This is a genomic window from Pseudomonas sp. NPDC077451, from assembly GCF_044543345.1.
GTDB lineage: Bacteria > Pseudomonadota > Gammaproteobacteria > Pseudomonadales > Pseudomonadaceae > Stutzerimonas.
In genome coordinates this window covers 1-113,687 of record NZ_JBITVX010000002.1, presented here as the reverse complement: position 1 = coordinate 113,687, position 113,687 = coordinate 1, and the positions used below count along the sequence as shown (strand labels likewise).

The 113,687-nt window shown below is 59.2% G+C and carries 109 protein-coding genes, 1 tRNA gene and 3 pseudogenes (1 of these 113 running past the window's edge); 35 read left to right on the top strand and 78 right to left on the bottom strand.

Annotated elements, in window-relative coordinates; all coding sequences use genetic code 11:
- The 7 genes and pseudogenes from ACIGHL_RS04205 to ACIGHL_RS04175 all read right to left on the bottom strand — a co-directional run.
- Positions 1–108, bottom strand: the 5' end (the start) of a protein-coding gene (locus ACIGHL_RS04205; protein WP_241509025.1) for a hypothetical protein. 234 nt of this gene lie to the left of the window's left edge; 108 of the gene's 342 nt are visible here — the first part of the coding sequence; the start codon lies at positions 106–108; its stop codon lies off the left edge, out of view.
- Positions 105–704, bottom strand: a complete 600-nt coding sequence (locus ACIGHL_RS04200; protein WP_241509026.1) for a hypothetical protein — start codon at positions 702–704, stop codon at positions 105–107. Before ACIGHL_RS04200 ends, ACIGHL_RS04205 begins: the two co-directional genes overlap by 4 nt.
- Before the next feature lie 84 nt (positions 705–788).
- Positions 789–899 (bottom strand): DUF4236 domain-containing protein, encoded by a 111-nt coding sequence (locus tag ACIGHL_RS04195; RefSeq protein WP_241509048.1) that lies wholly within the window; start codon positions 897–899, stop codon positions 789–791.
- Positions 900–1,200: 301 nt separating this feature from the next.
- Positions 1,201–1,545: a DMT family transporter gene (locus ACIGHL_RS04190; RefSeq protein ID WP_128119466.1), complete on the bottom strand. Its 345-nt coding sequence runs from the start codon at positions 1,543–1,545 to the stop codon at positions 1,201–1,203.
- Positions 1,546–1,612: 67 nt separating this feature from the next.
- A pseudogene (locus ACIGHL_RS04185) lies at positions 1,613–2,194 on the bottom strand (glycine cleavage T C-terminal barrel domain-containing protein); the annotation flags it as partial.
- Entirely contained in the window at positions 2,152–2,385 is a 234-nt protein-coding gene (locus tag ACIGHL_RS04180) for an FAD-binding protein (RefSeq protein WP_500137053.1), read from the bottom strand. The pseudogene ACIGHL_RS04185 and the gene ACIGHL_RS04180, both read right to left, overlap by 43 nt.
- A gap of 78 nt (positions 2,386–2,463) precedes the next feature.
- A pseudogene (locus ACIGHL_RS04175) lies at positions 2,464–2,691 on the bottom strand (hypothetical protein); the annotation flags it as partial.
- Here ACIGHL_RS04175 and ACIGHL_RS04170 point away from each other — a divergent pair.
- The 3 genes and pseudogenes from ACIGHL_RS04170 to ACIGHL_RS04160 form a co-directional block, all read left to right on the top strand.
- Positions 2,692–3,093: pseudogene (locus ACIGHL_RS04170) on the top strand (glycine cleavage T C-terminal barrel domain-containing protein); the annotation flags it as partial. It abuts the pseudogene before it with no gap.
- A gap of 2 nt (positions 3,094–3,095) precedes the next feature.
- Positions 3,096–3,782, top strand: a complete 687-nt coding sequence (locus ACIGHL_RS04165) for a sarcosine oxidase subunit gamma (protein ID WP_128119467.1) — start codon at positions 3,096–3,098, stop codon at positions 3,780–3,782.
- Entirely contained in the window at positions 3,779–4,531 is a 753-nt protein-coding gene (locus ACIGHL_RS04160; protein ID WP_216706886.1) for an IclR family transcriptional regulator, read from the top strand. The genes ACIGHL_RS04165 and ACIGHL_RS04160 overlap by 4 nt, the downstream gene beginning before the upstream one ends.
- Positions 4,532–4,819: 288 nt before the next feature.
- On the opposite strand, the gene ACIGHL_RS04155 is transcribed toward ACIGHL_RS04160, so the two are convergent.
- The 17 genes from ACIGHL_RS04155 to rpsB all read right to left on the bottom strand — a co-directional run bounded on the left by ACIGHL_RS04155 (position 4,820) and on the right by rpsB (position 24,336).
- Positions 4,820–5,770, bottom strand: coding sequence for an acetyl-CoA carboxylase carboxyltransferase subunit alpha (locus tag ACIGHL_RS04155; RefSeq protein ID WP_127838755.1), 951 nt, complete (start codon positions 5,768–5,770; stop codon positions 4,820–4,822).
- A 186-nt stretch (positions 5,771–5,956) separates the two neighbouring features.
- Complete coding sequence (gene dnaE, locus ACIGHL_RS04150; RefSeq protein WP_216706887.1) at positions 5,957–9,478, bottom strand: DNA polymerase III subunit alpha; 3,522 nt, start codon at positions 9,476–9,478, stop codon at positions 5,957–5,959.
- 136 nt (positions 9,479–9,614) lie between these two features.
- The gene (gene rnhB, locus ACIGHL_RS04145) at positions 9,615–10,274 is read right to left on the bottom strand and encodes a ribonuclease HII (RefSeq protein WP_128119468.1); all 660 of its coding nucleotides are present in this window, start codon (positions 10,272–10,274) and stop codon (positions 9,615–9,617) included.
- Entirely contained in the window at positions 10,274–11,407 is a 1,134-nt protein-coding gene (gene lpxB / locus ACIGHL_RS04140) for a lipid-A-disaccharide synthase (RefSeq protein ID WP_128119469.1), read from the bottom strand. Before lpxB ends, rnhB begins: the two co-directional genes overlap by 1 nt.
- Position 11,408: 1 nt before the next feature.
- Complete coding sequence (gene lpxA, locus ACIGHL_RS04135; RefSeq protein ID WP_128119470.1) at positions 11,409–12,185, bottom strand: acyl-ACP--UDP-N-acetylglucosamine O-acyltransferase; 777 nt, start codon at positions 12,183–12,185, stop codon at positions 11,409–11,411.
- On the bottom strand, positions 12,182–12,622 hold the full coding sequence (gene fabZ, locus ACIGHL_RS04130; RefSeq protein ID WP_019342391.1) for a 3-hydroxyacyl-ACP dehydratase FabZ: 441 nt from the start codon (positions 12,620–12,622) through the stop codon (positions 12,182–12,184). The genes lpxA and fabZ overlap by 4 nt, the downstream gene beginning before the upstream one ends.
- Positions 12,623–12,722: 100 nt before the next feature.
- Positions 12,723–13,784, bottom strand: coding sequence for a UDP-3-O-(3-hydroxymyristoyl)glucosamine N-acyltransferase (gene lpxD, locus ACIGHL_RS04125; protein ID WP_216707283.1), 1,062 nt, complete (start codon positions 13,782–13,784; stop codon positions 12,723–12,725).
- Positions 13,781–14,284 carry an OmpH/Skp family outer membrane protein gene (locus ACIGHL_RS04120; RefSeq protein WP_128119472.1) on the bottom strand — a complete coding sequence of 168 codons (504 nt, stop codon included), beginning with the start codon at positions 14,282–14,284 and terminating at the stop codon, positions 13,781–13,783. Before ACIGHL_RS04120 ends, lpxD begins: the two co-directional genes overlap by 4 nt.
- A 47-nt stretch (positions 14,285–14,331) precedes the next feature.
- Positions 14,332–16,683: an outer membrane protein assembly factor BamA gene (gene bamA, locus ACIGHL_RS04115; protein ID WP_128119473.1), complete on the bottom strand. Its 2,352-nt coding sequence runs from the start codon at positions 16,681–16,683 to the stop codon at positions 14,332–14,334.
- A 69-nt stretch (positions 16,684–16,752) separates the two neighbouring features.
- A complete protein-coding gene (gene rseP / locus ACIGHL_RS04110) occupies positions 16,753–18,105 on the bottom strand; it encodes an RIP metalloprotease RseP (protein ID WP_216706888.1) in 1,353 nt (450 codons plus the stop codon).
- An 85-nt stretch (positions 18,106–18,190) separates the two neighbouring features.
- Positions 18,191–19,384, bottom strand: coding sequence for a 1-deoxy-D-xylulose-5-phosphate reductoisomerase (gene ispC, locus ACIGHL_RS04105; RefSeq protein ID WP_128119474.1), 1,194 nt, complete (start codon positions 19,382–19,384; stop codon positions 18,191–18,193).
- Positions 19,378–20,193, bottom strand: coding sequence for a phosphatidate cytidylyltransferase (locus tag ACIGHL_RS04100; protein ID WP_128119475.1), 816 nt, complete (start codon positions 20,191–20,193; stop codon positions 19,378–19,380). The genes ispC and ACIGHL_RS04100 overlap by 7 nt, the downstream gene beginning before the upstream one ends.
- Positions 20,187–20,948: a polyprenyl diphosphate synthase gene (gene uppS / locus ACIGHL_RS04095; RefSeq protein ID WP_128119476.1), complete on the bottom strand. Its 762-nt coding sequence runs from the start codon at positions 20,946–20,948 to the stop codon at positions 20,187–20,189. The genes ACIGHL_RS04100 and uppS overlap by 7 nt, the downstream gene beginning before the upstream one ends.
- A 158-nt stretch (positions 20,949–21,106) precedes the next feature.
- Positions 21,107–21,664 (bottom strand): ribosome recycling factor, encoded by a 558-nt coding sequence (frr, locus tag ACIGHL_RS04090; protein WP_025240920.1) that lies wholly within the window; start codon positions 21,662–21,664, stop codon positions 21,107–21,109.
- The gene (gene pyrH / locus ACIGHL_RS04085) at positions 21,661–22,404 is read right to left on the bottom strand and encodes a UMP kinase (protein ID WP_128119477.1); all 744 of its coding nucleotides are present in this window, start codon (positions 22,402–22,404) and stop codon (positions 21,661–21,663) included. The genes frr and pyrH overlap by 4 nt, the downstream gene beginning before the upstream one ends.
- 196 nt (positions 22,405–22,600) lie before the next feature.
- Entirely contained in the window at positions 22,601–23,470 is an 870-nt protein-coding gene (gene tsf / locus ACIGHL_RS04080; RefSeq protein WP_128119478.1) for a translation elongation factor Ts, read from the bottom strand.
- Positions 23,471–23,595: 125 nt separating this feature from the next.
- Positions 23,596–24,336 (bottom strand): 30S ribosomal protein S2, encoded by a 741-nt coding sequence (gene rpsB / locus ACIGHL_RS04075; RefSeq protein ID WP_128119479.1) that lies wholly within the window; start codon positions 24,334–24,336, stop codon positions 23,596–23,598.
- Between the two features lie 294 nt (positions 24,337–24,630).
- On the opposite strand from rpsB, the gene map reads away from it, so the two are divergent.
- Together map and ACIGHL_RS04065 are read left to right on the top strand one after the other, a co-directional pair.
- Entirely contained in the window at positions 24,631–25,413 is a 783-nt protein-coding gene (gene map / locus ACIGHL_RS04070) for a type I methionyl aminopeptidase (protein ID WP_046162042.1), read from the top strand.
- A gap of 28 nt (positions 25,414–25,441) precedes the next feature.
- A complete protein-coding gene (locus tag ACIGHL_RS04065) occupies positions 25,442–28,144 on the top strand; it encodes a [protein-PII] uridylyltransferase (RefSeq protein ID WP_128119480.1) in 2,703 nt (900 codons plus the stop codon).
- Between the two features lie 60 nt (positions 28,145–28,204).
- On the opposite strand, the gene ACIGHL_RS04060 is transcribed toward ACIGHL_RS04065, so the two are convergent.
- The 7 genes from ACIGHL_RS04060 to ACIGHL_RS04030 form a co-directional block, all read right to left on the bottom strand.
- On the bottom strand, positions 28,205–28,534 hold the full coding sequence (locus tag ACIGHL_RS04060; protein WP_128119481.1) for a Na+/H+ antiporter subunit G: 330 nt from the start codon (positions 28,532–28,534) through the stop codon (positions 28,205–28,207).
- A gap of 9 nt (positions 28,535–28,543) precedes the next feature.
- The gene (locus tag ACIGHL_RS04055) at positions 28,544–28,813 is read right to left on the bottom strand and encodes a K+/H+ antiporter subunit F (RefSeq protein ID WP_045429028.1); all 270 of its coding nucleotides are present in this window, start codon (positions 28,811–28,813) and stop codon (positions 28,544–28,546) included.
- A complete protein-coding gene (locus ACIGHL_RS04050; RefSeq protein ID WP_128119482.1) occupies positions 28,798–29,298 on the bottom strand; it encodes a Na+/H+ antiporter subunit E in 501 nt (166 codons plus the stop codon). Before ACIGHL_RS04050 ends, ACIGHL_RS04055 begins: the two co-directional genes overlap by 16 nt.
- Complete coding sequence (locus ACIGHL_RS04045) at positions 29,295–30,797, bottom strand: monovalent cation/H+ antiporter subunit D (protein ID WP_128119483.1); 1,503 nt, start codon at positions 30,795–30,797, stop codon at positions 29,295–29,297. Before ACIGHL_RS04045 ends, ACIGHL_RS04050 begins: the two co-directional genes overlap by 4 nt.
- Positions 30,794–31,123, bottom strand: coding sequence for a Na+/H+ antiporter subunit C (locus ACIGHL_RS04040; RefSeq protein ID WP_045429034.1), 330 nt, complete (start codon positions 31,121–31,123; stop codon positions 30,794–30,796). Before ACIGHL_RS04040 ends, ACIGHL_RS04045 begins: the two co-directional genes overlap by 4 nt.
- Positions 31,123–33,915 (bottom strand): monovalent cation/H+ antiporter subunit A, encoded by a 2,793-nt coding sequence (locus ACIGHL_RS04035; protein ID WP_128119484.1) that lies wholly within the window; start codon positions 33,913–33,915, stop codon positions 31,123–31,125. The genes ACIGHL_RS04040 and ACIGHL_RS04035 overlap by 1 nt, the downstream gene beginning before the upstream one ends.
- A 297-nt stretch (positions 33,916–34,212) precedes the next feature.
- Complete coding sequence (locus ACIGHL_RS04030; RefSeq protein ID WP_128119485.1) at positions 34,213–34,674, bottom strand: outer membrane lipoprotein; 462 nt, start codon at positions 34,672–34,674, stop codon at positions 34,213–34,215.
- 179 nt (positions 34,675–34,853) lie between these two features.
- Here ACIGHL_RS04030 and ACIGHL_RS04025 point away from each other — a divergent pair, with 179 nt between their 5' ends.
- Positions 34,854–35,090, top strand: coding sequence for a hypothetical protein (locus ACIGHL_RS04025; RefSeq protein ID WP_128119486.1), 237 nt, complete (start codon positions 34,854–34,856; stop codon positions 35,088–35,090).
- A 46-nt stretch (positions 35,091–35,136) separates the two neighbouring features.
- Here ACIGHL_RS04025 and pdxH read toward each other — a convergent pair whose 3' ends face one another.
- From pdxH to dinG, 4 genes are all read right to left on the bottom strand, one after another.
- Positions 35,137–35,784, bottom strand: a complete 648-nt coding sequence (pdxH, locus tag ACIGHL_RS04020) for a pyridoxamine 5'-phosphate oxidase (protein WP_064481868.1) — start codon at positions 35,782–35,784, stop codon at positions 35,137–35,139.
- 111 nt (positions 35,785–35,895) lie between these two features.
- Positions 35,896–36,525 carry an OmpA family protein gene (locus tag ACIGHL_RS04015; RefSeq protein WP_128119487.1) on the bottom strand — a complete coding sequence of 210 codons (630 nt, stop codon included), beginning with the start codon at positions 36,523–36,525 and terminating at the stop codon, positions 35,896–35,898.
- A gap of 136 nt (positions 36,526–36,661) precedes the next feature.
- On the bottom strand, positions 36,662–37,810 hold the full coding sequence (locus tag ACIGHL_RS04010; protein WP_128119488.1) for a serine hydrolase domain-containing protein: 1,149 nt from the start codon (positions 37,808–37,810) through the stop codon (positions 36,662–36,664).
- A gap of 131 nt (positions 37,811–37,941) precedes the next feature.
- On the bottom strand, positions 37,942–40,086 hold the full coding sequence (gene dinG / locus ACIGHL_RS04005; RefSeq protein ID WP_128119489.1) for an ATP-dependent DNA helicase DinG: 2,145 nt from the start codon (positions 40,084–40,086) through the stop codon (positions 37,942–37,944).
- An 86-nt stretch (positions 40,087–40,172) separates the two neighbouring features.
- Between dinG and ACIGHL_RS04000 the strand changes: the two genes are divergently transcribed.
- Complete coding sequence (locus tag ACIGHL_RS04000; RefSeq protein WP_128119490.1) at positions 40,173–40,637, top strand: CopD family protein; 465 nt, start codon at positions 40,173–40,175, stop codon at positions 40,635–40,637.
- 61 nt (positions 40,638–40,698) lie between these two features.
- Here the strand turns inward: ACIGHL_RS04000 and ACIGHL_RS03995 are convergent, their stop codons facing one another.
- On the bottom strand, positions 40,699–41,337 hold the full coding sequence (locus ACIGHL_RS03995; RefSeq protein ID WP_499140893.1) for an OmpA family protein: 639 nt from the start codon (positions 41,335–41,337) through the stop codon (positions 40,699–40,701).
- A gap of 174 nt (positions 41,338–41,511) precedes the next feature.
- Here ACIGHL_RS03995 and ACIGHL_RS03990 point away from each other — a divergent pair, with 174 nt between their 5' ends.
- Together ACIGHL_RS03990 and ACIGHL_RS03985 are read left to right on the top strand one after the other, a co-directional pair.
- A complete protein-coding gene (locus ACIGHL_RS03990; protein ID WP_128119491.1) occupies positions 41,512–42,009 on the top strand; it encodes a DUF6231 family protein in 498 nt (165 codons plus the stop codon).
- A gap of 6 nt (positions 42,010–42,015) precedes the next feature.
- Positions 42,016–42,501, top strand: a complete 486-nt coding sequence (locus tag ACIGHL_RS03985; protein WP_064481863.1) for a YchJ family protein — start codon at positions 42,016–42,018, stop codon at positions 42,499–42,501.
- A gap of 61 nt (positions 42,502–42,562) precedes the next feature.
- On the opposite strand, the gene fpr is transcribed toward ACIGHL_RS03985, so the two are convergent.
- Positions 42,563–43,339: a ferredoxin-NADP reductase gene (fpr, locus tag ACIGHL_RS03980; RefSeq protein ID WP_045429054.1), complete on the bottom strand. Its 777-nt coding sequence runs from the start codon at positions 43,337–43,339 to the stop codon at positions 42,563–42,565.
- 113 nt (positions 43,340–43,452) lie between these two features.
- Between fpr and ACIGHL_RS03975 the strand changes: the two genes are divergently transcribed.
- Positions 43,453–44,379 carry a LysR family transcriptional regulator gene (locus ACIGHL_RS03975; RefSeq protein ID WP_045429056.1) on the top strand — a complete coding sequence of 309 codons (927 nt, stop codon included), beginning with the start codon at positions 43,453–43,455 and terminating at the stop codon, positions 44,377–44,379.
- Positions 44,380–44,425: 46 nt separating this feature from the next.
- On the opposite strand, the gene erdR is transcribed toward ACIGHL_RS03975, so the two are convergent.
- Positions 44,426–45,076, bottom strand: a complete 651-nt coding sequence (erdR, locus tag ACIGHL_RS03970) for a response regulator transcription factor ErdR (RefSeq protein ID WP_019342358.1) — start codon at positions 45,074–45,076, stop codon at positions 44,426–44,428.
- Positions 45,077–45,310: 234 nt separating this feature from the next.
- Between erdR and ACIGHL_RS03965 the strand changes: the two genes are divergently transcribed.
- On the top strand, positions 45,311–46,234 hold the full coding sequence (locus ACIGHL_RS03965) for a DMT family transporter (protein WP_128119492.1): 924 nt from the start codon (positions 45,311–45,313) through the stop codon (positions 46,232–46,234).
- 14 nt (positions 46,235–46,248) lie between these two features.
- On the opposite strand, the gene ACIGHL_RS03960 is transcribed toward ACIGHL_RS03965, so the two are convergent.
- A complete protein-coding gene (locus ACIGHL_RS03960; protein ID WP_128119493.1) occupies positions 46,249–46,965 on the bottom strand; it encodes a tRNA-uridine aminocarboxypropyltransferase in 717 nt (238 codons plus the stop codon).
- 115 nt (positions 46,966–47,080) lie between these two features.
- On the opposite strand from ACIGHL_RS03960, the gene ACIGHL_RS03955 reads away from it, so the two are divergent.
- The gene (locus tag ACIGHL_RS03955; protein WP_128119494.1) at positions 47,081–47,473 is read left to right on the top strand and encodes a PA3611 family quorum-sensing-regulated virulence factor; all 393 of its coding nucleotides are present in this window, start codon (positions 47,081–47,083) and stop codon (positions 47,471–47,473) included.
- A 52-nt stretch (positions 47,474–47,525) separates the two neighbouring features.
- Here the strand turns inward: ACIGHL_RS03955 and ACIGHL_RS03950 are convergent, their stop codons facing one another.
- Positions 47,526–49,931 carry a phosphoketolase family protein gene (locus ACIGHL_RS03950; RefSeq protein ID WP_128119495.1) on the bottom strand — a complete coding sequence of 802 codons (2,406 nt, stop codon included), beginning with the start codon at positions 49,929–49,931 and terminating at the stop codon, positions 47,526–47,528.
- A 128-nt stretch (positions 49,932–50,059) separates the two neighbouring features.
- Between ACIGHL_RS03950 and ACIGHL_RS03945 the strand changes: the two genes are divergently transcribed.
- Together ACIGHL_RS03945 and ACIGHL_RS03940 are read left to right on the top strand one after the other, a co-directional pair.
- Positions 50,060–51,460 (top strand): MBL fold metallo-hydrolase RNA specificity domain-containing protein, encoded by a 1,401-nt coding sequence (locus ACIGHL_RS03945; RefSeq protein ID WP_128119496.1) that lies wholly within the window; start codon positions 50,060–50,062, stop codon positions 51,458–51,460.
- A 265-nt stretch (positions 51,461–51,725) separates the two neighbouring features.
- Positions 51,726–52,817 carry an LOG family protein gene (locus ACIGHL_RS03940; protein ID WP_128119497.1) on the top strand — a complete coding sequence of 364 codons (1,092 nt, stop codon included), beginning with the start codon at positions 51,726–51,728 and terminating at the stop codon, positions 52,815–52,817.
- Positions 52,818–52,886: 69 nt separating this feature from the next.
- Here ACIGHL_RS03940 and recX read toward each other — a convergent pair whose 3' ends face one another.
- From recX to ACIGHL_RS03920, 4 genes are all read right to left on the bottom strand, one after another.
- The gene (recX, locus tag ACIGHL_RS03935) at positions 52,887–53,348 is read right to left on the bottom strand and encodes a recombination regulator RecX (protein ID WP_127838732.1); all 462 of its coding nucleotides are present in this window, start codon (positions 53,346–53,348) and stop codon (positions 52,887–52,889) included.
- A 5-nt stretch (positions 53,349–53,353) separates the two neighbouring features.
- Positions 53,354–54,397: a recombinase RecA gene (gene recA / locus ACIGHL_RS03930; protein WP_045429071.1), complete on the bottom strand. Its 1,044-nt coding sequence runs from the start codon at positions 54,395–54,397 to the stop codon at positions 53,354–53,356.
- 84 nt (positions 54,398–54,481) lie between these two features.
- Positions 54,482–54,982 carry a CinA family protein gene (locus ACIGHL_RS03925; RefSeq protein WP_128119498.1) on the bottom strand — a complete coding sequence of 167 codons (501 nt, stop codon included), beginning with the start codon at positions 54,980–54,982 and terminating at the stop codon, positions 54,482–54,484.
- A gap of 92 nt (positions 54,983–55,074) precedes the next feature.
- Positions 55,075–55,500 (bottom strand): potassium channel family protein, encoded by a 426-nt coding sequence (locus tag ACIGHL_RS03920; RefSeq protein WP_181689969.1) that lies wholly within the window; start codon positions 55,498–55,500, stop codon positions 55,075–55,077.
- 235 nt (positions 55,501–55,735) lie between these two features.
- On the opposite strand from ACIGHL_RS03920, the gene mutS reads away from it, so the two are divergent.
- A complete protein-coding gene (gene mutS, locus ACIGHL_RS03915; RefSeq protein ID WP_128119583.1) occupies positions 55,736–58,306 on the top strand; it encodes a DNA mismatch repair protein MutS in 2,571 nt (856 codons plus the stop codon).
- Positions 58,307–58,438: 132 nt separating this feature from the next.
- Positions 58,439–58,762, top strand: coding sequence for a ferredoxin FdxA (gene fdxA / locus ACIGHL_RS03910; protein ID WP_019342347.1), 324 nt, complete (start codon positions 58,439–58,441; stop codon positions 58,760–58,762).
- Between the two features lie 54 nt (positions 58,763–58,816).
- On the opposite strand, the gene ACIGHL_RS03905 is transcribed toward fdxA, so the two are convergent.
- The 5 genes from ACIGHL_RS03905 to ACIGHL_RS03885 form a co-directional block, all read right to left on the bottom strand.
- Entirely contained in the window at positions 58,817–59,008 is a 192-nt protein-coding gene (locus ACIGHL_RS03905; RefSeq protein WP_045429079.1) for a CsbD family protein, read from the bottom strand.
- A gap of 89 nt (positions 59,009–59,097) precedes the next feature.
- Positions 59,098–60,090, bottom strand: coding sequence for a glucosaminyl phosphatidylglycerol flippase (gpgF, locus tag ACIGHL_RS03900; protein WP_128119499.1), 993 nt, complete (start codon positions 60,088–60,090; stop codon positions 59,098–59,100).
- Positions 60,087–60,851 carry an N-acetylglucosaminyl phosphatidylglycerol deacetylase gene (gene gpgD / locus ACIGHL_RS03895; RefSeq protein WP_128119500.1) on the bottom strand — a complete coding sequence of 255 codons (765 nt, stop codon included), beginning with the start codon at positions 60,849–60,851 and terminating at the stop codon, positions 60,087–60,089. Before gpgD ends, gpgF begins: the two co-directional genes overlap by 4 nt.
- A complete protein-coding gene (gene gpgS, locus ACIGHL_RS03890) occupies positions 60,844–61,959 on the bottom strand; it encodes an N-acetylglucosaminyl phosphatidylglycerol synthase (protein WP_128119501.1) in 1,116 nt (371 codons plus the stop codon). The genes gpgD and gpgS overlap by 8 nt, the downstream gene beginning before the upstream one ends.
- Positions 61,960–62,138: 179 nt before the next feature.
- Positions 62,139–63,014 (bottom strand): YihY/virulence factor BrkB family protein, encoded by an 876-nt coding sequence (locus ACIGHL_RS03885; RefSeq protein ID WP_128119502.1) that lies wholly within the window; start codon positions 63,012–63,014, stop codon positions 62,139–62,141.
- 315 nt (positions 63,015–63,329) lie between these two features.
- Here ACIGHL_RS03885 and ACIGHL_RS03880 point away from each other — a divergent pair, with 315 nt between their 5' ends.
- Positions 63,330–64,601, top strand: a complete 1,272-nt coding sequence (locus tag ACIGHL_RS03880) for an oligosaccharide flippase family protein (protein ID WP_128119503.1) — start codon at positions 63,330–63,332, stop codon at positions 64,599–64,601.
- Entirely contained in the window at positions 64,598–65,839 is a 1,242-nt protein-coding gene (locus tag ACIGHL_RS03875; protein WP_128119504.1) for a polysaccharide pyruvyl transferase family protein, read from the top strand. The genes ACIGHL_RS03880 and ACIGHL_RS03875 overlap by 4 nt, the downstream gene beginning before the upstream one ends.
- A gap of 80 nt (positions 65,840–65,919) precedes the next feature.
- Here the strand turns inward: ACIGHL_RS03875 and ACIGHL_RS03870 are convergent, their stop codons facing one another.
- The 6 genes from ACIGHL_RS03870 to ACIGHL_RS03845 all read right to left on the bottom strand — a co-directional run bounded on the left by ACIGHL_RS03870 (position 65,920) and on the right by ACIGHL_RS03845 (position 72,904).
- A complete protein-coding gene (locus ACIGHL_RS03870; RefSeq protein ID WP_128119505.1) occupies positions 65,920–68,124 on the bottom strand; it encodes an OsmC domain/YcaO domain-containing protein in 2,205 nt (734 codons plus the stop codon).
- A 192-nt stretch (positions 68,125–68,316) separates the two neighbouring features.
- A tRNA-Thr gene (locus ACIGHL_RS03865) sits at positions 68,317–68,392 on the bottom strand.
- Between the two features lie 101 nt (positions 68,393–68,493).
- Positions 68,494–69,306: a DUF3618 domain-containing protein gene (locus ACIGHL_RS03860; RefSeq protein WP_128119506.1), complete on the bottom strand. Its 813-nt coding sequence runs from the start codon at positions 69,304–69,306 to the stop codon at positions 68,494–68,496.
- Entirely contained in the window at positions 69,303–69,755 is a 453-nt protein-coding gene (locus ACIGHL_RS03855; protein WP_128119507.1) for a phage holin family protein, read from the bottom strand. Before ACIGHL_RS03855 ends, ACIGHL_RS03860 begins: the two co-directional genes overlap by 4 nt.
- Positions 69,752–70,654 (bottom strand): hypothetical protein, encoded by a 903-nt coding sequence (locus ACIGHL_RS03850; protein WP_128119508.1) that lies wholly within the window; start codon positions 70,652–70,654, stop codon positions 69,752–69,754. Before ACIGHL_RS03850 ends, ACIGHL_RS03855 begins: the two co-directional genes overlap by 4 nt.
- Positions 70,655–71,101: 447 nt before the next feature.
- The gene (locus ACIGHL_RS03845; RefSeq protein WP_128119509.1) at positions 71,102–72,904 is read right to left on the bottom strand and encodes a glycoside hydrolase family 5 protein; all 1,803 of its coding nucleotides are present in this window, start codon (positions 72,902–72,904) and stop codon (positions 71,102–71,104) included.
- Positions 72,905–73,422: 518 nt separating this feature from the next.
- Here ACIGHL_RS03845 and ACIGHL_RS03840 point away from each other — a divergent pair.
- The 3 genes from ACIGHL_RS03840 (at position 73,423) to ACIGHL_RS03830 (ending at position 75,796) form a co-directional block, all read left to right on the top strand.
- Complete coding sequence (locus tag ACIGHL_RS03840; protein WP_128119510.1) at positions 73,423–73,638, top strand: hypervirulence associated TUDOR domain-containing protein; 216 nt, start codon at positions 73,423–73,425, stop codon at positions 73,636–73,638.
- On the top strand, positions 73,635–74,207 hold the full coding sequence (locus tag ACIGHL_RS03835) for a DUF488 domain-containing protein (protein ID WP_128119511.1): 573 nt from the start codon (positions 73,635–73,637) through the stop codon (positions 74,205–74,207). Before ACIGHL_RS03840 ends, ACIGHL_RS03835 begins: the two co-directional genes overlap by 4 nt.
- Positions 74,208–74,491: 284 nt before the next feature.
- On the top strand, positions 74,492–75,796 hold the full coding sequence (locus tag ACIGHL_RS03830) for a lipopolysaccharide biosynthesis protein (protein ID WP_128119512.1): 1,305 nt from the start codon (positions 74,492–74,494) through the stop codon (positions 75,794–75,796).
- Positions 75,797–75,854: 58 nt separating this feature from the next.
- Here the strand turns inward: ACIGHL_RS03830 and ACIGHL_RS03825 are convergent, their stop codons facing one another.
- Entirely contained in the window at positions 75,855–76,625 is a 771-nt protein-coding gene (locus tag ACIGHL_RS03825; protein ID WP_064481851.1) for a WecB/TagA/CpsF family glycosyltransferase, read from the bottom strand.
- Between the two features lie 205 nt (positions 76,626–76,830).
- Here ACIGHL_RS03825 and ACIGHL_RS03820 point away from each other — a divergent pair, with 205 nt between their 5' ends.
- The gene (locus ACIGHL_RS03820; RefSeq protein WP_128119513.1) at positions 76,831–77,880 is read left to right on the top strand and encodes a glycoside hydrolase family 5 protein; all 1,050 of its coding nucleotides are present in this window, start codon (positions 76,831–76,833) and stop codon (positions 77,878–77,880) included.
- A 59-nt stretch (positions 77,881–77,939) separates the two neighbouring features.
- On the opposite strand, the gene ACIGHL_RS03815 is transcribed toward ACIGHL_RS03820, so the two are convergent.
- From ACIGHL_RS03815 to ACIGHL_RS03750, 14 genes are all read right to left on the bottom strand, one after another.
- Positions 77,940–78,920 carry a phosphoribosyltransferase family protein gene (locus ACIGHL_RS03815; protein WP_446697523.1) on the bottom strand — a complete coding sequence of 327 codons (981 nt, stop codon included), beginning with the start codon at positions 78,918–78,920 and terminating at the stop codon, positions 77,940–77,942.
- A 62-nt stretch (positions 78,921–78,982) separates the two neighbouring features.
- Positions 78,983–79,747 (bottom strand): glycosyltransferase, encoded by a 765-nt coding sequence (locus ACIGHL_RS03810; RefSeq protein ID WP_128119514.1) that lies wholly within the window; start codon positions 79,745–79,747, stop codon positions 78,983–78,985.
- Positions 79,710–80,993 carry a hypothetical protein gene (locus ACIGHL_RS03805; RefSeq protein ID WP_241509034.1) on the bottom strand — a complete coding sequence of 428 codons (1,284 nt, stop codon included), beginning with the start codon at positions 80,991–80,993 and terminating at the stop codon, positions 79,710–79,712. Before ACIGHL_RS03805 ends, ACIGHL_RS03810 begins: the two co-directional genes overlap by 38 nt.
- A gap of 173 nt (positions 80,994–81,166) precedes the next feature.
- The gene (gene fcl, locus ACIGHL_RS03800) at positions 81,167–82,135 is read right to left on the bottom strand and encodes a GDP-L-fucose synthase (protein WP_128119515.1); all 969 of its coding nucleotides are present in this window, start codon (positions 82,133–82,135) and stop codon (positions 81,167–81,169) included.
- Between the two features lie 2 nt (positions 82,136–82,137).
- A complete protein-coding gene (gmd, locus tag ACIGHL_RS03795; protein WP_128119516.1) occupies positions 82,138–83,262 on the bottom strand; it encodes a GDP-mannose 4,6-dehydratase in 1,125 nt (374 codons plus the stop codon).
- 1 nt (position 83,263) lies between these two features.
- Positions 83,264–83,437: a hypothetical protein gene (locus tag ACIGHL_RS03790; protein ID WP_181689964.1), complete on the bottom strand. Its 174-nt coding sequence runs from the start codon at positions 83,435–83,437 to the stop codon at positions 83,264–83,266.
- The gene (locus tag ACIGHL_RS03785) at positions 83,434–84,663 is read right to left on the bottom strand and encodes a glycosyltransferase family 4 protein (RefSeq protein ID WP_128119517.1); all 1,230 of its coding nucleotides are present in this window, start codon (positions 84,661–84,663) and stop codon (positions 83,434–83,436) included. The genes ACIGHL_RS03790 and ACIGHL_RS03785 overlap by 4 nt, the downstream gene beginning before the upstream one ends.
- A 1-nt stretch (position 84,664) precedes the next feature.
- The gene (locus tag ACIGHL_RS03780; RefSeq protein ID WP_446697524.1) at positions 84,665–86,053 is read right to left on the bottom strand and encodes a lipopolysaccharide biosynthesis protein; all 1,389 of its coding nucleotides are present in this window, start codon (positions 86,051–86,053) and stop codon (positions 84,665–84,667) included.
- A gap of 14 nt (positions 86,054–86,067) precedes the next feature.
- Positions 86,068–87,414, bottom strand: coding sequence for a UDP-glucose dehydrogenase family protein (locus ACIGHL_RS03775; protein ID WP_064481846.1), 1,347 nt, complete (start codon positions 87,412–87,414; stop codon positions 86,068–86,070).
- Between the two features lie 156 nt (positions 87,415–87,570).
- Complete coding sequence (locus ACIGHL_RS03770; RefSeq protein WP_446697526.1) at positions 87,571–89,772, bottom strand: GumC family protein; 2,202 nt, start codon at positions 89,770–89,772, stop codon at positions 87,571–87,573.
- A complete protein-coding gene (locus ACIGHL_RS03765) occupies positions 89,772–90,305 on the bottom strand; it encodes a polysaccharide biosynthesis/export family protein (RefSeq protein ID WP_148926573.1) in 534 nt (177 codons plus the stop codon). The genes ACIGHL_RS03770 and ACIGHL_RS03765 overlap by 1 nt, the downstream gene beginning before the upstream one ends.
- Before the next feature lie 42 nt (positions 90,306–90,347).
- Positions 90,348–91,511 carry an outer membrane beta-barrel protein gene (locus ACIGHL_RS03760; RefSeq protein WP_446697527.1) on the bottom strand — a complete coding sequence of 388 codons (1,164 nt, stop codon included), beginning with the start codon at positions 91,509–91,511 and terminating at the stop codon, positions 90,348–90,350.
- Between the two features lie 751 nt (positions 91,512–92,262).
- Entirely contained in the window at positions 92,263–93,099 is an 837-nt protein-coding gene (locus ACIGHL_RS03755; protein WP_046162089.1) for a CvfB family protein, read from the bottom strand.
- 90 nt (positions 93,100–93,189) lie between these two features.
- Complete coding sequence (locus tag ACIGHL_RS03750; RefSeq protein ID WP_446697738.1) at positions 93,190–95,532, bottom strand: glucose/quinate/shikimate family membrane-bound PQQ-dependent dehydrogenase; 2,343 nt, start codon at positions 95,530–95,532, stop codon at positions 93,190–93,192.
- A 378-nt stretch (positions 95,533–95,910) separates the two neighbouring features.
- Between ACIGHL_RS03750 and ACIGHL_RS03745 the strand changes: the two genes are divergently transcribed.
- The 4 genes from ACIGHL_RS03745 to ACIGHL_RS03730 all read left to right on the top strand — a co-directional run bounded on the left by ACIGHL_RS03745 (position 95,911) and on the right by ACIGHL_RS03730 (position 98,440).
- Positions 95,911–96,090 (top strand): PFL_1563 family small protein, encoded by a 180-nt coding sequence (locus ACIGHL_RS03745; protein ID WP_045429136.1) that lies wholly within the window; start codon positions 95,911–95,913, stop codon positions 96,088–96,090.
- Positions 96,091–96,186: 96 nt separating this feature from the next.
- The gene (locus ACIGHL_RS03740; RefSeq protein ID WP_446697739.1) at positions 96,187–96,909 is read left to right on the top strand and encodes an RNA pseudouridine synthase; all 723 of its coding nucleotides are present in this window, start codon (positions 96,187–96,189) and stop codon (positions 96,907–96,909) included.
- A gap of 152 nt (positions 96,910–97,061) precedes the next feature.
- A complete protein-coding gene (locus ACIGHL_RS03735) occupies positions 97,062–97,823 on the top strand; it encodes a transporter substrate-binding domain-containing protein (RefSeq protein WP_446697740.1) in 762 nt (253 codons plus the stop codon).
- A 77-nt stretch (positions 97,824–97,900) separates the two neighbouring features.
- Positions 97,901–98,440, top strand: a complete 540-nt coding sequence (locus ACIGHL_RS03730; protein WP_064481842.1) for a hypothetical protein — start codon at positions 97,901–97,903, stop codon at positions 98,438–98,440.
- Between the two features lie 6 nt (positions 98,441–98,446).
- Here the strand turns inward: ACIGHL_RS03730 and ACIGHL_RS03725 are convergent, their stop codons facing one another.
- Positions 98,447–98,638 (bottom strand): hypothetical protein, encoded by a 192-nt coding sequence (locus ACIGHL_RS03725; RefSeq protein WP_046162094.1) that lies wholly within the window; start codon positions 98,636–98,638, stop codon positions 98,447–98,449.
- A 201-nt stretch (positions 98,639–98,839) separates the two neighbouring features.
- Between ACIGHL_RS03725 and ACIGHL_RS03720 the strand changes: the two genes are divergently transcribed.
- Positions 98,840–99,715, top strand: a complete 876-nt coding sequence (locus ACIGHL_RS03720; RefSeq protein ID WP_446697741.1) for a DUF6279 family lipoprotein — start codon at positions 98,840–98,842, stop codon at positions 99,713–99,715.
- A 25-nt stretch (positions 99,716–99,740) separates the two neighbouring features.
- On the opposite strand, the gene ACIGHL_RS03715 is transcribed toward ACIGHL_RS03720, so the two are convergent.
- From ACIGHL_RS03715 to ACIGHL_RS03700, 4 genes are all read right to left on the bottom strand, one after another.
- The gene (locus tag ACIGHL_RS03715) at positions 99,741–100,715 is read right to left on the bottom strand and encodes an SDR family oxidoreductase (RefSeq protein ID WP_446697742.1); all 975 of its coding nucleotides are present in this window, start codon (positions 100,713–100,715) and stop codon (positions 99,741–99,743) included.
- Positions 100,716–100,800: 85 nt separating this feature from the next.
- The gene (locus ACIGHL_RS03710; protein WP_446697743.1) at positions 100,801–101,625 is read right to left on the bottom strand and encodes an aldo/keto reductase; all 825 of its coding nucleotides are present in this window, start codon (positions 101,623–101,625) and stop codon (positions 100,801–100,803) included.
- On the bottom strand, positions 101,625–102,089 hold the full coding sequence (locus tag ACIGHL_RS03705; RefSeq protein WP_064481839.1) for a VOC family protein: 465 nt from the start codon (positions 102,087–102,089) through the stop codon (positions 101,625–101,627). Before ACIGHL_RS03705 ends, ACIGHL_RS03710 begins: the two co-directional genes overlap by 1 nt.
- A 100-nt stretch (positions 102,090–102,189) precedes the next feature.
- Positions 102,190–102,825 (bottom strand): LysE family translocator, encoded by a 636-nt coding sequence (locus ACIGHL_RS03700; protein WP_446697744.1) that lies wholly within the window; start codon positions 102,823–102,825, stop codon positions 102,190–102,192.
- A gap of 236 nt (positions 102,826–103,061) precedes the next feature.
- Here ACIGHL_RS03700 and ACIGHL_RS03695 point away from each other — a divergent pair, with 236 nt between their 5' ends.
- From ACIGHL_RS03695 to ACIGHL_RS03670, 6 genes are all read left to right on the top strand, one after another.
- The gene (locus ACIGHL_RS03695) at positions 103,062–103,706 is read left to right on the top strand and encodes a helix-turn-helix transcriptional regulator (protein WP_446697745.1); all 645 of its coding nucleotides are present in this window, start codon (positions 103,062–103,064) and stop codon (positions 103,704–103,706) included.
- Positions 103,703–104,086, top strand: a complete 384-nt coding sequence (csgE, locus tag ACIGHL_RS03690) for a curli production assembly/transport protein CsgE (RefSeq protein ID WP_446697746.1) — start codon at positions 103,703–103,705, stop codon at positions 104,084–104,086. Before ACIGHL_RS03695 ends, csgE begins: the two co-directional genes overlap by 4 nt.
- Positions 104,083–104,496, top strand: a complete 414-nt coding sequence (locus ACIGHL_RS03685) for a curli assembly protein CsgF (RefSeq protein ID WP_446697747.1) — start codon at positions 104,083–104,085, stop codon at positions 104,494–104,496. Before csgE ends, ACIGHL_RS03685 begins: the two co-directional genes overlap by 4 nt.
- A gap of 18 nt (positions 104,497–104,514) precedes the next feature.
- Positions 104,515–105,351, top strand: coding sequence for a CsgG/HfaB family protein (locus tag ACIGHL_RS03680; RefSeq protein WP_446697748.1), 837 nt, complete (start codon positions 104,515–104,517; stop codon positions 105,349–105,351).
- Between the two features lie 88 nt (positions 105,352–105,439).
- Positions 105,440–105,919, top strand: coding sequence for a curli production assembly protein CsgB (locus tag ACIGHL_RS03675; RefSeq protein WP_446697749.1), 480 nt, complete (start codon positions 105,440–105,442; stop codon positions 105,917–105,919).
- 50 nt (positions 105,920–105,969) lie between these two features.
- Entirely contained in the window at positions 105,970–107,244 is a 1,275-nt protein-coding gene (locus tag ACIGHL_RS03670; RefSeq protein ID WP_446697750.1) for a hypothetical protein, read from the top strand.
- A gap of 163 nt (positions 107,245–107,407) precedes the next feature.
- Here ACIGHL_RS03670 and ACIGHL_RS03665 read toward each other — a convergent pair whose 3' ends face one another.
- Positions 107,408–108,352, bottom strand: a complete 945-nt coding sequence (locus ACIGHL_RS03665; protein ID WP_446697751.1) for a class I SAM-dependent methyltransferase — start codon at positions 108,350–108,352, stop codon at positions 107,408–107,410.
- Between the two features lie 185 nt (positions 108,353–108,537).
- On the opposite strand from ACIGHL_RS03665, the gene ACIGHL_RS03660 reads away from it, so the two are divergent.
- Both ACIGHL_RS03660 and ACIGHL_RS03655 read left to right on the top strand, forming a co-directional pair.
- The gene (locus tag ACIGHL_RS03660; RefSeq protein ID WP_446697752.1) at positions 108,538–109,233 is read left to right on the top strand and encodes an AzlC family ABC transporter permease; all 696 of its coding nucleotides are present in this window, start codon (positions 108,538–108,540) and stop codon (positions 109,231–109,233) included.
- A complete protein-coding gene (locus ACIGHL_RS03655; protein WP_446697753.1) occupies positions 109,230–109,544 on the top strand; it encodes a hypothetical protein in 315 nt (104 codons plus the stop codon). Before ACIGHL_RS03660 ends, ACIGHL_RS03655 begins: the two co-directional genes overlap by 4 nt.
- 7 nt (positions 109,545–109,551) lie before the next feature.
- Here ACIGHL_RS03655 and ACIGHL_RS03650 read toward each other — a convergent pair whose 3' ends face one another.
- Entirely contained in the window at positions 109,552–111,498 is a 1,947-nt protein-coding gene (locus tag ACIGHL_RS03650; protein WP_446697754.1) for a DNA topoisomerase III, read from the bottom strand.
- A gap of 213 nt (positions 111,499–111,711) precedes the next feature.
- Positions 111,712–113,427 (bottom strand): UvrD-helicase domain-containing protein, encoded by a 1,716-nt coding sequence (locus ACIGHL_RS03645; RefSeq protein ID WP_446697755.1) that lies wholly within the window; start codon positions 113,425–113,427, stop codon positions 111,712–111,714.
- Between the last annotated feature and the right edge of the window lie 260 nt (positions 113,428–113,687).

Genomic DNA, 113,687 nt, shown 5'->3' with positions numbered 1-113,687 from the left:
TTCGATGGCCGGCAGCGCCGCAAACACTTCCCCGGCAACCCGAAACAGACTGGCAAACGCCAGGGCGACGAAGTCGCGGCGGCATTGGGCGTCCGAGCGTTTCTTCATCGCAAGTTTGCCCGTCGTGCGAACCTCGGCCGAGACGCGTGGCGTCTCGTCTTCGTCCGGCAGGTCGACGTCCACGGCGATGCGCTGTTGTCATGACTGAAGAGGTAGGCCACCTGCGTCTGCTTGGGCCAGGCGATGCCGCTCAACACAAAATCCAGCGCGGCTTCCATGTGCGCGCTATAGCCTTTGGCGGCAAGTCGAAAGGCCTTGTCGACCTCGGCGCGTTCCTTCTCGTGGGCGTCTCGCTCCGCCTGCCAGGCAGCCAGTTCCAGGTCATGCCGGGCCAGTGCGGCGGCGTAGTCCTGCTCTATCTCGCCGGCTCGGAAAAGCAGCTTGTCCATGAGCGACAGCGCTTCGCGCGTGGGTGGCTGTGGCGCTGGCGCTGGCGCTGGCGAATCGAACGCGGGCAGGCAGATGGGTGCCGAGGTCGGGGACGGCGTAGCGAGGTGAACGCCCAGACAGGCCGCAAGGTCCCGGTTGATCTTCTCGGCCGCCCGGTTGAGCACCTCGGTGACCACGTTCGCCCGCTGCGCCTTGATGCGCCTGACCACCGCCGCCGGCAGCTCGTGCCCGGCCGCATCGGTGAAACGCAGCACCCCGCCGGAATCCACCTCGAAGTTGACCGGGCCGGAAAGCTCGCTGGCGGGCCGGCCCGTTGAGGGGCTGTCCAGCCGCTCCCGCTAGGAAAGCCCGGTGCCCGGCAAACCCAGATTGAGGGACGTGCCGCGCTTGCCGGCTGTCACGCTCAGCCCACGCGGCCCGAACGAGGCACTGACACCACTTTTGCTGATATTCAGCCGAATGCCGGGTGCGAGGGTGATGCGCTTTTGAAATCGAAATCCCTTGAGACTTCCTGTCGTTGTGTGAGGCTGTCGCGGCAGGAATGATAGGGGAAGTTTGCGGTTCAGGTGCGATGGGCGCCTATCTTCAGAATCGGCCGTGTAGGGTGGGCCGGGCGGCGCTCCGCTTCAGCCCACCAACAAGCAGCGGACGCAGAGCGTCCCAGGCGGCATTTCCACGCGGAGCGTGGGAACGATCAACCTAGGTCGGTTCACGCCTTACCGACCCGACATGCAAAGCCCACCCCGCGCCTCAATGCCCCACCGGTGAAAACAGTTTCAAACCCACCACGCCGGCGACGATCAGGCTCAGGCAGGCGACGCGGGCGATGTTGGCGGGTTCGCCGAAGAAGGCGATGCCGCAGATCGCGGTGCCCACCGCGCCCATGCCGACCCACACGGCGTAGGCGGTACCAGTGGGCAGCGTGCGTGTGGCGATGGCCAGCAGCCACAGGCTGAGGGCGATGAAGAAGGCGCAATAAAGGGTCGGCCATAGCCGGGTGAAGCCGTCGGTCTTGGGAATCACCGCCGCGTAGCAAATCTCGCTGAGCCCGGCCATCAGCAGGAACCACCAGCCGCCGCCTGAACCACTGAACATAGGGTGCGCTCCCTTGAAATAAATCGGCAGCGCAAGGCTGCGCCGCCGTTGGTGTTGCAGAAAAGTCTCAGCCCTTGGCGATGCGTTTTTTCTTCTCCGGGTCATCGAAGGGCATGCTGTGGGCGATGGCGCTGGCGATGGCGATGGCGATGGCGATGGCGTCGAGGCTGCCTTGCACCTGTAACGCGCAACCCTGCTCGGCGTAGGGCACATCCAGGCGGGCGATAGCCATGGATTTACCGGTCAGGCGCGAGTACATGGCGCAGGTGATCACCCCGACCTGCTTGCCGTCCGCCCACAGGCTGTCGCCTTCGGCGGCGGTCTGATCGCCGTCGAGCAGCACGCCGAAAATCTTGAAGCGCTCGCGACCTTTTAGTCGCGCGTGCTCGGTGCCACCGCGGAATTCGCCCTTGGTCGGAGACACGGTGAAATCCAGGCCCAGCTCCCACAGGGTGTCACCGGCCGGCTGGTCGGCGAAGGGATACTTCTCCGAGTTGTCGTAGGGGAAGAACAAGAAGCAGCTTTCCACCCGCAGCCAGTCGAGCGTCGTGAAGGCGCAGGGGATGATGCCCAGCGTTTTTCCCTTTTCCAGGATGCTGTCCCAGATCACCGGCGCATCGGCCGCCTTGCAGAAGATCTGCCGCGGTCGGCCGCCCGGCAATGATCGACGCCAGCTGGATCAAGCCCGGGGCCTTGCGCTGCACCGTCGGGGTCAACAGCGAAGCGCGCCCAGTTGAGCGAGCCGCTGAGGACCGGCTGCTGCTCGATCAACAGCACCCGGGCGCCGGCGTTGGCGGCATCCAGCGCTGCCTGCAACCCCGCGGGGCCGGCTCCGATCACAGCGACATCGACAAAGAGGAAGGCCTTGTCGTGGTATTCCGGACGAAACTGGAGGTCCAGCACACCGAGGCCGGCCTAGATACGGTCGACGCCGCTGGTGGTAGCGGTGACATAGAAGTGGTTGTCTGCAAAGCGCGCACAGACGCCGTCGTCGATTACCACGCCTTGCTCATCGGTCATCAGAGCGTAACGCGAGCGCCCCACCGGCTGCTTGAAGAAGGCGAAGGTGTAGAGTCGGTTGAGAAATTCGGCGGCATCCGCGCCGCGCACGTCGAGGCCACCGAGGGTGGATACATCAATCAGGCCGTGATCATCAGCCAGGACACCGACGGCATGACGCATCCGGCCGAGATCGACATGGGGTGGGCAATCGCCCGCAGCAAGCCGTTCTTTGTCGGCAAGCGTTCACTGGAGATCCTTGAGGCGCAGCCGCCCAAGCGCAAGCTGGTGGGCTTCACCCTGCCGGCGGTCGCCAGCAAGCCGCTGGAGGGCCATCTGGTGCTGCGCGGTGCGGACATCGGCGGCAACGTCACCTCTTGCGAGTATTCGCAGACCCTCGGACAGATCATCGGGCTCGCCTATGCTGGCGCCGACCAGAGCACGCCGGGATCGCAGATTCCGATCCGTGTGGAAGGTGGCGAAGTCGTTCACGCCACGGTAGTCACGCTGCCCTTCTTCGATCCCGATACCCAGCGTCAGGAGCTATGATCATGGTCAACCTGCAAGCAGAGCCGTTCAGCGAGCGCAGCCCACTGTATCGCAAGCACGCCGGCGCCCAGCTGCGCCAGCTCGGCGAAACCACCGTGGTCGCGTGCTACAGCGGCAACGACGAACGGGCGCAGCGGCAACGCTGCGGCCTGATCGACCTGTGCAACCTGGCGCGCGCGGGCTTTCGTGGCAGCGATGCCGCCGCTTACCTCCGCGCCCGTGGCTACCAGCTGCCCGAGCGGCCGAACCAGGCCATAGCGCAGCCGGACGGCGGCCTGGTCGCGCGCCTTTCAAAGACTGAATACCTCTTGCTGGGCAGCCTGGGTGATGCCGGGGTGCGGGTCGCGCAGGAAGAAACCGACTGGCAGCTCAGCGACCAGGCCAACTACCTGCTGCCGCGCCAGGATAGTCATGCCTGGCTGCTGCTCACCGGCGCCCATGTCAGCGAGGTGATGGCCAAACTCTGTGGCGTGGATCTGCGGCCGCAGGCGTTCGCACCAGGCTCGGTGGCACAAACCTCGGCGGCACGGATCAGCGTGATCGTTATCAATGCGCCGATAGCCGAACTGCCGGCCCTGCATATTCTCTGCGACCGCGCCTCGGCGAGCTATTTCTGGGACGCCCTGCTCGATGCGATGGCCGAATTCGGTGGTCAGCCGGTGGGCATCGATTCACTGCTCAAACCATGAACACCAGCGAGCCGGCAGAGCGGGAGAACGATTACCGCGTTCCCGCCCTGCAACGGGGGCTATGCATCCTGCAGATGTTCGGTGCCAGCCAGCGCACCCTGGCGATGGCGGAAATAGCCGAGCGCCTGGGTTTGAGCGTTTCGGCGATCTACCGAATCGTCCATACGCTGATTGAGATGGGCTATCTTCGCAATGTCGCCAAGAACACCTACGAGCTGGGCCCACAGGTGGTTTCCGACGGCTTCAGCTACCTGGCCAGCCGCGACCTGGTGGACATCGCCCTGCCGCACCTCAACGGCCTGCGCGACCGGACCTCGCTGTCCTGCCATCTGACTATTCGCGAGCACACCGACAGCCTCTACATCTATCGAGCCTTCGCCGCTCAGCGGCTGTCAGTGAACATTCCGATCGGCACCCGGATTCCATGCCATTGCAGCGCCATGGGCCGCGTCCTGCTGACCGCGCTGCCAGAGGAGGCGCTCGAAAACTTGTACCGGCACGCTCGCCTGGACGATTACCCGCCGCCGGCACCGAAGACGCTACCGGAGCTGCAGCAACTGATCCACGAGGGCCGCGAGCGTGGCTGGGTGCGGCACCGCTCCGACTATTCCACGGCGATCGCCTGCGGCATTCGCAATCACCTTGGCGAGGTGGTCGCGGCCATCAACCTGTCCGGGCCGGAAGCCGTCATGGACGACCCGCAGGCCAAGAACGCTTTCGCCAGCAGGTGCGACTCAGCGCCGACTTGATCTCCCAAGAGCTAGGGGCAACATGAAAGATCAAGCCGCTGCGCTCGCCTGCGCATAGTATGCGGGTGCTCCCAAGGCGCCCGCTCCGAAGCCTGCGATGAAGCCGAAATATCCGCTTTTTTGTGCGGCAGCCGGCGCACCCCATGGTTTTCATACGGCACAAAAGCAAACGCCCCGAACTTCATTCGGGGCGTTTGCTTTGCCTGCTGCCGATACCGGCCCGTTTCACACGGCCGGTAGAGAAAGGCACTGCATGACCGACGCGCGGTGCAGCGCCATCGTCCGCTATCAGGCGATGCCGTAGCTCATCAGGCGCTCGTAACGCCGCTTCAGCAAGGCTTCGGTGTCGAACCCCTTGAGCATTTCGAGCTGGGTGGTGAGCTCCTCGCGCAGCGAGGCGGCAGTAACGGCCGGGTTGCGATGGGCACCGCCCAGCGGCTCGGAGATCACCTTGTCGACAATCCCCAGGTTCTTCAGCCGCTCGGCAGTCACACCCATGGCCTCGGCAGCTTCCGGCGCCTTGTCAGCGGTGCGCCACAGAATCGAGGCACAACCTTCCGGCGAAATGACCGCATAGGTCGAATACTGCAACATGTTCAATTGATCGCAGACACCAATGGCCAGCGCACCGCCGGAACCACCCTCCCCGATCACAGTGGCGATGATGGGTGTCTTCAACCGCGCCATGACGCGCAGGTTCCAGGCGATCGCTTCGCTCTGGTTGCGCTCTTCAGCGTCGATACCGGGATAGGCGCCCGGCGTATCAATGAAGGTCAGGATCGGCATCTTGAATCGCTCAGCCATCTCCATCAGACGGCAAGCTTTGCGATAGCCTTCGGGACGCGGCATGCCGAAGTTACGGCGGACCTTTTCGCGGACTTCACGACCCTTCTGGTGGCCGATGATCATCACCGGTTCGCCGTTCAGTCGAGCCGTCCCGCCAACGATCGCAGCGTCATCGGAGAAATGGCGGTCGCCATGCAGCTCTTCGAATTCCGTAAACAGATGGTTGATGTAATCCAGCGTGTAGGGGCGCTGTGGGTGTCGAGCCAGGCGAGCGATCTGCCAACTGGTGAGATTGCCGAAGATGCTCTCGGTGAGCGACTCGCTCTTGTCCTGCAGGCGGGCAATCTCATCGCCAATGTTCAGCGAGTTGTCGTTACCAACCAGGCGCAATTCTTCGATCTTGGCTTGCAGGTCGGCGATCGGCTGTTCGAAATCGAGAAAATTCGGGTTCATAGGCATCCGTCATGCGTCGACGGCCAGGCGGCCGGGAGCTGTTCCGTTTTTTGCGCCCTACCTTACGGGACGGACGCATTCAGGTCGAACAAAATGTTCGCAAACATGACCCGATCCAGGACCGGGCCGGTTCAGGACGTCGAATGGGTCTCGCACCGGCAATGGTGCACCACTCGGCTCGTCCTACTATCGGTATTGCAGAAAGACGTTGTCGCGCCCGAACTGGTCACGCAATGCCTGAATCAAGTTGTCGGCCGGGTCGATTCGCCAGCCTTCACCGAACTGCAGCAGGGCCCGGGCATCGGCACTGGTGTACTCAAGCGTGATCGGACAGGCGCCGCGATGACGGCCACAGACATCCGCCAGCCAGCGCACTCGATCACCCTTGAGTGCCTCGCCGGCGACTTTGACTCGCAGGCTCTCGGCCAGCCCAGTTCGGGCTTCTTCCAAGCTCATGACTCGCTTGGCTCGCAAGCGCAAGCCTCCTGAAAAATCGTCGTTACTGACTTCACCTTCGACCACTACCAGGGCATCGGTCTGCAACAGCGCCTGAGCACTGTTGAAGGCTTCGGCAAACAGCGAGGCTTCAATCCGTCCCGAACGGTCATCCAGGGTGATGAAGCCCATTTTGTCGCCTTTCTTGTTCTTCATGACCCGCAAGTTGACGATCAAGCCGGCAATGGTCTGCTCGCCCCGCGCGGGGCGCAAATCAATGATGCGCTGACGGGCGAAGCGGCGGACCTCACCCTCATATTCATCGATCGGATGGCCTGTGAGGTATAGCCCCAGCGTGTCCTTCTCGCCTTTCAGACGCTCCTTCAAGGACAGCTCGCGGGCTTTGCGATGGTTGGCATAAACATCGGCTTCGGGCTCAGCGAAGAGTCCACCAAACAGGTCCGCATGGCCGCTGTCGAGGCTGCGTGCCGTCTGCTCCGCGGCCTGGATAGCCTCTTCCATCGCCGAGAGCAGCACCGCCCGGTTGCGATCGATATTGGCTTGGTAGGCTTTTGGTTCGTCCGAAAAGTACGGCCCCAGACGATCCAATGCCCCCCCGCGGATCAACGCTTCGAGGGTGCGTTTGTTGATTCGCTTGAGATCGACACGACTGCAGAAATCGAACAGTTCCTTGAACGGCCCGCCTTCTTTGCGGCATTCGCAGATAGCTTCGACCGGTCCCTCACCGACGCCTTTGATCGCACCCAGGCCGTAAATGATTCGCCCATCGTCACTGACCGTGAACTTGAACTCCGAATTGTTCACGTCCGGGGCATCGATGCGCAGCTTCATGCTGCGGCATTCCTCGATCAGCGTGACCACCTTGTCGGTGTTGTGCATGTCCGCAGACAGCACCGCAGCCATGAAGGGCGATGGATGATGCGCCTTTAGCCAGGCGGTCTGGTAGGAAACAAGCCCATAGGCAGCCGAGTGGGATTTGTTGAAACCGTAGCCGGCGAATTTTTCCACCAGATCGAAGATGTTGCCCGCCAGGTCCGCGTCGATGCCGTTGTTGGCGCAACCCTCGATGAACCCGCCGCGTTGCTTGGCCATTTCCTCAGGCTTCTTCTTGCCCATGGCACGGCGCAGCATGTCCGCCTGGCCGAGGGTGTAGCCACCCATGACCTGAGCGATCTGCATCACCTGTTCCTGGTACAGGATGATGCCGTAGGTAGGCGCCAATACCGGCTTCAGGCCTTCGTACTGGTAATCAGAGTGCGGGTAAGAAATCTCCGCGCGACCATGCTTACGGTTGATGAAGTCGTCCACCATGCCCGACTGCAGCGGGCCAGGACGGAACAGCGCCACCAGAGCAATCAGGTCTTCCAGGCAGTCGGGCTTGAGCTTCTTGATCAGCTCTTTCATGCCGCGCGATTCAAGCTGGAAAACCGCCGTCGTTTCAGCTTTTTGCAGCAACGAGAACGTCGGCTTGTCATTCAGCGGAATGAAGTCGATGTTCAGCGGATCCAGGCCCTTCTTGGCTTGCTCCCGGTTGATCGTCTCCATCGCCCATTTGATGATGGTCAGGGTCCGCAGGCCGAGGAAGTCGAACTTGACCAGGCCGGCGGATTCGACGTCATCCTTGTCGAACTGGGTTACCAGGCTACCGCCCTCATCATCACAGGCGATGGGCGCGAAATCAGTGAGCTTGGTCGGTGCGATCACCACACCACCGGCGTGTTTGCCGGTGCCGCGGGTGATGCCCTCGAGCTTGAGCGCCATGTCCCAGATTTCCCGGGCGTCTTCGTCGACGGCAAGAAAGTCCCGCAGCGGCTCCTCCATCTCGTAGGCTTTTTCGAGGGTCATGCCGACTTCGAAGGGAATCATCTTCGACAGCCGATCAGCGAGCCCATAGGACTTGCCCTGCACCCGCGCCACATCACGCACCACCGCCTTCGCGGCCATGGTGCCAAAGGTAATGATCTGGCTGACGGCGTTACGGCCGTATTTCTCCGCCACGTAATCGATGACCCGATCGCGGCCATCCATACAAAAATCGACGTCGAAGTCGGGCATCGAAACCCGTTCCGGATTGAGGAATCGTTCGAACAGCAGATCATAGGCCAGCGGGTCGAGGTCAGTGATTTTCTGCACATAGGCGACCAGTGATCCCGCACCCGATCCCCGTCCCGGCCCTACCGGAACGCCGTTGTTCTTCGCCCACTGGATGAAGTCCATGACGATCAGGAAGTAGCCCGGGAAGCCCATCTGGATGATGATGTCGAGCTCGAAATTCAGCCGGTCGACATAGACTTGCTTCTTCGCCTCGTAGTCAGGCGTGTCCTTCGGTAGCAACACCTCGAGACGCTCATCGAGGCCGTCGAACGAGACTTTGCGGAAGTACTCGTCCATGGTCATGCCCGCAGGTACCGGGAAATCAGGCAGGAAGTAGGTCCCCAACTGCACTTCGATATTACAGCGCCGAGCAATTTCGACGGTATTCTCCAACGCCTCAGGCAGGTCGCTGAACAGCTCCCACATCTCCTCGGGCGTCTTCAGGTACTGCTGATCAGAATAGTTACGCGGCCGCCGCGAGTCATCGAGCGTACGGCTCTCACCAATGCAGACGCGGGTTTCGTGTGCCTCGAAATCTTCTTGCCTGAGAAAACGAACATCGTTGGTAGCCACTAGCGGTACGTTACAGCGCTGCGCCAACGCGACCGCAGCATGCAAGTGCTCTTCATCGTTCACCCGGCTGGTGCGCTGGACTTCCAGGTAGAACCGCTGGGGGAAGACCGCCTGCCACTCGTCGAGCAACGCCGCGGCTGAGGCTTCTTCGCCGTCGAGCAGCGCGTGGCCAATTTCTCCTTCCTTGGCGCCGGACAACGCGATCAGACCTTCTGCGGCAGCTTTGACCCAGTCGCGCTCGATGATGATCTGATCGTTGCGCTGGCCTTCCGTCCAGCCGCGAGAGACCAGCTCGGTCAGGTTGCGATACCCCCGGCTGTTCATCGCCAGTAACGTCAATCGGCTGAGCGGACCATCCTCCTCGCGACTCGCCAGCCAGATATCGGCGCCACAGATCGGTTTGATTCCGGCGCCCTGCGCCGCCTTGTAGAACTTAACCAGCGAGCACATATTGCTCTGATCCGTGACGGCCACCGCCGGCATGCCAGCGCCTGCCACCGACTTCACCAGCGGCTTAACGCGCACCAGCCCGTCAACCAGAGAATATTCAGTGTGCAGACGAAGATGGACGAAGGAGACGGACATGAACCAACCTTGGACTGGCGAAACGACAAGCCGCGAATTGTACCGGAAAGCCGAAGCCGATTAAGACGGTGTTTGGCCGGTTATGGATCAGCGGAACGTAGGTCTCGATAGGCTGCGAGATGCTCCGGGCGGAAATTCAGCCTAGCAGGCTGGCAGGAACGCCGATCGTTTCGATGATCACACTTCCGCCCAGCGCGTCGCGTTGCTCCAGCAGGTTGCGCACTGGCGCGAAGGATCGGCGATGGATGATGGTCGGACCGAGCCGTTGCAAGGCTTCGAGATGGTTCGGCGTCGGGTAGCCCTTGTGTGCGGAAAGCCCATAGCCTGGATAACACAAGTCCAGCGCGCACATTTCGCGATCTCGGCTGACCTTGGCCAGAATCGATGCAGCGGCAATGGCGGGCACCTGAGCATCACCCTGTATGACGGGTGCGCTCGGCACCGCAAGCTGAGGGCATCGATTGCCGTCGATCAAGGCCAGTCGAGGAGTCACGCTCAGCCCTTCAACCGCCCTCTGCATCGCCAGCATAGTGGCGTGCAGGATGTTCAACTGATCGATTTCATGCACCTCGGCGCGGGCAATACACCAGGCGATCGCTTTCTGGCAGATCTCGTCGAATAGCGCCTCGCGGCGTGCTTCAGTGAGCTTCTTCGAGTCGTTCAGGCCCCTGATCGGTCGCAATGGGTCAAGAATCACTGCCGCGGTCACCACTGGCCCGCACAGCGGCCCACGGCCAACCTCGTCGACGCCTGCAACGAGCTCTTCTACCAGATTGAAATCCAACCCGATCTGCATTAGCGCCTGCGTAACAGTTCGAGCACCGCATCGGCTGCCTGGCTCGAGGCATCGCAGCGCAGCGTACGGTGAATGGCGTCAAAGCCCTCGGTCTGGCTGTCACCGTTATCCAGCAATGGCGACAACAGCTGCGCCATTGCATCGGGAGTCGCGGCATCCTGAAGCAACTCCGGAACAAGAAGACGCTGAGCCAGCAAATTGGGTAAGGCTACGTAGGGGCTCTTCACCAGGCGCTTCAGAACTCGAAACGTCAGCGGCGAAACGCTGTAGGCCACCACCATGGGACGTTTGTACAGCAAGGCTTCGAGCGTCGCGGTGCCGGAAGCAATCAGTACCGCATTGCAGGCGGCCAACGCCTCGTGGGAATGGCCATCGAGCAGTGTCAACGGAAGGTCCCGCCCTATTAGCATCTGCTCCAGTTGAGCACGCCGCTCGGGACTGGCACAGGGCACCACGAAACGGATCCCCGGCCGCATCGAGCGTAGCCTGTCAGCTGCGGCCAGGAAGAGTTCACCAAGACGCCCGACCTCGCCGCCCCGACTGCCGGGCATCAGGGCCACAATCAACCCTTCCTGCGGCAGGCCCAATGTTGTCCGCGCAGCGGCTCGATCAGAGACTAACGGGATGGTGTCAGCCAGAGGGTGGCCCACAAAACGCACCGTCACCTGGTGGGCGTCGTAAAACTTCGCCTCGAAGGGAAACAGCGTAAGCATCAGATCGCAGGCGTCTCGGATTTTCAGCACGCGCTTCTGTCGCCATGCCCAGACCGACGGACTGACGTAATGCACAGTCTTGATCCCCGCACGCCGCAGCTTAAGCGCCAAGTCCAGATTAAAATCCGGCGCATCGATGCCAATGAACACATCGGGGCGCACACCCAGCAACGTCTGGAGCAGACGCTTGCGGCGTCTCAGCAGCTCCGGTAGGCGACCGAGCACCTCCACCAGCCCCATTACAGCCAGGCGCTCTTGCGGGAAATAGGATTCGAGGCCCTGCGCCTCCATTCGGGGCCCGCCTACACCGATGAATTCGACGTTCGCGTGCTGCGCCTTGAGCGCCTGCATCAAACCTGCACCAAGGATGTCGCCGGACGCTTCGCCAGCCACGAGTGCAACGGTTAACGGCCTGGACATATCAGCGCGTGATGCCGCGGTTTGAGGCTTGTACGGAGTCTCGGAAGAGCGCTACTTCTGGGAAGGCCTGGGCATCAGCGGAGAGCACAGCGAGCGCAGCCTCGACTGTCAGCCCCTTGCGATAGACAACTTTGTAGGCGTTGCGCAGCGCCAAAATAGTTTCTTCGGAGAAACCACGGCGACGCATGCCTTCGAAGTTCATACTGCGCGCCTCGGCCGGGTTGCCGAATACCGTCACGAACGCAGGAACGTCCTTGCCTATTGCGGTCCCCATGCCGGAAAAGCTGTACGCACCGATGTGGCAATACTGATGCACCAGCGTGTATCCAGACAGAATCGCCCAGTCACCCACATGCACATGACCGGCCAGCGCCGTGTTGTTGACCAGGATGCAATGATTGGCGATCACACTGTCATGACCGATGTGGGCATAGGCCATGATCAGGTTGTGGTTGCCGAGCGTGGTCTCGCCTCGATCCTGAACAGTGCCGCGGTGAATGGTTACCCCCTCCCGGATCACGTTGTGGTCACCGATCACAAGTCGCGTAGGCTCGCCCTTGTATTTGAGGTCGGGCGTGTCTTCACCCACCGAAGAAAACTGGAAGATTCGATTGTGCCGGCCAATACGGGTCGGCCCTTTAATGACCACGTGAGACGCGATCACTGTTCCCTCGCCTATTTCGACATCCGGACCGATGATCGACCATGGGCCGACCTGAACGTTATCCCCCAGCCGGGCCGCCGGGTCGACGATGGCGCGAGGGTCGACCAAACTCATATCTTCTGTTCCGCACAAATGATTTCGGCCGAGCATACCGGCTTACCATCAACACTGGCGCGGCAATCGAACTTCCAGATTCCGCGCTTGGCGCTGATGAACGACGCCTCGAGGGTCAACTGATCGCCCGGCACGACTGGTTGACGGAAGCGCAGCTTGTCCGAGCCCACGAAGAAGTAAAGCGTGCCATCGGCTGGCTTCGCACCCATCATCTTGAAACCAAGCAGTCCTGCCGCTTGCGCCATCGCTTCAATGATCAATACACCCGGCATGATTGGATGTTGCGGGAAGTGACCATTGAAGAAGGGTTCGTTGATGGTGACGTTCTTGTAGCCACGAATACGCTTGGCGTCCGTGTCGAGCTCCACCACCCGGTCAACCAGTAGAAAGGGGTATCGGTGGGGAAGGTATTCGCGTATCTCGTTGATATCCATCATATGAAGAAAAAGCCCGTAAGGAGAAAGGGAGTCTGCGCAGCCATATGGCTGCGCGACCCGCTGGCAAATGCCTTCTGACAGGAGCGATCAGACGGTGGGGTCAGCCATCAGAAGACGCATCCCCGCGCGGGGTCACGGAGGCCAGGCGTTTTTCTACTTGCTGCAGGCGGCGCGCCATGTCGTCGAGATGACGAATCCGGGCAGCGCTCTTACGCCACTCCGCGGCGGTCTGCATGGCCGTTCCCGAAGAATAGCTTCCCGGTTCGGTGATCGAGCGGGTGACCATGGTCATGCCGGTTATGAACACGTTATCGCAGACTTCGATATGCCCAACCAGCCCGGCGCCGCCAGCGATCATACAGTTGCGACCGATCTTGGTGCTCCCGGAAATGCCGGAACACCCTGCCATGGCAGTGTTATCGCCGATCTGTACGTTGTGCGCGATCATGATCTGGTTGTCCAGCTTGACGCCATTTCCTATAACCGTATCCGATATGGCACCACGGTCGATGGTGGTATTGGCGCCAATCTCGACATCATTACCAATACGCACACCACCTAGCTGAGCAATCTTCTCCCAACTCCCTTGTTCATTGGCGAAGCCGAACCCTTCACCACCGATCACCGCACCGGGCTGAATGACCACGCGATCACCAATGATCACGTCGTGGCAAAGGGTGACTCGAGCCGCGAGTCGCCCCCCCGCGCCGATGCGGCTTCGCGCGCCGATCACGGACTGGGCGCCGATCTCCACATCGGGGCCAACCCAGGCCCCTGCTTCAATTACCACTTGAGCACCGATGCGCGCCGAGGGATCAACCACAGCGCTGGGATCCACTACTGCGGTTGGATGAATACCGGCGGACGCTCGAGGCCGGCTCTCAAACAAATGCGAGATACGTGCATAGGCGAGATAGGGATTGGCGACAACCAAAGCGGTACCCGCATAGCCGTCGGCATCCTCGGCGGTAAGCAGCACGCCTCCAGCCCTCGTCGTGGGCAGAAATTTCCGGTATTGCGCGTTGGCAAGGAAACTCAAATGCTCAGGGCCGGCGTCCTGCAAAGTCGCCAGGCCTGACACTTGCAGCGAGCCATTGCCGCGCAGCTCGGCCCCTAGCCTTGCGACTAGATCACCTAGTGAATAGGCTACTCCGCTCATCAGCGCAGCTGATTCATGCGCTCAATGACCTGGCGGGTGATGTCGTACTGTGGTTTGACATCCACGACCGCGCCGCGCTCCAACACCAGGTCGAAATCGCCCTTCTTGATAACTTCTTCGACAGCCTTGTCTAGCTTTGGCTTGAGCTGCTTGAGCATGTCACGATCGGCGGAGGCCTTAGACTCGTTCAGCTCCTTCGAAAGAAACTGGAAGTCACGAGCCTTCTGCTTGAATTCAAGCTCAAGCCGCTCACGCTCAGCCTGCTGCATCTTGTCGCCGTCTTTACCCAGGCGATCCTGAATGCGTTTGGCGTCGCTCTCCAGTCCTTTGAGCTTCTCCAGCTGCGGGCCGAACTTCTTCTCTGCGTCGACCGAGTAACGCTTGGCTGCGTCCGATTCGAGCAGAGCCATCTGATAATTCATCACCGCTATTTTCATCTCGGCGAATGCGGGGGTCGCCACTAGAGCAGCGGCAATAACAAGCAATTGGGTCAACTTACGCACGGTATATACCACTCTTCAGGAATGCGCTGGAGCAGGGCTCCAGATGGTTAAAAGGTTTGGCCCAGCGAGAACTGGAAGACCTGGGTATCTGCTTCGTCCGGCTTCATTACGGGCATCGCCAGACTGAAACTCAAGGGCCCCATGGCAGTGATCCAGGTCAGACCGACACCGACCGAACTGGCCATATCCCCGATATCGATGTCGCTGCACTTGTCAGAGGTCGACGGACAATTTGTATCGTAGACATTACCAACGTCCCAGAATACCGAAGTCCGCAGCGAACGTTGATCTTTGACGAACGGCATCGGAAACAAGAGCTCCACCCCACCCTGAATTAATACGTTGCCGCCGAATGGAAGTTCGTCCTGATCTGGGTCCTCAATCGTTCCGGGATTCGATCCATCGCTCGGCGTACTACGCGGGCCTAGACTGCTGTCTTCAAAGCCACGAACTGAGTTGAAGCCACCTGCATAATAGTGCTCATAGAACGGCAAGCGGGACGTCGAACCGTATGCATCCCCATAACCCAACTGCGTGTGCAGCCTCATGGTGTAGGTCTTGGTAACCGGCACGAACAGCTGAGCGTTGTAATCGAGCTTATAGAACGACAAATCACTGCCTGGAATGGTGGTTTCCAGGGAAAGGCTTTGCGAATGTCCGCGAGTTGCCAGAACCCCGCGGTTCAACGTCGACTCAGACCAACCAACTGAGGCCTTGAAGTTGAGGTAGCTGTCGCCTTCCTGCTCGATGAAATCGAAAATTTCATCGACCGTGTACCGTCCGCTATCAATCGTGTCCTGTTGCGCGGACAGACCAAACGACAACCGCGAAGTCTCGCTGATCGGGTAGCCAATATTCACACCGCCACCCAGGCTGTCGACCGAGTAGCTAGACACGTCGTAGTCCAGCTCGTCGTAATCGGTGGTTCGATAGAAAGCGTTATAACCTAGGCTAACGCCGTCTTCGGTCCAGTAGGGATCGACGAACCCGAAATTGTAACGCGACTGGTATTCGCTGCGGGTCAAGCCGAGGCTGACACGGTTACCGGTGCCCAGGAAGTTGTTCTGGCTGATCGAGCCGCCGAGAATCAGACCCGCATTTTGCGCAAATCCAATGCTCGCCATGATCGAGCCAGACGGCTGCTCTTCGACACTGTAATTCACGTCGATCTGGTCGTCGGTACCCGGGACCTGGGGCGTTTCTACGTTCACTTCCTTGAAGAAACCCAACCGTTCGAGACGGGTTTTGGATTGATCGATCAAATAAGTCGACGCCCAGCCGCCTTCCATCTGGCGCATCTCGCGGCGCAGAACTTCGTCTTCGGTCTTGGTATTGCCGCGGAAATTGATGCGATTGACATAGGCGCGCTTGCCCGGATCGACGACGAAGGTGATCGAGACAGTATTGTTCTCGTCGTTGGTTTCCGGCACGCCATTGACGTTAGCGAAGGTGTAGCCCTCATTACCCAAGCGACGCGTGATCAGCTCCGAGGTAGTAGTCATGACTTTGCGCGAGAACACCTGACCTTCCTTCGCCAACAGCAAAGATTGCAGCTCTTCTTGCGGCACTTTCAAATCGCCGCTCAGCTTGACGTCGCTGACGGTGTAACGATCACCTTCCGCGATATTCACCGTGATGTAGACGTCTTTCTTGTCCGGCGTAATGGACACCTGAGTAGAGGTGATGTCCATATTGATATAGCCGCGATCCAAGTAATAAGAGCGCAGACGTTCAAGGTCACCAGAAAGCTTCTCCCGCGCATACTTGTCGTCGTTGCGAAAGAACGACAACCAGTTGCTGGTCTTCAGCTCGAACAGATCGGTGAGATCTTCGTCGGGGAATACGGAATTGCCGACAACGTTGATGTGCTTAATCGCCGCAACGGAGCCTTCGTTAATATCTATTTTCAGCGCGACGCGGTTGCGAGGCTGCGGGACGACCTCAGTTTCGATCGTAGCCGAGTAGCGCCCCTGAGCAACATATTGACGCTGCAGCTCGTTGCGCACGCCCTCGAGCGTGGCTCGCTGGAAGATTTCACCTTCTGCCAGGCCCGACTGCTCCAGGCCGGAAAGCAAATCTTCGGTCTTGATTGCCTTGTTGCCGTCGATCTCGATGCCGGAGATTGAAGGGCGCTCGACCACGTTAATTACCAGTACGTCGCCCTCACGGCCGAGCTGGATGTCTTCAAAAAAACCGGTACGAAACAGCGCGCGGGTAGCATCGACCAGGCGGCTGTCGTCAGCTGCCTGGCCGACGTTTAGCGGCAACGCACCAAAGACGCTGCCAGCTGAGACACGCTGAAGGCCGTTGACGCGTATATCGGAAATAGTGAAGGACTCGGCGTGAACTTCGGCAATCATCAGTGCGGAAATTACCGCAGGTAGCAGCAGACGTTTCATGAAGTCCTTTCTTTTCAAACCTGATAATTGAACCTGCGCGTGGCGCGGCGACATCAAGGTATATGGCGATTAAAGGCGGCCAAGGTCGTTGACCAGCGCAAGCAGCATCACCCCAACAACCAGGCTGATACCGATCTGTACTCCCCAGCCCTGGACCCTGTCCGATAAGGGACGTCCACGGACCCACTCGACCAGGTAGAAGAGCAGATGGCCTCCATCCAGGACGGGGATAGGCAATAGATTGAGTACCCCAAGACTTATGCTCAAGTAGGCGAGGAAATTCAGGAAGTCGCCCACGCCCGACTGTGCAGAAGCGCCCGCCACTTTAGCAATGGTTATCGGGCCGCTCAAGTTTTTTACGGAGAGCTCTCCGAAGAGCATTTTCTTAAGTGAATCCAGAGTCAGAACACTCATCGTCCATGTGCGACGAAGCCCTTCCCCAACAGCATCGACAGGACCGTGGCTGACCTGCCGTAGCATTTCAGGCGGCCATTCTCCACCCGCGACGCCGGCACCGAGATAGCCACGACGCTCACCCCCTTCGCCACGTTCAGCCAGTGTCAGGGGGAGCTCGATCTGCTCGCCGTTACGCTCAACCTCCAGCAAAACAGCTTGCCCGCCCAGCGGCCTAACACGGTCAATCACCTCTTGCCATTCGGTTAGCGCCTCGGCGTTAAGGCTGACCAAGCGATCCCCAATCCGCACGCCAGCCGCCTGCGCCGGCCCTTCGGGATCCAGCTGAGCGACAACCGGGGCGATTTCCGGACGCCAGGGACGAATACCCAGTGAGCCGATCGGGTCCGGCTCCTCAGCACCCTTAAGCCAGTCCTTCAGCTCGAGCTGTAACCGCTGCGACTGACCACCATCAACCCCGCTCACCAACATTTCGAGCGAACCGCTCTCACCAAGGCGCCTGATCAATTGCAAATTGACGTCTGCCCATCCTGCAGTTGGCTTGCCGTTGATCTCGACGATTTCCTGCCCGGCCATCAACCCGGCTCGCTCAGCAAGGCTGCCAGCCTCTACCGCACCTACGACCGGGCGTACTTGCTCGGTACCCAGCATCGCCAAGATCCAGAAGAACACCAGGGCAAGCAGAAAGTTGGCCAAAGGCCCGGCCGACACAATGGCGAAGCGCTGCCTAACGGTTTTGCGGTTGAAGGCCTGCCCCAGCAGAGTGGGTGGCACGTCGCCCTCGCGCTCGTCGAGCATTTTGACATAGCCGCCGAGGGGGATCGCAGCGAGAACGAACTCGGTACCCTGGCGGTCATGCCAGCGCAACAGGGGCCGCCCAAAGCCTACCGAAAAACGCAGAACTTTTACGCCGCAACGCCGGGCTACCCAGAAATGCCCGAATTCGTGGAAGGTTACCAGTACACCCAGCGCCACCAGGGTGCCGATGATCATGTACAGCGCGCCCATATATCCTCTGCCTCGAAAGGTCTTTTAGAAGCCTGCGAGCCCGGTTCATACCGGAGCGCTACAGCCAAGTTGGGACTTTTGATCGCTACCGATCGCGACTTTGCAACCAGTGCGAGGCGAGCCTGCGGGCCTGGGCATCGGCAGTCAGCACATCTGCCAGGCAACGAGCCGGAACCGAAGCTTCCAGATCGAGAACATGCTCGATAATACTCGCGATTTCCGTGAAGCGAATGCGACCATTGAGGAAAGCGTCCACGGCTACCTCGTTCGCGGCATTGAGCATCGCGGGCGCCGTTCCGCCGTTCTGCGCGGCCTGCCTGGCAATCCGAAGACAAGGAAACCTGTCCTGGTCGGGAGCCTCGAAATCCAGACGACCTACCTGCAACAGGTCCAACGCCGATACGCCTGAGTCGATTCGTTCCGGCCACGCCAGTGCGTGTGCAATCGGTGTCCGCATATCGGGATTACCCAGTTGCGCCAGGACCGAGCCGTCGACGTAGTCGACCATCGAGTGAATGACGCTCTGCGGGTGAATAACAACTTCTACCTGTTCCGGCCGCGCATCGAACAGCCAGCACGCTTCAATGAGCTCAAGCCCCTTGTTCATCATGCTTGCTGAATCAACGGAGATCTTGCGACCCATGGACCAGTTGGGGTGCGCACAGGCCTGATCTGCAGATACGGCAGACAACTGATCCAGGGGTAGTTGCCGGAACGGACCACCGGACGCGGTAAGCAGAATTCGCCTGACGCCGACATGCCCCAACCCCTGCCCGTAGTTGCCAGGCAAACACTGGAAGATGGCGTTGTGCTCGCTATCGATGGGCAGCAGCACCGCCTCGCTGTCACGCAGCGCCTGCATGAACAACGCGCCAGACATTACCAGAGCCTCCTTGTTCGCCAACAGGACCCGCTTGCTGGCCTGAACGGCGGAGAGCGTCGGCCGTAAGCCCGCAGCACCAACTATCGCCGCCATGACCACGTCGACCTCGGGATGCGCTGCAACTTCGCTCAGGCCACCCTCACCCACGAGCACGCGTGTCTTGACGCCGTCACTGTCGAGCTGCTCCTGCAACACACGAGCCCGGTCACTATTGGCAACCACCGCATAACGCGGCCGATGCAGTCGACACAGCTCGCGCAATTCGGCAATGCGACTGAATGCAGTGAGCGCAAAGGCTTGGTAGCGCTCGGGATGACGCGCAATCACATCCAGCGTGCTCAGGCCGATGGAGCCGGTCGCACCAAGAATCGTTATCTGCAGCGGCCCACTCACCATGCACCCCAGCCGGCCAGCCACAGCAGGACCGTGAACACGGGTACCGCAGCGGTCAAGCTGTCGATACGATCCAGCACACCACCGTGCCCCGGAAGTAGCTGGCTGCTGTCCTTAATACCCGAGCTGCGTTTGAACATGCTTTCGGTCAAATCACCAATAACGGAAATGACCACCACAAGAGCTGCACCTAACAGAGCCAGCGCCAGCTCACGCGCAGACCAAGACTGATAAAGCCCAACAAACAATGTGATTAGCAGGCTGGTAACCAAGCCGCCAATCATCCCCTCCCAACTCTTGCCTGGGCTGACCTGCGGAGCAAGCTTGCGACGGCCAAAGGTCTTGCCAGCCGCATAGGCACCAATGTCAGCTCCCCACACCAGGACCATCACTGCAACGATAAGCCAATTGCCCTGTGGCCACTGCTTGAGCAAAACCAGGCCCTGCCAGGCGGGCAATAGGATCAACAATCCGATAACCAGACTGCCGACAGATCCACCCCAGTGCCGCTGACTTCGGGGATAACTGACCACGAGCGCCGTGGCAGCCAGCCACCAGATCACGCTGAGCGTAAGCAACCAGGACGCCAAGGCGGGTGCCAAATAGAGCCCCACAAGCAGCAGACCGACCGCTATCGCATAAAGAACCCGAACCGACTGAGCCTCAAAGCCCGCCAGACGCGCCCATTCCCATCCCCCAAGCACAACGACTACGCCTATGAACAGCGCAAAAGCGAGACCTTCGAGAAGGAAAAAACCAATCAGTGCGATCGGAAGAAGGATGGCCGCCGTGATGATGCGATGCTTCAGCATTCAGCTCGAACCTCTATTTCTACTTGGTCACCGGTCTTGCCGAAACGTCGTTGGCGCTTGGCGAAATCGGCCAATGCTGTACGCATTGCATCGTGCTTGAAATCGGGCCAGAACAGGTCCGAGAAATACAGTTCGGCATAAGCCAACTGCCATAACAGGAAATTGCTGATGCGTCGCTCACCACCGGTGCGAATACAGAGATCCGGCAGAGGCATGTCGCCCGTTGCCAGATAGCGCTGAAAAAGGGCGGGAGTCACTTCATCTGGATTGAGTCGACCTTCCTGCGCTTCGCGGGCCAACCGTTGTGCGGCCTGGAGAATGTCCCACTGTCCGCCGTAATTGGCAGCGACCTGAAGCACGAAACGACCGGAGCCCGCGGTCATTTCCTCGGCGTCGAGCATCGCCGCCTGCAGCTCCGGGTGAAAGCGTGAACGATCGCCAATGATTCGCAAGCTGATGCCATTATCGTTGAGCTTGCGCGCTTCTCGGCGTAGAGCGCTCAGGAAAAGCTCCATGAGTGCACCGACCTCCTCGGCCGGCCTCTGCCAGTTCTCACTGGAAAAGGCGAACAGCGTCAGCACCTCGACACCCGCCTCGGCGCATACCTCGATAACGGCTCGCACCGCATCGACGCCCGCCTTGTGCCCGGCCACGCCGGGCAAGAGACGCCGCTTCGCCCAGCGATTGTTACCATCCATGATGACTGCGACATGACGGGGTACATTCCGTCCGGCAATCTGCCTGACCTTATCCATGAAACGACTCTACCTGCGCTCAATCACGCTGCGAACAATGGGAGAAACCGCCAATGGCAATTTCCGGGGATACGACTGGTTAGCCCCTCGCGCCACGAACCTTTCGGCCTCGGCGCACTCCGACGTGTGCAGTACGGACGAAGTCCGGTACAGCGACATCAAACAGCCATCAGATCGTTTTCCTTACCTTCAAGCGCCTTGTCGATCTCCGCAACGTACTTGTCGGTCAGCTTTTGAACGTCGTCTTGACCGCGTCGTTCCTCGTCTTCACTGATTTCCTTTTCCTTCACCAGATCCTTGAGCTGGGCAATAGCATCGCGCCGAATGTTGCGCACGGCGACACGAGCGTTTTCAGCCTCTGAGCGTGCCTGCTTGGTGTACCCCTTACGGGTCTCTTCAGTAAGCGCAGGCATCGGTACGCGAATCGTAGTACCGGCAGTGGCAGGGTTTAGGCCCAGATCAGACGTCATGATCGCCTTTTCTACCGCCTGGATCATGCCTCTATCAAAGACAGTAAGGGCCAAAGTGCGCGAGTCTTCTGCCGTGACATTCGCAATCTGGCGCAGAGGTGTATCGCTGCCGTAATACGACACCATAACGCCATCGAGAATGCTCGGATGAGCGCGACCGGTACGAATCTTGGCGAATGCATGCCCCAGCGATTCCAGGGTTTTCTTCATGCGCTCTTGAGCGTCTTGCTTAATCTCATTGATCATTGGTACTGCTCCTCGATCAGGGTTCCTTCAGCGCCGCCAAGCACAATATTGAGCAGGGCACCGGGCTTGTTCATATTGAACACCCGCAGCGGCATGTTGTGGTCGCGACATAGGCAAATGGCAGTCAGGTCCATGACGCCCAGCTTGCGGTCAAGCACATCATCATAGGTAAGCTGCTCGAACTTCTCGGCATTCGGATCCTTGAAGGGGTCGGCCGTATAAACGCCGTCAACCTTGGTAGCCTTGAGCACCACATCGGCATGAATCTCGATGGCACGCAGGCAGGCGGCCGAATCAGTGGTAAAGAACGGATTGCCGGTGCCAGCGGAGAAGATCACTACCTCGCCACCTTTCAGATGACGCATCGCCTTGCGACGGTCGTAATGATCAGTGACGCCAACCATCGAAATCGCCGACATGACCAATGCGGGTATGTTCGAGCGCTCCAAGGCGTCACGCATGGCCAAGGAGTTCATGACCGTAGCGAGCATACCCATGTGGTCGCCAGTCACACGATCCATGCCTGCGGCGGAAAGAGCAGCACCGCGGAAAAGATTGCCGCCGCCAATGACCAGACCAACTTCTACGCCTATGCCGACTAACTGCCCAACCTCCAAGGCCATGCGATCAAGCACCTTGGGATCAATGCCAAAGTCCTCCGACCCCATAAGGGCCTCGCCGCTTAGTTTGAGCAGAATGCGTTTATAGCGAGGATTGCGTGCACTCATCTGCTGAGCCATTGGCGTTGTCTCTCCTGCGGCATTTGTATGACTAGGCTGGCCTGCAGCCGGGAAAAATGTCTGCGCTATGACAGCGCAGTCTCGCATTGGTGCCAAGCGGTGACCGTCGCATTGGCAAAAAACGTTTCCATCCCCCAATCCGACAAAGAGGCCGCGCGCGTGAGCGGGCAGCCTCTTCGAGGACGGCAGAAACGTCTTATTGCTTGGTGGCTGCCACCTGAGCGGCAACTTCAGCAGCGAAATCGACCTCAGCGCGCTCGATGCCCTCACCTACCTCGTAACGAACGAAGGAAACGATTTCGGCACCGGCTTTTTTCGCCAGCTCACCGACCTTGACGTCCGGATCCTTGACGAAGGCCTGCTCGACCAGACTGGCTTCAGCGAGAAACTTGCTGATACGGCCTGCAACCATCTTCTCGACGATTTCGGCAGGCTTGCCTTTGATCTTATCTTCGTTCAGTGCCAGGAAGATCTCTTTTTCCTTCGCAACAGCTTCCTCAGAAACCTGCGATGGATCCAGGAACTGAGGATTGCTAGCGGCGACGTGCATGGCGATTTCCTTCGCCAGCTCGACGCTACCACCTTTCAGCGCCACCAGGACACCAATCCGGTGACCGTGCAGATAAGAGCCCACCAGATCGGCTTCGACAGTGGTCAGACGGCGGATATTGACGTTCTCGCCGCACTTCGCGACCAGCGCCTCACGATCAGCTTCCTGAGCGGCGACCAGCGGAGCGGCATCGGTCATCTTCTCGGCGAACGCTTTCTCGACGCTGTTGCTGACGAAATTCTTGAAGTCGTCCTGCAGGGCCAGGAAGTCGGTCTGCGAGTTGACTTCGATAATCACGGCACGCTTGTTGTCATCCGCGACTTTAACCGCAATGGCGCCTTCAGCAGCAATGTTGCCAGCCTTCTTGGCTGCCTTGATGGCACCAGCAGCACGCATGTCATCAATTGCTTTCTCGATGTCGCCACCAGCGGCGGTGAGCGCCTTTTTGCAATCCATCATGCCTTGGCCAGTGCGCTCGCGCAGTTCTTTAACCAGGGCTGCAGTGATCTCTGCCATGTTCGCAAATCCTCTCGATTCGATTGTCGATCATACCCTCAACTCGGGCGATCAATTCGGAATTGGCAAAAAGGGGGCATAGCCCCCTTTCTGTTCAACGGGTATCAGCTAGGCGACAGATGCGCTCAGCCTTGAGCAGCCTCAGCGGCTGTCTCTTCGACGAACTCGTCAGCACCGCCAGCGTTGTTCTGACGACCACGCAGCACAGCGTCTGCCATGGAGCCCAGATAGAGTTGCACGGCACGAATGGCATCATCGTTACCAGGAATGATGTAGTCGACGCCTTCCGGGCTGCTGTTGGTATCAACGATGCCGATAACCGGAATACCCAGCTTGTTGGCTTCGGAGATCGCAATACGCTCGTGATCGACGTCAACAACGAACATGGCGTCCGGCAGACCGCCCATATCCTTGATACCGCCCAGGCTACGATCCAGCTTCTCAAGATCGCGAGTACGCATCAGCGCCTCTTTCTTGGTCAGCTTCTCGAAGGTGCCGTCCTGAGCCTGGACTTCCAGTTCACGCAGACGCTTGATCGAGGCGCGAATGGTCTTGTAGTTGGTCAGCATGCCGCCCAACCAGCGATGATCTACGTACGGCGAACCACAACGAGCAGCCTCTTCGCGAACGATCTTGCCAGCGGAACGCTTGGTGCCTACGAACAGAATCTTGTTTTTGCCTGCGGCCAGCTTTTCAACGAAACGCAGCGCGTCGTTGAACATCGGCAGGGTTTTCTCAAGATTGATGATATGAATCTTGTTACGCGCGCCAAAGATGTACTTATTCATCTTCGGATTCCAGTAACGGGTCTGGTGGCCGAAGTGCACACCGGCCTTCAGCATATCGCGCATAGTGACTTGAGACATGAGAGTTCCTCAGATAAGTCGGGTTAGGCCTCCACGCGTCCCGATATCCAACTCTTGCGAGCACCCAGGATACCGTGTCGACACGTGTGTGGGGTCAGGCTCGGCAGGTAGTCCCGCAGAGCGGCGCGTTTTATAGCACAAGCCAGCATCAGAGGCTAGCGCGGACTGACGTGGAACCTCGCTAACCCTGGTTTGCCCGAGCCACCAGGGCCGCCTGCAGGTAAACCCTTCTTTGGTTTATCATCTGCCTCTTAATATCTATTTGCCTGCGCCTCTTGGCGCCAAGAGGGTTGCATGACCGTTTCCATCAAGACGCCTGAAGACATCGAGAAAATGCGCATTGCCGGCCGCCTGGCCGCCGAGGTGCTCGAAATGATCGGTGATCACGTCAAGCCGGGCGTCACCACCGAAGAGCTGGACCGCATCTGCCACGAGCACATCGTCAACGTACAACAGGCCATACCCGCCCCGCTCAATTACAAGGGTTATCCCAAATCGATTTGCACATCAATCAATCATGTCGTCTGTCATGGCATTCCCAACGACAAGCCTCTCAAAGACGGTGACATCCTCAATATCGATATCACAGTCATCAAAGATGGTTACCACGGCGATACCAGCCGAATGTTCCTCGTCGGCAAAGCGCCTGAGTGGGCCGAACGGCTCTGCAAGGTAACGCAGGAATGCCTTTATAAAGGTATCGAGGTTGTCCGCCCCGGAGCGCGCCTAGGGGACATCGGCGAGGTGATTCAGAAGCATGCCGAGAAGAACGGCTTCTCCGTCGTCCGCGAGTACTGTGGACATGGCATCGGCAAGGTTTTCCACGAAGAGCCGCAAGTGCTTCACTACGGCCGCGCTGGGACCGGGCTGGAGCTAAAGGAAGGAATGACCTTCACCATAGAGCCAATGATTAACCAGGGCCGGTCGGAAACTCGCCTGCTTGGTGACGGCTGGACAGCCATTACCAAGGACCGCAAGCTATCCGCCCAATGGGAACACACCCTTGTGGTGACCGCCGATGGTTATGAAATTTTTACCCTGCGAAGCGATGACACCATAGCCCGCACATCGCCCTAATTTTGATGCTTTGATGGAGGGCGACGGTATGCCTCAGGTTGATTCCGAATTGTTCGACCGCAGCCAGTTCCAGGCTGAACTGGCACTTAAGGCCAGCCCCATCGCCGCCTTCAAGAAAGTCATACGCAAGGCGCGGGAGGTGCTCGATGCACGCTTCCTCGCCGGCCAGGATATCCGAGGCCTGATCGAAGGCCGCGCCTGGTTCGTAGACCAGATCTTACGAGCCGCCTGGGGTCGCTTCGACTGGAACAGCGAGGCGGAAATAGCGCTGGTAGCCGTCGGTGGCTATGGGCGCGGCGAGCTGCACCCCTATTCCGATATCGACCTGCTGATACTGCTCGATAACAATGACCAAGAAATCTTCCGCGACGCCATCGAGCGGTTTCTGACCCTGCTATGGGACATTGGCTTGGAAGTTGGCCAGAGCGTTCGTTCGGTACAGGAATGCGCCGAGGAGGCACGGGCGGACCTGACCGTCATCACCAACCTCATGGAAAGCCGTACGATTGCCGGCCCCGAGCGCTTGCGTCAGAACATGCTGAAGGTCACCAGCCCTTCGGAAATGTGGCCGAGCAAAGAGTTCTTCCTCGCCAAACGTAACGAGCAGGCCACGCGCCACTCGAAATACAACAATACCGAGTACAACCTGGAGCCAAACGTCAAAGGCTCGCCTGGCGGGCTGCGCGACATCCAGACGATCCTGTGGATAGCGCGGCGCCAGTTCGGCAGCTTGAATCTTAGCGCTATCCTCGATCAGGGATTTCTGACCGAAGGCGAGTACTCGTTGCTGGTGGCCGGACAAGAATTCATCTGGCGGGTCCGTTACGGATTACACATGCTGGCCGGGCGTGCGGAGGATCGACTGCTATTCGACCACCAGCGCAGCCTCGCCGCTCTCCTCGGCTATGAAGACAGCGACGCCAAGCTGGCGATCGAGCGCTTCATGCAGAAGTACTACCGCGTCGTGATGAGCATTTCAGAACTAAGCGATCTGGTAGGGCAGCACTTTGCCGAAGTCATCCTCTGGGAGGGCGACAGCGGCGATGCGGTGCCGCTCAACAGCCGCTTCTTGGTGCGCGATGGCTATCTGGAAGTAACCGATGATTTGGTGTTCAAGCGCAGGCCCTTCGCGATTCTGGAAATCTTCGTATTGCTGGCTCAACACCCTGACATTCAAGGTGTACGAGCGGAGACCATTCGGCTCCTTCGGGACCACCGACACCTCATTGACGACGATTTTCGTAGCGACATCCGCAACACCAGCCTGTTCATCGAGCTGTTCAAATGCAAGGAAGGCATCCACCGCAATCTGCGACGCATGAATCGCTACGGCATTCTCGGACGCTACCTGCCCGAGTTCGGTCATATCGTGGGGCAGATGCAGCATGACCTCTTTCATATCTACACGGTTGACGCCCATACGCTGAATGTTATCAAGTACCTGCGCAAACTGAGCAAACCCGGCGTTGCCGAAAAGTATCCACTGGCCAGCAAACTCGTGGAACGGCTACCCAAGCCGGAGCTCATCTATATCGCAGGGCTCTATCACGATATCGCCAAGGGCCGTGGCGGCGACCACTCGGAGCTGGGCGCGGTGGATGCGCAGGAGTTCTGCGCGCGTCACAAGCTGCCCGCGTGGGACACGCGGCTGGTGGTATGGCTGGTTGAGAACCATCTGGTGATGTCAACGACTGCGCAGCGCAAGGACCTGTCTGACCCACAGGTGATCAATGACTTTGCCCAACAGGTGGGTGACGAAACCCACCTTGATTACCTGTATGTGCTGACCGTTGCAGACATCAACGCAACCAACCCGACCCTCTGGAATTCCTGGCGGGCGAGCCTGCTGCGCCAGCTGTATACCGAAACCAAACGCGCGCTCAAGCGCGGCCTGGAAAACCCGCTGGGGCGCGAGGAGCAGATTCGCCAGACCCAGCGCGCCGCACTCGACAACCTGGTGCGCAACGGGACCGATCCGGACGACGCCGAACAACTATGGTCGCAGCTAGGTGACGACTATTTCATGCGCCACAGCTCGATTGATGTCGCCTGGCACACAGAAGCCATCATCGAGCACCCAAGCGACGGCGGTCCGCTGGTCCTGATCAAGGAAACCACCCAACGTGAATTCGAAGGTGGCACGCAGATCTTCATCTACGCACCGGACCAGCATGACTTCTTCGCCGTTACCGTAGCAGCCATGGACCAGTTGAACCTGAACATTCACGATGCACGCATCATCACTTCGAGCAGCCAGTTCACGCTGGACACCTATATCGTACTGGACGCCGACGGCTCACCCATCGGCAATGACCCCGAGCGCACAGAAGAAATAAGACAAGGACTGATCAACGCGCTGCGTAATCCGGATGACTATCTGACCATCATTCAGAAACGCGTACCGCGGCAGCTCAAGCATTTCGCGTTCCCACCGCAGGTCACCATTCACAACGACATGCAGCGCCCGCAAACGATCATCGAGGTCGTTGCACCGGACCGCCCTGGGCTACTGGCGCGCATTGGCCAGCTGTTTCTGGACTTCGATCTCTCGGTACAGAACGCCAAGATCGCCACGTTGGGCGAGCGTGTAGAGGATGTGTTCTTCGTTACCAATGCAGACAATCAGCCCTTGTCTGACCCGCAGCTGTGCACCCGACTGCAGCAGGCGATGATCAAGCAGCTGAGTCAGGACAACGAGCATCAGCCCTCACCTAGCAGCATCGTCATCTAATCGGCAACGGCATCGCCGCCTCGGCAACGAGGCGGTAGTGAACATCATCTGCGCCGGCAATCAATCCCAGGGCTTGCCGCGGGTTTTGGCAGTGTATGGCAGCCTTTGTTGCATGGCTGCCTTCGCCAGGACATGTGCGCTGACCGGCGCGGTCAAAAACAGAAACAGGGTGATCAGCACTTCATGGAGGCTGAGGCCGTTGCCCTGATTGCTGAAGAAGATCATCGAAGCGATGACGATTCCTCCGACCCCAAGCGTGGTTGCCTTGGTCGGACCGTGCAGCCGTGTAAAGAAATCGGGAAGACGGTACAAACCGATCGCCCCAACCAAGGCGAACGCGCTCCCTACTATTAGAAACACGCTCACCAGCAATTCTATCCAGAATGGCATGCAGCCTCCTCAGTCAATGATTTCGCCGTGCAACAAGTGCTTGCCCACCGCCACGGTACTGACGAAGCCCATCACCGCAATGAGCAGAGCCGCCTCGAAGAACAGATCGGACGCGAGCCAGATACCAAACAGGACGATCAACGCCAGCGCATTGATATACAAGGTGTCGAGCGCCAATACACGATCAGGCATGTCCGGCCCCTGAACGAGCCGCACCACGTTTAGGATCGCTGCGATTCCGATAACCGCCATGCACAAGGGAATTACATACGCGAGCATTCGAAAATCTCCAGCAGCGGCGTTTCGTAACGGCTCTTCACCTCGGCTACCAGCGCCTCCGTGTCGGGGGCATCCAGAGCGTGAATCAGCAACATCTTGTGTCCGGGTCGCAAAGACGCCGATACGGTTCCAGGGGTTAACGAAATGATGCTGGTCAACACGGCGAGCACGAACGGGTGCTCAATGGCCATCGGTATCTCGACGAAGGCAGGCCGCAGTCGATCCCGAGAACTGAGCACCAGCTTGGCCACACTGACGTTGGCCACGACGATGTCGTAAAACACTTTCAGCAGAAACAGGCAGAGCTTCAAGGGCCTACGCACTTTCGGTAGGTCAACCAGAAATCCCTGCACCAGCAATGGGATCGCCCAACCTAAAAACAGTCCAAGCACCAGTTGCCCCACGCTCAGTGCGTTATTGAGCAGTAGCCAGAGCAGCGTAAGAAGCAAGGTGAGCGCAGGGTTGGGCAGCAGACGTGATTTCATGCCTCACCTCCCCGGATAATCTGCAGATACGGCTGTAGCTCGAACAGCTGGGCTGCGGTCGCCTGCATATAGGCCTGGATCGGCTGCGCCACTGCAACCAACAACACGCTGCCAAACAGCAGACCAAAAGTTGCCACCACACGCACGCGATCCGCGGGCCTTCCAACACTGACCGCTTCACTAGGCCGCCAGAACACCATGCTGCCGGCTCGGCTCAGTGCGATCACCATCCCCAATCCACCCACCAGAACCACTGGCCACAGCAGCAGGGCGTCGACTCCGGGAGCAACGGCCTGCAGTAGCATCACCTTGCCAATGAAACCAGAGAAAGGCGGGAGCCCGGCAATCGAAATCGCGCCGGCGAAAAACAACGCGCCCAGCAACAAAGGCTGCTTGAGTGCGGGAGCCGATAGCAACTCGGCGGCCATATCGCCGCGCTGGCGGGCGATGAGGTCAGCCAGCAGAAACAAGCCTCCGGACACCAGCGTGCTGTGCACTAGGTAGTACAGCGCAGCGCTAAGGCCCACCTCTGTTCCCAGCGCGATCCCAGCCAGCAACGTGCCCACCGAAACCACCACCAGATAGGACAGCAGTATCTGCAGGTTGCGGGCGGCCAGTGCGCCCAGTACGCCACCAACGAGCGTAAGCATGGAAAGCGGCCACAACCAATCCAGCACCATGTTGCTCAACACACCCGCTTCGCTACCGAAGATCAGCGTGAACACACGCACAATCGCGTAGAGCCCGAGCTTGGTCATGATCGCGAAAAGCGCAGCCACCGGCGCGGTCGCCGCGGCATAAGCACTCGGCAGCCAGAAATACAGCGGCAGGATCGCTCCCTTCAACGCAAATACCACTAGCAACAGGTAGCCCGCCGCAGCGAGAAGCGGAGCGTCGGCTGGATCAGCTGCACCAACCCGTCCTGCCAGATCGGCCATGTTCAAGGTTCCGGTCAGACCATAGAGCATGCTGACACCGATCAGAAACAGCGATGAGCCCAACAGGTTCAGCACGACATAATGAATGCCCGACTGCACGCGCTTCGCGCCTTGGCCATGAAGCAGCAGCGCGTAAGACGAGATCAGCAGAATCTCGAAGAACACGAAAAGGTTGAATAAATCACCGGTCAGAAAGGCACCGTTGATGCCCGCCAGCTGGAACTGAAACAGCGCATGAAAATTCGGCCCACGCTCGTCATCGCCACGCACGGCGTACAACACCGAGAATCCCGCTAGTATGGCGGTCACTAGCAGCATCAAGGCACTCAACCGGTCAAGCAGCAACATGATGCCGAACGGTGGCTGCCAGCCGCCAAGACGGTACACGGACAGTTGGCCAGCATCGGCCTGCCATAACAGCCCCAAGGCCAGCGGCACCAACAACCAGGTCGCCGCCACCGATAGCAGGCGTTTAAGCGATGCACTCTGGCGATGAAGCAACAGCAGGCTGCATCCGACCAACAGGGGCAGCAGGATCGGCATGATCAACGCATGATTCATTTGCGCGGCTCCCGACCATCCACATGATCGGTACGCAACTCGCCCAGTCCGCGAAGCGCCAGCACCACAACGAACGCGGTCATGGCGAAACCAATGACGATCGCAGTCAGCACCAGGGCCTGCGGCAACGGATCACCGTACTCGGCGCTGGCTCCGATAATTGCCGGAACACCGGTGGAGAGACGCCCCATTGCGAAAATGAACAGATTCACTGCATAGGAAATCAACGTCAGCCCCATGACCACAGGAAATATCCGTGCGCGGAGCAACAGATACACGCCACTGGTCATCATCACGCCCAACGTGACCGCGAACACGATTTCCATCAAAGCACCTCCTTGCACGACTCGTCCTGACTGACATGACCCATATTGGAAAGAATCAGCAGGGTTGCTCCTACCACGGCCAGATAGACACCAAGATCGAACAGCATCGCGGTTGCCAACTCGAAGTCGCCAATCAATGGCAGGTGAAAATGGCCGAAAGCCGAGGTCAGGAAAGGCCGACCGAACAGCCAACTACCCAGGCCGGTCAGACCCGCAATCAGCACACCGAGCCCCGCCACGCCGTGATAGCTGAACGGCTGTCGCTGCTGCGCCCAGACCACGCCATGCGAGATGTACTGGAGGATCAGAGCAACCGCAGTGATCAGGCCCGCGATGAAGCCGCCCCCTGGTAAATTGTGGCCGCGCAGGAAGATGAATACCGACACCAACAGCGCCATCGGCAACAGCACACGAGACAGCGTGTCCAGCACCATTGGATGCCTATCGGTTGACCACAGCCTACCGCCGTAGTCGCGGATCGGGTGTGGCAGGCGCAGTCCATGGAGCAGCCCGTAGATACCAACCGCAGCGATTGCCAGCACGGCAATCTCACCCAGGGTATCGAAACCCCGAAAATCGACCAGAATCACGTTGACCACATTGGTGCCACCGCCCCCGGACACACTGTTCTCAAGAAAGAACGAGGCGATGCTGTCATACGGCCGACTCAGTACCGCGTAGGCCAACAAGGCGACCATGGTGCCAAAGGACGACGCAATAATCAGGTCGCGGAAACTGCGCAGGCTGCTCGACTCAACCGGTGTGCGGTCAGGCATGAAGAACAATGCCAGGATCAGCAGAATGATGGTCACCACCTCGACGGATATCTGCGTCAGCGCCAGATCAGGTGCGGAATAGCGGGCGAACACCAGCGCTACCAACAACCCAACCACACTGAGCACCATCAGCGCCATGAGGCGTCTGCGGTGGAAGACTACCGTCATTACCGACGCCAGTCCGAGAAGCAGCATTCCGGCGACGGTGATACCGTCCAGGGGCGTCAGTGACACAGAGCCCCGCAGCGTCTGCAGCGGGGTCAATGCGTAGATCACAACAAGCAACGAGCTGACCAGCATCAGCGCCAGATAGCGTTGCAACGACCCGTTCTCCATACGCTCGGTTACCCAGCGCGCCGTGGCAGCAATCCCGCTGACCACCCGAGCGAACACCTGCAGCGAATCGACACGCGGCAGCCCCTCATACCAGCGAAACGCCCATTTGCGCATCGAATAGATCAGCAAACCTCCGCCCAGCGCAACGAAACTCATCGCCAAGGGCAGATTGAAACCGTGCCATATCGCTAGGCTGTATTCAGGCACGTCACCACCCAAGCTGCCGGCTACGGCTGCAGCCAACAAGGGTGCGACTGTGTAGGCAGGCAAGGTGCCCACCAGCAGACACAGCAAAACCAGGATTTCGACCGGAATCTTCATGTACCGCGCCGGCTCATGTGGCGGGTATTTAGGTAAGTCGATGGGTTCGCCGTTGAAAAACACGTCGTGAACGAAGCGCAGCGAGTAGGCGACAGAGAAAGCACTCGCCAGCGTCGCCAGGGCCGGGATCGTCCAGTAGAAGCTGCCCAACAGATGCTGATCGAGGGTCTCGGCAAAGAACATTTCCTTGCTGAGGAAGCCGTTGAGCAGCGGCACCCCAGCCATTGCCAACGACGCCACCATTGCCAGCGCCGCCGTGTGCGGCATGTACTTCAGCATGCCATTGATGCGCCGCATGTCGCGCGTTCCGGTCTCGTGATCAATGATCCCCGCAGCCATGAACAGCGAAGCCTTGAAGGTGGCGTGATTAATGATATGGAAGATCGCGGCCACAGGCCCGAGGCGCGAGTCGAGGCCGAACAGCAGGGTAATCAAACCGAGATGGCTAATGGTCGAATAGGCCAGCAACCCCTTCAGATCATGCTGGAACAGCGCCATTACCGCGCCGATCAGCAAGGTTGCCAAGCCTGTCAGGCTGACCAGATAGAACCACCATTCCGAGTCCGACAGCGCTGGATACAGCCGTGCCAGCAGGAACACACCGGCCTTGACCATCGTCGCAGAGTGCAGAAAAGCCGATACCGGGGTGGGCGCCGCCATCGCCTGTGGCAACCAGAAGTGAAACGGAAACTGCGCCGACTTGGTAAACACGCCAAGCAGAATCAGAATCAGGGTCAACGGGTACAAAGCACTGGCGCGGATCAGATCACCTGACGCTAGAACGGTACTTAGCTCGTAACTGCCGACGATATGCCCGATCAGCAAAATACCCGCCAGCAGAGCCAGCCCGCCGCCACCGGTCACCGCGAGCGCCATCCGGGCACCTTGGCGAGCATCGGAACGGTGATTCCAGAAGCCTATCAACAGGAACGACGAAAGGCTGGTCAACTCCCAAAACATCAGCATCAGAAGAAGGTTTTCGGCCAGCACCACACCGAGCATGGCGCCCATGAACAGGAGAAAGAAGCTGAAAAAGCGACCCATCGGCTCGCTTTTCGACAGGTAATAGCGCGCATACAGGATAACGAGCAGGCCGATCCCCAGAATCAGCAGCGCGAAGAGAAACCCTAAACCGTCTAGCCTCAAGCTGAGGTTCAACCCCAGACTGGGAAGCCAGGTCAATGTCTGCACTTCCGTCTCGCCGCCAAATACATCAGCGCGCTTGGACAGCAGCAATGCCAACGCCAGCAACGGGGCCAGGCCGGCACCGAACGCACAGGCGGATCGGCCGAACCGTTCAAACAGCAACGGCAGGCAGATTCCCAGGAATGGCAAAGCGATGATCAGCGCAAGCGCCATGAGTAAAACCCCTTGAGCCGTGCATGCGCACGGCAGTTATATCCCTTGGTCGACCCATTCTCGCCCCGAAGGGGCATGGCGGTGAGCGCCGATTATCCATACCGATCGCAGCAACGTCATGGATTCAAGTATTTCGAAAAACAAAAGGCGCAGCCTGAACACCGTACCAGTCGGCCTTCAGCCTGCGCCCTGTCTCCTAGGCAATGCGGAAACAACCCACGCGCTCCCGCTCATCGGGTATCACTGGCGTCGCAACAGCCTGTTTATAGGCACTGCCGCCCTGCGAACCCAGCGCAATCAGGGCGCGATACGGCTAGTGCCATTAACCGTCATGATGCGTACACGCTGACCGACGCGAAAAACCTGGTTAGGCTCAACTTCCTGCACATAGGCGCGCATGTTGCCGTCATCCTCACGTACCGTGATTTCAACGCCTTGAGCACGGGTGATGCCCTCTTCCGCTGCCGAACCGAGCATACCGCCCGCCAGCGCGCCAATTACTGCCGCAACGGCACTGCCGCGGCCTCCGCCCACCCCGCTGCCGGCAATACCACCGACGACCGCGCCCGCACCGGTACCGATCGGGGTTTTGGTGCCTTCGAGCTTGACCGGGCGCAATGACTCGATCGTGCCATAACGTACCGTCTGGACAGTTCGCGCCTCGTCGCGGGAATAGCTATCCCCGGTAAGGTTGGAAGTACAACCGCCGACGGCAAGCGCCACGGCCGTGAACGAAGCAACAAGAATGGAGTTGCGCATTGGTACTCTCCTGGGAAACGAGATTGGTCCCGACCGCATGGTCAGTCGTATGCGGCGATGAAGCACTTGGCAACCGCCTCGATCTGACTCAGCATTCATTCAACTAGGACCGTACTTTACCCGAGGCGATCCCGCCCCGTATGTAGAGCGCTCGCTCAAGCTGTTGCCAGAGACTACCCATGGACTACTTCATCATCACCATCGTCACGCTGGCCGGGCTGGTTTTCCATGCCTGGCTGTTCATCCGCTTCAGGCGTTGGGCGGACCGGGACCTGGCGTTGTCGTTGGCAGGAGACGATCCGCAGAAGCGAGCGTGGGTGTTGCATCGCCTTTCAGCGGCGAAAGATGCGCGGGTCAAACGGAAGGACTTGCAAGCCTGGCTGGAAAGCGAGTTGGCGCGCCACAACGAGACCTGACAAAAAAGAGGCCGGAGCCGGCCTCTCATCAAACTGTGTCAGCGAGTCAGGGCGCCAGACGTTCCCGCTGCCAGTTGCTGGCGAGGCGTCGATAATTCAGCCGGTCATGCAGGCGGCTGGAACGCCCCTGCCAGAACTCCATCCGTTCCGGCAGCAAACGGTAGCCGCCCCAATGAGGGGGGCAATGCGGGGCCTTGTCCAGAAAGCGCTGCTCTGTCTCGGCGAGGAGCCGTTCCAGTTCGGCGCGATCGCGGATCACGTGGCTTTGTGGTGAAGCCCAGGCACCGAGGCGGCTGCCCAGCGGTCGCACCTGATAATAGGCATCCGACTCGGCAGCACTGACTTTCTCTACCCGCCCCTCGATACGTACCTGACGCTCAAGGCTTGGCCAGAAGAAGGTCATCGCAGCGAAGGGGCATGCTTCCAGCTGCTCGGCCTTTGCGCTGTCATAGTTGCTGAAAAAGGTGAAGCCGCGATCGTCCAGCGCTTTGAGCAGGAGCACTCGGCAATGCGGGCGACCTTCGGCGTCTACCGTAGCCAAGGTCATAGCATTTGGCTCCACGGGAAGCTGCTCGGTCTCCACCGCCTCCTGGAACCACTGACGAAATAGCCCGAAGGGCTCTTCCGGCGCGTTCGCTTCACTGAGTCCGTCACGCGTGTAATCGCGGCGCATATCGGCCAAGGATTGGGTCATCACTGTGTTTCCTGGAAAACAGTTGAAGCCAAAGCTTACCGGCTATGGGCTTCGCCCCGCTTGATTCAACGCAAAAGTGGGCCGAACGCCTGGCCTGTCAGGCGACGCCCTTTATTTGGTTTTGCTGACTTCTGCCGCAGCAACCTGAGTCGGTTTGCCTGGCGCGTCGCTGTACTTGGCAATCAGCGCGAGCAAGGTGGGCTGCGGAGCCAAGACCATTTCGACACGCCGGTTCAAGGCGCGTCCTTCTTCCTTCTCATTGGAGGCCCGCGGCATGTCCGAACCGAGCCCGCGAATACGCAGCCGGTCGTGCTTCAAACCACTGAGCCGAAAAATTGCGGCGACGGCACCCGCACGCTGGCGGCTGATGTCACGGTTGGCATCGATTGGCCCGGTGCTGTCAGCATGGCCAAGCACGACCACAGCAGTCTTCTCGTCGCCTTCCACCAGTTTCGCCACTCGACTGAGGGGACCAAGCGTCACCGGCAACAGCATGCCTGGGCGGTCGGGATTGAAGGAGCCATCGACTGGGGCCGTAACCACCAACACGCCTTCGCGGCGCTCAAGTTCGAAGTGACTGTCTTTCAACGCATCGCGAAGCCGCGGCTCGTATCCATCCAACCAGGCCGCATCAATCAAGGGACTCGGTGCAGCAACCACCTCGACCGGCTTTTCATCGTTGGAGCTGCAGCCGGCGATGACCATACAGAGTATCAGGGAGGTGCTTTTCAGCAGGTTCATGAGCCAATTTCCGTGAAAGTGAGTTGCGAAAACAAACCGCGCGCGTTCAACACGCAGCTTAAGCAAGGATTTGTCTCAAATTGTGGACGCAGGTCCTTGTTCTGCAAAGTCTCGACCGGCCAACCAGACGAGTGGTTCAACCTACGCATGCCTTAACTACACGAGCGAGCGTCTGCGCTCGAGGGTCCATCAGAACATAGGGACCTAGCGTATTGGTGACATAGCCAAAGGCTACATCACGCTGGGGATCGGCAAAACCGATACAACCGCCAGCGCCTGGGTGACCAAAAGCCCCCGGCCCCATGCCGAAGGTGGCGTTATCAACGTCCGGTTGGTCCAGCCAGCAGCCCAGCGCAAAACGAGTACGGGTGAGCAACGTGCGATCCTCTCCAACGCAGTTCTCGCGGGTCATCTCGTCCAACAGCTGGTAATCGAGCAACTCCCCTCGCAACAGGCCATCGTAGAAGCCCGCCAATGACCGTGCATTGCCGTGCCCGTTGGCGGCCGGCTGAGCCATTCGACGCCACTCCGGCTTGTTTGCACTGTTCATAATCGATGGAGGGTTGGTAAAGGCTCGAGCGGTGAGTGATTGGGGGTCACTCATCAAGGCTTTGATTACCCGTTGGGCTGCCGCATCGCCAAGATTGTTTTTCTGCCGGGTCAGATAGCCGACCCGGTCGAACTCGCTATCGGCCAGGCCGATATGAAAATCCAGGCCCAGAGGACGAGCGGTGCGCGCGACTATCGCTTCGCCCGGCTCACGCCCGTCGCTGCGACGGATCAGTTCGCCAACCAGCCAACCGTAGGTAATCGCGGCATACCCGTGACCCTCACCAGGCGTCCACCAGGGCGTTTCGGCCACTAGTGCTGCAGTCATCGCCTCCCAGTCGTACAGCGCTTCGGGCGGTAGTGGCTGGCGAATAGCCGGCAGCCCAGCCTGATGGCTGAGCAGCTGCCGTAGGGTAATGTCCTGTTTGCCATTGGCGGCGAATTCCGGCCAAACACGGGCGACCGGCTCATCCAACTGCAGCTTGCCCTCCCCTACTAGCTGTAACGCAGCCACCGCAGTGAATGTCTTGGTGCAGGAAAACAAATTGACCAGGGTGTCGCTCTGCCAGGCCTGTTCACCAGCATTGTCCGCAACACCGGCCCAGAGGTCGACAACCGTTTCGCCACCGACCTTCACGCAGACTGCGGCGCCACGCTGCTGGGTCTGCTCGAACAGCTGGCTGAACGCGTCTCTGACCGCCTCGAAACGGAGGTCGAAATATCCCTGGATCTGCACGCTTGCGCCCCTCTGGGTTGGTATGACTGGCGAGTATTGTTTCAGCCACATCGCCTCAAAGAAACAGCCCCGTCGAGAATGATTGTCCTATCAGCCCGTTGAATGACGGCTCATGATGGCCGCCGAGGCGGTCAGCCGATCTCTCGCCGGAACGGCGGCAGCGCGTTAAGAATGGCTTTCCCGTAGCGCTGCGTGACGACCCGTCGATCCAGCAGTGTGATGGTGCCGCGGTCCTCTTCGGTACGCAGCAACCTGCCGCAGGCCTGGACGAGGCGCAACGAGGCATCAGGAACGGCGATTTCCATGAATGGATTACCGCCTCGTGCTTCGATCCACTCGGCCAGCGCCGCTTCGACCGGGTCATCAGGTACCGCGAATGGGATCTTGGCGATGACCACATGCTCGCAATAAGCCCCTGGGAGATCGACACCCTCAGCGAAACTGGCGAGCCCGAACAGCACGCTCTTCTCCCCATCATCCACGCGCGCCTTGTGCTTGTTGAGTGTCTCCTGCTTGGACAGATTGCCCTGAATGAGCACCCGTCTGCGCCAGTCACGCTCCAGCCCGTCGAATACGTCCTGCATCTGTTTGCGTGAGGAGAAAAGCACCAGCGTGCCGCGCGAAGCCTCAACCAGCTCCGGCAGATCCCGCACGATGGCTGCTGTATGCGCAGCTGCATCACGCGGGTCAGCTTTAAGATCGGGCACCCTCAGCACGCCGGCGTCTGCATGATGAAACGGGCTCGGCACCACCGCGGTGACGGCACAGCGTGGCAGCCCGGCACGCATGCGATAGCGATCGAAACTGTTCAATGCGGTGAGTGTCGCCGAGGTCACCAGCGCGCCGTAGCAGACGTTCCACAGATTGCGGCGCAACGTTTCAGCCGCGAGGATCGGGCTGGCGTTGACCTCGATATCGAACAGGGCGCCGCCTTCGGCCAGAGTCAGCCAGCGCGCCATCGGCGGACTGTCCTCCGGATCGTCGACGGTGAAGGCCGTCCATAGCTCCCAGTTGCCCTGTGCGCGAGTTAGCAGACTGCCGAATAGCGGGTACCACTCTTCGGCCTGATGGCTGGCGATGCCAACACCCGCTTCGCCATCCATCGCCTCCTTGAGCAATTCGGTAAGACGTGTGAACAGCTCGTTGAGCTTGGCGAAACCCTTTTTCAGCTCGATACCCAGCTCGATCAGATGCTCCGGCACCACGCCGCCGACAAAACGGTGTCGTGGCCTCTCACGCCCCTCCATGTCCTCGCCGGGTCGAAAGTCAGCCAGCTGTTCACAGGCACTGAACATGAACTGCTGCTGGCTGCGCAAATCCCGGGCGATCTCCGGCACGGCTTCGATCAGTCGGCCGAGATCGCCCGGCAACGGATGCTGGGCGAGCAGCTTGGTCAGGTTTTTTTCGACCTGAGCAAGCCACTCGGCAGTGGAACGCAGGCGGGTGAAGTGAGCGAAATGCCCGATCGCCTTGTCTGGCAGATGATGGCCTTCATCAAAGACATAGAGCGTGTCGCGCGGATCCGGCAGCACCGCCCCGCCGCCCAACGCCAGGTCGGCAAGTACCATGTCGTGATTGGTAACAATGACGTCGACCTTGGTCATGCCTTCGCGCGCTTTGTAGAACGCACACTGCTGGAAGTTGGGACAGTGGCGTCCGGTGCATTGGCTGTGATCCGTGGTTAGACGCGCCCAGTCGGGGTCGGCCAGCTCTTCCGGCCAGCTGTCGCGATCACCATCCCAACGATTGCCCGCGAGCTTCTCGATCATGCTGCCGAACAGCTTCTCGCTGCGCTCATCGACATCAATGCGAAAGCCTTCTTCTTCGAACAACTGAGCGGTAGCGCTCTGTGCCTGACCTTCCTGCAGCAGTGCGTCTAGCTTGGACAAGCAAAGATAACGACCGCGCCCCTTGGCCAAAGCAAAGGAAAAGCTCAAGCCGCTGTTGCGCATCAGGTCCGGCAAATCTTTGTGCACGATCTGTTCTTGTAGGGCGACCGTGGCCGTCGCGATTACCAGACGCTTGCCTGCCGCTTTGGCCGTCGGAATCGCAGCCAGGCTGTAAGCGACCGTCTTGCCCGTGCCGGTGCCGGCCTCGACCGCAACGATTGCCGGCTCCCCATCTCGCCGCCCATCGTCGTCGGCTTTGATTGCGCCCAGGACTTTCGCCACCTCGGCAATCATCAGCCGCTGACCGTAGCGGGGCTTGAGGCCTTTGGCGTCGAGGAACTGGGTATAGGCGCCCTGGATCTGGGACTTGAGTTCGGTGCTAAGCATGGGCGCGGAGGCTGTATATATTTTCAGTACTTCGGAAGGGTGGCTATGATAACGCGCGTTTCCTCAACCGCCACCGGAGAATTCCCATGACTGCATTCGCTGCGCCCTATTCACTTCACGTACTGGCTGCAGTGATATGGGTCGGGGCCATGTTTTTCGCCTGGATGGTGCTTCGCCCTGCTGCTGTTTCCGAACTGCAGGCGCCGGAACGGCTGAAGCTGTGGGCTGAAGTATTTCGCCGCTTCTTTCGGTGGGTGTGGGTTTCGGTAGTGGTTCTGCCGATCAGTGGTATCGGCATGTGGCACATGCGCTTTGACGGGCTAGAGGCTGCCCCCCGCTACGTCCACATCATGACTGGAGTGTTCTTGGTGATGCTTGCGCTGTTTCTGCGCATACAACTACTGCAGCTGCCTGAACTCAAGCGCGCTATCGCCGAGCAGAACTGGCCGGAAGGTGGCGCTGCATTGGGCAGAATCCGCAAGCTAGTCGGTATCAACCTACTGTTGGGCCTGGCTGTGGTGGCGCTGGCGAGCGCGCGACCATTGTTCTGAGTCCGCCAATTGGTAAGAACAAAAAACCGGGTATACAACCCGGTTTTTTGCAGTGCCAGCGTTACGGACGCGCTTCGACCGAAGCCTCAACGCGACGGTTAATGGCACGGCCCAGCTCAGTCGAGTTATCAGCAACCGGGCGCGACTCACCATAGCCCACCGCTTCAAGACGGTTGGCTTCAACACCGTAGCGATTGACCAGTGCATCGCGAACGGACTCGGCACGCTGCATGGACAGACGCTGGTTATAAGCGTCAGTACCGATGGCATCAGTGTGGCCCTCAACCGTCGTCGAGGTCTGGTCGTACTGCTTCATGAAGTCAGCAAGCACTTCGATGTCATCGTAGGCGTCCTGACGGATAGTTGCTTTGTCGAAGTCGAATTTTACGTCCAGCTCAACCCGTACGGCTTCCAACACTGGCTCGGGCTCCGGCTCTGTCACTGGGGCAGGTTCAACTGTCTCTACAACGGCGACAGTCTCCTGCTCGGTTCCATTGGCCCAGCAGTAGGCTGCAGCCATACCGCCGCCAATCAAGGCGCCATAGCCTGTATAGGTACTGCTTTCTATCGCACCCAGCGCGGCACCGGTTACGCCGCCAACCGCAGCACAACTGGGCCAATCCTGCTTCTGCACCCCTGCGCAGCCGGCCAGAAAGGTGGTCATCACAATCACGGGTACTGCTGTCCGTAAGCTACTCATCGTTAAAGCCTCCTAATGTGGGATCGGCCAGAGCGTTATGCGCAATAGCATAAGCAGCTCCAGTTATATCGAGACTAGGACGGCAGGCGCCTGCGCGCTAGTCTTTATACTTTGGCAGACTGAGCGGACTGCAATTTTTGCGTTCCGCCACGCCTGATAACGAGGAATCCCGGTTTGACAGCATCCCGCTCATCGCAGACGCCACAGCAAGCTCTGGCCGCCCTGTTGGAGCAACACCGCCCGGCGCGATTGCTTTATGTCGGCCGTAGCGAATTGCCCGCCATCGAAGCATTCAGCCGCAGTCACGACGATAGCCAAATTGACCGCGCACCAACCGGCCCACTTCCTGCAGACCTCGCCGCCCACCGCTACGATCTGGCATTGGTCGCCGACTGCCTGGAACATCTTTCAAAGCGCGACGGCCTGCAGTTGCTCGGTGGCATTCGCAATCTCAATACCAACCGCATGGGGGTTTTGGTCGATCTGAACGCGTGCGACTGGCAGGCAACTGACTTCTTCTCCCTGGCACTACAAGTCAGCGCACGTTTCGAACGAGGCGGCCAAACGGTGACCCTCTTCACCTACGACCTGCTTGATTACAAGCAGGTTCCAGATTGGCTCAACGCGAAGTTCTGGGCCAATCCGCAAATGTTCGGCAAATATTGGTGGTAACCAACGATGACTGATGATCAACGGGCAGCTGCGAATTGCCCCTGTGGCAGCGGCGATCCTTACGGCAAATGTTGCGGTCGGTATCATCAAGGTCTGTCGGCACCTAGCGCAGAACGATTGATGCGTTCCCGATACAGCGCCTATGTTGTCGGAGCCATCGATTACCTTCGGTCAACCACTTTGCCGGCGCAACAGCAAGCCTTGGACCTGCAGGCGATGAAGGAGTGGAGCGCCAACAGCACTTGGCTGGGTCTCGAGGTCGAGGAAAGTCAGGTGTTCGGCGGCCAGCCGGAACATGCGCTTGTCAGTTTCACAGCCCGTTGGCACGACGGGGCCGGCGAACATGCTCAACATGAGCGTTCGGCTTTTGTTCAGCACGACGGATGCTGGTATTTCATCGACTCCACCACACCGTTGAAGGCCGGCCGCAACGACCCCTGCCCGTGCGGCAGCGGTCAGAAGTTCAAGAAGTGCTGTGCCACCTACCTCTGAATAAGCAGAAAAAAACCGGCTGACGCAATGCGTAGCCGGTCCGTTGCATCTTAACGACCGATCACTTCTCGACGAATGCTCGCTCGATCAGGTAGTGGCCCGGGTCACCCATACGCGGCGACGCCTTCAGGCCGAAGCTGTCCAGCACTTCGCTGGTTTCAGCCAACATGCTCGGGCTCCCACAGATCATCGCGCGGTCATCTTCAGGGTTGATCGGAGGTAGCCCAATATCCGCAAACAACTTGCCGCTGCGCATCAGGTCAGTCAGGCGGCCCTGATTTTCGAACGGCTCGCGAGTGACGGTGGGGTAGTAGATCAGCTTTTCTTTCAGTGCTTCTCCAAAGAACTCGTTTTGTGGCAAATGCTCGGTGATGAATTCACGATAGGCGACTTCATTAACGTAACGAACGCCGTGCACCAGGATGACCTTCTCGAAGCGCTCATAGGTTTCCGGATCCTGGATCACGCTCATAAAGGGCGCCAGACCAGTCCCGGTGCTCAACAGGTAGAGATGCTTGGCAGGCAACAGGTCGTCCAATACCAGCGTTCCGGTCGGCTTGCGACTGACCATCAGTGAGTCACCTTCCTTAAGGTGCTGCAGTCGAGACGTCAGCGGACCATCTGGAACCTTGATGCTGAAGAACTCGAGATGTTCTTCATAGTTGGGGCTGGCAATGCTGTAAGCGCGCATCAGGGGTCGCCCTTCCACTTCGAGACCAATCATCACGAACTGGCCGTTTTCAAAGCGCAGACCCGGATTGCGGGTGGTTTTGAAACTGAACAGCGTGTCGTTCCAGTGATGCACACTGAGGACTCGCTCAACGTTCAGGTTGCTCATGTAGTGCTCCCCTTCTAGCGCGCGATAGCGCGTCAATATTTGCCACTAGTTTACTGGCCCGACTAATATCCGCTAAACGAATATTAACGATATATGTTATCGGTTATATAGATATGCATTTCACGCTCCGTCAGCTTCAAGTATTCGTTGCATTCGCGCGGCACGAAAGTGTCTCGCGTGCGGCCGAAAGCCTCGCCCTATCACAGTCTGCGACCAGCACTTCGTTGGCTGAACTGGAACGCCAGTCGGGGTGCCAGCTGTTCGACCGTGCAGGTAAACGATTGTGGCTGAATGCACTGGGCCACCAGCTCTTACCGCAGGCAGTAGGCTTGCTCGATCAGGCTAAAGCCATCGAGGATCTACTGGCTGGCAAGACCGGCTTCGGCTCGCTCAGCGTGGGCGCCACCCTGACGATCGGCAACTACCTCGCCACCTTGCTGATCGGCAGTTTCATGCAACGTCACCCTGAGTGCCGCGTGAAGCTGCACGTTCAGAACACCGCTCATATTGTCCAACAGGTTGCGCAACATGAACTTGATTTAGGTCTGATCGAAGGCGACTGTCAGCACCCGGAGATCGAGGTACTGCCCTGGGTCGAGGATGAACTGGTGGTGTTTTGTGCACCCCAGCACGCGCTGGCTGAGCACACTGCGGTAAGTCTGGAACAGCTCTCGCGGGAAGCCTGGATTCTCCGCGAACAGGGCTCCGGTACGCGCCTGACATTCGACCATGCCATGCGCCATCATCCCGCTAAGCTGAACATTCGGCTTGAGCTGGAGCATACCGAGGCGATCAAACGAGCCGTTGAATCTGGGCTCGGGATTGGCTGCATTTCCAGGCTGGCACTACGCGATGCATTCCGCCGCGGCAGTCTAGTCGCCCTGGAAACACCCGAACTGGATCTTGCCCGGCAGTTCTATTTCATTTGGCACTCGTTGAAATACCAGACCGCCGCGATGCGCGAATTCATCGAGCAATGCCGCGCGCTGACGGCCGGCATCCGCCGAAGTGACGAGATCGTACTGCCGGCGATTGCGTAAAGTGGAGAACCGAGAGTAGCGAGGCATCGGAAGGCCGAAACGGATGTCAGCTGCTGGGAATTGAACCCATCTGCTGCAGGAGCAGAGCTGCCTGGGTCCGCGTGCGAACGCCAAGCTTGCGGAAGATTGCGGTCACGTGCGCCTTGATGGTCGCTTCGGAAACGCTGAGTTCATAGGCGATCTGTTTGTTTAACAAGCCGTCGCACACCATGGTCAACACGCGAAACTGCTGCGGCGTGAGGCTCGCGAGCCCTTCGCTGGCGGCCTTGGCTTCGGCGCTGACATGCGCCACATCATCAATGTTGCTAGGCCACCAGACGTCACCGTCAAGCACGACCCGCACAGCCTGCTGGATGGTCTCGAGTGAACTGGACTTGGGGATGAAACCACTAGCGCCAAACTCGCGCGAACGAGCGACAACCGCAGCGTCTTCCTGCGCGGAGATCATTACCACGGGCAGCTGCGGATACTGACCTCGCAGCAACACGAGCCCGGAAAATCCATAAGCGCCCGGCATGTTTAAATCCAGCAAGACCAGATCCCAGTCCGAGGTGCGGGTCAGTTGGGCTTCGAGTTCGGCAATGCTAGCCGCCTCGGAAAGCCGAACGTCATCGCCCAGGCCAAGCGTTAGCGCTTGCTGCAGCGCACTGCGAAACAGGGGGTGATCATCGGCGATAAGGATTTCGTAAGCAGCCATGGCGGACCTATAGTTTTTATTGGCGCTACACCAACCTGAGCCGGTTGCTGACAATCAGGACGGCAAGAACCCGCAATATGCTCGAGGGTGACCGCGGTGATGATATCGCGCCACCACGGGAAATTCGATCATCGTTCCGCATTTAATCAGCTACCCGCCACGCTGGACGGCGAGGCAGTGGCCAAGCGCATCGGTTTAATGCAAAGTTTGCGATTTTCTCGCACGAGTCCAAACATGCGCAAACAAGCCCTTCGCGCCGACTTTCTGATGCTCATCACGGCCATGATCTGGGGGAGCGGATTTGTCGCACAGCGGGTCGGCATGGATAACATCGGGCCGTTCCTGTTCACTGGGTTGCGCTTCGCATTGGGCGCAATCGTGTTGCTTCCCTTGTTATTGCACCAGGGTCGAGGCGCCGCTCGCCACGAACCGTTTTTGCAGCGTGGTTTGATGCTGGGTGGCCTCAGCATGGGACTCGCGCTGACTATCGGCATCAACCTGCAACAGGTTGGCCTGCTTTTCACGAGCGTGACCAATTCCGGTTTCATTACCGGGCTGTACGTTATCGTCGTGCCTCTGCTAGGGCTGTTGATTGGCCAGAAAACCGGTACCGGGACCTGGCTGGGCGCGGTGCTCGCGGTGGTTGGCATGGCTTTGCTCAGCATCGACGAGAACTTCCAGATCGCTTCCGGCGACTGGATACAACTGGCCGGCGCCTTCGTCTGGGGCGTTCATGTATTGCTGGTGAGCTTTTTCGTCGGTCGCCACGATGCCATCCGCCTGGCCTTTCTGCAGTTCGTGACTTGTGCGGTCGTCAGCCTTGTTTTGGCGGCAATCTTCGAGCAAGCCAGCCTGGACAGCATCTGGCTCGCCGCACCCGCGCTGATCTACGGCGGAATGTTTGCAGTCGGCGTGGGCTATACCTTGCAAGTCGTGGCACAGAAACACGCAATTGCCTCGCACGCAGCCATCATCCTGTCGCTCGAAGCAGTGTTCGCCGCGCTTGCTGGCGCCTTGCTGCTTGATGAAAGCCTCAGCCCGCGAGGCTATTTCGGCTGTGCGTTGATGTTTGTCGGCATGCTCGCCGCACAACTCTGGCCGCGCAAGGACCTACCGGTGGTGGCGGCTAGCGAGATTCCACAGGCGGCGCGGCACTGAGTGCCTTGTCCTGTTCAGCGCTGGCCCATGGCGGCCAACGCTTTATGGGTTTCATCATCGGGGTCTGGCGTACGGTGGTGCTTGGCCCCCAGATAATGGTCGGTGAATGCATCGAGCCAAGTATCCAGAGCCGCCGCGCCCTGCTCATCTCCAGCTAAGCCAAGGCACAACGCAGCAACTTCTGCGGTGCATAGATGTTCACTGCGCGTCGAACGGCGCAGGCGGTAGCGTGACAGCACCTCGGCTTGCAGGCTCAGCACCGGCAGATGATTCAAGTAAGGGCTTTTGCGAAACATCTTGCGCGCCTCGGTCCAGGTTGCATCAAGCAGAATGAACAGCGGACGCTTTCCTGGCGCGGCCTTCACCTCCGAGACCACCCGATCAGGTACCGCATATTCACCCGGAAAGACCACCACCGGCTGATACCGGGAATCGGCGAGCAGTTCCAGCAAGCCAGGCTCCACAGTGGTCCGCTGCCACGTGAAGGCATAGGTATCGGCTACGATATCTGCAATCAACCAGCCGGTATTGCTCGGCTTTAGCGGCTCGATATCGTGCATGATCAGGCACACCGCGCTGTTGGTCGTTACGGCTGGCAGCCAGTCGCACAAACAATGACTAGCTGCCACACGGCAGCGAGCACACCGGGGCGTACGTGAGCCACGAGCGATGAACGGCTTGGCGCTACGCGCTAAGCGCGCGTCGCGAAGACGGACTACGGCATGAGACATGGGATTCGATCAATCAGGGCGGAGCGGCAGTTTACCAGCCCGCCCCGAAACCATGGCAGATCTGAACCGTGGGGGCGGGCACCGGTCGAACGACAGCAGTCATCAGGAGATCACCATGCGCCGTCTGACCCCACTATTAACGCTCTGCCTCGCCCTGCCCTTCGCCCATGCCGCATATGCACAGGACCCAGCACTCGGCCAGTTACTTGAAAAAGTCGCCCGCGAAAGCAGTGTAGGCACGCCGCGCGCGATCAACTCCGACCTGCTCGACGAGGGATACAGCGTAGAAGGAAATGAACTGGTCAACCATCTGAGCGTTCAGCCACGCCATGCCGCTCAGATGCAAGACAACCCCAAGCAGGTCCGCACCCAGCTGGCAGCCAGTGTGTGCAACAACGAGGGCCTGCGTCAGCTGATGAGTCAGGGCGCGGTCTTGCGCTTTGAGTTCAAGGAATACCAGAGCAAGAAGCCGATCACCACCGAGCGCTATCGCTCCAGCGATTGCTAAGGCAACCCGCGCGCCGTGGGCAGCACCAGTGCTGCCCACGGCCGGGGCCTGCCTAACGCAGCACGCGCGGATCGCCTTTGCCAGCCACCGCAGCGGCCTCATCAGGCTTAAGCAACGCAGTTCGCGGTACGTCGAGCAACCGTGCGCAGGCGGCCAGCACATTTGCCCAGGACGCCCGGTTGGCGAACTGCATGCCACCCTCGTCCAGGGTGCCGCCACGATTGCGATAGCCCAGCACTGAATTGCGCCGCACGTCCGGCAGGATTGGCCAGAGATGACCACGCGCTACCTCAGGGCGCATGTGGGTCAGCAATACCCGCATCTCGATCTGTTCAGGAAACAGACGCTCGGTCACCCCGTCCGCTGCGAGCGCCTCGATTTCCCAACGATCACGCGGCGCGCGGAAGCGCCCCGGCTCCTGAAGATAAACCAGACGATAGCTGACACCCGCCTCTTTGAGCCTCTCGGTGGCCCGCTGCATTTCGGTCAACTGGTAGCTGCCGTTCGCAATCAGAAGGAGGGGATTAGTGCCCTTCTGCTCGTCGACGATGATCGCGCCATCACGCGCAAGCTGCTCGGCCTGGACCTGATTGAAAATGGCAGGCCGCTCACGCTTAGGCATGACCAAGCAAGCCAGCGCACCGCGGGCCTGAAAAATGGAAGGCAGCAGCGCCAAGGCACTGTTGTGGTCCGCAGGAAACAGAACCCTCGCCATATCGCTCATCTCGCCCAGCAAGGCCTCGCAGAACGTGGTGTCCTGGTGCGACTGCTGATTCTTGCCGTTTTCCCAGGTATGCGATGTGGCGATGATCGGCCAGCCAAGCCAACCAGCGGGCCGTCCCACTTCCTTCTGCTGCCGGGCGAAAATCAGGCCTTGGCGTACCGCACCGAGCATCTTCACGCAGAAGGCCTCATAACTGGCAACCAGGTTCAGCCCACCCTGGTTGGCGAGACAGGCGGAAACCACGGCCTCTTCGTTCAGTGCCGTGATGATCTTGCCGTCCACCGCCTCGAACTCCCCTTCAGGATCGACCACACGGTGTTTCAACGCTTTGAGTACCCCACCCAGACGATTGCTGGCGAGTTCATCGGGGTTACCTACACGAGGGCGCAACGACGGATTGGCGCGGGTGAGCTCGACAAAAAAATCATCTACCGCTGCCATCGGTGAACAAGCGTGATCGTGGTATCTGAGGGAGGGCATGGTCGGCGCAGCGGGACGCCTCATCGCCAGAACACTGTCGCGCTCGGCGGGGCGCGCGTGACGGGACTGTGCAACCAGATGGCGAGCGTGCTGAAGCTCATCCCAGGCCACGAAAAGCGGGGCGGCATGCGTATTGAACAACTCGCGCGAGGCGTCATCGACGTGCGGGTTACCCGGCAGCGGCAGGTTATGCGCCGCATTGCTGCCGGCGCCATAGAAGCCGAACCCTTTGATCGTCTCGGCAATGCCGTAGGGGATCGGCAGCGGATAGCGCAGCAGGCCGCGAGCCTTTTCCTCGACCCGCCGGGCCAGGCGCTGCTCCATCTCCCACAATGCGCAGACGAAGGCTGCCGGGTCACGACCATCGAAGGGAATCGGGTCGAAGCCACAACGGCTCAGGTGCTGGCGGAACCCTTCAAGCCCCTCGTGGGTACCAAGCTGGGTCCGCTGTTCGATTCGCCGACCGTTGGCGATCATAATCGGCAGCGCCACGCCACAATCCTCGGCACGCCACCAACGTGGCATCCAGTCGCTGCCGCGCTGCTCCTCTGCCGCACCATCAGAAAGGAAGGCGACAAGCGTCTCGCCAGGCAGTGGCATATGGGCATATTGCAGCTCGGCGAAACCAAGGTACCCGCCTTCAGCAATACCGCCGCCGGTGTGCGCGTTGACATGGCTGCCCAAAGGCGCCGACGGGCTGCCATCCGCCGCCTGATGGTAGCCATAGAAATCCTCGAGCAGTCGGTTGAGGCCTGCTTCGCCATCGCCATAAGCTTCCTTTTGCTCGGGATGCATATTGTCGGTAAGCAGATTCAGCGCCTCGATCGCTGCGACGCAATGGCCCTGCCCCATCAACCATGCACGCGTACGGCCTGTCAGAGCGTTCAGTCCAAGGTAACCGGCGTAGGCAGGCACCATGTTCAGCGAGCCGCCGGTATGCCCTTCTGGCGCAGCCTTGAAGTCCTCGGCACAGAGTGGCGAACCGTCGAGCCGAACGCGACGCGCATAGGTCATGTGCACGACCAGCCAGAGTCCTGCCGAGCCGATTCTGTCGATGGCCTGCAACAACCGATAGACACTTGCCAGATCCGGCTGCAGCTTCGCCTGTACCAGTTGATGAGCCAGACGAAACACCGCAGCCTGCGTTTCCAAGGCATGCTCGAAAGGTCCATACCCGGTTCGCCAAGAACCGAACTCCGGCTGGATCTCCGCATGATGATCCAGCTCGACAAGACTGGGCAGTAGCTGATTCATGGAGCACTCCGTTAATGGGCGTTGGCGATAGTCTAGTCAGCGTCCGGGGCGCTCTCTCTGATATGCATCAAGATGAGCCGCCGGTATAGCGGGCATGATTGGCGCAACCGTACAGACAGGAGCTTCTCATGGCTTTGCTCAGCTTTCTCGGCGCCATCCAACAGGTCACCGGATCCTGCTACCTGATCGAAACCCATGAAGGCGTTCGCGTACTTCTCGACTGCGGCATGCGCCAAGGGCGGCGCGAAGAGGAAGCAGGCAACCGAGCGGGTTTCAGCTTCGATCCTCAAACCCTGGATGCCGTGGTGCTGTCGCACGCGCACATCGATCATAGCGGCTTGCTACCGAAGCTAGTGGCAGCAGGATTCAAAGGGCCAATCCATGTCACCGAAGCGACCGGCAAGCTGGTCGAGCTGATGCTGCTCGACTCTGCGAACATTCAGGAAAAGGACGCCGAGTGGGAAAACCGGTGGCGGGCGCGTTTGGGCAAGCCAGCCATCAAGCCCCTCTACACCCGGGTCGACACCGAACGCATGCTGGCGCAACGTCAGCCTCATGCCTATGGCGAAGCCTTCCAAGCAGCGCCCGGGGTTTCTGTGAACTTCTTCGATGCGGGGCACATCCTTGGGTCAGCCATCGTTCAGGTCGACGTTGAAGATTTCGGCTCCACCCGCCGCCTGGTCTTTTCCGGTGATCTTGGCAATGCCTGTTCACCACTGATGCACGCACCGACGCCTTTGAGCGAAGCCGACGTACTGCTGATGGAATCTACCTATGGCGATCGCGACCACCGTGATCATCAGGCCACCATCGAGGAGCTGGCCGAGATCCTTCAGCAGGCCCACCGCGACGGTGGAAACGTACTCATGCCGTCTTTCGCGGTCGGCCGCACGCAAGACTTGATCTATTACCTCGGCCTCCTCTACCACCAGGGCCGTGTACCTCAGCAAGTGGTCTTTCTGGACAGCCCGATGGCGATCGGCGCGAACGCGATTTACTCACTGTTCCAAGAGCAACTGGAGATACAGCCCGGCATAGCTGGCGACGACAACCGGCAGCGTATCGAAACATGGCTGCCGATATTCAAGGCGACGCCGACAGCCGAAGAGTCGATGGCCATCAACCGTTTCAAAAGTGGCGCGATCATTATCGCGGGCAGCGGCATGTGTAATGGCGGGCGCATTCTTCATCACTTCAAGCACAACCTCTGGCGTGAAGAATGCCACTTGATCATTCCCGGCTTCCAAGCGAGCGGCACACTCGGTCGCGCCATCGTCGATGGAGCCAAGACCGTCAAGCTGATGCACCAGCGCATAGCGGTGAAAGCTCAGGTTCATACCTTGGGTGGTTTCTCAGCGCATGCCGGACAATCACAGCTGATTGAATGGGCGAGCCAATTCAAGACGCGTCCGGAGCTCTATCTCGTGCATGGGGAGCTAGACAAGATGCATGCCTTGCAGGAGGCACTGCGTGATCGTCTCGACTGGCAAGCCAACATTCCGGAACCAGGCGACCGAATCGCCCTCTGATGACCGGCACAGCCGCAGCCCAACCCTGCGGCTCACCTAAAAGCTGCACGTATGATGATGGTCTTTTGCTCACTGAGCGTAGGGACCAGCATTAGCGCCTTCGCGCTGGGCTATTGTTAGGCATAGAACCATTGGCCCCAGTAAGCCGGATGTCAGGCGTCACCCAGGCCAAATTTCGGCGGTCTTTTGCACGCATGCGCACATGGGAGGCGCCGCCCCTGCATGGCGGCTGAGCAGCGCCGAAGCTTTCTCAAGGAGACCTCGTATGCCTTTCGAATCGGACGATTACCTGTCGCGGCATTTCAAAACCAGTGGCGCCGAACTGTCGAAGAAAATCGATGAACTGGTTGCCTTGGTAGTCCCATCCAGCAGCCAGAACCTGCTGCTGTATCGGGAAATGCTGGTCACCGTCATGCGCATGGCACAAGCCGATCGAAGCCGTTGGGATGCAAAGATTCTGCTTCAGACCATGCGCGAAATGGAGCATGCGTTCAGCCGCCTCGACCAGTTCAAGCGTCGCCGCAAGGTGACTGTTTTCGGCTCTGCACGCACCCCCGTCGAGCACCCGCTGTACGCACTTGCCCGGGAGCTCGGCGCGACGCTTGCACGCTACGAGTTGATGGTTATTACCGGGGCCGGTGGCGGCATTATGGCGGCTGCCCATGAAGGCGCAGGCATGGATAACAGCCTCGGCCTTAACATCACGCTGCCGTTTGAGCAGCATGCCAACCCGACGGTAGATGGCACCGACCACCTGCTGTCCTTTCACTTCTTCTTCGTGCGCAAGCTGTTCTTTATCAAGGAGGCGGATGCGTTGGTACTGTGTCCCGGTGGTTTCGGCACGCTGGACGAGACCCTGGAAGTGCTTACTCTGGTCCAGACGGGTAAGAGCCCGCTGGTGCCAATCGTCCTGCTGGATGAACCCGGCGGCACGTTCTGGAAAGATGCGCTGGACTTTATGCGTCGCCAGCTTGAGGGCAATCGTTACATTCTGCCGACCGACATGCGTTTAATGCGCCTCGTGGACAATGCCGAAGACGCTGCCGAAGAAATTGATCACTTCTACAGCAACTTCCACTCGAGCCGATGGTTGCAGGATCGCTTCGTCATGCGCATGAATCATGTGCTGAGCGATGCCGCGGTGACCTACATGAATGAACATTTCGCCGACCTCTGTCTCAAAGGTCGCTTCGAGCAGCAAGCGTGCTGTGAAATGGAGCTGGACGAGCCGGAACTGCAGCCTTTACCCAGGCTGAGCTTTGTTTTCAACGGCCGGGATCACGGCCGGCTACGGGAACTGACCGACTTCATCAATGCGAGGGAACACTGGGCGTCGCCATTGGGTGCCGAAGATTGAAGCGGTGCGAAAACAAGATTTGCAAACGGACGAGGCCGTAGTAAGGGAGAAACGCTATGTGAGTCCGGATCAGTCGAGCGAAGCGCCTCGCAGGAGGCGCCCGATCAAGTCCAGCGGATAGCCACGGTAGCTGAGAAACCGGCCCTGACGAGCCCTTTCCCGCTGATCGCCCGGCAACTCACCGAACTTTCGCAACCACACTTCATGCAGTTGCGCATTCCAATCGAAGCCACTGTCGCGTAATGCCTGCTCGATATCCTCTCGAGCCAGCCCTCGCTGGGTCAGCTCTTCACGTATGCGCAATGGACCGTACCCGGCGTTGGCTCGCATGCGCACGAAACTCTCCAGATAACGAGCTTCGCTAAGCAATCCCTCATCGGCCAACCTTTCCAGCGCAGGCTCGATGAGTTCAGCTGGCGCACCGCGTAAGCGCAATTTGCGACTCAGCTCGATGCGCCCATGCTCACGCCGGGCCAGTAGATCCATGGCTGCCCGCCGCACAGCGGCGGGGCTGTCGAGCACGACCGGCATACCGATTAGGCGTCGGCTTCGACCAGATTTTCGCCGACCGGATTGGCCTTGGTATCAGGCGCAACCACTAGCAACTTGTCGCGAATCTGCTGTTCGATCTCGCGACCGATCTCCACGTTCTCTTCAAGGAACTTGGCCGCATTAGCCTTGCCTTGACCGATCTTGTTGCCCTTGTAGGCATACCAGGCGCCGGACTTCTCGACCAGACCCTGCTGCACGCCAAGGTCAATGACCTCGCCATTGCGGTAGATGCCCTTGCCATAAAGGATCTGGAACTCAGCCTGACGGAACGGTGGCGCCACCTTGTTCTTGACCACCTTGACCCGCGTTTCGCTACCAACCACTTCGTCCCCTTCTTTCACCGCGCCAGTACGACGGATGTCGAGACGAACCGAAGCGTAGAACTTCAGCGCGTTACCGCCGGTGGTGGTTTCCGGGCTGCCGAACATCACGCCGATCTTCATGCGGATCTGGTTGATGAAGATAACCAGGCAATTGGCGTTCTTGATGTTACCGGTGATCTTGCGCAGCGCCTGAGACATCAGACGTGCTTGCAGGCCGACATGGGTATCGCCCATCTCGCCTTCGATTTCGGCCTTGGGCACCAGCGCGGCCACGGAGTCGACGATGATTACGTCGACCGCATTGGAGCGCACCAGCATGTCGGTGATTTCCAGAGCTTGCTCACCGGTATCCGGCTGGGAAACCAGCAGGTCGTCGACATTGACGCCGAGCTTGCCAGCGTAATCGGGATCCAGCGCGTGTTCGGCGTCGACGAAGGCGCAAGTGGCGCCCATCTTTTGTGCTTCCGCGATAACGGACAGGGTCAGAGTGGTCTTACCCGAAGATTCCGGGCCGTAGATTTCAACGATTCGCCCTCTAGGCAATCCGCCAATGCCAAGCGCGATGTCCAGGCCCAGCGAACCGGTGGAAATAGAGGGAATAGCCTGGCGATCATGGTCGCCCATCCGCATGACCGCGCCTTTACCGAACTGCTTTTCGATCTGGCCCAAGGCAGCAGCCAAGGCGCGCTTCTTGTTCTCGTCCATTACAATCCTCACTTGATCAAGAGGGCCAGAGGCCACAACAACTGTATAAGTAGACAGTATTAGAGCATAGGCAAAAACGAGCGCCTAGCCCTCAATCGGATTTTCTCCAGTCGCCAGGCGGATCAATCCGACGAGCGCCGCCTTCACACTCTGTTCACGAACGGCCTGCCGGTCGCCGTCGAACAGAAAACGCCTTGAGTACCGTTCATCGTCGCAGGCCCAGGCCAGCCACACCGTACCGACCGGCTTTTCTGGCGAACCGCCGCCCGGCCCCGCTACGCCGCTGACAGCCACAGCGTAGCGCGCCCCGCTGGCAGCCTGGGCCCCGCGGGTCATCGCTTCGACGACTTCACGGCTCACTGCACCCACTTCGGAAAATAGATGTTCCGGCACGCGCAGCTGAGAGGTTTTCTGACGGTTGGAATAGGTGACGAAGCCAGCCTCGAACCAGGCCGAGCTGCCGGCAACGCGGGTAATGGCCTCGGCAATACCTCCACCGGTGCAGGACTCGGCTGTGGTCACTTGCGCCGACTTTTGCTGGAGCGCATGGCCCAGCTGGGCCGCGAGTTCGGTCAAAGTGAACATGAAAGCTCCTGATGCCGATATCAAAGGCTACCTTAGCAGCGCACGTTCTGACGGTCAGCCACGCGATGCCAAACGCCCTCTGCTGTAAGCACTCACCGGACAGTCCAGTGGCGCTGCATTTCGAGAAACAGAAACGAGGCGGTCCATGTGATCAATACCAATCCCGTCAGTGCCTCGATGCCCGTCAGGAATCGAATGGCGCCGACGGGATGGATGTCGCCAAAGCCAACGGTCGTAAATGTCGTGAAAGAGAAATAGGCACAGTCCAGCAGGCTGCCGCTGAACTCACCAGCCAGCGTTCCCCAGCCGGGCGAGTGATGCATGAGATAGTAGGCAACGGCAAACACCCAGACCTCTACCGCATGTGCCGTCAACGCACCGAACACGCCAAACACGATTCCTACGCGATGATGGAAATGTGGGCTCGGCCTGCTTGCAGACAGCCGCGACAGAAACTCGTAGTGAACCGCCACGACCACCGCGACGACAATTACGTTGACCAGCGTAACGAGGAGCAAATTCGTCGATGCATTCGACGCCTGTTCTAATGCAGACATAGCAATCCCAAACATTCAAACCGATGCGTGGCATCTCAGGTATCAGCTCGGCAGGTTGCCCCATCGCACCTGGTACGGGCCATGATAACCTTCCCGGTTTATTTCATCCTGCGCACAGGGCCAGCAACGGCCGTTACCTAAACGGGACCCAGCCGTGTCTGCTCTGTTACCTGCACATCGCACCAAGTCGAGCTATATGTCACAAGACCTGTCCCATCACACGCCCATGATGCAGCAGTACTGGAAGCTCAAACGCGAGCATCCTGACCAGCTGATGTTCTACCGCATGGGCGACTTTTACGAGCTGTTCTACGACGACGCCAAGAAAGCCGCCAAGCTGCTGGACATCACCCTGACCGCGCGCGGTCAGTCCGGTGGTAACGCGATACCCATGGCGGGCATCCCGTTTCACTCCGCCGAGGGCTATCTCAGCCGCCTGGTGAAGCTTGGCGAGTCTGTAGTGATCTGCGAACAGATCGGCGACCCTGCGACCAGCAAGGGCCCGGTGGAGCGACAGGTGGTGCGAATCATCACCCCCGGCACGGTGAGTGATGAAGCTCTGCTCGACGAGCACCGAGATAATCTCCTGGCAGCGGTGGTGGGCGACGAGAAGCTGTTCGGCCTGTCAGTGCTGGACATCACCAGCGGCCGATTCAGCGTGCAGGAGTTTGGCGGCTGGGAAACGCTACTGGCTGAGGTAGAACGCCTGAACCCAGCTGAACTGATGATCCCGGACGACTGGCCTACCCAGTTGCCAGTCGAGAAGCGCCGCGGCGTACGCCGGCGAGCGCCTTGGGATTTCGACCGCGACAGTGGCTTCAAAGGCCTCTGCCAACAGTTTGGGACTCAGGATCTGAAAGGCTTTGGGTGCGAGCGGTTGACGCTCGCTATCGGCGCCGCCGGCTGCCTCCTGACCTATGCCAAGGAAACCCAGCGTACCGCTTTGCATCATCTGCGCAGCCTTCGACACGAGCGTCTCGACGAGACGGTCATCCTTGACGGCGCGACCCGGCGCAATCTGGAACTGGACATTAATCTCGGCGGTGGGCGCGAGAATACCTTGCAATCAGTAGTCGATCGCTGCCAGACCGCCATGGGTAGCCGCCTGCTCAGCCGCTGGCTCAATCGCCCGTTGCGTGATCGAAGCACGCTCGAGGCCCGCCAGGACTCAATCACCTGCCTGCTCGAGCATTATCGCTTCGAACAGATCCAGCCACAGCTGAAAGAGATCGGTGATCTCGAGCGCATCCTCGCGCGAATCGGCTTGCGCAACGCTCGGCCGCGCGATCTTGCGCGCCTGCGTGACGCGCTCGCAGCTCTGCCGCAGCTTCAGGAGGGCATGACGGAACTGGTCGCCCCTCATCTGACCGAGCTGGCGACCACCATCCGGACCTACCCCGAGCTCGCTGCGTTGTTGGCAAAGGCCATCATCGATAACCCGCCGGCAGTGATCCGCGAAGGCGGCGTGTTGAAGACTGGCTATGACGCTGAACTGGACGAACTGCAATCGCTGTCGGAGACCGCCGGCCAGTACCTGATGGATCTGGAAACTCGTGAGAAAGCCCGCACCGGGCTGGCCAACCTCAAGGTCGGCTACAACCGGGTGCATGGCTATTTCATCGAGCTGCCCAGCAAACAGGCGGAATCTGCGCCGGCTGACTACATCCGCAGGCAAACGCTGAAGGGCGCCGAGCGTTTCATCACGCCGGAGCTCAAAGAGTTCGAAGACAAGGCGCTGTCTGCCAAGAGCCGAGCACTGGCGCGCGAAAAGCTGCTCTATGAAGAACTGCTGGAGTTGCTCATCGGTCATCTTGCACCCCTGCAGGATAGCGCCGCGGCACTGGCCGAACTCGACGTGCTCAGCAACCTGGCCGAACGTGCCCTGACGCTCGACCTCAACCGCCCGCGTTTCGTCGAGCATCCCTGCCTGCAGATCGAACAGGGCCGTCATCCTGTGGTTGAACAGGTGTTGCAGACGCCCTTCGTCGCCAACGACCTCAACCTTGATGACGAAACCCGCATGCTGGTGATCACCGGCCCGAACATGGGCGGTAAGTCAACTTACATGCGCCAAACGGCGCTGATCGTACTGCTGGCGCAAATCGGCAGTTTCGTGCCAGCCAAAGCCTGCGAACTGTCTCTGGTCGATCGCATCTTTACCCGCATCGGCTCGTCAGATGATCTGGCCGGCGGCCGCTCGACCTTCATGGTCGAAATGAGCGAGACGGCCAACATCCTGCATAACGCCAGCGACCGCAGCCTGGTGCTGATGGACGAAGTCGGGCGCGGCACCAGTACCTTCGATGGCTTGTCACTGGCCTGGGCAGCGGCCGAACACCTGGCCAAGCTGCGCGCCTATACCCTTTTCGCGACGCACTACTTCGAACTCACCGTGCTGCCGGAAAGCCAGCCGGTGGTGGCCAACGTGCACCTGTCGGCCACCGAGCACAACGAACGCATCGTCTTCCTTCACCATGTCTTGCCGGGACCGGCGAGCCAGAGTTATGGCTTGGCCGTGGCACAGTTAGCCGGTGTGCCTGGCGAAGTGATCCAGCGCGCACGCGACCATCTGTCGCGGCTGGAAACCACCAGCCTGCCCCACGAAACGCCCAAGATAACCCCCGGCCAGCCTGCGCCACCTCAGCAGAGCGACCTGTTTGCAAGCCTGCCACACCCGGTAGTCGAAGAATTGAGTCGGATCAATCCCGATGATATGAGCCCGCGCCAGGCGCTGGACCTGCTATACAACCTGAAAGCGCGTGTCTGACGGCTGCAAAAAAGCTGCTAGAATCGCGCGCATTTTTTGGATATAGGCGGCATTTGCCTGATGCCGTCATAGTCCTGCCGAACGGGGGCGTCATTGCAACGCCACCTGACACGCCCGAGGAGATAGCTAGAAATGACCTTCGTCGTCACCGACAACTGCATCAAGTGCAAATACACCGACTGTGTGGAAGTCTGTCCGGTGGACTGCTTCTACGAAGGCCCGAACTTCCTGGTCATTCATCCGGACGAGTGCATTGACTGCGCGCTCTGCGAGCCGGAGTGCCCTGCCCAGGCGATCTTCTCCGAAGATGAAGTGCCAGATGATCAGCAGGAGTACATCCAGCTGAACGCCGACCTGGCGGAAGTCTGGCCGAACATCACAGAGAAAAAGGACTCGCTGCCCGATGCTGAAGAGTGGGACGGCGTAAAGGACAAGCTGCAGCACCTGGAGCGCTAAGCGCCAGAAACAAAAAAAGCCCGCACGATGCGGGCTTTTTTCATGTCACAGCAGTCAGGCGCGATCAACGCCCTTCTTCACAGTGTCTTTGGCTTCGCCCTTGACTTGCTGAGCGTCGCCTTTGACTTCCTGACGCTGGCCTTCGCCTTTCATGCGCTCGTTATCAGTAGCCTCGCCCAGACCCTGTTTGGCCTTGCCCGCGGCTTCGTTGAGGTTGCCTTTCATTTTGTCTCCAGTACTGCTCATGGCACATTCCTCTCTGCTTGGGTACGTTCAGTTGACAGAACCGCTTCGCCAATAGTTTCGTTTTCCCGAGGAACGGTTCATCAAGCCGTTCAAACATTGCGCGCTTTGGCCAGGCGATCGAACAATGGCCGACCGGCAAGATGCAGAAACAGCGGCGCGCCAGCGATCAAATAGAAGTAGTAGGTCACGAAGCGCCAGATCAGAATGGCCGCCGCGGCCGTGGACTTCCCCACCAACGGCGCAAGCAAGGCCGCGGAGGCCAGTTCGGCACTGCCCGCACCGCCCGGTAGCAGGCTCAGCTGACCGGCCGTCAAGGCCAGCATCTGCAGGATAAAGGTCCAAGCCCAGGCAAGCGGTTTACCCAGGCCCAGCAAGGTCAGGTACAGCACGCTATAGCGCAGCATCCAGTGCAACGTGGTCAGGACGAACACTCCCAGCAGGATCGTCCGCGGCAACCTGAAACACTCAAGCAAGGCGTTGCGAAAACTCAGCACTTTTCTGGCCCAGCTACGCTGGCGCGTGCCCTTCACACCCAGGCGACCGATCAGCCAGCCGTTGATCAGAAATACCTGGCGGTGAAAGCGGCCAAGCAAGGCAAGTAGCACCATCAGGCCGATCAGCAGTGCCGCACTGAAGCCAAGCAGGCTGGCGATATAGGTGTTTAACGAATGGGTGACCGCATAGATGAGCACACCCACCAGCGCACAGGCGAAAAACAGCAGGTCGGTAAGCTGCTCGACCGCATAGGTTGCGGTGCCCTTGGCAGGCGGCACACCATGGCGCAGCAGCAGCGCCATCATCGTCAGAGGGCCACCCGCACCGCCGGGCGTGGCACAGATGGCGAATTCCGTGGCGATCACGATGCTCACCGCACGGTGCTGCCCCAGCCGGCGGGGGCCTATAAGCAATCGCAGCCGTAGCGCATTCAGATACCAACCGACGACGATCATGCCCAGCATCGTTAGCAGCAACCCAAGGGGAAAGCTCCGTAATCGCTCGAGCAAGTCGCTGCCGCCCAGCAGGATTGGTACCAGGGCGGCCATCAGCAAGGCGCCAGCCAGCAACCACCAACGCCGACTCATGCCGCAGCGCTCGAAGCCAATACGTGGCGATCAAGCCAATCTATCTTCGTCACCGGTTCGCGCCCGTCCGCCAACAGCCGAGTCAACAGATCCAGCCAGTATTGACGCGAGAACTCATGGCGCATGTCCACCGGGTGCAACCCGAGCCGCAACACCGGCGACCGCTGGTACCGCTGGAGCATTCGCTCGCTGAGCAGCCGTGACATACCGCGGCGCCATGCACTTCGAGCACTCCAGACCAGGCCGGGCGCGTCTATGGCTTGGTAGTCGGGCAGTAAGTAAAAGTGGCCCGGGTCGCTGGTATAAGTCAGCCCAGTCGCTGCCAACGCTTCTCGGGCTCCTGGCCCCAAAAGCCAGGCAGGCGACACGAAACCGTGCAGCGGCCACTGATTGCGTTCGAACAGCGCGATGCCACGCCGTAGACGTCTGGCTGACTCTTCGCGGCTCAGCGGGTAGAACTCGCCTTCGTGGGTAAAGACGCGGCGCATGAACCAGTCACGTGGCGTGCGTGGCGAAGGCGCTTCATCTGCGTGGTAGCAACCGTGCAGGATCAACTCATCGCCACGAGCGAGCCGCCCATCCAGCAAACGTCGAAAATCGGCGTGATCCTCAAGCCGGTTGCGTCGATGGAAATCCGGCACCACAAGCCATGAGATCGGTATTTGGCCCAGTGCGTCGACCGCTTCGACAAAAGGCCGGTAGTCCGGCCATGTCTCTGGCGCCACGTCATGCAGCACCAGCATCAGGCTGCGCTCAGCCATGCACGGCGACCGGCAATTCCGCCGTGCCCAATACCGCGTGATAGTGCGCCAACAAGCCGGCGACCACCGCATCCCATGCATGGTGCGCCTCGACATGCTGACGGGCTTGCATGCCGAGCAATCGCGGATCGTCCTCGAACAACTCTCGTACGGTCTGCGCCATCGCAGCGGCGTCCAACGGGCGGCATAGCCGACCTGTATGGAACGGCACCAGTTCAGGCAATGCGCCGGCGCGTGCCGCGATAACGGGTATCCCACTGGCCATGGCTTCGAGCGCTACCAGGCCGAACGTCTCCTGATTACCGGCGTGCAGCAGGACGTCGCTGCTGGCCATGTAGCGCGCCACCTCCGCGGCAGGGCAAAACCGGTCAATCACCGATACGTTGGATGGCACCCGATGAGGCATGCCCGACCCTACCAGCAGCAGATGATAGGGCTCCCCCAACCGCCGCGCGGTTTCCAACAGTACGTCCAGGTTCTTTTCGCGCGATCCTCGGCCGGCAAAAATCATCAGTCGTGCATCGTCGGCGAGACCCAGCTCCCGGCGAACTTGCGGGTCACGCAGGCTTGGCCGAAAGGTATCCAGATCAACGCCCAACGGCTGCACATAGACGTTGTCGACGCCCAGTGAAACCAGCTTTTCCGCCATCACTCGGCTTGGCGCCAGCACACGGTCGAAGCTGCTGTAAAGCCTCGACACATAGCCGTTCATGTTGGTGCCCAACCATCCACCGATACGGTTGCTCACCAACAGTGGAAGGTCTGAGTGATAAAAGCCGATTACCGGCACGTCGAGCCTGCGGCCAGCATCCAGCGCCGCCCAGGCAGTCATATAAGGATCCCCAACCTCGATCACGTCGGGACGCAGCGAACGCAGCTGATTACGCCAGGGCGCGCGTCTTACTGGAAATCGGTAGCCTTTGCCGAAAGGGAGTGCGGGCGCTGGTATCTGATAGATGCCTGCGTTGTGGCTATAGCTCTCACCTGGGACCAGGATGCTATGGCGAACGCCCGCATAGAGCTGCAGCCGGCGGTGTTTAGCCTCGAGATAAGTACGCACCCCGCCACTGGCGGGTGCGTAGAACATGGTCATGTCGGCGATGTGCAAAGTGGAGCGTCTCCGTTAGGTCTCGATGCAGAGCCTTCGGAGCCCGGCCAGCTAGCTGTGATCAGCCGTCTGTTGTTGAGGCCACAACCGGGCCATTTGCCCGAAAGATTCTGCAATGAAATCAATGGACCACCGACCTAAGCGGTTGTTCGCAGACGCATCCGCGTTACTTCGGCGCGCTAGCCGTTGACTCGCTTGTCGCCCTCAGCCTTACCCTCTGCCGAGGCGTGTTCGATTACGGCATTCATCTCGGCACCGAAGAGCAGGACTGCCGCCGAAATATAGAAGTACAGCAGAAGAACGATGACCGCCCCGATGCTTCCGTAAGTCGCGTCGTAGTTTCCAAAGTTCTGTACATACAAGCCGAAGGCGATGGAGGCGGCAATCCAGACGATCACAGCAAGCACCGAGCCTGGGGTGATGAAGCGGAACTCCTGTTCGACATCGGGCGTGACGTAATAGATCACCGCCAGCACCAGCATCATCAGCACCACCACGACCGGCCAGCGCAGCCAGGTCCAGAGGGTGACTACGATGTCCTTCAGGCCAACCTGATCGGCCAACCACTCGATGACTTGTGGGCCGACAATCATCAGTGCCGCGGTAGCCAGGAGAATCAGCGCCAGGCCAATGGTGTATACGACCGAGAGGAGGATCAGCTTCCAGGTTGGCCGCCCTTCTTCGACGTCGTAGGCCCTGTTCATCGCGTTCATCAACGAGCGCACCCCGATCGAGGCCGACCACAACGCCACGAGAATACCGAAGGAAAGGAAGCCACCTTTTTTCTCCTGCATCTCGTCAATGACAGGATTGACCAGGCTCAGGGCGTCGGGTGGCAACACCAGCGAAACCTGCTCACGGAGCCAGGTGAAAAATTCTTGCAGATCTAGCAGACCAAGCAGCGAAATCAGAAACAGCAGAAAGGGAAACAACGAGAAGATGGCCCGGTAGGCCAATGCCGACGCGTAGGTAGTCATGTCGTCATTGCTGAACTCCTTGAAGGTGCGTTTCAGCAGCTCGAAGCCACCTACACCACGCAAATCCAGCATCGCCATTCCCCTTATCGCTCGTCGTTAAAAGCCAAAGCCGTCAAAAATGGGACGGCCCTGCTTTGTAAGAGTTCGCCAAAGAACGCCAGCGCCTGCCGCCCCTCTCCCGACGACCAGGAATTAAGCCAGGCAGTAAGGACGATGGAGGAACTTTCCGCCTCGACAGCGCTCTTGATGGAGTTGCCAATTTAGCGGTCGCTGACTGGGAACGCCTGCATCATCGTCGTTCTGCGAACCGCTCTTGAGTGGATTCGCGTTGAGCGGCAGAGCAACCCGGACGCCAACATGGCTTGTCGCAATTCGTGACAGCAGGAGCAGTAAATGAAATCGGCCTACGCCACGGACGCACCCCAGCCAGGAATGAAAGCCGACCTCGTCAAATACGCCAGGCTCATCGTTACCAAAGGCAGCGGCGCGGGTGCTACGCTCGGCCTGAACGTCCTATTGGCGCGCCTGTTGGTGCCAGAGCTTGCCGGGACCGTGTTCTTTTGCGTAGCCCTCGGCATATTCCTGTCATTGCTGGCGCGGCTGGGCCTCGACATCGCCTGCCTGAAGAACATCTCTTCCCTGCACGAAGGCCAACAGCGAAGCTACTTCGACCGTGCGCTGATGCTTGCCGCGCTGATGAACATTCCCGCGTTCCTGATCGGCCTGGCAGTGGTGTATTTCTCCGAGACCACACAAGCCTATTTCGCGCATGCGGTGGTTCTTTTCGCTGTTACCGCGCTCGGCCTGTCGCTGCTGAGCATCGCCAGCGAAACCTTGAAGGCCAAGCACAAGACCAGCGAAGGCCTGTTCTGGCAAACGGCCTTCCAGCCTGCGCTAACGCTTCTGCTGGTGGCTATCACGGGTAGCGATCTGACAACCGTTGTAGGCTGCTTTGTGCTCAGCTTCGCACTGGCGATCCTCGGTTCAGTCTGGCGCGCCCGCCGCAGCCTGCCCCGCTCAGGATCGGAAGCGGTGCTGGGCTGGCGAGAGATGCTCATCCTCTGTGTACCGCTGATGCTGATTGCGGTGATGAACAGCATCATCGAGCTGTCCGACACGCTATTGCTCGGCGTGCTGCGCTCGGCCAGCGAAGTCAGCATCTATTACATCGCCGCCAAGATCGCAGCGCTCTCGACCACGCTGCTGTTCATCATCAACGGCACCATCGCCCCGGACATCTCCAAACGCTGGGCGCAGAACGACCGCGCTGGTGCGTTCGCTATTGTCCGCAAGTATTCGCGCTTCATGCTTGCGCTGGCGCTGATGATCCTGCTCGCCATCGGCCTGCTACGCGAGTACATCCTTGCCGTGTTCGGCCCCGAGTACCGCGAGCAAGGCGTCTATCCATTGCTGGTCCTTGCCATCGGGTATTTCTTTGTCCTGGCCGCAGGCCCGCTGGGCATCTTCATGACCATGACTGGCAATCACCGTCGTTACTTGCACAACAACATCGCGGCCTGCGTGATCAACGTCGCGCTAAACCTGATCCTCATTCCGCGCTACGGCGTCAACGGCGCCTGCTTTGCCACAGCCGTAGCGCTGGCGATCAAAAACACCCTGCTCTACGTGCAGTTCAAGAACATCGAAAGGAGTCCGACGCCATGACTGACCGGGTAAACGTAATCGCTTACGGAGCCTATGACCGGCACAACTATGGCGATCTGCTCTTTGCAATCGTCCTCAAGCGTTACCTGGAAGCGGATGGTCGCTTTTCCGTGATAGTCGCCGCGACCAAGAAGTCCAATCTTTCACGGTACGGGGCGCTTCCCACCGTTCCGTTGAAAAAAGCGCTGGATGCCACCCGTCAGCAGCCCAAAACGATGCTCATCGTGGCCGGCGGCGAGTGCCTTACGGCGCAGTGGGAAAGCATCATCGGCTACCTCGCACCGCAGGCGATCTATTACCCGATCAAGGCGAGCCCCTATCTGATCGGCCATAAGGCGTTCATCCGCCTGAGTCGAATGTTCACTTCGATTCCGTCGGACATCCCGCTCGTCCTTGGCGAACGCGACCTGCCCGGCTACAAGGTGATGTACAACAGCGTCGGTGGAAACGAGATCAGCCGCAAGAAGCCGCTGATCCATGATGCCATCAAGCGCAACCTCAAAGACTGCACCTATGTGTCGGTACGTGACCGGGAAACTTCGGCTGAGCTGGACAAGCTCGGAGTCGAACACAACCTGGTGCCGGATAGCGCAATCCTGATATCCGATATCTTCCCGCAGCAGGTCGATCCCGCCGAGCCCGGCCATATCGTCTTCCATATCTCCGATCACCACGCCAAGCGCCGCATCGAGGCGATCGCTCAGCAACTGACCGAACTCAACGTCAATACCGGGCTGAAGATCGCGCTGCTCACCATCGGCAAGGCGCCTGGGCACTCGGATGACGAACCGCTCGACAAGCTGCACAGCCTGCTCGGTGACGAGCGCGCCTACCGTGTAGACAGTGGCAACATCGAAGACATCATTCGCTGCATCGCCACCAGCAAGCTCTATTGCGGTACCAGCCTGCACGGCGCGATCACCGCGCTTGCATACGCCGTTCCGCAAATAGCATTGCTCCCGCAGCGCGTAATCAAGCTCTCGAGCTTTCTTGAAACCTGGGTTCCCAAGCAGTCGTGCGGCTTTGCAGAGGTCCCGCAGATCAGCCAGATCGGCACCAACCTGATCAACGTATTCGGCGACAGCCAGCGGGCCGAGCTGCGCGCGGTGGTCGAAGCCATGAAAGGCCGCGTGCGGGCTAACCTCGACCATATGGTCGAGCTCTACGACGCGGCCCCTGCGCGCGGTGAGAAAACCCGCAACGAACAGCACAAGCCGGAAGCCGTAGCCGCGAACTGAATCAGCAGCCGCGCTGCACCACGAAAGAGCCCGCAACTATGCGGGCATTTTTGTCCATCAGCCTTCGCTCGGCCGACAAACTAGCGAACCGAAGTCATCGCATTGGCTCGAGCCGTGTGGAGCTTCCGGTAGCTGTCAACGAGCCGCTGGTGGCGATCAAGCCCTTCGAGTTTGGTGCTGGTAGGCGTCAAGCCGAAGAAGCGCACGCTACCGTCCAACGACCCGATCACCGCATCCATCCGAGCATCGCCAAACATCCGGCGGAAGTTGACCTCGTAATCATCAAGTTGCAGCTCCTCGTCCAGCTCCACCTCCAACACGACATTTAACGCCTGGTAGAACAAGCCGCGCTCGACGGTGTTGTCGTTGAACTGCAGAAAGGCCTCAACCAGCTCTTTGGCTTCCTCGAATCGCTGCAGGGCGAGATAGATCAACAGCTTCAACTCAAGAATGGTGAGCTGCCCCCAAGCGGTGTTGTCGTCGAACTCAATCCCGATCAATGTCGTGATGTCGGTGTAGTCATCCAGTTCGCTTTCTTCCAGCCGCTCGACAAGTGCTTGCAAACCGGCATCGTCCAGGCTGTGCAGACTCAGGATATCCGCACGGAACAGTAGCGCTTTGTTGGTGTTGTCCCAGATCAGATCCTCCACCGGGTAGATCTCGGAATAGCCGGGCACAAGGATGCGGCAAGCCGTTGCGCCCAGGTCCTCGTAGATCGCCATATAGGCTTCCTTCCCCATCTCTTCGAGGATGCCGAACAAGGTTGCGGCCTCCTGGGCATTGGCGTCGTCGCCATCGGCCGTGAAATCCCATTCAACGAAATCGAAGTCTGCTTTGGAGCTGAAGAAGCGCCACGACACCACACCGCTCGAATCGATGAAATGTTCCACGAAGTTGTTCGGCTCGGTCACTGCATTGCTTTCGAAGGTCGGCTGAGGCAGATCGTTGAGCCCTTCGAAACTGCGTCCTTGCAGCAACTCCGTGAGGCTGCGCTCCAGCGCAACTTCGAAGCTCGGATGAGCGCCGAATGAGGCAAATACGCCACCGGTTCGAGGGTTCATCAAGGTGACGCACATCACCGGGAACTGCCCGCCCAGCGAGGCATCTTTGACCAGCACCGGGAAGCCTTGCTCTTCCAGCCCCTTGATGCCCGCTACGATGCCGGGGAATTTTGCCAACACGTTCTGGGGAACATCCGGCAGCGCAATTTCTCCTTCGAGGATTTCCCGTTTAACGGCTCGCTCGAAAATTTCTGATAGGCATTGCACCTGAGCTTCGGCCAGCGTATTGCCGGCGCTCATGCCATTGCTGAGAAACAGATTTTCGATCAGGTTGGATGGGAAATACACCTCCTCCCCGTCCGATTGCCGGATATAAGGCAAGGCGCAGATGCCTCGCTTTACATTGCCAGAGTTGGTGTCGTACAAATGCGAGCCGCGCAAATCTCCGTCGGGGTTATATATTTCCAGGCAGTACTCATCGAGTATTTCCGCTGGCAACGCATCCTTACGGCCAGGCTTGAACCAACGCTCGTTCGGATAATGAACGAAGGCGGCATTGGCAATATCTTCTCCCCAGAACTGATCGTTGTAGAAGAAATTACAATTGATTCGCTCGATAAATTCGCCTAGCGCCGACGCTAAAGCACTTTCCTTAGTGGCGCCTTTCCCGTTGGTAAAACACATCGGCGAATGCGCATCGCGGATATGCAGCGACCAGACGTTCGGCACGATATTGCGCCACGAGGCGATTTCGATCTTCATGCCAAGATCGGCCAGGAGTCCGGACATATTGGCGATCGTCTGCTCCAAAGGCAGATCCTTACCTGCTATATAGGTGCGCGCCTCTGATTCTGTGCCGGGCAGAAGCAAGGCCTGCGCATCGGCGTCCAGGTTCTCGACCTCTTCAATGACGAACTCCGGCCCGGTTTGCACCACCTTCTTGACGGTGCAGCGCTCGATTGAACGCAAGATGCCCTGGCGGTCCTTATCGGAAATATCCGCAGGCAACTCAACCTGAATCTTGAATACCTGGTTGTAGCGATTCTCCGGATCGACAATGTTGTTCTGCGATAAGCGAATGTTTTCGGTAGGGATACTGCGCGTCTGGCAATACAACTTTACGAAGTACGCGGCACATAGCGCCGACGAAGCCAGGAAATAGTCGAAAGGCCCCGGTGCCGAACCATCACCCTTGTAACGAATCGGTTGATCGGCGACCACCGTGAAATCATCAAACTTGGCTTCGAGCCTGAGGTTGTCGAGAAAATTAACCTTGATTTCCATGCGGGATTACCAGAACGATACATTTGATCGCTATTATCCGGCTTCCAGGCTAGATGTCTTATTCTTTTGCGAGAAAGCAGTTCGCTATCAGGCACTCTTTCTGGCGGCTCAAACGTCGCTACGATGCATGGCGACGCTGCCTAACCGCCGGAAAATGAAAAGGCCCGCATCGCTGCGAGCCTTTGATTTCATTGGTGCCGGTGAGAGGAGTCGAACCCCCGACCTTCGCATTACGAATGCGCTGCTCTACCTACTGAGCTACACCGGCGCCGAGCGGCGCATTATCGAATTTCGCCGGTGCGGACTCAAGCCCGCACCGGCGAAACAGACGCTATCACCGACCTAAGTCGACTCGGCGTTTGCGCTGCGTTATATACCGGCTGACGTCGTACCGGTAGTACCGGTCGAGCCGGAGTTCGAGCGGTTGCTATCGCTGCTGTTGCTGACGTCCTGCTTGACGCGATTCGCCACTTCTTCACCTTTAGCGGAAGCTTTCTGATAGCCCTCTTCCGCTTTGTGTCGAAGTTGATCGGTCATGCGATCGCTGGCCTCACCGAGCATTTCGTCTTCACGACGGGACGGGGGGACCGATGCAGCAATCAAAGCGCCCAATGCGATACCGATCGCACCAAGAGCCAACGGCTGTTCCTGCAGCAGCTGGTTGAATCCGCCACGCGCCCGGCCTGCACCACCGCGAAGCCGCGCAGATGCCTGACGACTGGAGTCGCTTGCTCGACTGCGTGCACTGCCCAACGACTCGGAAACGCTCTGACCCATATGGCTGGCCTTTTCCTTCATGCTGGCACCTTGCTGCTTGATGCCAGCGGTTTTAGCGGACAGCTTGTCACCCATCGACGGGCCATTCGAGCCAGTACTGTAACCCGCTGTGGTGACGTTGGAGTGAGGCTGGCGATTCTGCCCAGCCATCATCCAGATCAGGCCGATCGAGGTAAGCACGGTCGGCACCGGATTGGCCTTTACCGTATTGCTAAGGTTACTGAAGAACTCGCCACCGCCGCCTTTGACGTAGCCCAGTGCGGTATCAATCAACTCACCGGGAGACAGCTTGTTCTCAAGCGCATGAACAATGTTGCCGATCTCGGTACGGGTCTGATCGATCTCACGCTCTAGCTCGTCCGGATCCTTTTGCGCTTCGGCATCAATCTGATTACGTGTGCTCATGATGTGTGCCCCTTCACAGCTTCTTTATCCTTGTTGACCGAATGAATGGTGCGCTCCGGCTTGAACGAAGAAGCCTGAAACTTCTTCTTGCCGGACGACACCATGATCAACCCGATAACCACTACGACAGCGCCGACGATCAGCGCGGCGAGCCAAGGCTCAACCACGTTGCTCAGCCCGTATACGGCCGACATCAGTAGAACGATGAATCCGCCGAGAAGCACTGCACCGCCGGTAGCGACGCTGCCAGCACCCGCTTTGGTCGCGCGGATCGACTCGGTCATTTCAGCCTTCGCCAGCGCCAACTCCTTGGTGATCAAGGACGGCACTTCGTGCGTTAGCTGACGAAGCAGTCCACCTACAGAGGTGTCGCTTTCGGCGCGGTGGCCAGGCTCTGCAGTCGTATTGGCTGTGGAGGTCGTGTTCGTTGTCTTACGTGCTTCACTCATGGGAAAAGTCCTCCGTCGGTACCCTTGCCGTCGCGGCTGGTAGTGGAACCCGTGCTGCTGGAGCCAGCGTTCGAACCAACACCCAACCCGTTGCTGGTATTGGCGCCAGTACGGGTGCCCGTCCCAGTGGAGCCTGTGCCAAGGCCTGTTCCGACGCCGGTAGCTGAGCCGGTACCTACAGAGGTTCCGGTGGTCGGCCTGGAAGTGCTGGTTGCAGACGAAACGCCTGCATTGCTAACACTACCGATAGAGCCCGGCTCACCTGTGCTGAGACGATCGTTTAGCTCATCTTGGTCGGAACTGTGATGGCTGCTGGAGCCACCGACCGCATGGCTGCTCTGATGGCCATAATCTTCTTGCGATGCGCGCTTGCTCGAAGCGCGGGCAAAACGGGTAAGGCCGAAGCCCAAAGCCACACTCCCGGTGAGGAACAGAGCGGGGTTGTTTCGTGCAAGACGATTCACGTCTTGGAGCAGCTCGTCCACGCTCTTGCCACGCAGACTATCGGAGAACTGCACCATGCTTTGCGCCATGTCAGAGACGTAGTTGGACAGCCCAAGGCGGTCTTGCCCTTCTAGCTCTTGAGCAGCAGCTTTAGCACTTTGGGCGACTTTCTCAATTTCATCAGCTGCGGTTTCCCGATAGCCTTCCAACTGAGATTTGCCCTGAGTTTTTACCTGATCGGCCGCTTGACGAGCTTTCGCCTTGGCATCTTCAGCGGCATGTCCGGCAGTGCTGGAGCCTGTGTTGGAGCTTTGATTTGAGGTATGGCTTCCACCCGACCCCATGTTCGAGCTCGTCGAGCTGGTGGCGTTAGAGCCTGTGGAGCTGGTTGTGGAATTGGGGCCGGTCTTAGGTTGGCCACCGTAACCAGTAATTTCTTCGTCGGGTGTAGTCATTTGATTCACCTTTTATATGGCTTGGCCGGAAGACCACGGTCCGTAGGGACACAGTAGGAGCGGTGAGCCGCGAACTGTGTATTTTCGGTGCGCACATATATGGTGACCGGGGGTAGATTTTTGAGTTCCATTCTTTTGGGACCATGAGAAGTGCCCTCCGCAAGCTAATGAAAACTAAACACGAAATGAACTTCGGCCACTTCGCCAAGTGGCACTTCGCCAACCATTTCGCGCTATGCCGCATGAATACTGCGTTAAAGCGAAGCGGCAAATAGCAAGCGAAACGGCAACATGTGCATTCGTTGTATGTATCGCTGATTGCCAAACTCATCTCGCGATAGTTTCAGAGCGGAACCGCAGCCGACGAGCTGCACTGTTATTCGCAAACAAGAACCCCCCAGACAATAAAAAACGGGCCCGAAGGCCCGTTCTTTAAATCAGCCGCTGTTACAGCGGACCGATGGTGGAGCATGTCTTCTTGGCAGCGGCATGCTTTTGCAGCGGAGCCAGCTGAGGACGATGCTTACCGCTCGACACGTCCAGCGCCATGATGTTCTCACCCCAGCGAGGACCGGCAGCCCAGTACGTGCTCGGGATGCAGTTCGCGTTCAGGTAAGCCAGCAGGTTGTCAGTCGCGACCACAGCAGATGGAGAGAAGTCCGGAATGCCGTGCTCACCAAGGAACCCGCGCAGCTTGTTCGCCTTAAGCCACTCGACCCAAGGCTTGACCCGCTCGACACCCAGCATCGGAGCAAAGGTTTCAGCACGCTTGGTGTAGGTACCCGAGTAGTCGAAGTCCAGGTACTGGTGCGCTTCGTACACCAGGTTGTTCTTCGGATCACGCATCCACGGATCATTGATCAACGAGGTGTTGTACTTCTGCCAGTGGAAGGCGCTGGAGTAACGGTCACCGGCGATCATGATCCACTTGGACGGATCGATCTTGCGGATCGCCTGTCCAGCAGCCTGAGCCGTCTGCGGCCAGAGGTTGTTACCAGTGTTGTAAGGCTCGTTCATCAGACCGTAGCCATACAGCGCAGGATGCTTGGACACCGCTACCGCAATCTTGCGCCAGGTCTCGGCGAACTGGGCGCGTGGCACTTCCGGCGAGTTAATTACCTTGCCGTAGTAGCGATAGTAGTTGTGCATATCAAGGACGACCTTGATGCCGTACTTCTGTGCGTAATCCAAGGACTGCTTGATGCGACCCAGTTCAGCTGCGTCCAGTTCGGTACCCAGCTTGGGCTGGATACGCTCCCAGAGGAAGCCCAGGCGAACCAGCTTGAAGCCGAGCCCGGCGTGACGCTTGTAGTAGGACTCGTCCGCGTAGGTATAGCCCTTATTGTAGATACCCGGAACAGTGCCCGGATCGAACACACCCGAACCGAAGTTGACACCCACAAGATTAATACCGCTGCCATCACTGACTACCGGGGCCGGAGCAGGTGCTGGAGTCGGGGCTGGTGCCGGGGTCGGCGCTGGAGCAGGCGCAACGGCCGCTGGCGGCGTAGTTGTGCCGGTGCTGCTGGATACAACACTGATGGTCTTGGGATAACCGACAGCGCTGGCGGACAGCGCAGTGCCTTTAAGCATGACAGAGAGATGCGCGCCTACGTCATAGACCGCAGCGACCGTACGCACCTGGCCATCGGCCAACTTGACCGATGAACCGACCGCGAACGCGGCCTTGTTTGCCCCGGTGTCCGGGATCGAGAAGCCGGCGGACTTGCGATAGATGCCGTTCTCCCAATCGGAGTTGGTGAAGCTGTTCATCGAAGCGGTGTAAGTGCTGCTAGGTGCACTGGGGGCGGTTACAACCGGAGCCGGGGCAGCTGGCGCGCTAGGGGCTGCAGTCGCAACCACGGTGCTGACGGTGCGCGGGGCGCCGACTTTACCGCCATCCAACAGACCACCATGTACGTAGATGCTTAGATTGCTTCCAACCTTGAAGACCTTGGAAATCTTGCGCACCTGGCCGTCAGCGAACTTGATCTGAACGCCCGGCTTGAATGCAGCGATGGAAGCCGAAGTGGCCGGTACTGACAACGCGGCGGTGCGGCGCCAAACGCCGTTAAGGAAATCGTTACTGGTGAACTTGTTGATCGAAGACGTGAAAGCGGTCGAGGAAGAGGTACTTGCTGTGACGGCAGCAGCCACTTCGCCTGTAAAGGTAACAGCACTGAATACTGCAGCGAGCGCGATAGAACGAACGAGTGCCTTAGGGGCGCCCATAAATACATTGGTAGACATCTAGTCTCTCCGAAACTTAATACTTCTAAAGGCCGGAGCCTTTAAAAAAGTGGCGGGAGTTGTAATTAAGTCGTACAGGCGCTTGGGGCAGATGCATCACTTGCGCAACCGGACGAACCGCGTTGCAACGACACCGGATCACCAGTAGTGGAACCCGGCAATCCGTTGCGTGGCGTCTTTATAATAGGTTTCCAAAACGATTCAAAATTTATTTGACGGCTTTAGATCGTCAACCCTACGTCACAATTTTGACCGGCCATTAATCCGCTATTATTTCATGGCTTAGTGCCATCACTGCAAATAGGGTTTAATCCGCTTTAGCCCGTTGCGGTTACGCCAGCTACAGCGTCATTTTTTTGAATTCCTAGAGCGATCGCTAAGCACAGGCCTATTAATTAACCCGACAAACGGTAGGCGTAAGGAAGCCTGATTTCCGGTCGCTGATAGAGGAGGAAGCATCGCTTCCACTCATGAAAGAAGGCGTGGCTATGGCGAAATCGAAGATGGAGAAACGATCTATGTCGCAAGAACGATTCGAAAAGGGTGACCACGTACGCTGGAATTCTGAAGCCGGGCACGTCACGGGGCGCATCGTCAAAGTGCATACCCGAGACACCGACTACAAAGGCCACACGCGACACGCCAGCCCTGAAGAACCTCAATACGAGATCGAAAGCGACAAGACCGATCACGTTGCAATGCACAAGGGCGGCGCGCTGAGTCGGATTAAATGAGCCCGGTTCAGCCCCAGCAGATCTGGACCGTCGGCCATTCCACCCGAACAACCGAGACCTTCATCGCCTTACTGGAGCACTACGGCATCCGGGCCATCGCCGATGTGCGGCGTTTTCCGGGCTCAAGGCGGTTACCGCAATTCATGTCGGCAACCCTCGAAGCCTCGCTCGCCGAGCATGGGATCGCCTATGAGTGGATCGAAGCGCTGGGGGGCCGGCGGCGGGCCACGCCGGGACCGAGCGCGAGCGCATGGCGCAATAGCTCCTTTCGTGGCTACGCCGAACACCTGCACACCGACGAGTTCGCCTGCGGGATACAACAGCTCTTGCGCTTGGCAGCCGAGAAACCCACCGCGATCATGTGTGCCGAAGTGCTCTGGTGGCGATGCCACCGCTCCATGGTGTCGGATGTTCTGAAGTTGCGCGGCGTCGAAGTGCTGCATATCCAGGACGAACAACGTCTGACACGGCACCCCTATACCTCGCCAGCAAGACTCAACCACGGTGAGTTGGTTTATGACGAGGGCATCGGGCAGCCGCTTAAGACATCCGGGCCAGGCATTGGCTAGCGCCGATTCCATCGCAAGAGCAACCAGGTCGTGGCGTGCCTGCAGATGCTCCGACCGCATCTGTCAGCTCCCCAAGCGAAAAGACCTTCGGCGCTGATCAGAAGGCGTCGATACCGTCCATGCGACAAAACTGCCTACCCGCCGCAGAAACTTTTTCAGGGGAGCAGCTTCTTATTGCCAGATGCACTTCAAGCATCGTGCGGCATAACCCACTCTAAGAATGGTGCTCCGCTGGGAACCACGCGTGTCGCACAGGCGGCTCGCCCACCGGGAAGGGAGTTCGAGTGAATAGCCTCCTTATGGGCAAACTGCTCGCAGCCCGACAACAACTGGCCGGAAACGCCTCCGCCAAGGTGTTCAAGGGCATGGCGACGCTGGCCGTCGGCAACGGCTTGGCCCGGATTGTTGGCCTCGCATCTATCCCGCTCCTCACTCGCATCTACAGCCCCGAGCATTTCGCTGTCCTGTCGGTCTTTACCGCGCTGCTGCTGATTCTTGCCCCGATGATGACGCTGCGCTATGAGCTCGCGGTTCCGCTGCCTAGCAGGGACGGCACTGCGATGACGCTGATGGTTCTGTCCGCGATCTTCGTAACCGTGGCAACAGTAACGGTGAGCGTCCTGTTGTGGCTCGCCGGCCCCGCTTTGCTGACCCTGGTCTCAATGGAAGCGCTGATGCCGTATCGCTGGATGCTAGGGGTCGCATTGACGAGCGCTGGTATCTATGAGGTGCTGTTGATCTGGGCCGTACGCCGACGCGCCTATCCGGCCATCGCACGCACCCAGCTGCAGCAGAGCGTTGTGGGTTCGATTGCCAAGGTGGCGCTGGGATTGCTGGGACTAAAGCCGGTCGGACTACTGGCTGGCCAGGTGTTGGGGGCTGGCGCGGGAACAATCAGGCTGATGCGGTTGTTCGATGCTGATGTGAAGCGCTACTGGCGCCACGTCACATTGTTACGGGCCTGGCGGCTAATGCGGCATTACCGAAGCTTTCCTATCTACCGCCTGCCTTCACAGTTGCTGCAGATATTCTCCAGCCAGGCGCCTTTGCTGCTAACCGCCGCGCTCTACGACCCGCGGACGACGGGCCAACTCGGGCTGGCCATGATGACGCTGGCTTTACCGATGAATCTGCTCGGGCATTCGACCAGCAAGGCCTATTACGCTGAAATCGCCACTATTGGGCGTAAGCGCCCCACGGAAATTCGTACGCTGACCTATTCGGTGATCAAGCGGTTGCTGGCCCTCGCGCTCGCGCCGACGCTACTACTGCTGCTCTTCGGTGAGCGAATATTTGCGTTGGCGTTTGGCACTGAATGGACGATGGCGGGCGAAATGGCGTCGTTATTGGCGATTTATCTGTTGTTCCAATTCATGCATGCGCCAGCTTCGCATCTGCTTTCGGTCTTCCAGGGGCAGCGGCTGCTGTTGGCATTGAACATACAACGGGCTGTGCTCACCCTCGCCTGCTTCGCCAGCGGTTACCTGCTTGAGCTGCCGATTACTTCGGTTTTGCTGGTTTACGCCATCACGCTCTCGGCGCATTACCTGTTCAGCCTGCTGATGTCGTTACGCGTGATTCCACGATAGTCATCACCGCCTTTCTGCCGTGACCCTCCATGGCCATGCGACAGACATCGGAGATGGCTCAGGGCTCGCGCTTTAGCGCGTTCCAGTCACCTACACGGCGAGCACTGGAGAGTGCGTTACGCGACAGGTAATAGAAGAAGACGGGAATACCGATGGCATAACGCTTGAACAGCCGGCGCGGCTCGATGAGCATGCGGAATGCCCACTCCAACCCCAGGCGACGAAAGACAATGGGTGCACGGGGGAAACGTTGCGCCGAAAAGTCCAGAATGGCGCCGCCGCAAATCAGCAGCGCACGGGTATCCATGGCCTTCTGCAGGTGCAGCGCAACGCGCTCCTGCTTGGGCATACCCATGGCCAGCACGATGATTGGATAGCGACCAGGCACGTGGTGCTTCTGGTAGAACGCCAGATAATCCTCGGGCGCCTTGAAGCCATCGATGGCATGGAAATGCCTGTTTCCGAACAGGTTGCGCGCACCCTCGCTGAGCCAGGGTTCACGGGTGCCCATGGCAAACAGCTCGTAGCGGTCTTTGGACTCGCCTACCAGATCCTCGATCAGCTCAGGAATGAAGTCTGACCCATTGAGGTTGGCCTTGGGATCCCGCCCATTGAATGAGCAGGCCATCTTGATGCCTATCCCGTCGCGCAGGAGGTAGTTGACCTGCAGAAAGCTATCCAACACCGCCGGCTGACGCTGCGCAATGTTGTAGCCGTGCTGATTGAGAAAGCCAAGAATCGTCGGTGAGTCACGCTTTTTCAGTTCAGAGATGAAAGGACCTGTATCGGCTTCTTCCAGTAGTTTCAGCTTCCCTATCAAAGGATCCATCCTTTTGGTGAGGGGATTTTTCATAAATAGATTCTCTGTTTGTAACCCGTGAAAAAAGTTGTTGGCGTCCGACAGCAATCTTGGTGGTCGTGCGCCGCCAGGCGGAAAGATTCGCCTGTCAAAAATGAACAATGCCTGCCGTCACCGGACAAACGAAGCAGCCGCAGCCGCGGTATCGTCCCAAAGAGCAGAATGAGGTAGTGAGATGTTAAGGATACGCAGCGCTTCGGACCGGTCAAAAGGAATACTCCTCGGACTCACGCTTGCCCTCTCGAGTGCCGCTAGCTACGCAGAAAATATCGATCTGGTTGGATTGAATATTGGCGGAGCCGCATTTTCCGGTAATGTCATCCCCGGAAAATATAAAACAAATTATTTCTTCCCTGCGCCCGGCTACCTTGCCCAGTGGAAAGCCAAGGGTATCGAGACCATCCGCTTCCCCATTATGTGGGAGCGCCTGCAACCAGCATTGAATGCCGAACTTGACGAGGACTATGCGGAACTGATCGACCAGACACTGCAACAGGCCGCTCAATACGACATGCGCGTCATCCTCGATATTCATAACTATGCCCGTTATCGCAAGCAGATAATCGGCACTGAGGCCGTGCCGATATCGGCATATGCCGATCTGCTCGAACGTGTGGCCAAGCGTTGGAAAGATGAAAAAGGCCTTTATGCCTACGACATCATGAACGAGCCACATGGCGCCGATGAATACTGGCCGGCTGCCGCTCAGGCCGGTATCGACGCCATCAGAAAACATGACCAGAAGCGGCCCCTGCTTATCGAGGGCAACTTCTGGTCCAGCAGTTATCGCTGGCCGAAATTCAATGATCCGTTGTTGCAACTGAATGACCCCTCCGACAAGTTGATATTTTCAGCTCACCTGTACATCGATAAACATGGCAGCGGACATTACAAGGAGCCGCTGGAGAAAAACTTCGACACCATGCTAGGCGTCAAGCGCGTCAAACCCTTTATCGACTGGCTGATCGAGCACGACAAACAAGGCCATATTGGCGAGTTCGGCATTCCCGCCGATGAACCTCGCTACCTCGAAGCCATGGATAACTTGTTGGCTTATCTGCAGGAGCACTGCATCCCGATTACCTACTGGGCGGCGGGCTCTTCCTGGGGCAAATACAAACTATCCGTCGAACCCACCAAGGACGGCCGAGACCGCCCTCAGTGGGATGTACTCAGCAAATACGTCGGCCAGGGCGAATGCACTCGCATCGGACCTAACCACTGACTGTATTCATGCGGACGGCAGGTTGGTTGCTCACTTTGGATACACAACCAACCTCGCCTTCAACTCTTCGATGATGGCGCTACGGGCGCCCACCTGCTCAATATCGACTTGGCCTTCCCAATCAGTTTCGCTTTGAGACTGTGAGTTTTCCGCAGCGTATTGGCCTTGAGGTTGTAGACCTGCCCAGGCACATACATCTCATTGGTCTCGATGCAGTAGACCGGCTTGCGGCTGAGCTTCATGATCTCGACGGCCTGCCTAACTTCGCTTTCGACGAACAATCGTGTCAGCGGTTGCTTGGCATACACCTCCGCCTTGAACTTGTGATGGATGTTCAAGCGCCGGCGTTCTTCGGCGGTGGGCAGATCCAGCATGTGCAGCGTTCCGTACTGCACGCCGTTGCGTTCCAGCCATTCTTCCGTTTCGGCGCGATACTTCTCCAGCCGGCTGGTCACCAAGTGCGCGACCTTGACCGAGGGAATGAATAAAGGGCGCGTGCAGCTGAGAAATTCCCGATAGTTCGGGCCGTCATCGTTCTCTTCGTTGGTCGGGTCGATACAGAGCACACCGTCGATATCCAGGCACGCTTGCGCCAGGTAAGGATGGTGCATAACGTTCCATTCGAAGACCCGAGGCTGTTCGACGAGCTCGAGGTGAAAGTCGACATGGTGCCGATTATGTTTCTCGGCAAATACCGCCATGGTCACCACCTGGCCGTCATAGCTCGCACGAACCTGTTCTTCCGCGGCACGCATGGACTTAGCCGATGAAATACTGTCGTCGACCAGCAGAATCTTTTTCGCCTCCCTTGGTTTGACCAGTTCAGCATGCTTGTAGGTGCGGGTACTGCCCTTCTTCAGGTCGTCGTTGCGCAGGAATGAGTAGAGATCCGTCAACGGAAGATTCTGTTTCAGCGCAATGATGCTGGCGACCAACATCCCACTTCTTGGTATGCCGACAACCAGATCGACATCGTTGGGAATTTTGCCGGCACATTCTGTACTCAGCCGCGACAGATCATTCAGGCTTCGGTAATTCATCGAACTCTCTCCTGCACCCTGTTCTTTTGACAGTCCATTTTCTTAGGTCGGTTACCTGTTGCTCAGCGCCCCAACGAGGCGCGCAATTGCTTGGAGTGCGTATGCACGTAATGCAGCGCATAGAGCGCTAACGCATTAGGTTTGGAAAAATTCAGAAAGCGCTGCCTGATATCCATGTCTTCACGAATCGCCTCGAAGCGTCGTTTATGTGAAACACCGGTTGTATCAAAAATGCACAGCGGGAAAGGCAACTGAAGAACTTCAGCCTGCAGGTCCAGCCCTTGGAGAAACTCGAGCAGCAAGCAGTAATCGGCCGACAACTTGTAATCCAACCGGAACTTGAACCGCTGCAGCCGCCCGTTCTCGAAGTACATCGTTTGATGGCTAGCCGGCAAACCAAGCGGTGCGCGCTCAATGGGCCGAGCGGCGGTACGCTTCAACTCGCCGCTAGCTTCTTTGCGATAAAAATCGCCGTAAATGAATTTTGGTTCGACGATGGCATTCGTTAATTCTTCATTGATCCGCTCAAGTACATTCGGATCAGCAAAGGAATCGCCACTGTTTAGAAACAGGGTATAGCCGGGGGTCTCAACGGCTCTTTGGCGCCCTTTTTCCATTGCATCGTAGATGCCTTTGTCCGGCTCTATCGTTATTTCTGCCTGACTGTCATCCAGGCTTCTTAACCACTCACCACTGCCATCTTTTGACGCACCGTCAATTACGATCCAGCGAAAGTTCCGGTGAGTCTGGCTGGCCAGGCTCCGATAGGTTTCCTTCAGGCCATCAAAATTATTCCAGTTTATAGTTACGATACTGAAACTGACCATAATTCACCTGTTCTAGATTTGCATTGAGAGGAGCATCCGCCATCTGCAACTTGGCGTAATAGAGGAAGAACGCAGCCGCCATTCCATACACGTCGCCCGAGAACGTCAGCGCGTTGGACAGCGTGATATTCAGCATGCTCACCACGAACGAAAGCTGTAATGCGGCAAGAAGGTTGCCCTTGTCCGAACACTGGCGCATGACCCAGATGAAGCCGCCATAGAACAACAGGACTACGACTGGCGTCAGGAAACCGTAGCGGTGATAGACGCCGAATATTCCGACATCCGCCAGATAGAAGTGCGAGTTATAGATCCTCGAGAACCCGCCATTCCATTGCAGGGACAGCGCGCCCATACCGAAATAATTGTTCGCGCTGATGGCGTCGAGAATCACCGAAACAGTTGTGTCACGCACCCCAGGCCCGGATGTCGCATCGAACAGCAAGGCATCGAAGCGCGCGAACTGCTCGTGATAAAACTCCGGAACCAGCAGATACGACACCACCAGAACCATCACACCCAGCGCACTCAGCTTCATTAACGAGTCGATACGCTTGCGGAAAATCCATACCCCGGCCAGCGCCCAGACGAGCATGGTCTGGCGTGTTTGCATGACCAACCAAAGGTAGGCGACGAAATAGAGAAGAATGGCCAGCCGCCCAAGAGTGACGCGGTCCTTCATGCTGTACATCACCATGAACACGGCAACGGTCACGAACGGCGAGCCGATACGAAAACGATTCGGGCGCAGCAGGTCTTCATACTGCGTCCAGTCATCGACGGTGAACGCGGCGATCTGGTTCTGGGGAATGATCCCTAAGTAGTAGGCAAAGCCCAGCGTCGCGCAAAACAGTGCGACATAGAGAAAGTACTTCGCCAGCTCTTCCTGGGTGGGAGATGCTTTGATCAACAAGAACAGCGTCGGAAAGAACACCAGGTACTGGAAGAAACGACGTTCTTCCAGCAAGCCATACGCCAGCGGCTGACCGAAGTTCAGGTTGGCGAGTACCGCCGAAATCACCGGTAACAGGCAGCCCATGAAAATGATCCACAGGCTCGTCTTGGACTGATAGACCCATTTCCACGCCACGAACAGACAGGCCGTTGCCGCAATCACCAGCAGCAGGAACAGCTCTTGGAAGTACGCGATCCCGGCCCGTTTGTCATCCGTCAGGAAGAAGCAGGTCGAGTTCAGCAGTAACAGGATGAACAACAGATTCTTGTACGCCAGAACTTTCCTTAACAAGCGCTCTCTCCAGTATCCGATTGACGGGCGAAACATAGAACCGAGCAGCCCATCCTGATGACTTGGATGAGGCGGCCCACTGCGGCGAGGAAAACGTGCGCCATGGATGGACAACAGCAGCGGACGAAAGGTCCGCTGCTGCAAGATGCATCCCTGGCGGCTGCTCTTTTCGGTCAGTGACGCGCCTGGTGCTGGTTTTCGACGAACCAGCGATAGGCGTCGCGCAGACCGTCTTCCAGACTGATGCTCGACTGCCAGCCCAGCGCCTTGAGGCGCGAGACATCCATCAGCTTGCGCGGCGTGCCATCCGGCTTGCTGCTGTCGAACTTCAACTCACCCTGGTATTCGGTGACCCGCGCAATGGTTTCCGCCAGTTCGCGGATGCTGCAGTCCACGCCAGTACCGACGTTGATGTGCGAAAGCATCGGCTGGGTGTGGGCCTGATAGGTTTCGTCGTCCAGTTCCATCACGTGCACGCTGGCGGCGGCCATGTCGTCGACATGGAGAAATTCACGCTGAGGCTTGCCACTGCCCCAGATCACCACTTCGTTGTCGCCATGCTGGGTCGCTTCGTGAAAGCGCTTGAGCAGCGCTGGCACCACGTGGCTGTTTTCCGGATGGAAGTTGTCGTTGGGACCGTAGAGATTGGTCGGCATGACGCTGCGATAGTCCCGCCCATACTGGCGGTTGTAGCTTTCACAGAGCTTGATGCCGGCGATTTTCGCAACCGCGTAAGGCTCATTGGTCGGTTCCAGCACGCCGGTCACCAGCGCCTCTTCTTTCATCGGCTGCTCGGCATGCTTTGGATAGATGCAGGACGAGCCAAGGAACAACAGCTTGTTCACATCGTTGACGTGCGCCGCGTGGATGATGTTCGCCTCGACCATCAGGTTCTGATAGATGAACTCGGCCGGATAGGTGTTGTTGGCGTGGATACCGCCGACCTTGGCCGAGGCCATGTACACCTGATCGATTTTGTTTTCAGCAAAGAAGGCATTGACTGCCGCCTGATCGACCAGATCCAGCTCTTCACGACCGCGCGTGATGAGGTTGGTGTATCCCAGCGCTTGCAAGCGGCGGACAATCGCAGAACCCACCATGCCACGATGTCCCGCAACGAAAATACGTGCGTCACGATTCATATTCAGTTCTCCACACTCACTGGAACTTCGAAACCGTGCTCTTTGAGCAGGGCATGGCGCTGGGCGACCTTGAGGTCCTCACGAACCATTTCGGCGCACATTTCCTGCACACTGATCTCAGGCGTCCAGCCCAGCTTGTTCTTGGCATTGCTCGGGTCGCCGAGCAGGGTTTCCACTTCCGCGGGACGGAAGTAGCGCGGATCGATACGGACAACAACATCACCGACCTTCAGTGCCGGCGCCTTGTCCCCTTCGATACCGGCAACGATGGCGCGTTCTTCGATGCCGCTTCCTTCGAAGCGCAGCTCAACGCCCAGCTCGGCAGCTGACCACTTGATGAACTCACGCACCGAGTACTGCACGCCGGTCGCGATGACGAAGTCTTCGGCCTGATCCTGCTGCAGCATCATCCACTGCATGCGCACGTAGTCTTTGGCATGTCCCCAATCGCGTAGCGCATCGAGGTTGCCCATGTGCAGGCACGTCTCGAGCCCCTGGGCGATGTTCGCCAGGCCCCGGGTGATCTTGCGCGTCACGAAGGTCTCGCCACGGCGTGGCGACTCGTGGTTGAAGAGAATCCCGTTGCAGGCGTACATACCGTAGGCTTCGCGGTAGTTCACGGTGATCCAGTAGGCATAGAGCTTGGCCACCGCATAAGGAGAACGCGGGTAGAACGGCGTGGTTTCCTTCTGCGGAATTTCCTGGACCAGGCCATAGAGTTCGGAAGTCGAGGCCTGGTAGAAGCGTGTCTTCTTTTCCAGGCCCAGCAGGCGAATGGCTTCAAGGATGCGCAAGGCGCCCATCCCATCGACATCGGCGGTGTATTCAGGCGACTCGAAGCTGACCGCGACGTGGGACTGCGCGCCGAGGTTGTAGACCTCGTCCGGCTGGACTTCTTGGATGATGCGGGTCAGGTTCGACGAATCGGTCAGGTCGCCGTAGTGCAGCACGAAGTTCTGGTCTTCAACGTGACGGTCCTGATAGATGTGGTCGACCCGCTGCGTATTGAACGACGACGCACGGCGTTTGATGCCATGTACCTCGTAGCCCTTTTCCAGCAGAAACTCAGCGAGATAGGAACCGTCCTGGCCAGTAATTCCGGTGATCAGCGCGCGTTTCTTTTCCATTTCAGAGTACCTGTAGGTTCCAGATGACGAGAGGGGTATTGAGTTGATGCTGGGCAGACAGCGCAGAGGCGACCGAGCGCTCCGCCCCGCCTTGCAGCTGATTGAGTCGATAGTTGGCCGTTGACGTTAACGGGGCGTTACCGCCCTGCCCGGCGCGGACGAACGGACCGTTCATGCGAGCATTTCCTCGTACAGCGCCTGGTATTGGCGGGCAATTACAGGACTGTCAAAGGTGCTGGTGATCTTGTCCCGCGCATTGAGCGCGAGCTGCTGATAGTCCGCCTCGCCGGTGACCCACTCGACGCCTTCGGCTAAACCCTGGGCTTCGAAGGGCGCGGCCTTATAGCCGTCTTGCTTGTGGGTCACGATGTCTTTGGGGCCGGTGGCGTCGAAGCACACCACGGGCGTTCCGCAGCCCATGGCTTCGGCCAAGGTTTTGCCGAATGCTTCCATCAGGCTCGGTGCGATGAACACGTCCGCGGCGGAATACAGCAGGCGCAGCGAGATGCTGTCGTGCAGGTAGCCGAACGAGGTGTAGTCGAAGCCCAAGGCGTCGGCAATGGACTGGTCCAACTTGCCGAAAAAACACAGGTGGTACTTGGCCGGATCCAGGTGCGTCAGCATCTCCAGGTACTTGCCGAAGCCCTTGTAGGTGTCTTTGGCGCTGGTGCAGCCGGTGAGGATGATCTTTTTCTCGGTGGTCAGTCCCAGCAATTGCCGGGCAAGGGCCTTGTCCAGCGGGAAGAACTCGCTGGCATCCACATTGTTGTGGATGGTGCGCACATCGAAGTCGCGGAACAGCAGGCTCTGCCTGGCCTGTTCGGACACCCAGTCGCTGATGCCAATCATCTTCATCGATGCGGGCAGGTACTTGCGCTTGCGGTTGAGTACGAAGCGCGACAGGTCTTTGTCGGATTGGCTACCCAGCTGATCGCAACTGCCGCAGCCCGTGGTGAATTTTTCGCAGCCCATGGCGTAATGGCAGCCGCCGGTCATTGGCCACATGTCACGCATGGTCCAGACAATAGGCTTACGCAGTTTGGCGAGATGCTTCATGTCGACGAAGCCACCATTGACCCAGTGCAAATGCACCACGTCCGCCTCGCGACACTCGGCGCTGTGAGTGAAATCGGCGCCCATGACGCCTGCGCTGAACATGCCCGACTGGCGCTTGCGATAGACGCTGGCGAACGCTTGGTCGGCCTGGCTTCTGGCGATGCTGATGATTTTGTCTTTTTTGCTACGGCTGACGGACACCACAGAGGTGTCGCCGTGGGTTTCCTGGCTATTGGTGTAGACGAGGGAATCCACACCCAGCGATCGCAACCCCTGATGCAGCCAGTAGGCACCGCGCGCGGCGCCGCCGGTCAATTCGCCAGCGACCAAATGTAATACTTTCATATCAATCGAAACTCTCTTCTGGATGCTGCGCGTTCTGCTGAGCCGCATACCACCTGCGCGACGCAATCAACACGATCACCATCAGCGACGAATAGATGACGATGCTGGCAACGGCGAAGGCCTGAACGGTGGCCAGCGCGGTGCCGATCAACAGCGCACCACCAAACAGCGAGAGCACACGCAAGCTGGTGCTAAAGATCTCGAACAGCAGGAAACGGGCTTGCAGCGACAGTGCCGGAACCGCGACCACGCAAGGGCGCGAGACGAAGATCACGTACTCGGCCAGGGCCAGCCAACGGGCGTATTCGCCCGCCACATGCCACTGTTCACCGAACACCAGTGCAAACAGCCATGGGCCGAACACGGCCACCAGGGAAAACGGCACCAAGCCGACCAGCCCCAGTGCGGCGGTTGCCTTCAGCAGCATCGCCGCGACCGGCTCGCGGTCATGGATGGCGCGGCTGATGCGTGGGTAATAGACGTCGGCTACTGATTTGCCAATCAAGTTGGTCGGCATCGTCAGCGCCTGCTTGCACAGAGCGAAGAAACCGGCAGCCGCCGGGCCAAAGTAGGCGGCGAGCACCAACGTCGGCAAATGCTGCGACACGGCATTGATCAACATCACCGGCGCGCGAAACCTTGGGAAGTCGCTGTGCCTGCGAGCCAGTTCGAGCATGCCGTGGCGGCCCTGCTCGACTTCATCTATATGATTGTCCGCATGAGGCTTGGCCCGTAGCATCGCCAGCCCCAACATCGCTGCGTGCAGCGCTTGTTGCAGAGCGGTGGTGCAGACCAGCACCAGCGCAGACGACTGCACCAGACCGGCCAGGGTCCGCATCGAATTGAACAGCAACGAGTGCCCCACCGCCACGCTCGCCGTGATACGGAAGCGCTGGGTGCGGAACAGCCACTGCTGACAGATCTCGAGCGCCGCGCCACAGAACATCACGAACGGGATGAGCATCAGGTACGGCTGGATGATCTCGATCTCGAGTGTTCGAGCAAGCTGATCGCCAAAGAACTGCAATGCCAGCGCAACCACCGTCGCCAGCGACAAAGCTATCGCCAGCGCCAATCGCACCAACCCCCGCGCATCGCCATCGCGCTTGGGCAGCACGATCGCGATGGGATAGGTAAGCGCAGCGACCGGGATCAACATCATCGTGACGCTGAGAAAGGTGCCGAGAACCCCGTACGCTTCCGGACCGTAAATGCGCGTGATCACCGGCATGAAGGCCAGGGTGATCGCCTGCGCACCGGCAGTGCCGGTCACCACGGTCAAGATATTGCGCAGCAGCTTGCTGCGCATGCTCGTGTGCAGCAGCGCGGCCAGACGTTCTCTCACCGGAGACGAACCGCGCCGCATGCTGGACTGATCGATGGCGCTCACTCGCAGCCCCTCGCTCAGGCGTGAACCGGCTGACGGCCAATGCCGTAATAGCTGAAGCCTTCACGCTTGACCTGCTCGCGGTCGTACTGGTTACGCCCGTCGATGATCAGCGGCGTCTTCAACAGCTTTTTGAGCGCACGGAAATCAGGACGGCGGAACGGCTTCCATTCCGTGACCAGGCACAGCGCGTCAGCATCGATGGCCGCTTCGTATTGGCCTTCGACGATCTGCAAAAGGCCGTCGGTGAACCAGCTCTCGGGGAATTCGCGACGGGCCGTTTCGCGGGCGACCGGATCGAACGCGCGGACCTTGGCGCCGGCATTGATCAGGCTGTTGATCAGCACGACGCTTGGCGCCTCGCGCATGTCGTCGGTACCAGGTTTGAACGCCAGTCCCCAGACCGCGAAGGTGCGGCCGCTCAGGTCGCCTTTGAAATGGGTGGACAGCTTGTTGAACAGCGAATGCTTCTGCTGGTCGTTGCGCGATTCAACCGCCTGCAGCAGCTTGGGCTCGAAGTCGTTCTGATGGGCAATGTTGATCAGCGCCTTGACGTCTTTCGGGAAGCAGGAGCCGCCATAGCCGCAGCCGGCATAAATAAAGTGGTAGCCGATGCGCTCGTCCGAGCCGATGCCCAGGCGCACGTTTTCGACGTCCACGTCGAGACGCTCGCACAGGCTGGCGATCTCGTTCATGAAGGAGATCTTGGTGGCGAGCATTGCGTTAGCGGCGTACTTGGTCATCTCCGCGTCGCGAATCCCCATGAACATGGTGCGCGGACGATTGCGGATAAAGGGTGCATAGAGCGCGCTCATTACCTGGCGGGCGTGCTCGTTGTCAGCACCGATAACGATGCGGTCCGGGTGCATGAAGTCATTGACCGCGGCACCTTCCTTGAGGAACTCGGGGTTCGAGACGACTGAAAATTCGATCTCGACGCCACGCGCCTCAAGCCGCTCGGTGATCGCTGCGCGCACCAGATCCGCCGTGCCCACCGGGACGGTCGATTTGTTCACCACGATCGCCGGGCCAGTCAACATGTCACCAATCTGCTTGGCGACTTCCAGCACGTAGCGCAAATCGGCGGAACCATCCTCGCCCGGCGGAGTGCCTACCGCGATGAAGAACACCTCGGATTGCTCGACCGCCTCGGACAGCGAGGTGGTGAAATGCAAACGGCCAGACTGATGGTTTTCGGTGACGATCTCTTCGAGGCCCGGCTCGTAGATCGGCAGAATGCCCTGCTTCAGGTTATCGATCTTGGTCTTGTCGACGTCGACGCAGTAGACCGTGTTACCCATCTCCGCGATACAGGCTCCGGTAACCAACCCGACGTAGCCGCTTCCAACGACGGTGATATTCATAGCAGGATCCTCGATTCAGACATTGATACAGGCGTGCCTCGGCGCGACCCTTTTCGGTGGCCGTTGGCGCAATTTTCTTGCTTGGGCAGACAGTCAATCCGGGGCGGGCCAATTGCATGGCTGGACACGCCCCGGTAAAGGATTAAACGAGCCGGATCACACCGTTTGTGGCTCGCTGTATCCGTAATGGTCGTAGTAGCCACGGAACTGACCGTTCTTCTTGGCTTTCTCGATATCGACGTGGTTGAGCACCACGCCAGTGACCGGCGCGTTGCTGTTCTGCAGCTGGCTCACGCCTTTCTGCACGTGAGGTATCAGCGTGCTGTCGGACTTGACGACATAGATCACCGCGTCGGCGAGCGTCGACAGCACAGCCGCATCACTGACCGCCTGGCTCGGCGGCGAGTCGATGATGATGCGGTCATAGCGACCCTTGACCACTTCGAGCAGCTTGGCGAAACGCGGTGAAGACAGCAGCTCCAGCGGATTGGAGGGCACTGCACCGGCAGCGATCATGTCGACGTTGCCAACGGTGTGAATGCACTCCTCAAGCTTGGCGTTGCCACCGATCAGGTTCACCAGGCCCGGCGTGCCCGGCTTGAAATCGAACGCCTTGTCGAGCGTCGCGCGACGCAAGTCGGCGTCGATCAACAGCACGCGATGCAGCTGGCCCATGGCGAATGCGAGGTTGGCCGATACCGAACTCTTACCTTCGCCCGGTGCGGTCGAGGTGATCACCAGCACCTGACGAGGCTGGCTTGCCTCGGTCAGCAGCAGGTTGGTGCGGATAGTCCGTACCGCTTCGCAGAAGCGCTTGTCACCGCTGCGTTCGAACAGATGGCTGACTTCCTTGCGCAGCTTGCGCGGCACCTGCGGGACGATACCCATGACAGGCAGACCCAGCTTGGACTCGACTTCTTCAGAGCTCTTGAAGGTGTTGTCGAGAATTTCGCGGATGATCGCCTGGGCGATACCCAGCACCAGTGCCAGGAACAACGCCACCACCAAGATCAGCTTCTTGTTCGGCGCGCTGGCCTCGGTTGGCGGGATGGCTGCATCGACTACCCGAGCATTGGTAGAACTGAGGTCCGAGGTCGCGGTGGTTTCCTGCAGGCGGGTCATGAAGGTGTCGTAGAGCGCACGATCGCTTTCGACCTCACGCTGCAGGTCACGCACCTTGAACTCTTTGCGGGAGATATCCTGAATCCGGCCCTTGTTCTCGTCGAAGGAGGCCTTCAAGGAGTTCTCATTGGCGACGGCCAGCTGATAGTTACGTTCGATGCTGGCGACGACCTGCTCGACCTGCTGTTTCAGGCTGGCGGTAGCAGCATTGAGGTCCGACCGAGCAGAAACCATCGCCGGGTGGCGGTTGCCGTAGCGACGCGAAAGATCTTCGACACGCGAACGGGCATGGGCCTGGTCAGCTTTGAATTGCTGGATCAGCGGATGACCCAGAACGGCCGGCACGCTGGCCAGACGCTCCCAGCCCTGGCTGCGCATGGACTCGACCTGGCGGTACTGGCTTTCGGCTTCAGCACGCTGACGGCGCGCATCGATCATGCGATCACCAGTAAGCGACAGCTCGTTGGCACTGATGGTGCCTACACCATCGAGGTCGACCAGCCCTTCCGCATCGAGATAGGCCTGAAGGCGATCTTCCGAAGCTTGCAGGTTCTCACGCAGCGAAACCAGGCGTTCATTCATCCAGCTGGCAGCCGTCATCGACATGTCGACCTTCGCTTCCAGCTGCGCCTCGATATAGGCCTGCGCCAGCCGGTTAGTGGCCTGTGCGGCGGTCAGGTTATCCGCCATGGATACCGACAGATAAACCAGCTGACTCTTGCCCTCGACCCACACTGACGTACGCTCCATGAACTGCTGGGTGGCGTAATCCATGACCTGCGCTTCGGTGATCGGCTCTGGCTCTTCGCCTGTGACCATATCGATCAGAGCGCCAACATCGACCAGCGGGCCCGGCTGCTGTCGCAGATCGAACTCGGGGTGTTCGGTCAGATTCAGATCGCGGACGACGCGCTCGGCAACGCCCCGGCTCTGCATCAGGCTGAGCTGTGTCTGCAGATACTCGCTGAGCTCAACCGGGGTATCGGCTGCCGGCTGGAACGACAACACCGGCGTGCCCTTGCTCTCGATGAGCACCGTGGCGACAGCCTTGTAGATCGGCGTCATGCGCGACAGCAGGAAAACGGTCAGCACCGCGACGACCGCCACGAGGAGTATGATCCCCCACTTGCGCGACCAGATTGCATGCCAGATTTTTTTCAGATCTATGAAATCACTATCAGCCGCGGGCCCAGCGGGGCGCTGCCATGGTCGATCCGGGCGAACTGGGCTATTCATCAGAAGAATCCTTCATCGATGTTGATCGTGTCGCCAGGGCGAACCAGGGTATTCATGGTGGCTTTCTCTTCCGCGCGGCTGCCTTGCGAGCCGCGCACGATGGTCATGCGTTTGGTCGAGGCACGCTCGGTCAGCCCGCCAGCAAGCGCGATGGCGCGGTCAAGCGTGAGGCCGGGCTGAAACGGATAGCCACCTGGAAGCTTTACCTCACCGGCGATGTAGAACTCGCGGTAGTTGGCGACCGATACCGATACGCGCGGATCGACCAGATAGCCATCCTTCAGCTTCTCGACCAAGATGTTGCGCACTTCACCTGGGGTTTTGCCGTTGGCGTCCACCTCACCAATGAAGGGAAAGGTGAAAGTGCCAGCGTCTGTCAGACGAATCTCTTCGAAGGTCAGGTCCGGTTCACCATGCACATTGATGCGAATGACGTCCCCCGAGCCCAGCTGGTATTGCGCAGCACTGGCGCCGGCACTTAGCGCCAGCAACAGCAGCACGGAAAAGAATTTGAAAATGTTCGGGATGCGCATGGTCGGCTCCTCCTTAGGCACTGGTTAACGTCCTACCCGGCCTCAAAGGCTCAGGTCGAAACTCAGCAAGTAAACGTTTCGGTCGAAGGTCCTCGAGCTCAGGCTGGAGTCGTTTTCCGTTCTGAGATATGACAGGGTCACGTCGGCCCAGCGGTCTGGCGACCAGGTCACGCCGGCACCGTAGCCGCTGCGCTCATCGTCTCGATTGATACCTTTGTACTCGCGATCGGAAAAGCGGTAGAGCAGCTCGGTCGATACACGCGAGGTCCACTCGTGATCCCAGGTGGCGAGCGTCGTCCAGTCATTAATGGTGCTGGCACCGTTGTCACCCTCGTCGAAGGCGCGACGGGAATTGAGCGTGAACGCCGAGTAACTACGGGGTTTATAGGTGACGCCGATTTCCCACATGGGGCTGGTGGAGTCTTCACGCTGATCGCTATCGAAGTCCTTGCGCTCGGCGCCAAGCTTGAACATGCCGGAGGTCTTCGCGCCGGCATCCCAGGTCGCACCGCCAAGCAACGCCACGTTGGTGCTGTCACGCAGCGCACTGCTTAGCTTGTAGTCGTGATCGGTATGGCGTATCTCAATGAGCGAGCGCGTCTTGGAACCCAGACGATGGAACCAGACTGAGTTGAACATCAGGCTGTTGCGTTCTTCGGACGCGTTGATGTTGCCGCTGTTGTGGTAGCGCCGCTGCTCGTAGTGCGTACCGAATTCCAGCTGATTGCGAGCCGTGCGGGCACCGAAGCGATAAGCAGCCTGGGCAACGGCGGTGCTGTACTTATCGTTTTCGGTGTTGATCTCGGTGTCGGCGGTCTCTTCCACGCGGTGGTAGGCGAGGCCCCAGGTCAGGCGATGCCGGGAGGTGAATTCCATGGCGCTTCTGAGCCGCAAATGGTGGTCGGTGTTGCTGGCTTCGGAATCCGAATGGAAGATGTCGCTGTTGAACGAGTATTCGAGTTCGTATTCGCTGTTGCGATTACCTGTCCCCAGCACGAACGTTGGATTAATGCCGGTGACCCAGGACGCCTGTTCGTTGTCCGACAGGCCGCGATAGTTGTCGTCATAACTTTCTCGCACCACCAGCGTCGGGGTGAATTCGAACCCACCCAGCTGAATGTAACGGGGCTCTCGCTCGCTCTGCGCCCAACTCTGGGTAGCTGCAAGGCACAGCAGCGTTAAGCATGGAAGCGTGATCTTCCTCATATGGAATCCCTTCTCGGAGATAAATTGTTGTACATACCCGCCCTCTGGCCGCGTCGCCTGGCTGCTGTGAGGAGGCATAGACACGCAACAGACCGCAAATATCCCCGACAGTTGCACATTCGATCAGCGGGTCTCTTTTCGATCGTCAACCGTTTTTCTCTAGCAGCAGCCCGATACATCCCTTTCAAACACGCTACCGCCCCAGGCACGGCGCCTGTAACGGAACATCCGGTGACCACTCGCCCACAAGCAAGCCGCGCTCAGCAGTCGATCACTGGATCGAGGATGGCGAAACGTAACGTTGGCTTAGGTCTTGTTATTAGCGCGGCATCGTCGTGCGTGCGGCGCGGGTCAGCGCTGATGGGCCCAGACAAACAAACAGGCACCCAGAGCAGAACAGATGGTTAAGCTCTGAACCTGCAAGACAAACACATCCCTGTCAGCATCCAGAGCGGCCTTCCCGCTAGGCTCCGAGACGCCTAGAAACATCAGGGACCCACTCTGGACCCGGCATGAGGGCAGCCAGTTCCGTGCCGTGAGCCTGAATAAGGGCAGCCGAGGATCAGCGGTCAGCAGCTGCCGCTTGATGGGACGAGACAGGGCCGCAACGACCTCGATCAGATGGGCGAGACGCTACAACCCTTCTCGCCAGGGGAAGCGAGCCGATGCGTCGACCCGCCATCCGGCGTCGAACAGACACACTGTTAACTGCAGCGATGCCAAGGGCGGGCGACGGGATCGCCCGGCCTGCTCAGGCGAGCTCGATACGATCAGGATGGATAACGATGCGCCCCTGCTTGTACAGGCCGCCGATGGCTTTCTTGAAGTTGCCCTTGCTGACCCCGAACAGGCGTGCGATTTCGTCTGCGGCGGTCTTGTCGCTGACGGGCAGGCTGCCCTGGTTTTCCTGCAGCTTCTGCAGAATCAGCGCCTGCAATGCATCAGCCGCCTCGCTGCCCACCGGCTGAAGGCTCAGGCTGATCTTGCCGTCCGCGCGAACTTCCTTGATGTAGCCCTTCTCGCGGATGCCGCCACGCAGGAACTTGAAGGCCTCGTTCTTGTGGATCAGGCCCCAGTGTTTGCCGTTGATGATCGCCTTGTGCCCGAGGTCGGTGGGCTCCACTACCAACAGGTCAACGGCTTCGCCAACCTTGTAGCGCGCGGGCGTCTTGTCCAGGTAACGGTCCAACCGCGCGGTGGCGGTGATGCGACGGGTGTGCTTGTCGAGGTAGACGTGAACGACACAATAATCGCCCTCGTTGAGCGGCCGCTTTTCTTCAGAGTGAGGCAGCAGCAGATCCTTGGGCAGCCCCCAGTCGAGAAACAGCCCGATCCGGTTGATCTCGGCGACCTTGAGGCTAGCGAATTCGCCGACTTGCACCTTGGGTTTCTCGGTGGTCGCGATGAGCTTGTCTTCACTGTCGAGGTAAATGAAGACGTTCAGCCAGTCATCGACCTCCGTCGGCGTGTTTTTCGGAATGTAGCGGTTGGGCAGCAGGATTTCGCCATCCGGACCGCCATCCAGATAAAGGCCGAAACCGGTGTGCTTGACGATTTGCAGGCTGTTGAAGCGCCCGATTGCGGCCATGTAGCGATTCCTCTGGGTCGAAGGCGGCGATTCTAGCAGGCCACCCGCTTGCCGCGTGCGCACCGCTGCGGCGCGCACGCGGCAACGCCGTTATCGCGGCAGTGCGTAGGCGATGACCGAATCCCCGGCCTTGGTGCCGAGCGACCCGTGACCGCCGGCAACGACCACGACCATCTGGCGTCCCGAACGGCTCTGATAGGTCATCGGCGTCGCCTGGCCGCCCGCTGGCAACCGTGCCCGCCAAAGCTGCTTACCGGTGGTGACGTCATAGGCGCGCACGTAGTAATCCAGCGTACTGGAGAGGAAAGCCACCCCGCCCGCAGTGATCACCGGCCCGCCCAGACTCGGCACACCCATTTCGAAAGGCAGCGGCACCGGTGCCCGGTCACGCACCGTACCGTTCTTGCGCAGCCAATGGGTTTTACCCGTGCGCAGGTCGGCGCCCGCCACGTAACCCCATGGCGGCGCAGTGCAAGGCAGACCGATCGGCGACACGAACGGCTTCAGGTCCACCGCAAACGGCGCGCCGAAGTTTTCGTTCAGGTGCGGTTCGCTGTCGGAGACGTAAGCCTTCTCATCGTTCTCGCGCGGAATCAACGTTGAGGTGAAAGCCAAATAGGACGGTGCGCTAAACACCATCTGCCGGACCGGATCGACAGCTACCCCACCCCAGTTGAACACCCCGAAATTGCCAGGGTAGACCAGCGAACCCTGGGTCGAAGGCGGCGTGTAACGCCCTTCGTAACGCAACGAATTGAACTGGATGTGACACATCATCTGATCAATGAAGGTCGCACCCCACAAATCGGAATCCTGCAGCTTCGGCGGCTCGTACGACAGTGCCGACACAGGTTGCGTAGCCGCAGCATAATCGCCCTTCGCGGCACCTTGCGGCGCGGGCACCTCGCGCACCGGCAGCACTGGCTCGCCCGTGCGGCGATCCAGTACATAGATGTCGCCCTGTTTGGTCGGCTGAACGAGTGCGGGGACCATGCCCGACTCGGTCTGGATGTCGACAAGACTTGGCTGCGCCGGCACATCCATGTCCCAGAGATCATGGTGCACGGTCTGAAATACCCAGCGCAGCTGCCCTGTTTCCAGATCCAGCGCGACGATGGAAGACGAGAATCGCTCACTGTTCTCGCTGCGGTTGCCGCCCCACTGATCCGGAACCTGATTACCCATCGGCACGAACACCAGCCCCAGCTCCTCGTCAGCGCTGGAAATGCTCCAGCTGTTCGGCGTGCTCTCGCTGTAGGTTTCGCCCGGCGCGATAGGTGCGGTCTGCTCCGGATTGCCCGGGTCCCAGTTCCACTTCAGTTCGCCAGTGGTTGCGTCATACGCGCGGATGACGCCAGATGGCTCGGTGGTCGAGACGTTGTCGTTGACCGCCCCGCCGACGATAACCAGGTCATTAGCCACAACCGGTGGCGAGGTGGAGTAGTAGAAACCCTCCGTGACGTTCGGCATGTTCTTCCACAAATTCACCGCGCCGTTTTCGCCAAATGATTCGCAGACCTTGCCGGTCTCCGGGTCCAATGCGATCAGTCGCGCATCCGCTGTGGGCATGAACAGGCGCTGCTGACAGGCCTGTCCCTCCACGGGGGTCTCGCTGGTGTGATAGGAAAGCCCGCGACACGTCAGATGCTGCCGATTGGTCGAATCCGGAACCTCCGGATCGAAGCGCCAACGCTCTTCCCCGGTCTCGGCATCCAACGCGATCACGAAGTTGTGCGGCGTGCAGATGAAGAGGCTGTCATCGATCTTGAGCGGCGTGACTTCGTAGGTGGTCTCGTTGGGATCGCTAGGACGTCGCATATCGCCGGTGTGGTAATGCCAGACCTTTTCCAACCGCTCGACATTGCTTGGCGTGATTTGCGCGAGCGGTGAGTAGCGCGTGCCGTGCTGGGTGCGACCGTACGCATGCCAATCGCTGGCTGGCACGTTATCAGCGGTGTTCACCTCGGCCGCTGGCGCAGCAGCCAAAGGCGGCGGCAGCATGCCTTTGATGTCGCTGCTGTCGGAGGTCAAGGCGTGCAGAGCCGTCGCGCCCCATAGCGCCACGGCGATCATCAGCGGGATTGCGCTACCGCCCCAGGCGCGCGCACCGAAGTGCTGCCAACCCAGTCGCTGGGCAATCCAGGGCGTCAGGAACCACAGCCCAAGCGGGCCAATAATGCTGGCGCGCGGTGCCAATTGCCACCAGTCGAAGCCGACCTCGTGAATTGCCCAACCCAGCGCGCCAAGCATTACCAGCGAGTAGACCCAAAGCGCCGCACGGCGCCGAGCTAACAGCAAAGCGCCCGTGAGCAGAAAGCCGACTGCGAGGATTGCGAAATACCAGGTACCGCCGAGCGCGATAACTTTCCAACCCCCGACAGCAAGCGCCAGGCCCAGGATGATGCACAGGATTGCACTAATGACGACTGTCACTCTCCGCTCCTTTTCCAAATTGCCGGGGGGCTGGAGATGACGAAACAAATAACTTGCCGCGAGCGTCCCCTGCCTGACTTTATGGCGGGGCAAACGACCGCTTCGCCAGACCCCGTATTTGAGTGGACCGGATACGGGCGAGAATGCTCCCCCGTTTAGGGGAAAAATCGCTGAGCGTTCTTACCGACGACCCAAGCCCGCTATCGCATCTGCCGCTAATCTGTCTGCCGCCAGGCTAAGCGCAACGACAACGATCCGCGGAAACACGTGCGAAGCAAGGAACGCACACAGAAAAATCAAGGCCAGCGAAAAAATCGAACAAAAATTAGCCAGATCTGTATAATGTCCGGTTCGACTGACCATAGGAAACAGATAACGATGGCCGCCAAGACCTCCTCAGCCAAGCGCAAACCCGAACCTGCCAGTGAAACCAGCGAATCGCTAGCCAACCAGATGGCAGCCTTCCTCAAGTCCGGCGGTGAAGTGCAGAAGATCCCGAACGGGGTCAGCGGCCAGACCCAAGGCCCTTCGCGCCAGATCACCATCAGCAAGAAGTAATCTCCGCAACACCTAACCTAGTAAGCGAGTCCCCACTGCTTTTAGCCGTTTGCAGTGGCTCGCCAGGTTTCTCCTTCCGAAGCACCCGAGCCTGCCATGACCGACCCGATACGCTTGTCCAAACGCCTCGCCGAGCAGATCGGCTGTTCCCGGCGCGAGGCCGAACTGTATATCGAGGGAGGCTGGGTCAGCGTCGACGGGCATATCATCGAAGCGCCCTATTTCAAGGTGGCCGAGCAGCGCATCGAACTGCTGCCAGGCGCCACCGCGACTGAACAGCCGCCGGTCACGCTGCTGCTGCACAAACCCGCCGGCCAGCCCACCGCTGCAGAACCTGCTGACGTGCTGAAGCAACTTGCTGAGGCCGGCCATTGGAGCGGCGACAGCTCTCGCCAGGCACCCCGCGAACGCCATTACGCACGCCAAACCGCCCTGCTGCCGCTGGAGCAGGACATCAGCGGGCTGGTGATATTCAGCCAGCAACGCGAGGTGATCCGCAAACTGGCCGATCCACGCGACATGCTAGAGCAGGAGTACATCGTCGAAGTCGCTGGCGAACCGGAGGAAGGCGGCCTGGCGTTGCTGGGCAAAGGGATCGGCCATCGTGGCAGGGTTCTGCCCAAGGCGAAGGCCAGTTGGCAGAACGAGACCCGCCTGCGCGTCGTGCTTAAGAATCCGCAGGCCGCCGATCTGCGTCAGCTCTGCGAAGCCATCGGCTTGGAGATGCTCAACTGCAAGCGGATACGGATCGGCCGCCTGTCGATGGCCAAGCTGCCGGTCGGAGAGTGGCGTTTTCTCGGCGAGCATGAACGCTTCTAGCTTCGCGACGTCTCTTGCATAACCCCTGACGGCTCGCACCTGGCGATCGCTGGACTATGCTGGTGCCAATGCAACCGGATACAAAATCAGCTACCGGCCGCCGCGCCAGGCCCTGATTGCCGCATTTCGCCATTCCGAGATACAGGATCACCATGCACAGATTCGTCCTGTTGCTGACGTTCGTTCTGTTGCCCTCGATCTGCGGGGCTCAACAACGAGTCGAGGTGTGGACGTATCATTTTTCACCACCGTTCATTCTCGAAGACGGCGAGGGACTTTCGCGTGCTTTCGTCGCCCTGCTCAACAACGACGCCGCTAACAATCAGCGCTTTCGCTTCGAGCTGGTCAAATTGCCGCGCAAGCGCGTCGATATACGGCTAGCACGAGAGCGACCTGGCGTTTTGCTCTGGGCCACTCCGAACTTCTTCACTGCCGAGCAAGCAGCCAACGGCAAATGGTCGGGGCCGCTACTGATCGATCAACAGGACTTTGTTTCGCTGCCCGACGCCCCCTTTGAGTATGAAAACCCCGAATCGCTACACAATCTTGTCTTGGGAGGCGTGCTCGGGCACCGATACGAAGGGCTTGAAGCGGATATCGCCAGCGGCGCAATCAAGCGCCAGAACGCCCAAGGCGACCTGCAAAACCTCGAGAAGCTGCTGTCAGGTCGCATCGGCACTTTGTTGATTCCGCGCTCCACCCTGCTCTACTACCGGAAAGAGAAAAAGCTCCGGGATTTGTACGTCTCGAATACGCCGCTGTACCAGTTCACTCGGCATCTGTGGGTCGCCGATGCGCTTGGTCAAGCTGCCACCCAGTATCTCGCCCGATTCGTGGAGAACTTGCCAGAGAACCCCGAGTGGCAGATCCTCCTGTTCCATTACGGACTGCAGCCCATTGCCACTGCGCAATAAAACAGGCTGAACAGTTATGCCATACGCGGGTCAGAACACGCGCTGACACACTAAATAATAGAGAGAACAAGGCAGCAATGAAGAACGCACTGGTGATCGGACTGCTCGTTGTGCTGGGCGGCTGCGCCTCTCAGCCATGTGACCAATATGGTAGCGACGGCAGTTGCCGCGCGGAGCGGCTGCTCTATCAGAACGATTTGCTGCAGGCCAAGATCCTCATTTCCATCGGCGACGAAAACGGCTATGAACTTGCCGATGCGCTGCTCGAGCGTAGCGCTCGCCTCGATGAACGAGGCGAGACCGAGTTCTACCAGGCGCTGCTGTTGATCCGCCAAGGCCCACAACCGGAACAGGTCCTGCGCCTGCTCGAACAGGCCAGCGCCAAGGGCCACCCGCACGCCGTAGCGCTGCTATACAAAATCTACCAGGAACCCTACCTGCTGGATGAGCGCAACGCGGTCAAGGCCGAAGAATATCGCCAGGCCTATGCCGGGCTGGACGTTGCGCAGAGCGGCTATCCTTCGTTCGAGAAAGCTTTGGAGCTGGTTTCCCAGCTCGTCGAGCCGCCTCCCCCGCTCCCCGAAAGAGACGATCCCTGCGCTACTCAATGCCTCTGACGGCCATCACTGTGGCGTAGGTGTTTGCGAGATCTTGGGGTCTTGCTCCCCATCCAGCACTGCCTGCGCTTCCGCTTCGGTGGCGTACGGGCCGGCAATCGTTTGCCCATCGATCTCGACCACCCAACAGGTGACCCAGGTTGGCCGCCAACCCTGAGGTACTTCATCTCCGGTCAGATGCTTGATCGTGCGTTGCATATTCACCTCCGCTATTTGCTGTCAGCTTCCGAGCGTCGCGCTTGCGGCGCTCTCTTGAACTAGGACCACAACCGCCGGCGTTTTCTCGCAGAAACAAGCCGTTGCTGTTTCGCCTCGAACTGACGAGGTGCTAGCGGCTCTACAGAACAACGCAACCGAAACCCGTTCCGACATCCCGACGACAACCCGACGAGGACTGCAATGCAGATCAGGCAGGTGCTTGGGCGTAAATCGATTCTGGTCCTGCTGGCGTGTGCCGTTGTGCTGACCGGCTGCAGCCGCATGAATCTGGCCTACCGAAACCTGGATCTGCTGATCCCCTGGTCGCTCAACGATTACCTGGACATGAATCGTGACCAGCAGACGCGCTTTCGTGCGCAGCTGCGGGAGCACATCAGCTGGCACTGCCGTACTCAGCTACCCGGCTATCTGGATCTCATCGAGCACTTACAGGCTCAGGTCCGCCGGGGCTCGCTGAATGAGTCCGCGCTACGAGCACACTATGTGAACGCCCAAGAGGCGATTCAGACGATCGCGCTGGAAATCACCCCAACTACCGTTCAACTGCTACGTGACCTTGAAGACAGGCAGGTGCGTGAACTGGACGATCAGTTTGAGAAAGACCTCCAGGAGCGCGAGAAGAAATACTTGGAACCACCGCTGGACCAGCAAATTCGTAAGCGAGCCGACCGTATGCAAGAACGCGTCGAGCAATGGTTAGGAAAAGCCAGCGCCGCTCAACGCCAACGCATCCAGGAATGGGCTAGAGCGCTTAGCGAGCAAAATCAGCTCTGGCTCGATAACCGCGCCCAGTGGCAGCGATCACTGGTCGAGGCCGTTCGCAATCGGGAACAGGCAAATTTTGACGAGCGCATCGCCCGGCTGCTTCAAGACCGTGAGGTCTATTGGACAGCGCCCTATCGCGCCGCCTTCCCGGCCGTCGAACAGGCCACAATCGACCTGGTGATCGACCTGTACGACATGGCCGACGCGACCCAGCGTCGTCATCTTGATGAGCGTCTGCAGGATATGAGGCGCGACCTCAGCTCGTTGGATTGCCTGCCGGCGACTCGCTGACCAGCCGCCGCCGGCGTATGAAACGCTAACGGCGCCGGCGAGCCAGTAGCAGCCCGACTACGCCCGCTGCGGCAATACCCCCGGCTAGCAACAAACTGCGCTGCGGCTTTTCATCACTGCGCCAGCCACCATCGATTCGACGCTCGCCCAACGCCGGATGGAACAGGTTGCCCGAGGACGGCGCGACACGGTCGGCACGACCCAAGGCAGCACCGGTCAGCAGGCCGGACAAACGGTCGAAGCCTGGCGTAATGAAATGGGCGAAACGAAGCAGCGTCGCTGTCAGCCCAACGGATGTCGTATGCCGCGGATGTAGGGCGAGACTGACCATCGCATCGGCCACCTGACGGGGATCGCACAGTGGCGGTGGCGGCTGCAGCGAGCGACCGGCAAAATTGCCGCCGTCCCGGAAACCGGGGGTATCCACCATCGAGGGATACACATCGCAGACATGAATGCCCGGCCACTGCGCCAGCTCGCCACGCAGCGCATGGGAAAACCCGCGAAGCCCGAATTTGCTCGCTGAGTACGCCACCGCGTAAGGCTGCGGTACCCAGCTACCCACCGACTGCGTATTGATCAGCACGCCGCCGTGCTGCTGTTTGAAATACGGCAGGGCGACATGTGCCCCGCGCAGATAACCGATCAGATCCGTCTGCACGACCTGCTCGTGCGCATCCATTGGCGTCTCGTCGAAGGCTCCGACAGCACCGACCCCGGCGTTATTGATCCAGATATCGATACGCCCGCGGCCAAACTCGGCCGCCGCGCTGGCCAGTTGCTCGACCGAATCGCTGAGCGTCACGTCAGTCGGCACCACCAGCGCCTCGGCCCCCAAAGCGCGGCATTCATTGGCCACCTCGTGCAGCGCTTCCTCGTCGCGCGCTGCCAGAACCACTCGGGCCTGCTCACGCGCAAACGCCTGCGCTGCTGCGCGGCCGATACCGCTGGAGGCGCCAGTGATGACCACCACCACGCCGTCGAGTCTGGACTCGCTCATGTTCGCTTCTCCGGTTTGCTGTCAGTCATAAGCTGACAGCTACCGCGAGACAAACATTCCCCCGCCTCGTCCAGCAAGCGGAGTTTCAGACCATCTGCAGTGGGCGTGGACGCGACGGGGGCGGAAAGGCCTTGTCGAGCAGGGCCAGGTCATCGGCGTGCAACGTCAACTCCGCCGCGCTGGCGTTTGCTCGAAGATGGGCCGGGTTTGATGACTTTGGAATCACCAGTACGTTGGGCTGACGCAGCGCCCATGCCAGTGCAATCTGGGCGGGCTCTGCGTTATGCCGCTGGGCAACCTCCAGCATCGTCGGGTGGCGCAACAGATCCCCGCCCTGTCCTATCGGGCAGTAGGCCATGACGGGCATCCCCTGCGCCTGACACCAGGGCAGCAGATCGAACTCGATGCCCCGCTCCTGCGGGTTGTAGAGCACTTGATTGACAGCACAGTCCGGCGCATCCAGCTCGCGCATGTCGTCCAGATCCAGGTTGGATACACCCCAACGGCGAATCTTGCCCGCGTCTTTCAATCGCTCGAACGCTTCGACCGTTTCCGCCAACGGATACTGCCCGCGCCAATGCAGCAGATACAGGTCGAGGCACTCGGTGCCCAGCCGCCGCAGACTACGCTCACAGGCTTCGGGCACGCCTTTGCGGCTGGCGTTGTGGGGATAGACCTTGCTGACCAGAAAGACCTGATCGCGGCGATTGCGGATCGCTTCGCCGACCACCTCTTCAGCACCGCCTTCGCCGTACATCTCTGCGGTATCGATCAGCGTCATGCCCAGCTCGATCCCAAGTTGCAGGGCGGCTACCTCATTGCTGCGCTCGGCCGGGTTTTCGCCCATGTGCCAGGTGCCTTGCCCCACTACGGGAACGCTAGCGCCGTCGGCGAATTTGAGGTTACGCATCAGCAGTCCCCCCGCGGTGCGTTCTGCTCGGCAACCGGCTCGGCCCACGGATCGTAGGTGCCGAAGCTCCACAGGTGCCCCTCAAGGTCGCGACAACTGAACCCACGACCGCCATAGTCCTCGTCCTTCAGCTCGACAACGATTTCCGCGCCGGCGGCCTTGGCCTTGGTATAGAGGGCGTCGGCACTGTTGACGATCACATAGATGCTTTGAGTAGAGACGCCACCGACTTCGTCCGGCTGCCTGACCTGGCGGCCGTAGTCCGAATCGGCCACCGGCCCCAGCATCAGCATGCCGCTGCCAAAACTGAGCTGCGCGTGAATGACGCCGACTTGCGCGTCTTCGACTACACGCTGCTGCTCGAAATCAAAAACCTGGCAAAGCCATTTCAGCGCTGCGGGCACATCCCGATAGCGCAGACAGGGAATCAGATTGGAGGTGGTGTTCTTGCTGTACAGAGACATGAGCGCTCCTTTCGGTTTCCGCGGCTGCGCCTATAAAAGCGTACCGCATACCCTTCAGACCGAAACCGGAGCTGACGTTCCCATATCCGGGTCTGTACGCTTATGTACGCTCAGCCAAGCCGAGACGAATCCCCAGACCGATCAAGACCGAGCCGAGCGCGCGGTCGATCCATTGACTCAAGCGACGGTTACCACGCAACGCCGAGCTAGCCCGAGCCGCCAGGAAAACCATGGCGCATTCCACAACCACCGCCACCAGCACAACCAGCACGCCTAACACCAAAAGCTGCAGGGCTATGGCGCCTTGGTCGGGCCGTACGAACTGTGGCAGAAACGCCATAAAGAAAATGGCCGCTTTCGGATTGAGGACGTCGACGAGAATGCCTTGGCGATAAGCTTGCCAAAGGGTGACCTCCGGGGCCGCTTTGAGGTTGAGCGCCGCGGCCGACCCGGCAGAGCGCAATGCCTGAACGCCGAGATACAGCAAATAGACCGCACCCACATACTTGACCACAGCGAAGGCCAGCGCCGAGGTGGCGAGAATGGCGGATATCCCCAGCGCAGCCGCTGCGACGTGAACCAAGGCACCGCTGCAAACGCCGCACACTGAGGCCACACCGACCCGGCGCCCGCCAGACAGCGTGCGCGACAGCACGAACAACAGATCTGGCCCTGGCGAGAGATTCAGTGCCAGTGCGGCCGAGAAAAAAACCAGCCAGAACGTTGGATCGGACATTGCCTGCTCCCATTGCCGGCGAAAAAAGACCAATAAATGTAGTCCAGCATGCGTCTGTCTGCCACCACCCGCGTTCGCTAGAGTGATGTGGCTCGTCGGAAAACAGTCGCTATTTCGCAACAATGACTTTTTATTGTCACCGCTCTGAACTATCTTTTCCCGAGCAATGTCAAAGCGCCAGTCCCGGCAAGGAACACGGGCGCTACTCCCTAGTCACTTCTGCAAAGGATATGCATATGTTCGATGAATCCCCTGCGGTCGTCGCTTCTTCTCGTCTTGTCCTGCTGTCCAATAGCGAATTGCCGGACGGCCTGCTCGATCAGCATCTTCACGGTGGTCCACAGTTGCGTCTGACGCGCAGCAGCACATTTCGTCCAGGCGTAAACGACGCGGACCTGGTTCTGCTCGACGTTGGCAGCTTCACGGAAGCTGATTGTTTGCGCCTGCTCCGGCAGCTGCGCGACACCCCAACCGCGTTGATCAATGCCCAAGCTGACCAGGCGCGCGGTCTGCTGGTACAGCACCCGTGGATCAAGGGCGTGTTCTACCCGAACACCAGCCGCGCCAATTTCAGCCGCGGCGTCAGCGTGATGCTCGGCGGCGGCGATTGGCTGCCACGTGCGCTGATGGAAAAGCTGCTGGGCCGCTACCGCCAACTCACCCATGCCTCGCGTGCCATCGACGACCTGTCGGTACGGGAAAAACAGATCCTAGCACTTGCCGGCAAAGGTCTTTCCAATTCCGAAATCGCCGAGTCCCTGCATCTGAGCACTCACACCATCAAGAGTCATATCCATAACGCCTTGGGCAAGTTGGGCGCCTCCAACCGCGCACAGGGCGCATCGCTCGTGTTGGGGCATGTCGGCGAGGCCGGGATATGAAGATGGCCTGCCTGGGTCTGATGCTGCTGTTCAGCATCCAGGCCTGTGCCGACGAGGCCGAGCTTAAGGGATTCATCACCAACAATACGGTTTCACGCTCCGGCCAGGAGTTCTACCGCAAGTTTTGTGAACGTCTCAATGACACCAGCGCATTGGATTTCAACCTGGCCGTCAAAGAGCGTCCCTCGGCGCGCTGGGGGATTCTGGTCTGGGTGGAGCAGAACAACCAGCCGCTGTATCGCCGCTTTCTACAACCGAACGTCAGTGACATGGAACAGACCGCCTATGAAGCGGCGGATTTCGTGCTGCAAGAGATAAACCGTAGGAAAGTCGAAGCACTATTCGAAGACACCATTGACCTCGCGAAGGATGAGTTATGAACCGGCCACAACAAAAAATCACCGGCGTCTTCCTGGCCGGATTGCTGCTTAGCTCCAGCCTCAGTGCCACCGAACTGGTGTACACCCCAGTGAATCCATCATTTGGCGGCAGCCCCCTCAACGGCGCATGGCTGCTGGGCAGTGCCCAGGCGCAGAACGACACCAAGGACCCAGATGCCTTCGATCGCGGCTCGCTGGCCGGCACCTCCGCGCTTGACCGTTTCACCAGCCAGCTGGAGTCGCGATTGTTGTCGGACCTGCTGGGCAACGTCAAAGATGGCAAGACAGGTTCGATCACGACGGATGATTTTATCGTCGACATCCGCAAAGACGAAGCTGGCAATACGGTCGTGAAAATCACCGACCGACTGACCGGCGAACTTTCAGAAATCATTCTCGGCAATATCTAGTCAGGGAGAGCAAAGGCCATGAGAAGCCTATTTGTAGCCATCGGGATGATGGCCGTTCTACAGGGCTGCGCGGTACGCGAGCCAATGTCGGCGGACCAGGAAACCCCAACACTGACACCGCGCACTTCGACCTATCAGGACCTGCTTGAGCTGCCTCGCCCTCGAGGCCCGCTGGTAGCGGCGGTCTATGGCTTTCGCGACCAGACCGGGCAATACAAGCCCAGCCCCGCCAGTTCCTTTTCCACGGCGGTAACCCAGGGCGCAGCGAGCATGTTGGTCGACGCCATGCAGGCGAGCGGCTGGTTCATCGTGCTCGAGCGTGAAGGTCTGCAGAACGTGCTGACCGAGCGCAAGATCATTCGTGCATCACAAGCCAAACCGGATGTGGCCCCGAACATCCAATCCGAACTGCCGTCGCTGCTGGCCGCCAACATCATCATGGAAGGCGCCATCGTCGCCTACGAAACCAACGTGCGCAGTGGTGGGCAAGGTGCTCGTTATCTGGGCATCGGCATATCGCAGGAATATCGGGTCGATCAGGTCACGGTCAACCTGCGCGCCATCGACGTACGCAGCGGCCAGGTGCTGTCCAACGTGATGACCACCAAGACGATCTATTCCATCGGACGCAGCGCCAACGTCTACAAGTTCATCGAATTCAAGGAGCTGCTCGAAGCCGAGGCCGGCTACACCACCAACGAGCCGGCGCAGCTTTGTGTGCTGTCCGCCATCGAGGCGGCGGTTGCACACCTCATCGCCCAAGGCGTTGATCGGCGCCTGTGGCAGACCGCAGACAGTTCTTCGGCGGTCGACGCTCAATTGGCGAAATACCTCGGCACGTCAACCAATCCATAGCAAACGAAGCGGTTTCAGCCGTTCGATGGATTTGCCAGATCGCGGTTTAGGTCAGGATGACCTACCGCGACTTAACCAGGGATGACTGATGATCGACGCGCAAAGGATTGCTTGCAGAGCAGTGCTGCTTCCGCTGCTCTTCGCAGCACTAGGCAGCCCCGCCCTGCTCGCCGCCAGCCTTCCGACTTCGCTCGATCTCGCGCCTGACGAAATCGCATCCAGTCGGTCTAACGCGATCGCACAGACACTATCCGAAACCGGCTCCCCAACCCGTAACCTGGCGTTCCTCGCCCAGGCAGGGGGCAGCCTGAGCGGAAATATCAGTCAGACAGGCAATGCACTGGAAGCCTTCATCCTCCAGAGCGGCTATGCGCTCGAAGCATCCATCGAGCAGCACGGCAGCCATAACCAGGGATTGATTGTTCAGTCGGGCAGCTACAACCAGGCCCGCATTGAACAGTACGGCGCGTACAACGACGCGCAGATCGAACAGACCGGCACTGGGCATAGCAGCAGCGTCACGCAGCATGGCCGGGGTCTGAGCGTGCTGGTCCGCCAGTACCGCTAAAAAAGCACCACCAGGAAGTACCGCTGAAAACATTTCATGGAGAGACAACAATGTTCAAGATCAAACCCCTAGTAGCTGCCCTGCTGACCGTTGCCGCCGCTCAGGCTATGGCGGCCGATCACACGTCCGAACAACGCCAGAACGGCGTCAATAATGTCGCCGAGGTCATCCAGAGCTACGGCAGCTCCAACGCAGCCAAACAGGTGCAGAGCGGTTGGGGCAACGACGCGATGGTCGAGCAGACCGGCTCCTCGTCTTCGTCTGCCCTGCAGACCCAGACCGCCAATTTCAATGAGGCAAACGTCAACCAGACTCTGGCCATCAACAGCAGCTCGGTGCAATGGCAGTACGGGCACTCGAATGAAGCCAGCGTCAGCCAGAGCGGCACCTGGGGCAGCAGCGCCGAACAGCGCCAGCGCGGCCAGGACAACACTGCCAATACTGAGCAGGGCGCCAGCTATGGCGCCGAAGCGTTCACCAAGCAGGAAGGCAACGGCAACTCAGCGACCAGCTACCAGTACGCAGTCAATGGCAGCAAGAGTTCGCTGTATCAGGACGGCAACCTCAACGAGGCTACAGTTAGCCAGACGCTGAGTTCCGGTGATCGCGCCCTGATCGATCAGCTGGGCGACCAGAACATGGCTAACGTGATGCAGACTTGGAGTAATGGCTCGGTAGCCGAGGTTGAGCAGATCGGCACGGCGAACAACGCCGATGTGTATCAAACCGGACGCCATCAAGAGGCCTACACCTACTCAAGCGGCAAATACAACACGGTCAACGTCGACCAACGCGGCAGCAATCAGAACGGGTTCGTGTTCCAGCAGGGCAACCTGCACAAGGCATTTCTGGATCAGCGCGGTAATGGCAACACAGCTACCGCTAACCAGACTGGCCTCGATAACGCAGCCACAATCGACCAGAACGGACGCGGCCAGATCGCCAAGGTTGACCAGCACGGCGGCTATAACCAAGCCAAAGTCGAGCAGCAAGGCAAATACAACGAGCTGAACTTCACCCAGTCGGACGCCGGCAACATCCTGGCGGCGCATCAGGAAGGCGACAGCAACCGCATCACCGGCTCTAGCACGGGTGTCAACAACAACGTCGACATCGACCAGGCCGGCGATTTCAACATGGCCAGCGTCAGCCAGAACGGTTTCTTCAACGAGGCAGACCTAGTCCAGAACGGCCAGAGCCATGCCGCTACGGTCATGCAGAACGGTAGCAACCACACCGCAGACGTCATGCAGAGCGGTATCGGCAACACCGCGTTGATCAGCCAGGCAGGCCTCAACAACATGGCTATCGTCAGCCAACACTGACATCGCAGCAGCCAAAACTGCCGGCCATGTGCCGGCAGTTTCGTTTCCATCTCACATCGTCTAATCCGGCTATATGCGCCACCGGAGCTATTCGCCAAACCATACGTTAGCGCCAGGGCCTGTCTGTTGGCGTTGCTTCAGCCCTAGACTCGGATCGCTCCGTCTAAAACGAGCGACGAGTGAAAACCAAAGCCTTGAGACCACTGTCGGGGCTGATGTCGGGGAACTCCGGCGGGTTTTCCAGGCGCTCCTGAAACACCAATTCCGGCGCTTCGGTCGCCATCCCCTGGATAAGAAAATCTGGACCGGTGTCCGGGTCATTAATGCAGGCCAGCACCGTCCCGCTTTCGGTGAGCAACTCGGGCAAACGCCTGAGAATCTTCTGGTAATCGCGGCTCAGCGCAAAGCTGCCCTTCTGGAAAGACGGCGGGTCGATGATGACCAAATCGTAAGGGCCGGTCTTCTTCACCTTACCCCAGGACTTGAACAGCTCGTGGCCAAGAAAGCTGACCCGACTGAGGTCATGCTCGTTGAGCCGATGGTTGTCGCGGCCGCGGCTCAGCGCCGCGCGCGCCATGTCCAGGTTGACCACATGCTCAGCACCGCCGGCGATAGCCGCCACGGAGAACCCGCAGGTGTAAGCGAACAGGTTGAGTACACGCTTGCCGCCCGCCTGCTGGCGGACCCATTGCCGGCCGTAGCGCATGTCGAGAAACAGCCCATTGTTCTGTTTGATGCCCAGGTCGAGCTTGTAGCGAAGGCCATCCTCGGTGATCACCCACTCCTCGGGCGGCTCTCCAAGCAGCGGCTGCATACGGCTGTCGGGCAGGTAACGGTGCTGCAGCAGTAGGGTATGCGCCCCGCTCGATTGCCAAGGCTGTGCCTCGGTCAGCGCCAACAGCATCCCGATCAGCGCCTCCAGTTCTTCGGCAGCTGGCTCCCGGAACAGCGAAACCAGCACCACGCCCTGCAGCCAATCCACCGTGACGTGCTCGAGCCCAGCCCAGCAGCGCCCGCGCCCATGAAAGAACCGGCGGGTTTCGTCCGGCACCTGGGACAAGGCTTGGCTGAGGTGCTGCTGGAGGGTCGCGAGGGCATCTGGTTGCATGTTCAATCGTCTCGAAAAAAGCGCGCGCATTCTAAACGCGAATGGGCACACCTGCGGGGCAATGGACAACCATGAGGACTCCCACTTGCTGGCTACCGCAGCCGAGACAGCAAAGCAGCGCCGAGTTTAGACTGCTCGGCCCGGTGCGATGAGCGCACCCGTCGAGCCATCAAGGACAGCGACAGATGGAAGCCTCCGCATACCGACCCTTCGACGCCCTGCGCCGGGTCGCACCCGCCGCGCTGGCGATCATCCCGGTCAGCCTGTTGTTTGGCGTGCTGGCCGGCCGCTCGGACTGGAGCCCGCTGGAAGTCGCCCTGATAGGCCTGTTGGGGTTCACCGGCAGCGGTCAGTTTGCGGTGCTGCCGCTGGCCGATTCCGGCGCCGGGTTCATCACCATGCTGCTGCTCACCGCCTCGATCAACAGTCGCTACCTGCCAATCGCCTATGTATCAGCCTCACGGCTGCCGCGAACCTGGGGGCTACGCGCGCTCCTTGCCCATATGCTGGGTGACGAGGCCTATGCCACCGAAAGTGAACAGGACAACTGGGCATCGCTGGCCGTGATCCGCGCCACGCTGTTCCTCACCTGGGTAGTTGCCGGCGTGGCAGGTGCCGTCATCGGCAATCTGATCCCGGCGACCTGGCTCGCTGCCGACCTGAACCTGGGCTTCCCGGCAAGCGTCGTGTTGATGTTCCTCTCTGCCAGCCAGCTCCGCTCGCGTCTACCCCAGCTCAGCGTCAGCCACGTTCGTTTGTCGCTGGCCGTCGCGCTCTGCACGCTGATTGCCGTGGCGATGATCATGCTGCTCGGGCCGCTGTATTTCTGGATTCCCAGCGTGCTGCTGGCCACCTTCGTACTGGCGCGGGTGCGCTCATGAACACGTCCGTGCTGCTGGCCATTGCGGCGCTGTTCGCCACCAGTTGCCTGGTGCGCATCCTGCCGGTGTTCGTCACGCTAGACCTGAGTGACGCGACCCGGCGCATTCTGGAGCGCGTGCTGCCGACCGCCGTATTCATTAACTTCGCGGTATACGTCCTCTACAGCGAGGCCGCCAAGGCACCGCTCGCCGCCACCGTTGCATTGGCGCTGGTAGCGGGCATCGCTGTGGCAACACGGCTGGGGCTGATCATCACGGCGGTGCTGGGTAGCGCCTGCTATTACCTCTCGCAGACCTGGTTTGCCGGATAGCAGACCGTCATGCGGGGCTGGGTGACTTCGCAGCGCGGCGCGTCTTGGGTGCGGCTTTGCGGCCCGCGCCCTTGCGCTTTTTCCAGGGTGCGCCGCGACCGGTTGGCGCGGCGGGCCCGCTGATAGTCAGGCGAACGCCCTTACAGCGCTCGACCTGCTTGCTCATCCACGCCGATTGCTTGCTGACGAATTCGTCCAAGCTCATTTCGCCGCTTTGCACCATGTCCAGCGCCTGCTCCCAGATCGCCGTGGTGCCTGGGTCGGCGATGGCACGCGGCACCGCATCGATGAGGCTGAAGGCTGCAGGTGTTGCCGCCAACGCCTTGCCCTGCTTGGTCAGGTAGCCACGTTCGAGCAACCCCTGAATGATCCCCGCACGCGTCGCCTCGGTGCCGATACCCGTGGTGTCCTTGAGCTTCTGCTTCAGCTTGGGATCGTCCACCAGCTTGGCCACGTTCTTCATCGCTTTGATCAGATCACCTTCGGTGAAGGGCTTGGGCGGCTGCGTCCAGAGATCCTTTAAGGTGAGATCGTGGATCGGGCATATCTGCCCCTCACGCAACGACGGAAGCGTCTGCGGCCCTGGCGCCTCACGGCCGCGATTGGCCGCCAGCGCCTCGGGCAAGGCGCGCTTCCAGCCCGGCTCGACGATCTGCTTGCCGACGGCCCGCAGTGCCTGGCCGGCACAGTCGAAGTCAGCCTGGGTGCGATCGTATTCATGCGCGGGCAGAAACTGCGCCAGGTAACGGGCACGGATCAGCGTATACACCGCCCGCGGTTTGCCCGACAGCCGTTCGAAGGCGCGAGCTGCCACCGTGGGGATGATGCCGTGATGCGCGCTGACCTTGGCGTCGTTCCAGGCACGCGACTTGCGACGGGGTTCGAGGTGCGGCGCTAGCTCGCCGAGGGATGGATCGGCCTGCGCCAGGGCGGCCAGAATGCCCGGCGCTTCGCTGTGCTGACTCAACGGCAGGTAGCCACAATCGCTGCGCGGATAGGTGATGAGCTTGTGGGTTTCGTAGAGCGCCTGGGCGATATCCAGCGTTTCCTGAGCACCCAGGCCGAGCTTCTTCGAGCAGATTTCCTGCAGGGTGCCCAGATCGAACGGCAACGGCGCCGCTTCGCGCATGCGTTCGGTCTTGAGTCGTTGCAACCGAGCGCTGCCCGCCGCGCGCATGGCCTCGGCCGCTCGCTGCGCCAGCGCCTGGTCGAGACAACGCCCCTGGTCATCGCAGAGTGCCTCCGGCGCGCGCCACTGCGCGGTAAAGGGCACCGGATCGTCACCCAAAAGCTGCACCTCGATGGCCCAGAATGGCTGCGGCACGAAGTCGGCAATACTGCGGTCACGGTCGACCACCAACCGCAGCGTCGGCGTCTGCACCCGACCAACCGGTAGTACACCCTGGTAGCCGGACTGCCGCCCGAGCAGCGTGAACAGTCGGCTCATGTTCATACCAATCAGCCAATCGGCTCGGGAGCGCCCCAAAGCCGACTGATAGAGATTGTATGTCTCGGCACCCGCGCGCAGACCGCCGAGCGCCTTGCGAATCGAACCATCATCCAGCGCCGACAGCCACAGCCGCTGAATCGGCCCTCGATAACGACAATGCTCCACCAGCTCGCGGGCAATCATCTCGCCCTCGCGGTCGGCGTCGGTGGCGATCACCAGTTCACTGGCTTCGCCCAGCAACCGCTTCACGGCCTTGTACTGGTTGGCGGTCTTGGGCTTGACCAGCATCTTCCAGCGCTCGGGCACGATCGGCAGATCAGCCAGCACCCAGCGCTTGTAACGCGCGTCATAACTGTCCGGCGGCGCGGTTTCCAGCAAATGGCCGATGCACCAGGTGACGGTGACGCCAGCACCAAGCCAGCAACCATCGCCCCGCCGCGTGGCGCCGAGCACCTGGGCGATATCTTTGGCTTGAGAAGGTTTTTCGCAGAGAAACAGCCGCATCACGTTGTCACTGGGTCATTTGCCATGCTGACTAGCATGCGCAGCGACGTCGCGGCAGGCAAGAATTATCTGTATGGATATACAGACCTGAATTGCTGATGACGAAATCCAGCGTGGATTGGAATGATGAAGGTCTGCTTTCGGCCAGAAGCAGACAACCTAAATGATCTGGCTTAAGCCAGCAATTACAGGTCATGGCAATCGACACATCGCTTAGAGCAAAGGGCTTCTTCGCCGCCCTTTTGGAGTCAGAATTGTTGCTCGCTGCATCGCTCGAGTCACAGCTACTCTCATAGTCAAGCGGGCTTGCCTTTCGCGCTCAACGGAGGCGTTGTCAGTCAGGTATCGGCCTTTCATCAGCCCTTCGTAAAGTATGACCTCTGTGAACTCCTTGCCTTTCGACTTGTGCATGGTCATCAGGTGGATACCTTTCCACTCTTTGGTCGCCGCTTGGAAATGCTCCTGTAGGAGTGCGTCTCGAACGAAGCCCTCTGCCCCTGCATAGCTCTGCGTGGCCCGCCAAACTTCCCCTAATCGGCCACGCAACAGAGTTCCTTTGCCGAGTAATCGAACAAAGCGGCCATCAGCTGCGATCTGTTTGATTTCATTGCAGGCGCTGGCATCCAAGAGCTTGCGTACGGCAATCCAGTCGGCAGCAGGATCGCCTGACAGTTCTAGCTGCAGACGTTGCTGCGAGATTTCCTGCGCAGCCGCTAGCACCCTTTTATGGGCAATTTTTTTCAGCTCCTGCCCAGCGGCTACACCGTCTATGGCGTCGACAAGATCTAGGTTCGGCTTGCTTGGTTTCTTTTCCCCTTTCCGTCCGCGGACGTGGGCACACAGGTTTCCGAGTAATTTCAATGTGATCGACTCGGCGTGCGGGCCTCCCTCTAAGAGGGCAGCAATGGTTACAGCGGCCAGTGCAGCAGCCTCTTGGTCGAACGCCACGTCATGGGGTAAGCGTGGGAGCCCATCAGCGTCGCTAGCGAGGTAGGCGGATACTTCTGCCATGAAGTCTTTACTCGGTACGAGGATGGTCAAGGACCAATCTCTGCCTCCCTTCAACAAGCGGCGTATGGTGCCGAGCACCACCCTCTTGAAGTCCAAGTGCAACTGGCCTTTCCGGGGGGTATAGGCGTGCACCGCGACGTCGTTGTAGGCCTTGCCTTTATTAACCCCATTCATTAAGTCATTTCCGAACTGAACGATGTCCGTTCCGTTGCTTCGGTGGTTCTCTAATCCGAAGTTGAAAGCGTCCGGATTGAAGGCATCCACGTATTCCTGGATTCGGGCTGCATTCGCTCCGCGGAATTCGTAAATGCGCTGCTCAGGGTCAGCTAGCGCCATGACTTGGCTGTGCGGCGTGAGTGCGCGTATGAACCGCCACTCATCTTCGTTCGTGTCTTGAAACTCATCCAAGATGATTAGGGGGTAGCTTGATCCGTAGATGCGCTGTAGCGCTTTACTGCTCTCCAGCAGCAAGGCTGCCTTGCTCGCGAAAAGGTCGAAATGAAGCAACCCATCCTCTGCCAGCAGCCGATGCTTTTCGGCTTCCCTCTGACCCTCGGGAATGCTGGACAACCGAGATGCTGCTTCAGGAGGGGGTAAAAGAGTTATGGGGCTACCTGCGCGCAATAGATACCCATGGCTGCGCAGTAGCCCCCAAGTGAAACCATGGTAAGTATTGACCTCAAGCTTGCTGCGCTCTAGCGCCGGCAAAAGCTTCCCGGCATGCTCGGCCACTCTCGCTACAGTTGCCCTGGCGAAGCTGAGAAAAAGCACTCGCTGACCAGATCGCAATTGTTGTTCGCCGATCAGCGCTTCCGCTTTCAATAGAGCTACAGTGGTCTTTCCAGACCCAGGCCCTCCAAGGACGAGCATGTGTCTAGTGCAGCCGATAACCGTGTTCCGAGTGTCGTCTAGCTCCATCGTTGCCGCTCCCTAGATCAAATCAAGAACATCGTCCGGGAGAGCCGGGGCAGCTGGCTTTGGAGGAATGACGGTCGCACAAATATTGGCCAGCGTGTCTACGATGAACGGAGGCAGCTGGCCTTGATTGGTGGCAGTGCAAAGTAATGCTGCAGCGGCTCCATCGTAACCGTCCGCCGAACCCATCTCCCCGCTTCTTCCAGATAGCGGCATGGTGTGCACCTATTTTTGGTGGACACCATTTCAAGCCACTTTCTGGA

Coding starts and splice junctions, on each gene's coding strand:
- gmd (WP_128119516.1), bottom strand. CDS start 83,262: ATGGAAAAGAAACGCGCGCTGATCACCGGAATTACTGGCCAGGACGGT.
- ACIGHL_RS04060 (WP_128119481.1), bottom strand. CDS start 28,534: ATGCCATTCTGGATAGAATTGCTGGTGAGCGTGTTTCTAATAGTAGGG.
- ACIGHL_RS03905 (WP_045429079.1), bottom strand. CDS start 59,008: ATGAGCAGTACTGGAGACAAAATGAAAGGCAACCTCAACGAAGCCGCG.
- ispC (WP_128119474.1), bottom strand. CDS start 19,384: ATGGTGAGTGGGCCGCTGCAGATAACGATTCTTGGTGCGACCGGCTCC.
- ACIGHL_RS03650 (WP_446697754.1), bottom strand. CDS start 111,498: ATGCGGCTGTTTCTCTGCGAAAAACCTTCTCAAGCCAAAGATATCGCC.
- ACIGHL_RS03960 (WP_128119493.1), bottom strand. CDS start 46,965: ATGTCTCATGCCGTAGTCCGTCTTCGCGACGCGCGCTTAGCGCGTAGC.
- ACIGHL_RS03655 (WP_446697753.1), top strand. CDS start 109,230: ATGAACACGTCCGTGCTGCTGGCCATTGCGGCGCTGTTCGCCACCAGT.
- ACIGHL_RS03700 (WP_446697744.1), bottom strand. CDS start 102,825: ATGTCCGATCCAACGTTCTGGCTGGTTTTTTTCTCGGCCGCACTGGCA.
- ACIGHL_RS04050 (WP_128119482.1), bottom strand. CDS start 29,298: ATGAAATCACGTCTGCTGCCCAACCCTGCGCTCACCTTGCTTCTTACG.
- ACIGHL_RS03660 (WP_446697752.1), top strand. CDS start 108,538: ATGGAAGCCTCCGCATACCGACCCTTCGACGCCCTGCGCCGGGTCGCA.
- recX (WP_127838732.1), bottom strand. CDS start 53,348: ATGCCGGTCGTGCTCGACAGCCCCGCCGCTGTGCGGCGGGCAGCCATG.
- ACIGHL_RS03745 (WP_045429136.1), top strand. CDS start 95,911: ATGGCCGCCAAGACCTCCTCAGCCAAGCGCAAACCCGAACCTGCCAGT.
- ACIGHL_RS03880 (WP_128119503.1), top strand. CDS start 63,330: ATGAAATCGGCCTACGCCACGGACGCACCCCAGCCAGGAATGAAAGCC.
- ACIGHL_RS04055 (WP_045429028.1), bottom strand. CDS start 28,813: ATGCTCGCGTATGTAATTCCCTTGTGCATGGCGGTTATCGGAATCGCA.
- ACIGHL_RS03925 (WP_128119498.1), bottom strand. CDS start 54,982: ATGTTCACTTTGACCGAACTCGCGGCCCAGCTGGGCCATGCGCTCCAG.
- ACIGHL_RS03675 (WP_446697749.1), top strand. CDS start 105,440: ATGATCGACGCGCAAAGGATTGCTTGCAGAGCAGTGCTGCTTCCGCTG.
- ACIGHL_RS03855 (WP_128119507.1), bottom strand. CDS start 69,755: ATGAGTGAAGCACGTAAGACAACGAACACGACCTCCACAGCCAATACG.
- ACIGHL_RS04100 (WP_128119475.1), bottom strand. CDS start 20,193: ATGCTGAAGCATCGCATCATCACGGCGGCCATCCTTCTTCCGATCGCA.
- ACIGHL_RS03740 (WP_446697739.1), top strand. CDS start 96,187: ATGACCGACCCGATACGCTTGTCCAAACGCCTCGCCGAGCAGATCGGC.
- pdxH (WP_064481868.1), bottom strand. CDS start 35,784: ATGACCCAATCCTTGGCCGATATGCGCCGCGATTACACGCGTGACGGA.
- ACIGHL_RS03825 (WP_064481851.1), bottom strand. CDS start 76,625: ATGGATCCTTTGATAGGGAAGCTGAAACTACTGGAAGAAGCCGATACA.
- ACIGHL_RS03665 (WP_446697751.1), bottom strand. CDS start 108,352: ATGCAACCAGATGCCCTCGCGACCCTCCAGCAGCACCTCAGCCAAGCC.
- ACIGHL_RS03645 (WP_446697755.1), bottom strand. CDS start 113,427: ATGGAGCTAGACGACACTCGGAACACGGTTATCGGCTGCACTAGACAC.
- ACIGHL_RS03755 (WP_046162089.1), bottom strand. CDS start 93,099: ATGGCCGCAATCGGGCGCTTCAACAGCCTGCAAATCGTCAAGCACACC.
- ACIGHL_RS03715 (WP_446697742.1), bottom strand. CDS start 100,715: ATGAGCGAGTCCAGACTCGACGGCGTGGTGGTGGTCATCACTGGCGCC.
- ACIGHL_RS03730 (WP_064481842.1), top strand. CDS start 97,901: ATGAAGAACGCACTGGTGATCGGACTGCTCGTTGTGCTGGGCGGCTGC.
- ACIGHL_RS03860 (WP_128119506.1), bottom strand. CDS start 69,306: ATGAGCACACGTAATCAGATTGATGCCGAAGCGCAAAAGGATCCGGAC.
- ACIGHL_RS04160 (WP_216706886.1), top strand. CDS start 3,779: ATGAACACCAGCGAGCCGGCAGAGCGGGAGAACGATTACCGCGTTCCC.
- ACIGHL_RS04065 (WP_128119480.1), top strand. CDS start 25,442: ATGCCTCAGGTTGATTCCGAATTGTTCGACCGCAGCCAGTTCCAGGCT.
- ACIGHL_RS03975 (WP_045429056.1), top strand. CDS start 43,453: ATGCATTTCACGCTCCGTCAGCTTCAAGTATTCGTTGCATTCGCGCGG.
- gpgD (WP_128119500.1), bottom strand. CDS start 60,851: ATGGCTGAGCGCAGCCTGATGCTGGTGCTGCATGACGTGGCGCCAGAG.
- ACIGHL_RS04025 (WP_128119486.1), top strand. CDS start 34,854: ATGGACTACTTCATCATCACCATCGTCACGCTGGCCGGGCTGGTTTTC.
- ACIGHL_RS04045 (WP_128119483.1), bottom strand. CDS start 30,797: ATGAATCATGCGTTGATCATGCCGATCCTGCTGCCCCTGTTGGTCGGA.
- frr (WP_025240920.1), bottom strand. CDS start 21,664: ATGATCAATGAGATTAAGCAAGACGCTCAAGAGCGCATGAAGAAAACC.
- fdxA (WP_019342347.1), top strand. CDS start 58,439: ATGACCTTCGTCGTCACCGACAACTGCATCAAGTGCAAATACACCGAC.
- ACIGHL_RS03950 (WP_128119495.1), bottom strand. CDS start 49,931: ATGAATCAGCTACTGCCCAGTCTTGTCGAGCTGGATCATCATGCGGAG.
- ACIGHL_RS03680 (WP_446697748.1), top strand. CDS start 104,515: ATGAGAAGCCTATTTGTAGCCATCGGGATGATGGCCGTTCTACAGGGC.
- dnaE (WP_216706887.1), bottom strand. CDS start 9,478: ATGTCCGTCTCCTTCGTCCATCTTCGTCTGCACACTGAATATTCTCTG.
- gpgF (WP_128119499.1), bottom strand. CDS start 60,090: ATGAGTCGGCGTTGGTGGTTGCTGGCTGGCGCCTTGCTGATGGCCGCC.
- ACIGHL_RS03710 (WP_446697743.1), bottom strand. CDS start 101,625: ATGCGTAACCTCAAATTCGCCGACGGCGCTAGCGTTCCCGTAGTGGGG.
- lpxB (WP_128119469.1), bottom strand. CDS start 11,407: ATGTCCAGGCCGTTAACCGTTGCACTCGTGGCTGGCGAAGCGTCCGGC.
- ACIGHL_RS03845 (WP_128119509.1), bottom strand. CDS start 72,904: ATGTCTACCAATGTATTTATGGGCGCCCCTAAGGCACTCGTTCGTTCT.
- dinG (WP_128119489.1), bottom strand. CDS start 40,086: ATGCTTAGCACCGAACTCAAGTCCCAGATCCAGGGCGCCTATACCCAG.
- erdR (WP_019342358.1), bottom strand. CDS start 45,076: ATGGCTGCTTACGAAATCCTTATCGCCGATGATCACCCCCTGTTTCGC.
- uppS (WP_128119476.1), bottom strand. CDS start 20,948: ATGGATAAGGTCAGGCAGATTGCCGGACGGAATGTACCCCGTCATGTC.
- ACIGHL_RS03870 (WP_128119505.1), bottom strand. CDS start 68,124: ATGGAAATCAAGGTTAATTTTCTCGACAACCTCAGGCTCGAAGCCAAG.
- ACIGHL_RS03770 (WP_446697526.1), bottom strand. CDS start 89,772: ATGAATAGCCCAGTTCGCCCGGATCGACCATGGCAGCGCCCCGCTGGG.
- rpsB (WP_128119479.1), bottom strand. CDS start 24,336: ATGTCTCAAGTCACTATGCGCGATATGCTGAAGGCCGGTGTGCACTTC.
- ACIGHL_RS03810 (WP_128119514.1), bottom strand. CDS start 79,747: ATGGTCAGTTTCAGTATCGTAACTATAAACTGGAATAATTTTGATGGC.
- ACIGHL_RS03775 (WP_064481846.1), bottom strand. CDS start 87,414: ATGAATATCACCGTCGTTGGAAGCGGCTACGTCGGGTTGGTTACCGGA.
- map (WP_046162042.1), top strand. CDS start 24,631: ATGACCGTTTCCATCAAGACGCCTGAAGACATCGAGAAAATGCGCATT.
- ACIGHL_RS03760 (WP_446697527.1), bottom strand. CDS start 91,511: ATGAGGAAGATCACGCTTCCATGCTTAACGCTGCTGTGCCTTGCAGCT.
- ACIGHL_RS03965 (WP_128119492.1), top strand. CDS start 45,311: ATGCGCAAACAAGCCCTTCGCGCCGACTTTCTGATGCTCATCACGGCC.
- ACIGHL_RS04040 (WP_045429034.1), bottom strand. CDS start 31,123: ATGGAAATCGTGTTCGCGGTCACGTTGGGCGTGATGATGACCAGTGGC.
- ACIGHL_RS03820 (WP_128119513.1), top strand. CDS start 76,831: ATGTTAAGGATACGCAGCGCTTCGGACCGGTCAAAAGGAATACTCCTC.
- rseP (WP_216706888.1), bottom strand. CDS start 18,105: ATGGGCGCGCTGTACATGATCATCGGCACCCTGGTGGCGCTGGGTGTA.
- ACIGHL_RS03850 (WP_128119508.1), bottom strand. CDS start 70,654: ATGACTACACCCGACGAAGAAATTACTGGTTACGGTGGCCAACCTAAG.
- mutS (WP_128119583.1), top strand. CDS start 55,736: ATGTCACAAGACCTGTCCCATCACACGCCCATGATGCAGCAGTACTGG.
- fcl (WP_128119515.1), bottom strand. CDS start 82,135: ATGAATCGTGACGCACGTATTTTCGTTGCGGGACATCGTGGCATGGTG.
- ACIGHL_RS04030 (WP_128119485.1), bottom strand. CDS start 34,674: ATGCGCAACTCCATTCTTGTTGCTTCGTTCACGGCCGTGGCGCTTGCC.
- ACIGHL_RS03695 (WP_446697745.1), top strand. CDS start 103,062: ATGTTCGATGAATCCCCTGCGGTCGTCGCTTCTTCTCGTCTTGTCCTG.
- bamA (WP_128119473.1), bottom strand. CDS start 16,683: ATGAAACGTCTGCTGCTACCTGCGGTAATTTCCGCACTGATGATTGCC.
- fpr (WP_045429054.1), bottom strand. CDS start 43,339: ATGAGCAACCTGAACGTTGAGCGAGTCCTCAGTGTGCATCACTGGAAC.
- ACIGHL_RS03945 (WP_128119496.1), top strand. CDS start 50,060: ATGGCTTTGCTCAGCTTTCTCGGCGCCATCCAACAGGTCACCGGATCC.
- ACIGHL_RS03670 (WP_446697750.1), top strand. CDS start 105,970: ATGTTCAAGATCAAACCCCTAGTAGCTGCCCTGCTGACCGTTGCCGCC.
- ACIGHL_RS03885 (WP_128119502.1), bottom strand. CDS start 63,014: ATGGCGATGCTGGATTTGCGTGGTGTAGGTGGCTTCGAGCTGCTGAAA.
- ACIGHL_RS04155 (WP_127838755.1), bottom strand. CDS start 5,770: ATGAACCCGAATTTTCTCGATTTCGAACAGCCGATCGCCGACCTGCAA.
- csgE (WP_446697746.1), top strand. CDS start 103,703: ATGAAGATGGCCTGCCTGGGTCTGATGCTGCTGTTCAGCATCCAGGCC.
- ACIGHL_RS03840 (WP_128119510.1), top strand. CDS start 73,423: ATGTCGCAAGAACGATTCGAAAAGGGTGACCACGTACGCTGGAATTCT.
- ACIGHL_RS04015 (WP_128119487.1), bottom strand. CDS start 36,525: ATGAACCTGCTGAAAAGCACCTCCCTGATACTCTGTATGGTCATCGCC.
- ACIGHL_RS03720 (WP_446697741.1), top strand. CDS start 98,840: ATGCAGATCAGGCAGGTGCTTGGGCGTAAATCGATTCTGGTCCTGCTG.
- ACIGHL_RS03790 (WP_181689964.1), bottom strand. CDS start 83,437: ATGAACGGTCCGTTCGTCCGCGCCGGGCAGGGCGGTAACGCCCCGTTA.
- ACIGHL_RS03765 (WP_148926573.1), bottom strand. CDS start 90,305: ATGCGCATCCCGAACATTTTCAAATTCTTTTCCGTGCTGCTGTTGCTG.
- pyrH (WP_128119477.1), bottom strand. CDS start 22,404: ATGGCTCAGCAGATGAGTGCACGCAATCCTCGCTATAAACGCATTCTG.
- ACIGHL_RS03955 (WP_128119494.1), top strand. CDS start 47,081: ATGCGCCGTCTGACCCCACTATTAACGCTCTGCCTCGCCCTGCCCTTC.
- tsf (WP_128119478.1), bottom strand. CDS start 23,470: ATGGCAGAGATCACTGCAGCCCTGGTTAAAGAACTGCGCGAGCGCACT.
- ACIGHL_RS03725 (WP_046162094.1), bottom strand. CDS start 98,638: ATGCAACGCACGATCAAGCATCTGACCGGAGATGAAGTACCTCAGGGT.
- ACIGHL_RS04190 (WP_128119466.1), bottom strand. CDS start 1,545: ATGTTCAGTGGTTCAGGCGGCGGCTGGTGGTTCCTGCTGATGGCCGGG.
- ACIGHL_RS03875 (WP_128119504.1), top strand. CDS start 64,598: ATGACTGACCGGGTAAACGTAATCGCTTACGGAGCCTATGACCGGCAC.
- ACIGHL_RS03785 (WP_128119517.1), bottom strand. CDS start 84,663: ATGAAAGTATTACATTTGGTCGCTGGCGAATTGACCGGCGGCGCCGCG.
- ACIGHL_RS04000 (WP_128119490.1), top strand. CDS start 40,173: ATGACTGCATTCGCTGCGCCCTATTCACTTCACGTACTGGCTGCAGTG.
- ACIGHL_RS03940 (WP_128119497.1), top strand. CDS start 51,726: ATGCCTTTCGAATCGGACGATTACCTGTCGCGGCATTTCAAAACCAGT.
- ACIGHL_RS03815 (WP_446697523.1), bottom strand. CDS start 78,920: ATGAATTACCGAAGCCTGAATGATCTGTCGCGGCTGAGTACAGAATGT.
- rnhB (WP_128119468.1), bottom strand. CDS start 10,274: ATGCAGATCGGGTTGGATTTCAATCTGGTAGAAGAGCTCGTTGCAGGC.
- lpxA (WP_128119470.1), bottom strand. CDS start 12,185: ATGAGTTTGGTCGACCCTCGCGCCATCGTCGACCCGGCGGCCCGGCTG.
- ACIGHL_RS03705 (WP_064481839.1), bottom strand. CDS start 102,089: ATGTCTCTGTACAGCAAGAACACCACCTCCAATCTGATTCCCTGTCTG.
- ACIGHL_RS03685 (WP_446697747.1), top strand. CDS start 104,083: ATGAACCGGCCACAACAAAAAATCACCGGCGTCTTCCTGGCCGGATTG.
- ACIGHL_RS03985 (WP_064481863.1), top strand. CDS start 42,016: ATGACTGATGATCAACGGGCAGCTGCGAATTGCCCCTGTGGCAGCGGC.
- fabZ (WP_019342391.1), bottom strand. CDS start 12,622: ATGATGGATATCAACGAGATACGCGAATACCTTCCCCACCGATACCCC.
- ACIGHL_RS03995 (WP_499140893.1), bottom strand. CDS start 41,337: ATGAGTAGCTTACGGACAGCAGTACCCGTGATTGTGATGACCACCTTT.
- ACIGHL_RS03835 (WP_128119511.1), top strand. CDS start 73,635: ATGAGCCCGGTTCAGCCCCAGCAGATCTGGACCGTCGGCCATTCCACC.
- recA (WP_045429071.1), bottom strand. CDS start 54,397: ATGGACGAGAACAAGAAGCGCGCCTTGGCTGCTGCCTTGGGCCAGATC.
- ACIGHL_RS04165 (WP_128119467.1), top strand. CDS start 3,096: ATGGTCAACCTGCAAGCAGAGCCGTTCAGCGAGCGCAGCCCACTGTAT.
- ACIGHL_RS04035 (WP_128119484.1), bottom strand. CDS start 33,915: ATGGCGCTTGCGCTGATCATCGCTTTGCCATTCCTGGGAATCTGCCTG.
- ACIGHL_RS03735 (WP_446697740.1), top strand. CDS start 97,062: ATGCACAGATTCGTCCTGTTGCTGACGTTCGTTCTGTTGCCCTCGATC.